The 115,343-nt window shown below is 46.3% G+C and carries 69 protein-coding genes and 5 pseudogenes (2 of these 74 running past the window's edge); 61 read left to right on the forward strand and 13 right to left on the reverse strand.

Translation table 11 applies throughout. From position 1 onward, the window contains the following. From NYE38_RS08680 to NYE38_RS08775, 20 genes and pseudogenes are all read left to right on the forward strand, one after another. Positions 1–324 carry the end of an SDR family oxidoreductase gene (locus tag NYE38_RS08680; RefSeq protein ID WP_025649449.1) on the forward strand. It extends 405 nt beyond the left edge of the window, so 324 of the gene's 729 nt are visible here — the last part of the coding sequence; its start codon lies off the left edge, out of view; it ends in the stop codon at positions 322–324. A gap of 75 nt (positions 325–399) precedes the next feature. Next, a complete protein-coding gene (locus tag NYE38_RS08685) occupies positions 400–657 on the forward strand; it encodes a DUF3243 domain-containing protein (protein WP_003154150.1) in 258 nt (85 codons plus the stop codon). Between the two features lie 127 nt (positions 658–784). Continuing rightward, positions 785–1,576: a YmfK family protein gene (locus NYE38_RS08690; RefSeq protein WP_003154149.1), complete on the forward strand. Its 792-nt coding sequence runs from the start codon at positions 785–787 to the stop codon at positions 1,574–1,576. Positions 1,577–1,594: 18 nt separating this feature from the next. Beyond that, the gene (locus NYE38_RS08695) at positions 1,595–2,494 is read left to right on the forward strand and encodes a RodZ domain-containing protein (protein ID WP_017417797.1); all 900 of its coding nucleotides are present in this window, start codon (positions 1,595–1,597) and stop codon (positions 2,492–2,494) included. Between the two features lie 73 nt (positions 2,495–2,567). Further along, a complete protein-coding gene (pgsA, locus tag NYE38_RS08700; protein ID WP_007409821.1) occupies positions 2,568–3,149 on the forward strand; it encodes a CDP-diacylglycerol--glycerol-3-phosphate 3-phosphatidyltransferase in 582 nt (193 codons plus the stop codon). 17 nt (positions 3,150–3,166) lie between these two features. Further along, complete coding sequence (locus NYE38_RS08705) at positions 3,167–4,417, forward strand: competence/damage-inducible protein A (protein WP_017417798.1); 1,251 nt, start codon at positions 3,167–3,169, stop codon at positions 4,415–4,417. A 170-nt stretch (positions 4,418–4,587) separates the two neighbouring features. Continuing rightward, a complete protein-coding gene (recA, locus tag NYE38_RS08710; protein WP_003154145.1) occupies positions 4,588–5,631 on the forward strand; it encodes a recombinase RecA in 1,044 nt (347 codons plus the stop codon). Between the two features lie 167 nt (positions 5,632–5,798). Next, positions 5,799–6,980, forward strand: a complete 1,182-nt coding sequence (locus NYE38_RS08715; RefSeq protein WP_017417799.1) for a serine hydrolase domain-containing protein — start codon at positions 5,799–5,801, stop codon at positions 6,978–6,980. A 292-nt stretch (positions 6,981–7,272) separates the two neighbouring features. After that, positions 7,273–8,832: a ribonuclease Y gene (rny, locus tag NYE38_RS08720; RefSeq protein WP_252052825.1), complete on the forward strand. Its 1,560-nt coding sequence runs from the start codon at positions 7,273–7,275 to the stop codon at positions 8,830–8,832. A 60-nt stretch (positions 8,833–8,892) separates the two neighbouring features. Next, the gene (locus NYE38_RS08725; protein WP_003154137.1) at positions 8,893–9,687 is read left to right on the forward strand and encodes a TIGR00282 family metallophosphoesterase; all 795 of its coding nucleotides are present in this window, start codon (positions 8,893–8,895) and stop codon (positions 9,685–9,687) included. A gap of 199 nt (positions 9,688–9,886) precedes the next feature. Further along, positions 9,887–10,147: a stage V sporulation protein SpoVS gene (gene spoVS, locus NYE38_RS08730; protein ID WP_003154135.1), complete on the forward strand. Its 261-nt coding sequence runs from the start codon at positions 9,887–9,889 to the stop codon at positions 10,145–10,147. Between the two features lie 256 nt (positions 10,148–10,403). Continuing rightward, entirely contained in the window at positions 10,404–11,450 is a 1,047-nt protein-coding gene (gene tdh, locus NYE38_RS08735) for an L-threonine 3-dehydrogenase (RefSeq protein ID WP_263611963.1), read from the forward strand. Between the two features lie 12 nt (positions 11,451–11,462). After that, positions 11,463–12,641, forward strand: a complete 1,179-nt coding sequence (locus NYE38_RS08740; protein ID WP_029325912.1) for a glycine C-acetyltransferase — start codon at positions 11,463–11,465, stop codon at positions 12,639–12,641. Positions 12,642–12,783: 142 nt separating this feature from the next. Then, positions 12,784–14,313, forward strand: a complete 1,530-nt coding sequence (gene miaB / locus NYE38_RS08745) for a tRNA (N6-isopentenyl adenosine(37)-C2)-methylthiotransferase MiaB (RefSeq protein ID WP_003154116.1) — start codon at positions 12,784–12,786, stop codon at positions 14,311–14,313. Positions 14,314–14,315: 2 nt separating this feature from the next. After that, on the forward strand, positions 14,316–14,747 hold the full coding sequence (locus NYE38_RS08750; protein WP_003154113.1) for a RicAFT regulatory complex protein RicA family protein: 432 nt from the start codon (positions 14,316–14,318) through the stop codon (positions 14,745–14,747). A 252-nt stretch (positions 14,748–14,999) separates the two neighbouring features. Continuing rightward, the gene (gene cotE / locus NYE38_RS08755) at positions 15,000–15,545 is read left to right on the forward strand and encodes an outer spore coat protein CotE (RefSeq protein WP_003154111.1); all 546 of its coding nucleotides are present in this window, start codon (positions 15,000–15,002) and stop codon (positions 15,543–15,545) included. A gap of 118 nt (positions 15,546–15,663) precedes the next feature. After that, positions 15,664–18,249: a DNA mismatch repair protein MutS gene (mutS, locus tag NYE38_RS08760; RefSeq protein WP_031303980.1), complete on the forward strand. Its 2,586-nt coding sequence runs from the start codon at positions 15,664–15,666 to the stop codon at positions 18,247–18,249. Between the two features lie 15 nt (positions 18,250–18,264). Then, complete coding sequence (gene mutL / locus NYE38_RS08765; RefSeq protein ID WP_017417802.1) at positions 18,265–20,142, forward strand: DNA mismatch repair endonuclease MutL; 1,878 nt, start codon at positions 18,265–18,267, stop codon at positions 20,140–20,142. Between the two features lie 244 nt (positions 20,143–20,386). Then, a pseudogene (locus tag NYE38_RS08770) lies at positions 20,387–20,928 on the forward strand (tyrosine-type recombinase/integrase). A gap of 256 nt (positions 20,929–21,184) precedes the next feature. Continuing rightward, on the forward strand, positions 21,185–21,739 hold the full coding sequence (locus NYE38_RS08775) for a hypothetical protein (protein WP_017417803.1): 555 nt from the start codon (positions 21,185–21,187) through the stop codon (positions 21,737–21,739). Between the two features lie 593 nt (positions 21,740–22,332). Here the strand turns inward: NYE38_RS08775 and NYE38_RS08780 are convergent. Then, positions 22,333–22,542 carry a hypothetical protein gene (locus tag NYE38_RS08780; protein WP_017417806.1) on the reverse strand — a complete coding sequence of 70 codons (210 nt, stop codon included), beginning with the start codon at positions 22,540–22,542 and terminating at the stop codon, positions 22,333–22,335. Positions 22,543–23,225: 683 nt separating this feature from the next. Between NYE38_RS08780 and NYE38_RS08785 the strand changes: the two genes are divergently transcribed. The 12 genes and pseudogenes from NYE38_RS08785 to NYE38_RS08840 all read left to right on the forward strand — a co-directional run bounded on the left by NYE38_RS08785 (position 23,226) and on the right by NYE38_RS08840 (position 73,598). Then, complete coding sequence (locus NYE38_RS08785; protein WP_003154103.1) at positions 23,226–23,903, forward strand: MBL fold metallo-hydrolase; 678 nt, start codon at positions 23,226–23,228, stop codon at positions 23,901–23,903. A gap of 314 nt (positions 23,904–24,217) precedes the next feature. Then, a pseudogene (gene fabD, locus NYE38_RS08790) lies at positions 24,218–25,086 on the forward strand (ACP S-malonyltransferase). A 136-nt stretch (positions 25,087–25,222) separates the two neighbouring features. Continuing rightward, positions 25,223–26,197 (forward strand): acyltransferase domain-containing protein, encoded by a 975-nt coding sequence (locus tag NYE38_RS08795; protein ID WP_063636647.1) that lies wholly within the window; start codon positions 25,223–25,225, stop codon positions 26,195–26,197. Position 26,198: 1 nt separating this feature from the next. Beyond that, positions 26,199–28,439 carry an ACP S-malonyltransferase gene (gene fabD / locus NYE38_RS08800; RefSeq protein ID WP_025649443.1) on the forward strand — a complete coding sequence of 747 codons (2,241 nt, stop codon included), beginning with the start codon at positions 26,199–26,201 and terminating at the stop codon, positions 28,437–28,439. A gap of 65 nt (positions 28,440–28,504) precedes the next feature. Then, positions 28,505–28,753, forward strand: coding sequence for an acyl carrier protein (locus tag NYE38_RS08805; protein WP_014417817.1), 249 nt, complete (start codon positions 28,505–28,507; stop codon positions 28,751–28,753). Positions 28,754–28,804: 51 nt separating this feature from the next. Continuing rightward, positions 28,805–30,067: a hydroxymethylglutaryl-CoA synthase family protein gene (locus tag NYE38_RS08810; protein ID WP_017417811.1), complete on the forward strand. Its 1,263-nt coding sequence runs from the start codon at positions 28,805–28,807 to the stop codon at positions 30,065–30,067. Continuing rightward, complete coding sequence (locus NYE38_RS08815) at positions 30,064–30,837, forward strand: enoyl-CoA hydratase/isomerase (protein WP_017417812.1); 774 nt, start codon at positions 30,064–30,066, stop codon at positions 30,835–30,837. Before NYE38_RS08810 ends, NYE38_RS08815 begins: the two co-directional genes overlap by 4 nt. A gap of 9 nt (positions 30,838–30,846) precedes the next feature. Further along, positions 30,847–31,254, forward strand: coding sequence for an enoyl-CoA hydratase-related protein (locus tag NYE38_RS08820; protein WP_017417813.1), 408 nt, complete (start codon positions 30,847–30,849; stop codon positions 31,252–31,254). Between the two features lie 29 nt (positions 31,255–31,283). Further along, positions 31,284–39,285: pseudogene (locus NYE38_RS08825) on the forward strand (SDR family NAD(P)-dependent oxidoreductase); the annotation flags it as partial. A 17-nt stretch (positions 39,286–39,302) separates the two neighbouring features. Next, positions 39,303–49,836: pseudogene (locus NYE38_RS08830) on the forward strand (SDR family NAD(P)-dependent oxidoreductase). Further along, positions 49,826–66,127, forward strand: coding sequence for a non-ribosomal peptide synthetase (locus tag NYE38_RS08835; protein WP_224446952.1), 16,302 nt, complete (start codon positions 49,826–49,828; stop codon positions 66,125–66,127). The pseudogene NYE38_RS08830 and the gene NYE38_RS08835 overlap by 11 nt, the downstream one beginning before the upstream one ends. Before the next feature lie 13 nt (positions 66,128–66,140). After that, positions 66,141–73,598, forward strand: a complete 7,458-nt coding sequence (locus NYE38_RS08840; protein WP_025649440.1) for a beta-ketoacyl synthase N-terminal-like domain-containing protein — start codon at positions 66,141–66,143, stop codon at positions 73,596–73,598. Between the two features lie 134 nt (positions 73,599–73,732). On the opposite strand, the gene NYE38_RS08845 is transcribed toward NYE38_RS08840, so the two are convergent. Then, on the reverse strand, positions 73,733–74,944 hold the full coding sequence (locus NYE38_RS08845) for a cytochrome P450 (protein WP_025649439.1): 1,212 nt from the start codon (positions 74,942–74,944) through the stop codon (positions 73,733–73,735). Positions 74,945–75,232: 288 nt separating this feature from the next. Between NYE38_RS08845 and NYE38_RS08850 the strand changes: the two genes are divergently transcribed. Continuing rightward, positions 75,233–75,667 (forward strand): NucA/NucB deoxyribonuclease domain-containing protein, encoded by a 435-nt coding sequence (locus tag NYE38_RS08850; RefSeq protein ID WP_007611576.1) that lies wholly within the window; start codon positions 75,233–75,235, stop codon positions 75,665–75,667. A 59-nt stretch (positions 75,668–75,726) separates the two neighbouring features. After that, complete coding sequence (locus NYE38_RS08855; RefSeq protein ID WP_022553315.1) at positions 75,727–76,482, forward strand: YoaK family protein; 756 nt, start codon at positions 75,727–75,729, stop codon at positions 76,480–76,482. A 33-nt stretch (positions 76,483–76,515) separates the two neighbouring features. On the opposite strand, the gene NYE38_RS08860 is transcribed toward NYE38_RS08855, so the two are convergent. Continuing rightward, on the reverse strand, positions 76,516–76,878 hold the full coding sequence (locus NYE38_RS08860; RefSeq protein ID WP_007410383.1) for a hypothetical protein: 363 nt from the start codon (positions 76,876–76,878) through the stop codon (positions 76,516–76,518). 191 nt (positions 76,879–77,069) lie between these two features. Next, positions 77,070–78,398, reverse strand: a complete 1,329-nt coding sequence (locus tag NYE38_RS08865) for a S8 family peptidase (RefSeq protein ID WP_257988732.1) — start codon at positions 78,396–78,398, stop codon at positions 77,070–77,072. 178 nt (positions 78,399–78,576) lie between these two features. Here NYE38_RS08865 and NYE38_RS08870 point away from each other — a divergent pair, with 178 nt between their 5' ends. From NYE38_RS08870 to NYE38_RS08880, 3 genes are all read left to right on the forward strand, one after another. Next, the gene (locus tag NYE38_RS08870) at positions 78,577–78,810 is read left to right on the forward strand and encodes a hypothetical protein (RefSeq protein ID WP_106067946.1); all 234 of its coding nucleotides are present in this window, start codon (positions 78,577–78,579) and stop codon (positions 78,808–78,810) included. A 255-nt stretch (positions 78,811–79,065) separates the two neighbouring features. After that, complete coding sequence (locus tag NYE38_RS08875) at positions 79,066–79,773, forward strand: poly-gamma-glutamate hydrolase family protein (RefSeq protein WP_014417828.1); 708 nt, start codon at positions 79,066–79,068, stop codon at positions 79,771–79,773. Positions 79,774–79,832: 59 nt separating this feature from the next. Further along, complete coding sequence (locus NYE38_RS08880) at positions 79,833–80,285, forward strand: OsmC family protein (RefSeq protein ID WP_014305039.1); 453 nt, start codon at positions 79,833–79,835, stop codon at positions 80,283–80,285. A 13-nt stretch (positions 80,286–80,298) separates the two neighbouring features. Here the strand turns inward: NYE38_RS08880 and NYE38_RS08885 are convergent, their stop codons facing one another. The 3 genes from NYE38_RS08885 to NYE38_RS08895 all read right to left on the reverse strand — a co-directional run bounded on the left by NYE38_RS08885 (position 80,299) and on the right by NYE38_RS08895 (position 81,412). Further along, positions 80,299–80,652: a multidrug efflux SMR transporter gene (locus NYE38_RS08885; RefSeq protein WP_007410379.1), complete on the reverse strand. Its 354-nt coding sequence runs from the start codon at positions 80,650–80,652 to the stop codon at positions 80,299–80,301. Between the two features lie 17 nt (positions 80,653–80,669). Continuing rightward, a complete protein-coding gene (locus NYE38_RS08890) occupies positions 80,670–80,984 on the reverse strand; it encodes a multidrug efflux SMR transporter (RefSeq protein ID WP_007410378.1) in 315 nt (104 codons plus the stop codon). A 137-nt stretch (positions 80,985–81,121) separates the two neighbouring features. Beyond that, the gene (locus NYE38_RS08895; RefSeq protein ID WP_017417820.1) at positions 81,122–81,412 is read right to left on the reverse strand and encodes a hypothetical protein; all 291 of its coding nucleotides are present in this window, start codon (positions 81,410–81,412) and stop codon (positions 81,122–81,124) included. A 101-nt stretch (positions 81,413–81,513) separates the two neighbouring features. Between NYE38_RS08895 and NYE38_RS08900 the strand changes: the two genes are divergently transcribed. From NYE38_RS08900 to NYE38_RS08940, 9 genes are all read left to right on the forward strand, one after another. Beyond that, the gene (locus NYE38_RS08900) at positions 81,514–81,918 is read left to right on the forward strand and encodes a YmaF family protein (RefSeq protein WP_017417821.1); all 405 of its coding nucleotides are present in this window, start codon (positions 81,514–81,516) and stop codon (positions 81,916–81,918) included. A gap of 98 nt (positions 81,919–82,016) precedes the next feature. After that, complete coding sequence (gene miaA / locus NYE38_RS08905; protein WP_017417822.1) at positions 82,017–82,961, forward strand: tRNA (adenosine(37)-N6)-dimethylallyltransferase MiaA; 945 nt, start codon at positions 82,017–82,019, stop codon at positions 82,959–82,961. A 39-nt stretch (positions 82,962–83,000) separates the two neighbouring features. After that, on the forward strand, positions 83,001–83,222 hold the full coding sequence (hfq, locus tag NYE38_RS08910) for an RNA chaperone Hfq (RefSeq protein ID WP_003154064.1): 222 nt from the start codon (positions 83,001–83,003) through the stop codon (positions 83,220–83,222). A 96-nt stretch (positions 83,223–83,318) separates the two neighbouring features. After that, positions 83,319–83,594, forward strand: coding sequence for a YmzC family protein (locus NYE38_RS08915; RefSeq protein ID WP_017417823.1), 276 nt, complete (start codon positions 83,319–83,321; stop codon positions 83,592–83,594). Between the two features lie 82 nt (positions 83,595–83,676). Then, complete coding sequence (locus tag NYE38_RS08920) at positions 83,677–83,892, forward strand: hypothetical protein (RefSeq protein ID WP_003154062.1); 216 nt, start codon at positions 83,677–83,679, stop codon at positions 83,890–83,892. 259 nt (positions 83,893–84,151) lie between these two features. Continuing rightward, positions 84,152–84,544 carry a class Ib ribonucleoside-diphosphate reductase assembly flavoprotein NrdI gene (gene nrdI / locus NYE38_RS08925; RefSeq protein ID WP_003154061.1) on the forward strand — a complete coding sequence of 131 codons (393 nt, stop codon included), beginning with the start codon at positions 84,152–84,154 and terminating at the stop codon, positions 84,542–84,544. Then, complete coding sequence (gene nrdE, locus NYE38_RS08930; protein ID WP_003154060.1) at positions 84,504–86,606, forward strand: class 1b ribonucleoside-diphosphate reductase subunit alpha; 2,103 nt, start codon at positions 84,504–84,506, stop codon at positions 86,604–86,606. The genes nrdI and nrdE overlap by 41 nt, the downstream gene beginning before the upstream one ends. 17 nt (positions 86,607–86,623) lie before the next feature. Beyond that, entirely contained in the window at positions 86,624–87,613 is a 990-nt protein-coding gene (gene nrdF / locus NYE38_RS08935; RefSeq protein WP_012117608.1) for a class 1b ribonucleoside-diphosphate reductase subunit beta, read from the forward strand. A gap of 48 nt (positions 87,614–87,661) precedes the next feature. Next, complete coding sequence (locus NYE38_RS08940) at positions 87,662–88,279, forward strand: hypothetical protein (RefSeq protein WP_017417824.1); 618 nt, start codon at positions 87,662–87,664, stop codon at positions 88,277–88,279. Positions 88,280–88,331: 52 nt separating this feature from the next. Here the strand turns inward: NYE38_RS08940 and NYE38_RS08945 are convergent, their stop codons facing one another. Next, positions 88,332–89,090 carry an N-acetylmuramoyl-L-alanine amidase gene (locus NYE38_RS08945; protein ID WP_017417825.1) on the reverse strand — a complete coding sequence of 253 codons (759 nt, stop codon included), beginning with the start codon at positions 89,088–89,090 and terminating at the stop codon, positions 88,332–88,334. 306 nt (positions 89,091–89,396) lie between these two features. Between NYE38_RS08945 and spoVK the strand changes: the two genes are divergently transcribed. From spoVK to NYE38_RS08980, 7 genes and pseudogenes are all read left to right on the forward strand, one after another. Further along, positions 89,397–90,365, forward strand: a complete 969-nt coding sequence (spoVK, locus tag NYE38_RS08950; protein ID WP_017417826.1) for a stage V sporulation protein K — start codon at positions 89,397–89,399, stop codon at positions 90,363–90,365. A 129-nt stretch (positions 90,366–90,494) separates the two neighbouring features. Then, positions 90,495–91,757, forward strand: a complete 1,263-nt coding sequence (gene hflX / locus NYE38_RS08955; protein WP_017417827.1) for a GTPase HflX — start codon at positions 90,495–90,497, stop codon at positions 91,755–91,757. Between the two features lie 16 nt (positions 91,758–91,773). Then, complete coding sequence (locus NYE38_RS08960) at positions 91,774–93,039, forward strand: aminotransferase class I/II-fold pyridoxal phosphate-dependent enzyme (protein ID WP_017417828.1); 1,266 nt, start codon at positions 91,774–91,776, stop codon at positions 93,037–93,039. Between the two features lie 109 nt (positions 93,040–93,148). Beyond that, positions 93,149–93,553, forward strand: a complete 405-nt coding sequence (gene glnR, locus NYE38_RS08965) for a transcriptional repressor GlnR (RefSeq protein ID WP_007611631.1) — start codon at positions 93,149–93,151, stop codon at positions 93,551–93,553. A gap of 57 nt (positions 93,554–93,610) precedes the next feature. Continuing rightward, positions 93,611–94,945, forward strand: coding sequence for a type I glutamate--ammonia ligase (gene glnA, locus NYE38_RS08970; RefSeq protein ID WP_017417829.1), 1,335 nt, complete (start codon positions 93,611–93,613; stop codon positions 94,943–94,945). Positions 94,946–95,548: 603 nt separating this feature from the next. Next, positions 95,549–95,962, forward strand: a pseudogene (locus tag NYE38_RS08975) (ERCC4 domain-containing protein). A gap of 967 nt (positions 95,963–96,929) precedes the next feature. Next, the gene (locus NYE38_RS08980) at positions 96,930–97,184 is read left to right on the forward strand and encodes a hypothetical protein (RefSeq protein WP_017417832.1); all 255 of its coding nucleotides are present in this window, start codon (positions 96,930–96,932) and stop codon (positions 97,182–97,184) included. Between the two features lie 938 nt (positions 97,185–98,122). Here NYE38_RS08980 and NYE38_RS08985 read toward each other — a convergent pair. Then, on the reverse strand, positions 98,123–99,211 hold the full coding sequence (locus NYE38_RS08985; RefSeq protein ID WP_022553306.1) for an L-dopachrome tautomerase-related protein: 1,089 nt from the start codon (positions 99,209–99,211) through the stop codon (positions 98,123–98,125). Positions 99,212–99,775: 564 nt separating this feature from the next. On the opposite strand from NYE38_RS08985, the gene NYE38_RS08990 reads away from it, so the two are divergent. Continuing rightward, on the forward strand, positions 99,776–101,167 hold the full coding sequence (locus NYE38_RS08990; protein WP_017417837.1) for an MFS transporter: 1,392 nt from the start codon (positions 99,776–99,778) through the stop codon (positions 101,165–101,167). 42 nt (positions 101,168–101,209) lie between these two features. Continuing rightward, positions 101,210–102,811: a xylan 1,4-beta-xylosidase gene (gene xynB / locus NYE38_RS08995; protein ID WP_017417838.1), complete on the forward strand. Its 1,602-nt coding sequence runs from the start codon at positions 101,210–101,212 to the stop codon at positions 102,809–102,811. Positions 102,812–102,953: 142 nt separating this feature from the next. On the opposite strand, the gene NYE38_RS09000 is transcribed toward xynB, so the two are convergent. Continuing rightward, on the reverse strand, positions 102,954–104,108 hold the full coding sequence (locus NYE38_RS09000) for a xylose repressor (protein WP_017417839.1): 1,155 nt from the start codon (positions 104,106–104,108) through the stop codon (positions 102,954–102,956). Positions 104,109–104,371: 263 nt separating this feature from the next. Between NYE38_RS09000 and xylA the strand changes: the two genes are divergently transcribed. From xylA to ppsA, 3 genes are all read left to right on the forward strand, one after another. Next, entirely contained in the window at positions 104,372–105,709 is a 1,338-nt protein-coding gene (gene xylA / locus NYE38_RS09005; protein ID WP_017417840.1) for a xylose isomerase, read from the forward strand. Positions 105,710–105,840: 131 nt separating this feature from the next. After that, positions 105,841–107,340: a xylulokinase gene (gene xylB, locus NYE38_RS09010; protein WP_025649424.1), complete on the forward strand. Its 1,500-nt coding sequence runs from the start codon at positions 105,841–105,843 to the stop codon at positions 107,338–107,340. Between the two features lie 174 nt (positions 107,341–107,514). Beyond that, complete coding sequence (gene ppsA / locus NYE38_RS09015) at positions 107,515–110,112, forward strand: phosphoenolpyruvate synthase (protein WP_106067944.1); 2,598 nt, start codon at positions 107,515–107,517, stop codon at positions 110,110–110,112. Positions 110,113–110,945: 833 nt separating this feature from the next. Here ppsA and NYE38_RS09020 read toward each other — a convergent pair. Next, positions 110,946–111,086: a YjcZ family sporulation protein gene (locus NYE38_RS09020; RefSeq protein WP_076983294.1), complete on the reverse strand. Its 141-nt coding sequence runs from the start codon at positions 111,084–111,086 to the stop codon at positions 110,946–110,948. Between the two features lie 479 nt (positions 111,087–111,565). Then, positions 111,566–112,024 (reverse strand): hypothetical protein, encoded by a 459-nt coding sequence (locus NYE38_RS09025; RefSeq protein WP_017417845.1) that lies wholly within the window; start codon positions 112,022–112,024, stop codon positions 111,566–111,568. 40 nt (positions 112,025–112,064) lie between these two features. Between NYE38_RS09025 and NYE38_RS09030 the strand changes: the two genes are divergently transcribed. From NYE38_RS09030 to NYE38_RS09040, 3 genes are all read left to right on the forward strand, one after another. Continuing rightward, complete coding sequence (locus tag NYE38_RS09030; RefSeq protein WP_003154035.1) at positions 112,065–112,250, forward strand: hypothetical protein; 186 nt, start codon at positions 112,065–112,067, stop codon at positions 112,248–112,250. A gap of 613 nt (positions 112,251–112,863) precedes the next feature. Further along, positions 112,864–113,778, forward strand: a complete 915-nt coding sequence (locus NYE38_RS09035; RefSeq protein WP_025649421.1) for a YafY family protein — start codon at positions 112,864–112,866, stop codon at positions 113,776–113,778. Positions 113,779–113,841: 63 nt separating this feature from the next. Beyond that, positions 113,842–114,342 (forward strand): DinB family protein, encoded by a 501-nt coding sequence (locus NYE38_RS09040; RefSeq protein WP_025649420.1) that lies wholly within the window; start codon positions 113,842–113,844, stop codon positions 114,340–114,342. A 150-nt stretch (positions 114,343–114,492) separates the two neighbouring features. Here the strand turns inward: NYE38_RS09040 and adhP are convergent, their stop codons facing one another. Next, positions 114,493–115,343: the 3' portion of an alcohol dehydrogenase AdhP gene (adhP, locus tag NYE38_RS09045; RefSeq protein WP_017417848.1), read on the reverse strand. Its footprint extends 166 nt past the window's final position; 851 of the gene's 1,017 nt are visible here — the last part of the coding sequence; its start codon lies beyond the right edge, outside the window — the gene reads right to left on this strand; its stop codon occupies positions 114,493–114,495.

The following is a 115,343-nucleotide window of genomic DNA, read 5'->3' on the forward strand; positions in this document are numbered from 1 at the left end:
GGTTCCGTCTGGGGAGAAACAGGCGCATCGTGCGAGGTATTATACAGCATGGTCAAGGGAGCGCAGCATTCGTTCGTCAAAGCGCTTGCCAAAGAGCTTGCTCCGAGCGGCGTCCGCGTGAATGCAGTCTCGCCGGGTGCCGTTGATACAAATATGCTTGATCAGTTCACGTCTGATGAAAAAGAAGCGTTGGCAGAGGAAATTCCCGCGGGTCGGCTGGCAAAGCCGGAGGAAATCGCCGAAGCGGCGGCCTTTTTATTATCGGACAAGGCTTCCTATATTACGGGGCATATATTATCCGTAAACGGCGGCTGGCACTGCTGAAAAAAATGTGTGTATAGTTTGCATCTGCACGGACAAAATAATTTTGTAACAACAGATGAAATGGAGGAACCCAACATGTCAGTATTAGAAAACTGGGATAATTGGAAGAATTTCCTTGGCGACAGATTGAACTATGCGCAGGAAAAAGGGATGAGTGATGAAACGATCACTGACCTCGCTACAGAAATCGGCGGTTACCTTGCGAACGAAGTCGACTCGAAAAACCATCAGGAAAAAGTGCTTGCTGATCTTTGGAGCGTTGCTTCTGAAGATGAACAGCGCGCCATCGCAAATATGATGGTGAAGCTTGTTGAAAATAACAGCACTCATTAAGAGGGGGGATTTCTCCTCTCTTTTTTTATGTTTTCCTCTATAGAGCAACATTCTTCTTTCTAATTAGAGAAAAATGTTTTATGATAAAGGAAGGTAAAAATTTGCCACAATGGAGGGGGTATATCATTTGGCAAAGCTCGAATGGTATTTTGAATATGAAATTCAAGTGAACCGCCCCGGCCTGCTCGGGGATATTTCATCTCTTCTCGGGATGCTGTCAATTAATATTGTCACAATTAACGGTGTCGACCTTTCCAGAAGGGGAATGCTGCTCAGATGCCGGCATATAGATCAAATTAAACGATTGGAATCAATTTTAAAAACAATGGAGACCATTAAAGTAACGAAGCTGAGAGAACCGAGGCTTCGCGACCGTCTCGCAGTCCGCCACGGAAGATACATTCAGCGTGATGCCGATGACAAAAAAACCTTCCGTTTTGAAAGGGACGAGCTCGGTCTTCTGGTTGACTTTATGGCCGAGCTGTTTAAAAAAGAAGGGCACAAACTGATCGGAATCCGGGGAATGCCGAGGGTCGGAAAAACGGAGTCCATCGTTGCGTCAAGCGTTTGTGCCAGCAAAAGATGGCTTTTCGTATCATCAACGCTGCTAAAACAAACGATCCGGAGCCAGCTGGTTGCCGATGAATACAGCACGGAAAACGTGTTTATCCTCGACGGCATCGTTTCGACAAGACGGGGATCTGAGCGCCATCTTCAGCTCGTCAGTGAAATTATGCGGCTTCCGGCGACAAAGGTCGTGGAGCACCCCGATATTTTTGTTCAAAATTCGGAGTATACGCTCGATGATTTCGATTATATTATCGAACTCAGAAATGATCCTGACGAAGTCATTACATATGAACATGCAGAAGAACCGCAAATGTTTGATCAGACCGGTTTTTCAAGCTTTGATTTTTAATATTGGAAGGTGTTTGTTGTGACAGAATTAGCAATCCGGCTTAAAGAAGCCAGAGAGGAAAAAGGGATGTCATTGGATGAACTCCAGGCGGCGACGAAAATTCAGAAAAGATACTTAACCGCTCTGGAAGAAGGCAATTATGACGTCATTCCCGGCAATTTTTATGTGCGGGCGTTTATCAAGCAATACGCTGAAGCTGTCGGGCTTGATTCCGATCAGTTATTTGAAGAATATAAAAAAGACATCCCTAACACGTACCATGACGATGTTTCGGAAAAAATTTCCGGTCTCGCCATGCAAAGGGAGCTTCCTAAGTCCGCTTCAAAGGCGGCGGAATGGCTTCCGACCGTCCTTGTCGTCATCGGTGTCATTATCGTCATCGCGATCATTTATGCGATTATTCAGCTCGGAATGAGCAAATCCGGACAGACAGACGGAGATAAAGCCGTCACCCAAAGTGAGAGCAAGTATGAGATTCCTAAGGATTCTGCGCTGAAAAACGACGGCAATACAAATGACGAAGCGCAATCTGACAGCAAGAAAGATAAAAAGGACACAAAAGCATCAGAGCAGAAAAAGAAAGAAAAAAGCAGTGAAACGACGGAGATCAAAGCGGCCGGAACGGAAGGCTCAGCTTCTTCATACAACGTCTCCGGGGCAGATAAGTATAAGCTTGAACTGATTGCTTCTGACAGCGCATGGATCCGCGTCCGTGATGACAGCGGCGGTTCTTTAAAAGAAGGAACGCTGCAAAAAGGCGAAACCTTTAAAAAAGACGTCACGGATCAAAAGCAGATTGAAATCCGCACGGGCTATGCCCCTAACCTGAAAATTAAAATCAACGGAGAGGTTCTGTCCTATGAACTCAATCCGCATGATGTGATGGCGCAGACCATCACAATCAAGATGAAAAAATAAAAGGGGAAAAGTCATCTGAACGATTAAGATGACTTTTTCTTCACGTCCGAGTACATATTATTGGAGGGGCTTTATGTTTAACTTACCGAATAAAATCACACTGGCAAGAATCGCTTTAATTCCTGTATTTATGATTATCATGCTTGTTCCTTTTCAGTGGGGCAGCGTTCATATAGGGGATGAATCGATTCCGGTAGCGCATCTTACGGGAGCTGTTTTATTCATTATCGCATCAACGACTGACTGGGTGGATGGCTACTACGCCAGAAAACTGAACCTCGTGACAAACTTCGGGAAATTTTTAGATCCGCTGGCTGACAAACTGCTGGTATCCGCGGCATTAATTACGCTTGTGCAGTTTGACCTTGCGCCGGCGTGGATGGTCATCATCATCATCAGCCGCGAATTTGCCGTAACGGGATTAAGACTTGTGCTGGCGGGAACGGGGGAAGTTGTAGCCGCCAATATGCTGGGGAAAATTAAAACATGGGCTCAGATCATCGCTGTTGCCGCGCTTTTGCTGCATAATCTTCCGTTTGAGCTCGTTTCTTTCCCGTTCGGCGATATCGCTTTATGGGTAGCTGTGCTCTTCACAGTCATTTCCGGCTGGGATTATTTTGCGAAGAACTGGGATGCGTTAAAAACATCTAACTAAGAAAGAAGGACTTAAAGATGGAAATAGCAAAAAAAGCAGAGATCATTGCAGTCGGCTCGGAGCTTCTGCTCGGCCAGATCGCCAATACGAACGCGCAGTTTATCAGTAAAGAGCTGGCGGAAATCGGTGTAAACGTGTTTTATCATACCGCTGTCGGTGACAATCCGGAGCGGCTTAAGCATGTCATCCGCATTGCCGAAGAGCGCTCAGACCTGATTATTTTTTCAGGCGGCCTCGGGCCGACCAAGGACGATTTAACGAAAGAAACCATTGCAAACACACTGGGGCGCCCGCTCGTTCTGAATGACGAAGCATTCCGGTCGATCGAAGAATATTTCGTGAAAACAAAACGGACCATGTCGCCGAATAACCGCAAACAGGCGCTCGTCATTGAGGGCTCAGACGTTTTGGCGAATCATTTCGGCATGGCGCCGGGAATGCTTGCAGAGCACGGCTCAAGGCTTTATATGCTGCTTCCCGGGCCGCCGAGCGAGCTGCGTCCGATGTTTGAAAATGAAGCGAAGCCGCTGCTTCTTAAAAAGCTCGGTTCTAATGAGAAAATCGTTTCAACCGTGCTGCGGTTTTTCGGAATCGGTGAATCCCAGCTTGAAGCTGATTTAGAAGATATCATTGACGCGCAGACGAACCCGACGATTGCGCCGCTCGCTGCTGACGGTGAGGTCACGCTGCGTTTAACGGCGAAACATGCCGACGAAAAAGAAACAGAACGGCTTTTAAAAGAAACGGAAGCCGCCATTTTAGAACGTGTCGGTGAATTTTTCTACGGATATGATGATACGTCTCTGGTGAAGGAGCTTTCAAAAGCATGCAGACAAAACAAAATCACGATTTCTTCTGCCGAAAGCTTTACAGGCGGCCTGTTTTCAGAGTGGGTGACTGATTTAAGAGGTGCGTCTCAACTATTTGCAGGGGGCGTTGTCTGTTATTCCGACAGCGTGAAACAGCATGTGCTCGGCGTGAAAGCTGAGACGCTCGCAGAAAGCGGAGCGGTCAGCAAAGAGTGTGCGAAAGAGCTTGCAGCCGGTGTGAGAAAGCTGACCGGAAGCGATATCGGCATCAGCTTTACCGGGGTTGCGGGTCCCGACCCGCAGGAAGGGCATGCTCCGGGCCGCGTCTTTATCGGCATTTCGGCGGAAGGAAAAGAAGAGGTGCACGAATTTAACTTTGCCGGCTCAAGAACCGGAATCAGAAAGCGCGCCGCTAAATACGGCTGCCATCTCATTTTAAAAATGCTGGATCAAAAATAAAGTTTTAAAGAGGCATTTTCTCTGATTTTTAAGTTTCACAAGGGAAATTATGCTCTTTTGCAGAAAAGCGAACGCGGAAAAAATCCGAATATGCGTTCGCTTTTTTCTTGGCAAATGCCAGTAAACAAGGTATAGTATATGTAGTGGCAAGATAAAGGAGGAAAAAATAAATGAGTGATCGTCAGGCAGCCTTAGATATGGCTCTTAAGCAAATAGAAAAACAATTCGGCAAAGGTTCCATCATGAAGCTCGGAGAAAAAACAGATACAAGAATTTCAACGGTGCCAAGCGGTTCCCTTGCACTTGATACCGCTCTCGGAATAGGCGGATACCCGCGCGGACGGATTATTGAAGTATACGGACCTGAAAGCTCAGGTAAAACGACTGTAGCGCTTCACGCAATCGCTGAGGTTCAGGAAAAAGGCGGACAGGCAGCATTTATTGATGCTGAGCATGCTCTTGATCCTGTTTACGCGCAAAAGCTCGGTGTCAATATCGAAGAGCTTCTGCTTTCTCAGCCGGATACGGGAGAGCAGGCGCTAGAGATTGCTGAAGCGCTGGTGCGAAGCGGAGCTGTTGATATCGTAGTCGTTGACTCTGTTGCGGCGCTTGTTCCAAAAGCTGAAATTGAAGGTGACATGGGTGATTCACACGTCGGTTTACAGGCGCGTCTCATGTCTCAGGCGCTCCGTAAGCTTTCCGGCGCCATCAATAAATCTAAAACAATCGCAATCTTTATTAACCAGATTCGTGAAAAAGTCGGCGTTATGTTCGGAAATCCGGAGACGACACCGGGGGGCCGCGCGCTGAAATTCTATTCTTCCGTGCGCCTTGAAGTGCGCCGTGCCGAGCAATTAAAGCAGGGCAACGACGTCATGGGGAATAAAACGAGAATTAAAGTCGTAAAAAACAAAGTCGCTCCTCCGTTCCGTACGGCTGAAGTGGACATTATGTACGGTGAAGGAATCTCCAAAGAAGGGGAAATCATCGACCTTGGAACTGAACTGGATATCGTCCAAAAAAGCGGTTCATGGTATTCTTATGAAGAAGAACGCCTCGGCCAGGGCCGTGAAAACGCCAAGCAGTTCTTAAAAGAAAATAAAGACATCATGCTGATGATTCAGGAGCAAATCCGTGAATATTACGGTTTGGACAATAACGGTGTAACGGACAAAGCGGAAGAAGTTCAGGAAGAGATGGAATTAGAAGAATAAAAACACGATCAAAAGAGCGGAATAAGCAATTTCCGCTCTTTTTTTTGTGTGTTTCAAAAAACACTGGCTGTTTCGGAAAATTTTATCTGGAATGTTACAACTTTTTTCACCCTTCACTCGTCTAACATCATGGCGAAAGTTGAAATTATATCTGAGGAGGAAAAAAGATGACGAGCCCCCGCCGCACAAGAATAAATAAAAAAAGAAAGAAGAAGCTGATGAAAACGGGAGGGCTGTTTCTTTTTCTGCTGCTTGTCACTGTTTTTATTATGATCTGGACCGTCACAGCGCATCACCGGGAGAAGGAATCCGTTAAAAGCGCTCCCGCCGCTCAATCTGATACTTCAAAAGACCAGACTCAACAGAAAAAAGAAAAGACGCAAAAAGAGAAAACACCTAAATCAATCGATCACAATAAACAGATCAGCAATTACTTGCAACAGATCGGGTTCAGCGGCACAGCAATGATCGTAAAAGATGGAAAGGTTGTGCTGAAAAAAGGCTTTGGCTATGCGGACCGAAAACAAAAAATTAAAAACAATCCGGAGACATCATATTATATCGGTTCTTCACAAAAAGCGTTAATCGCGACGGCTGTCCTGCAGCTTGAAGAAAAAGGGCTGCTGCAGACGAGTGACCCCGTCAGTACATACTTGCCGAATTTTCCTAACGGCACGCGCATTACATTGAAAAACCTGCTCAATCATACGTCCGGCATAAACGGGCATATTGAGGGTCAGGGACCGATTTCTCCAATTGATTTAATCAAGGATATAGAAAACCGCGGAATTAAACGGCAGCCCGGGGTTTGGGATTACAGGGATTCCAACTATTCAGTGCTTGCTTATATCGTATCTCAGGTCAGCGGGGAGCCTTATGAACAATATATAAAAGAACACGTGTTCAAACCGGCCGGAATGAAGCATGCCGGATTTTACAAAACATTTGCCAAAGCCAAATATCCTGCCGTCGGCTACAAAGTCGATGAGAGCGGCAGTCTTGTAACGCCGCACCTTTTGGACTTATCGCAGCTGTACGGGGCAGGCGACATGTATATGAGCGCTGAAGATCTCTATAAATTTGATAAAGCGATCGTAAACAACACGCTCCTTTCAAAAGCAAGCTTCACAAAAATGTTTACAGCAGGAAGCAGTGCCGCTTACGGCATGGGGTTTTACATTGATCCGGGAAGCTATTCCAATCACGGTGTTATGCCCGGTTACAACATTTTGAACAGCTTCAGCCATTCGGCAAGCAAATATGTCATATTACTGTCAAACATTCAGAATAACGCCAAATTGGGACAGGTAAACAATAGAATTTATCAATTGCTTAACCAGGCGGACTGACAGAGCCGTCATTCACGAAAAGCGGATCTAGGTATGGTATGATATATACATGGCGAAGATTCCGAGCTGAAGGCGAATCGTTAAGCTGGCAAGCTTGACAAGTATTTCCGACACAATTACAATGAAGTTGTAACATTTGTTTTTTTAACATGATTGTTAAACCATTTAAACTTGACAAGGGCATGAGAGACTCATTCCCTGTGAAGGTTCTGTATGTTGAGAAAATCAAACAATGTACATGCCGGCACTTATTTAAGCAAAAACCAAGTTCATAGCAAGAGGAGGTGAAAGTATGACCCCAATGACGGTTCTCATCTCCATTTTGCTGACTCTGCTCGGTTTAGTTGTTGGCTACTATGTTCGTAAAACCATTGCCGAAGCAAAGATTGCGGGCGCACGCGGTGCTGCCGAGCAAATCCTTGAAGATGCAAAGCGTGATGCTGAAGCACTGAAAAAAGAAGCTCTGCTTGAAGCAAAGGACGAAATCCATACACTTCGAATAGATGCTGAACAGGAAGTTCGTGAAAGACGAAATGAGCTTCAAAAACAAGAAAACCGTTTACTTCAAAAAGAAGAAAATCTTGACCGTAAACATGAAGGAATTGATAAACGGGAAGCGATGTTGGAGAAGAAAGATCATTCTCTGAATGAACGACAACAACATATTGAAGAGATGGAAAGCAAAGTGGATGAGATGATTCGTATGCAGCAGTCAGAACTCGAACGCATTTCGAGCCTGACACGGGATGAAGCGAAACAAATCATTCTTGACCGGGTTGAAAATGAGCTTTCACATGACATCGCCATCATGACAAAAGAAACCGAAAACCGTGCGAAAGAAGAGGCAGATAAAAAGGCGAAAAACATTCTGTCGCTTGCTTTGCAGCGCTGTGCAGCAGATCATGTTGCCGAAACGACGGTATCGGTCGTCAATCTTCCGAATGATGAGATGAAAGGACGTATCATCGGCCGTGAAGGGCGTAACATTCGTACGCTTGAAACGCTTACAGGTATTGACCTGATTATTGATGACACACCTGAAGCAGTCATTCTTTCCGGATTTGATCCGATCAGACGGGAGACGGCAAGAATCGCTCTTGATAAACTCGTTCAGGATGGCCGTATTCACCCGGCGCGCATTGAAGAAATGGTTGAAAAATCCCGCCGTGAGGTTGATGACTATATCCGGGAAATGGGTGAGCAGACGACGTTTGAAGTTGGCGTTCACGGACTCCACCCGGATCTGATCAAGATCCTCGGCCGGTTGAAATTCCGTACAAGCTACGGGCAGAACGTACTGAAACATTCTATGGAAGTTGCGTTTTTAGCCGGTTTAATGGCTTCCGAGCTTGGAGAAGATGCAAAGCTTGCCAAGCGGGCCGGTCTTCTGCATGATATCGGAAAAGCAATTGACCATGAAGTGGAAGGAAGCCACGTGGAAATCGGAGTGGAGCTTGCGACCAAATATAAAGAGCATCCAGTCGTCATTAACAGTATTGCGTCACACCACGGAGACGAAGAGCCGACTTCCATTATCGCCGTTCTGGTCGCTACCGCTGATGCACTGTCAGCCGCAAGACCGGGCGCGAGAAGTGAAACGCTCGAAAACTATATCCGCAGACTTGAAAAGCTTGAAGAAATCTCCGAGTCTTACGAAGGTGTTGAAAAATCATTTGCGATTCAGGCCGGCCGTGAAGTTCGCATCATGGTGAAGCCGGACTCCATTAATGATTTAGAAGCCCATCGTTTGGCACGTGATATCCGTAAACGAATTGAGGACGAGCTTGATTATCCGGGCCACATTAAAGTGACCGTAATCAGAGAAACTCGAGCCGTAGAGTATGCAAAATAAAGTGATGCTTAGCGCATCACTTTATTTTTTTGAGTCCCTGAAAAGGAAGGAATGGAATGTATGAGAATTTTATTTATCGGAGATGTTGTCGGTTCCCCGGGCCGCGACATGGTAAAAGAATATGTCCCGAAACTGAAAGCGAAACATAAACCGCATTTTACAATTATTAACGGAGAAAATGCAGCACACGGAAAAGGACTGACAGAAAAGATCTACCACAGCCTGATGGAAGCGGGAGCCGATGCCATTACAATGGGAAACCATACGTGGGATAAAAGAGAGATCTTCGACTTTATTGATGATGTGCCGCATCTTGTCCGCCCGGCGAACTTCCCGGAAGGTACACCGGGCAAAGGCATTACCTATATTAAATCGAACGGAAAAGAGCTTGCCGTCATTAATTTACAGGGGCGGACGTTTCTTCCGCCGCTTGATGATCCGTTTGCTAAAGCGGATGAATTAATAGAAGAAGCGAAAAAGCGCACGCCGTACATTTTTATTGATTTTCACGCCGAAGCGACAAGCGAAAAAATTGCGATCGGCTGGTACACAGACGGAAGAGCCTCTGCCGTGGTAGGCACCCATACACACGTGCAAACGGCAGATAACCGCATTTTACCGAAAGGAACGGCATATATTACTGATGTAGGCATGACGGGTCCGTACGACGGAATTCTCGGTATGGACAGAGAAACGGTCATCAAGCGGTTTAAAACCAATCTTCCCGTCCGGTTTACGGTGGCGGAAGGTAAAACTACGCTGAGCGGAGTGCTCATTGACATCGACGATCAAACGAAAAAGGCCGTAAATATCGAACGGATATTAATCAATGATGACCATATGTTCTTTGAATAGGTGATCATGTGTTTATTTTATAAAAATATTAAAAGGAAAAGCAGGAATATAGCAACTTCTTAGTGAATATAGTAGAAATGGAAGGTAGCCCGCTATTTTTGAAAAGCATTGTGGGGATGGCTTTTTGGATAGCAACATCTAATAATGATTGTTCTAATGAACACTCACTTATCCATTGTAAAACTAAGGGGGAGCAGAAATGGAAATCTTAAAAGTTTCAGCAAAATCAAGTCCAAATTCAGTAGCAGGCGCGCTTGCCGGTGTATTGAGGGAACGCGGAGCCGCCGAAATTCAAGCAATTGGGGCGGGTGCCTTAAACCAGGCTGTTAAAGCGGTTGCGATTGCCAGAGGCTTTGTCGCGCCAAGCGGCGTAGATTTGATTTGTATTCCGGCTTTTACAGATATACAGATTGACGGAGAAGAAAGAACGGCGATTAAGTTAATCGTCGAACCCCGTTAAAAACAAAAACACGACATTCTCAACCTGCTTGCGTAAGGCGAGCGGGTTGTTTTTATTGTTGTCATATTTTCTCACAATATTATATTGATAGTACGAAGAGATGATAAATGGCTTTATTCATATAATATTCAAAAAAATCCCGCCCATTTTTCCGGACGGAAGCAGTTGTTTTCTTGGAGTGGACACTGGTATTTACCTCCTTTTTATCTCGTGTTACAATCCAGTTATTACAGTGTTTTTTCGAGGAGGAGTGTACATGTTGGGAGGAAAGATGAAAGCTATCGTCAAAAATGAAATCGCTTTCGGAGCAACTCTGAAAGAAATTCCCATACCTTCCATTAATGAGAATGAAGTTCTCATTAAAGTACAGGCCGCATCTATATGCGGTACAGATGTGCATATTTATAATTGGGATCAATGGGCGCAGAAACGAATCAAAACACCTCAAGTATTCGGACATGAATTCAGCGGTATCGTAGCGGAAACGGGCAAACACGTCACAAATGTCAAAATAGGTGACTACGTTTCGGCTGAAACCCACTTCGTCTGCGGTACTTGTGTCCCTTGTTTAACAGGAAAACATCATGTGTGCACCCATACAAAGATCCTCGGCGTAGATACAGCCGGTTCCTTCGCTGAATATGTCAAAGTGCCGGCTCGAAATGTTTGGAAAAATCCCGCTGATATGGACCCCGCCGTCGCTTCTGTTCAAGAGCCGCTTGGCAACGCGGTGCATACGGTGCTGGAAAGCAGCCAGCTTGCGGGCGGTTCCGCTGCAATTATCGGCTGCGGACCGATCGGACTGATGGCGGTGGCGGTGGCTAAAGCGGCCGGTGCGTCCCATATTGCGGCCATTGATAAAAATGATTACAGGCTGGCTCTTGCGAAGAAATTGGGAGCCACGATCACCATTCCAGCTGACGAGGAAGATCCGCTTGAGGTGATCGACACCTTAACAGGCGGAGAAGGAATCGACCTTGTCTGTGAAATGTCCGGCCACCCGACAGCCATAACACAAGGATTAAAGATGGCGGCCAACGGGGGAAGGTTCCACATGCTGAGTCTGCCGGAACGTCCGGTGACGGTTGACCTGACAAATGACGTGGTGTTTAAAGGACTTACCGTCCAAGGCATCACAGGCAGAAAAATGTTTGAAACATGGCGGAAGGTATCGCACCTGCTTGAATCCGGCCTTGTTGATCTGACGCCGGTGATCACGCATCAGTTTCCGCTTGAAGACTTTGAAAAAGGGTTTGACCTGATGAGAAAGGGCCAGTGCGGCAAAGTCATTTTGATTCCATAAGGGGAGGGTTCTATAATGAAAGAATTTGAATTTCTAAAAGCCGAGCTTGATAAAATGAAAGAAAATAAAACGTGGCAGCAAATGAAACAAATTGAAACGAAGCAGGGTCCGTCGGTGGAAGTCAAAGGGGAAAACGTGATACAGCTTTCATCGAACAATTATCTCGGTTTGACGTCGCATCCAAGGCTTGTCGAAGCGGCCAAACGCGCCGCGGAAGAATTCGGAGCGGGTACGGGGTCCGTCCGGACAATCGCCGGAACATTCACAATGCACAATGAGCTGGAGAAAAAATTGGCAAACTTTAAAAAAACAGAAGCGGCACTTGTTTTTCAATCGGGGTTCACAACGAATCAGGGCGTCCTATCAAGCATTCTTACAAAAGAGGATATCGTGATCTCTGACGAACTGAACCATGCTTCCATCATTGACGGGATCAGGCTCACAAAAGCAGATAAAAAGGTGTACCGCCATGTTGATATGGACGATTTGGAAAGGGTGCTGAAAAAATCAATGAATTACCGCATGCGCCTGATCGTCACCGACGGCGTATTCTCAATGGACGGCAACATCGCTCCTTTGCCTGACATCGTCAAACTTGCAGAGGCGTACGATGCCTTTGTGATGGTCGACGACGCGCATGCTTCCGGCGTACTCGGAAAAAACGGAAGGGGAACGGTTAATCACTTCGGGCTTGACGGAAGAGTCCACATACAGGTGGGCACATTAAGCAAAGCCATCGGAGTGCTTGGCGGTTACGCCGCGGGGTCGCAGGTTCTGATCGATTACCTGCGCCATAAAGGGCGTCCTTTCTTATTCAGCACTTCTCATCCGCCTGCGGTAACGGCCGCATGCATAGAAGCCATTGACGTCCTGCTGGAAGAGCCGGAGCATATGGAAAAGCTATGGGAGAACACGGCGTATTTCAAAGACAAACTGGTTCAAATGGGGCTGACCCTCACAAAAAGCGAAACACCGATCGTGCCGATATTAATAGGGGAGGAAGAAAAAGCCCAGGCATTATCAGACCTTTTATTGACCCGCGGCGTCTTTGCACAAAGCATTGTGTATCCGACGGTCGCCCAAGGAAAAGCGAGAATCCGCACCATTATTACGGCGGAGCATACAAAAGAGGAGCTTGACCGGGCACTGGAAGTAATCCGTTCAGCCGCAAAAGAGCTTCAGCTTGTGTAAGGGGGAAATGATTCCCTCTTTTTTATTTCTTATTGATTCTTATTCTCAATAAGGTGTACAATAATAGGCTGGCGGTTGTGCCAAACGCTTTTAACCAGTATACTTGAGGGTGGAAGTTTCGGTTGAAAGGAGACATTCGAACATGAATGAAAAGCAAAAGCAGGAAAGCGGACAAGTGAATCCGGCGGACAAAAAATCCGAAAAGGATTACAGCAAGTATTTTGAAGCCGTATATATTCCGCCTTCTTTAAAAGATGCGAAAAAACGGGGCAAAGAATCCGTTCAATATCATAACGATTTTAAAATCTCAGAAGAATTTAAAGGCCTCGGTGAAGGCAGGAAATTTTATATCCGCACGTACGGATGCCAAATGAACGAGCATGATACGGAAGTCATGGCGGGTATTTTTATGGCGCTCGGTTATGAAGCGACAAATTCGGTTGATGACGCGAACGTTATTTTATTAAACACTTGCGCTATCCGGGAAAACGCTGAAAACAAAGTGTTCGGCGAGCTCGGCCATTTAAAGGCGCTCAAAAAAAATAACCCGGACTTGATTCTCGGCGTCTGCGGCTGCATGTCACAGGAAGAATCAGTCGTAAACCGCATCCTTAAGAAGCACCCGTTTGTCGATATGATTTTCGGCACGCACAACATTCACCGTCTGCCGGAACTGTTATCAGAGGCATATTTATCAAAAGAGATGGTCATTGAAGTGTGGTCGAAGGAAGGGGATGTCATTGAGAACCTTCCGAAAGTCCGCAACGGAAAAATTAAAGGCTGGGTCAACATTATGTACGGCTGTGACAAGTTCTGCACATACTGCATCGTACCGTATACCCGCGGAAAAGAACGAAGCCGCCGTCCTGAGGAAATTATCCAGGAAGTCAGAAGACTTGCAAGCGAAGGCTATAAAGAAATCACGCTGCTCGGTCAAAACGTGAATGCGTACGGAAAAGATTTTGAGGATATGACGTACGGTCTCGGTGATTTAATGGACGAACTGCGTAAAATTGATATTCCGAGAATCCGATTCACGACGAGTCATCCGCGTGACTTTGATGATCATCTGATCGAAGTGCTCGCCAAAGGCGGCAACCTTCTTGACCATATCCATCTTCCGGTTCAATCAGGAAGCTCAGCGATGTTAAAAATGATGGCGCGCAAATATGACAGAGAACGCTATCTGGAGCTTGTCGGAAAAATTAAAGCGGCGATGCCGAACGCTTCACTGACGACCGATATTATTGTCGGTTTTCCGAATGAAACCGATGAACAATTTGAAGAAACGCTTTCGTTATATCGCGAAGTGGAATTTGACAGCGCATATACGTTTATTTACTCTCCTCGTGAAGGCACGCCGGCAGCGAAGATGAAAGATAATGTTCCGATGAGGGTCAAGAAAGAACGTCTTCAGCGCCTCAATGATTTGGTGAAAGAAATTTCAGCCAAAAAAATGAAGGAATATGAAGGCAGGACTGTCGAAGTATTAGTTGAGGGAGAAAGTAAAAATAACCCTGACATTCTTGCCGGCTATACGGAAAAAAGCAAGCTCGTCAACTTCAAAGGGCCGAAAGACGCCATCGGCAAGATTGTACGCGTCAAAATCGAACAGGCGAAAACATGGTCGCTTGACGGTGTGATGGCAGGAGAAGCAATCGAGGTGAAATAATAATGACGCTTTACTCTAAGAAAGACATTGTACAGCAGGCTAGGAACCTTGCGAAAATGATTTCTGAAACAGAAGAAGTTGATTTTTTCAAACGCGCCGAGGCGCAGATTAACGAAAATGAAAAAGTCTCCGCGATTATTAATCAGATTAAAACCCTGCAAAAGCAAGCCGTTAACCTGAAGCACTACGAAAAGCTTGAAGCGCTGAAACAAGTGGAAAGTAAAATTGACGCCCTGCAGGAAGAGCTTGAAGGGATTCCGATCATTCAGGAATTCAGAGATTCCCAGATTGAGGTCAATGACCTTCTTCAGCTTGTCGCACATACGATCTCAAATCAGGTGACAAACGAAATCATTACATCTACCGGAGGCAACCTGCTGACGGGAGAAACCGGTTCAAAAGTAAAACATTCGAATAACAGCTGTTCTATTTAAACACGGGGCCTTCATCGGCCCGTGTTTTTTTGCTGTTTGAGAACTAATTGTAATATGTACTAAATTTTTATCGGCTCACCGTTTTGTCCCATTTTACTGGAAAGTTTTATCATACTTAAAAGTAAAGTTTCTGGGCAGGGCTGCATACAATGAAACAGAAACTTTGTATTTTTATATTTTTATTATAAAAATGCACATGAGACAAATGCCCAGCATAAGATAACACGAAGAAGAACAAGGAGGCCTGCCGGAATGTCTGAATACAGGGAAATTATTACGAAAGCGGTAGTTGCGAAAGGAAGAAAATTCACCCAATGCACCAACACGATCTCACCTGGAGAAAAACCGTCAAGTATATTGGGCGGCTGGATTATCAACCACAAGTACGATGCCGAAAAGATCGGGAAGACTGTAGAAATTGAAGGGTATTATGATATAAACGTCTGGTACTCTTACGCCGATAATACAAAAACGGAAGTTGTAACCGAGAGAGTAAAGTATGTCGATGTGATTAAACTCAGATACAGAGACACAAATTACTTAGATGACGAACACGAAGTCATTGCCAAAGTGCTGCAGCAGCCGAATTGTCTTGAAGTCACCATTTCTCCTAACGGAAATAAAATCGTGGTTCAGGCAGAGAGAGAATTTTTAGCAGAAGTGGTCGGTGAAACGAAAGTCGTCGTCGAAGTCAATCCTGACTGGGAAGAAGACGATGATGATGATTGGGAAGACGATCTTGATGAAGAATTAGAGGACATTAACCCTGAATTTTTAGTCGGAGATCCTGAAGAATAAGTTGAGGCTAGGGGAGTTTAACACCCCAAGTCTCTTTTTTATATATAAAGATATCACTCTTTTGTTTATGTTATAATGGGATTCGGATAAGAGAAGATACATAGTGAGGGATTAAATGATGGCTAGTTACACGCCTATGATACAGCAATACTTGAAGATAAAGGCAGAGCACCAAGATGCCTTTTTATTTTTTCGGCTTGGTGACTTTTATGAAATGTTTTTTGAAGATGCAAAAAAAGCGTCACAAGAGCTTGAAATTACACTGACAAGCAGAGACGGAGGTTCGGCTGATAAAATTCCGATGTGCGGCGTGCCGTATCATTCCGCGGCGGCTTATATTGAACAGCTGATTAAAAAGGGCTATAAAGTGGCGATCTGTGAGCAGACTGAAGATCCGAAGGCGGCTAAAGGCGTTGTAAAAAGAGAAGTCGTCCAGCTGATCACACCGGGAACCGTGATGGATGGAAAAGGCATTCATGAATCGGAAAACAACTTTATCGCTTCCGTTTCCGAATTCCGTGACGGATACGGTCTCGCTTTATCGGACTTAACGACCGGAGAAAACCTGGCCGTATTTATTGAGCGGATTGAGGATGTCATGTCAGAAATTTACTCAGTCGGCGCAAGGGAAATTGTCGTATCGAGCAAGTTTAACGAACATACAGCTGCTCAGCTGAAAGAACGGTGCGGCGCCACGATTTCCATCGAAGACGGGGAAATAACAGAACGCATTGAAATCGCAAAGCACTTGCCGGGCGAAGAGCTGACAGAGACGTTTATGCGTTTATATACGTATTTGCAGAAAACGCAAAAACGGAGCCTGGATCATCTGCAGCCGGTTCAAGTATATGAATTGGAAGAAGCGATGAAAATTGACCTGTATTCAAAACGGAATCTTGAGCTGACGGAAACGATCCGTTCGAAAAGCAAAAAAGGGTCATTGCTTTGGCTTTTAGACGAGACGAAAACAGCGATGGGCGGCCGGCTTCTCAAACAATGGATTGACCGTCCGCTGATCAGGGCATCCCAAATCGAAGAACGCCAGGAAATGGTCGAGACGCTGATCAATCATCTGTTTGAGCGTGAAGATCTGCGCGAGCGCCTGAAGGAAGTATACGATTTAGAACGTCTGGCGGGCCGGGTCGCATTCGGAAACGTCAACGCAAGGGATTTAATCCAGCTGAAAGAATCTTTAAAACAAGTGCCGAGCATTAAAGAGCTTGTAGGGTCTCTTAACCATAAAAAAGCAAAAGAACGCGCCGGCTTGATTGATCCGTGCGGAGATTTGCTTGACCTGTTAGAAGAAGCCCTTCATGAAAACCCGCCGTTATCGTTAAAAGAAGGCAACTTAATTAAAGACGGCTATCATCAGAAGCTCGATGAGTACCGTGACGCCAGCAAAAACGGTAAAGACTGGATTGCCAGACTGGAGCAGCAGGAACGCGCTTATACGGGCATCCGTTCATTAAAGGTCGGTTTCAATAAAGTGTTCGGCTATTATATTGAAGTCACAAAAGCAAACCTTCATCTGCTTGAAGACGGACGGTATGAGCGGAAGCAGACCCTCACAAACGCCGAACGGTACATTACGCCGGAATTGAAGGAAAAAGAAGCGCTTATTTTAGAAGCGGAAAATAACATCTGCGAGCTGGAATATGAGCTTTTTGCCGGACTGCGTGAAAAGGTGAAACAATTTATTCCGCGCTTGCAGCGTCTTGCCAAACAAATGAGTGAGCTGGACGCACTGCAATGCTTTGCTACGATCAGTGAAAACAGGCATTACACAAAGCCCGTCTTTTCTGATAATGAAGTAAAAGTCATTGAAGGGAGACACCCCGTCGTTGAAAAGGTGATGGACAGTCAAGAATACGTCCCGAACAACTGCCTGATGGGCGATTCGCGGGAAATGCTCCTGATTACGGGTCCGAATATGTCAGGTAAAAGCACGTACATGAGACAGATCGCACTTCTATCGATCATGGCCCAGATCGGCTGTTTTGTGCCCGCAAAAGAAGCGGTTCTGCCGATTTTTGATCAAATCTTCACGAGAATCGGGGCAGCGGATGATTTGATTTCCGGACAAAGCACCTTTATGGTGGAAATGCTGGAAGCGAAAAACGCGATTGTGAACGCCACAAAAGACAGCCTGATCCTGTTTGATGAAATCGGCCGCGGGACATCAACGTACGACGGAATGGCGCTGGCACAGGCGATTATTGAATATGTTCACGATCATATCGGCGCTAAAACACTGTTCAGCACGCATTATCATGAGCTGACGGTGCTTGAAGATAAGCTTCCTCAGCTGAAAAACGTTCATGTGCGCGCAGAGGAATATAACGGAACGGTCGTGTTTCTCCATCAAATCAAAGAAGGAGCCGCAGATAAAAGTTACGGCATTCATGTCGCCCAGCTTGCCGAGCTCCCGGATGATCTGATCAGCCGCGCGCAGGAGATCTTAAAACAGCTTGAGCAGTCAGGAGATAAACCGGAGCTTCCGGCGGTATCTGAGAAAAAGTCCGCCGTCAGAGAAGAACCGGCACAGCTGTCCTTTTTTGCTGACGGTGAAAAAGAACAGAAGGCACCGGCTGTTTCTAATAAAGAAAAACAAGTGCTTGAAGCCTTTAAGTCAATCAATATTCTCGATATGACGCCGCTTGAAGCGATGAACGAAATGTACAAGCTGCAAAAAAAATTAAAATAGAAAGAGGTGACGGACTTGGCAAAAGTCATCCAGCTCTCAGATGAACTTTCAAATAAAATAGCGGCCGGCGAGGTGGTCGAACGGCCTGCCTCAGTCGTTAAAGAATTGGTGGAAAACGCCATTGACGCAAACAGCACAGTCATTGAAATCGACATAGAGGAAGCGGGGCTTTCGTCGATTCGGGTGCTCGATAACGGCGAAGGGATGGAAACCGATGATTGCAAGCGGGCTTTCCGCCGCCACGCGACCAGCAAAATCAAAGATGAAAACGACCTGTTCCGGGTGAGAACACTCGGTTTTCGCGGAGAAGCTTTGCCAAGTATCGCGTCTGTTTCTCATCTGGAAATCAAAACGAGCATCGGTGAGGGAGCTGGAACCCATCTCATTCTTCAGGGCGGGAATATCATTTCTGAACAGAAATCCTCCAGCAGAAAAGGAACGGAGATTATCGTTACCAACCTGTTTTTCAATACACCCGCCAGATTGAAATATATGAAAACCGTGCATACGGAGCTCGGCAATATTACGGATGTTGTTAACCGGATCGCTCTTGCGCATCCGGAAGTATCGATCCGTCTCCGCCATCAGGGGAAAAATCTGCTGCAGACAAACGGTAACGGGGACGTGCGCCATGTGCTGGCCGCAATTTACGGGACGGCGGTTGCGAAAAAAATGATACCGCTCCATGTCAGCTCGCTTGATTTTGAAGTCAAGGGCTACATTGCACTTCCGGAAATCACGCGTGCATCCCGAAACTACATGTCATCTGTCATTAACGGAAGATACATTAAGAATTTCCCGCTTGTAAAAGCGGTGCATGAGGGCTATCACACACTTCTGCCGATCGGCCGCCATCCGATTACGTTTATCGAAATTACGATGGACCCGATTTTGGTCGATGTCAATGTCCATCCGTCGAAGCTTGAAGTCCGCCTCAGCAAAGAGACGGAGCTGCATGAGCTGATCCGTGACGGGATAAAGGAAGTGTTTCAAAAGCAGCGGCTTATTCCGAGCGCCCAGCTCCCGAAAAAAACAGCGCCGGCACCGGCCAAAAACGAACAGCAATTTATGACATTCGAGGAAAGCGCGCCTGAGCGGAAACTTCCTGAAAAAACGCCGGAGCCGTCTTACTCACCGATGAAGCTGAGTTCGGTCGTAAAAGAGCCTGAGCCGGTCATAGAAGAAGAGTCCCTGCCGGATGAAGCGGGTCACGGAGTGCCTCCGGAGCTCGGCATGCCGGTAACGGAAGCGCCTGTTTCCGATATTCCGAAGCCTGAAGAGGAGGCTGACTCTGAAGAAATACGGGAAGAAAGAGTTCCGGTGATGTATCCGATCGGCCAAATGCACGGGACATATATTTTAGCCCAAAACGAAAACGGCTTGTATATCATTGACCAGCATGCGGCGCAAGAACGGATTAAATACGAATATTTCCGGGAAAAAGTCGGGCAGGTCGAGCCTGAAGTGCAGGATATGATCGTGCCGCTCACCTTTCATTATGCGGCAAATGAAGCGCTGATCATTGACCAGCATCAGCATGAGCTTGAAAGCGTCGGAGTATTTTTAGAAGCATTCGGCACGAACAGCTACATCGTCCGCTGCCATCCGGCCTGGTTTCCAAAAGGGGAAGAAGCTGAACTGATTGAAGAAATCATTCAGCAGGTGCTTGACGCCAAACAGATCGATATTAAGAAACTGCGGGAGGAAGCGGCCATTATGATGAGCTGCAAAGGCTCAATCAAAGCGAACCGCCATTTGCGAAACGACGAAATCAAAGCGCTCTTGGACGACCTGCGCCGAACGACAGACCCGTTCACATGCCCGCACGGCCGGCCGATCATTATCCATCACAGTACGTATGAGATGGAGAAGATGTTTAAGCGTGTGATGTAGAAGGGTTCTGTGTGGGATGTACCCCTCGTGCCCACATTTTGCCTGTTTAGGTATTCGTCAAACCGGTTAATGCTTTTTTGATTGTGGTTCTGCGTGATATGGATATAGACATCAGCCGTCATTTTCACATCGGTATGACCGAGTCGTTCACTTACAAATTTGATATCTGAACGAAAGCAAAAGCGTTTTACCGGCTGGCTTTTGCCCTTCGCGTGGAAGTCTATAAGGACGGGGGCGCGCCGGAATGAATTTTGTTCAGCCGATAAGGGACCCGGAATGCATTTTCTATATCAAACGGTTCTTAAAAGAACAGAGCGAACGGAATTACATGCTATTTGTCACCGGGATAAATTCAGGTCTCCGCATATCAGATATACTGGAGCTGAGAGTAAGAGACGCCAAGCGGCCGTATTTCAACCTTATAGAGAAGAAAACCAAAAAGAAAAAGAGAATTGACATGACGCCGGCTCTTCAAAAAGAATTAAAGGCGTATATTGAGGAGAAAGAAGATCACGAATATCTTTTCAAAAGCCGCGAAGGGATCAACAAGCCCATTTCCCGGGTCGATGGCTTATAAGATGCTGAGGACTGCTGCTGAGTATGTCAATTTGGATGATATAGGCACGCACACGCTGAGGAAAACATTCGGGTACCATTTTTACAAGCAAGCAAAAGACGTTGACATGCTGCAGGAGATTTTCAACCACTCTGACCAGCGGACAACCCTTCGATACATTGGAATTAACCGATACCATGAACAACGCCAGGAAGAAATCCAAAATATAAGCAGGCTCATCTCATAAACAAGATGAGTCTTTTTTTCTGTATATTTTTATTGATTCCCTTCAAAAAGCAAACGTGGAATTCATTTTAGGGATATTGTTTGAAAACACGGATGGCAAGGGCTGACGGCACTTCGGGCAGTTGCACAGTATATAACATATGGGTAATTTGTGGATATTGTGGATAAATCATGGTGAATAGTAAGGAAAAGGAATATAATATATTTGTTAAAAAATACATAAAAGAATTGAGGTACTAAATGAAAAAACAAGTAAGTACGGTTCACCTTTATTATTTAATTATTGTTTCTACGTTACTCATTAGTTTTATTGCGATACTAGCTTTTGGTAAAAATCCGGAAGCTGGTGATCAAATGAACGTAGCTGCCACAGTGACATCAATTATTTTAGCGGTTATAGCAATCATTATGACTCTAGTAGATGTAGCTGGCCAAAGACAATCAATAATAGAGTTAAAGGAGACGGCCGAAAGACTTAAAGAGTCAAATACAGTAGCACAGGAAATGATTGAAAATGCAATTAATAGTCTTGCTGATTTTGAAAAAACTAAGGAATCGTTAATTGAGTCTGCGGTATCTTCCTTCAAAGAAGAGACAATTGATAAATTGCAGTACATCCAACAAAAAGGAAATAATGATGCTGATTTCAAGGAACTCATTGATGAATTGAATCGAGAAAACTCAAGGTTGAAAGAAAGAATTAGACTTAGGGATCAATTTGATAATTCCCCAGTGGCGATATCAAGAGAGGCAACTTTATATTATATGAAAGGTATACCCCAGAAACACCGATAAAATATGCTGACTTCTTAGAGAACTTAACTGTTATGTTTGGAAAAAAACATGCAAAAGAGTTAATTAAGTTTTTTATAAAGACTAATAAAATTAGAATGGAAGAATCCGATAACGGCGAAAGGATTGTTATTATAAACAAACGAAAAAATGGCACAATCTTGGCACAATAACGGCACACCATTTTGTTTTAGATAAGGTAATATGCTATTAGGTAATAAACAGGCAGACGCTTTCCCGCATGGGAGGGCGCTTTTTATATGGCGGGGGGTGTGAGAGCGGTGGCGAAAGAAAAGCCGTTTAAGGGTGATCTTATCTGGAATAAAGAATTAGGCATTTATATGCTCCCGAAAAATAGATGATGCTGTGAGCGGCTTCCGAAGGAGGTCGCTTTTTATGTTCTCTATAACTGCGTCAGGTAAATCTCAGGATAGACAATTGGCGGTTAACGGCTTGAGTGCGGGGGCAGTTTAGAAAGAATATGATTGGGGGGATTACAGGGGAAGACATGGGGGAAGAATTTAAATAAAATTGGAATTTGGTGAGTGGACAATGTGCAAGAATCAAGGGGGACTAGTAATTAGCCCCCCTTACATTTAGTTCTTCCTGCGGTTTTTTCTATTTTTGATCAAACTGAAAACCACTAAGAGAACCACACCGACAGCAACGATATAAAATGAAATTTCTGCTGCTGCGGTATTAATATTCTTAAGAACAAGGATAAGCCCTATTAAAACTATAGGAATAATGTAAGTTAGAATTCTTATAGCTTTTGGGCTCGGTTCAGCGTTACTTTTATTTTCCATAATTACCTCCCGTCTAAAGCTTAACACAGGTTAAATTTGATAATCACCAACAATAGTCCCGTTTAAAGAGGAAACATAAGAGTTCCATCAAGCGGCGTACGTGCCGTTTGGTCCAGAAGATGCTTTACTCTAGCATAAAAGATTACTCAGGGGAGAATGCTCCGGCTGTTCCAAGAAAGTGAAGAAACAACATCTTGTGTGTGAATTACGTCGTATTTTTCTAATTCGAATTGTGCGTTAATGCTAACTCATAAGCATAACATTGAAATTCGGGTAAGGAGCTAAGGTATTCTGATATATTTTGGGGAAGCCGTATGGGTTTAGGTTATCTTGAAGAAAAGGATTGAAATAAGAATCAAGATTGAGAGTCATTTAAAGACTGAGTATCCTCTCCGAAATAAAAACTCGATTTGTTTTTCTTTCTTTTTATTCGAAAATTATACCATTCTTCATTTTCTGAATAAAACCTCCTAAAGTATTCATGTAAATGAATATTCTTATTTCCTTATATATTACGATAACAAATTTTAAAAACCGGAGGCTGGTTCTTTTGGTTGATTTGAACAGTTTTTTATCTTTACCGGAAAATCCATGGAAAAACGTGGTGTCATCTGGTAAAGTGGTTACAGTCGGCTGGGCGGCGGCAGCAGTCTGCCCGGATCTTTTAAATGGGAATGGTGACAATGGATCATACATATGAAGTGCATCAAATCAAAACTTATCACCAGATGTGGTCCAACTATTGTTATATTATCGCAGACCGCTCAAAAAAATCTGCGATAGCGGTGGACCCGTCCTGGGAAATCGATAAAATAACCGATAAACTGCATGAATTGGATGTTGATTTATCAGCTATTTTATTAACACATTCGCATTATGACCATGTAAACTTGGCGGAGCCGCTTCAGCAAATCTATCATTCTGATATATACATGTCGTCGGCGGAAATCGATTTCTATCAATTCCGGTGCAGAAACTTAATAGCGCTTGAAGACGGCCAAACCTTTGCGGCCGGAGGGTTTATCATCAGAAGTATACTGACCCCGGGACATACGGCCGGGGGAATGTGCTATTTGCTATCTGATCATCTTTTTACCGGTGACACCGTGTTTACAGAAGGGTGCGGTATATGTGAGGACAGGGGCAGCTCAGCTGAAGATATGTTTCACAGTATACAGAGGATCAAAGCCTCCATTCCGCCGCATGTGCGTGTGTATCCGGGGCACTCCTTCGGGGAGAAGCCGGGTCAAAAAATGGAGAGTCTTTTGAAAAACAATATTTACTTTCAGATTGAAAAAAAAGAACATTTCGTGAATTTTCGCAACAGAAAAAATCAAAAAGGGCTGTTTCATTTTAAGTAATGAGTAATTTAGTTCTATCTAACTAGCTTTCCTTTTGAGGCAAGGAACTTCTGAAATGGAATGGTAGTTATTACTAGATTTCTGGTGATGAATGGCTGAGTAACGGGAGTTTGCGGAAGAGAACGCCGGGCAGGCCGGATGGGACATTCTGCTTACGCCTGTTCCGAAAGCCCTGAGCCCGACTTCCGGCAGGGAAAAATAGGCATTATTCAGGAGTTCGCATAGGATAAATTAACTTGACATGGTATTTTTGTGAAGTTACTATCAACTTGAACATGCTTCTTATCTGAATCCGAGAAAGGATGGCTGAGAAAATGATCACATACTTATTCCCCGGACAAGGTTCTCAAAAGCAGGGAATGGGGAGCTCATTGTTTGATGAATTTAAAGACTTAACGGAGCAGGCTGATGAAACACTCGGATATTCCATGAAACGGCTTTGTCTTGAGAATCGTATTCCAATCTTCATAAGACTCAGTTCACCCAGCCCGCTTTATATGTTGTAAACGCGTTAAGCTATTTGAAAAAAATCCAAGACAATGACATAAAGCCGGATTATGTGGCCGGCCACAGTTTGGGAGAATATAATGCGCTGTTTGCAGCAGGTGCTTTTGATTTTATTACCGGCCTTCAGCTTGTCCGTAAAAGAGGCGAATTAATGAGTATGGCCACTGACGGAAAAATGGCCGCCGTTATGGGGTTAACTGCAGCTCAAGTGTCAGACGCCCTTCAAACGAACGGATTACATACGATTGATATTGCCAATATGAATTCTCCTCACCAAGTTGTCATATCCGGACGCAAAGAAGACATTGAAAGAGCCAAAAGCGTATTCGAAGGATTAAAAGACGTTACGATGTTTCATCCGTTAAACGTCAGCGGCGCTTTTCACTCGAGATATATGAGCGAAGCAAAACAAGAGTTCGAAAAATTTTTACAGTCATTTCATTTTTCTGCTATATCAATTCCTGTCATTTCTAATGTGCATGCCAGACCTTATGAGCAAGACGGAATCCACTCCGTTCTGGCCGATCAGATCGACCACTCAGTGCGATGGAACGACAGCATCCGCTATCTGCTGGACAAAGGGCGGATGGAATTTGAAGAAGTCGGCCCGGGCCATGTGCTGACAGGACTTATTCACCGCATCAAAAAAGAAACTGAAGCTTCACCCGCCATGTAGCGGAACGTAAGTCAAAATTCTTATCTCACACAATAGTGCCAGCCATACAACATCACGACCACTTCACCTGCACACGACATCACGAAAAACTTACAAATCAATATTTTAAAAAAATAAAGAGCAAAAAGGAGAACAAATGAACCAGCCAATTGTTTTCATGTTTTCTGGACAGGGTTCCCAATACTATCAAATGGGGAAAGAGCTGTTTGCACATAACGCCGCTTTTCGGCAGAAAATGCTTGACTTGGACGATTTTGCAGTCAGCCGTTTCGGTTACTCTGTCCTGAAAGAGGTTTATCATACAGGCAATCGTCTGTCTGATCCATTTGACCGCCTTCTTTTCAGCCATCCTGCCATTTTTATGGCTGAGTACGCACTTGCATATGCTTTGGAGCAAAGAGGCATACGTCCCGATTATGTGATCGGAGCAAGCCTTGGAGAGTATGCAGCGGCCGCTGTGTCGGGTGTGCTGAGCGCTGAGGATGCTTTAGATTGCGTGCTGGAACAGGCCCGAATCATTACGGAAACTTGCCGTAACGGCAGCATGCTTGCGATACTGGGTGATCCGGCTTTATATCAAGATGATCCGCTGCTCGGCGAACATAGTGAATTGGCATCTGTAAACTATCATTCTCACTTTGTCATCTCGGGAGAGCGGGAGCATATCAAAAGGATCATGGACGATCTGAGAGAAAAGCAGATTCCTCATCAGCTATTGCCGGTATCTTACGGGTTTCACTCAGCGCTGGTTGATCAGGCGGAACAGCCGTACAAGCGCTTTTTAGCTCAGAAATCAATCCGGACTCCGTTTATACCGTACATCTCCAGTGCGACAGGAGAGGCTGAGACCGATATACAAGCGGACTTTTTCTGGGATATCGTAAGAAAGCCGATTCGATTCCGCGAAGCGCTTCAATTCGCAGACAGCCGCCAAAAAGGATTGTATATCGATGCCGGGCCTTCCGGAACATTGGCCGCATTTGCCAAACAGATTCTTCCCGCGGGATCGGCTGAACGCATTCGTGCCATTATGACGCCGTTTCATAAAGAACAAACACATTTGCAGCAAATAGAAGGCAGCATTTTATCACCGCCCGGAAGGAGACTGTAAGATGATCAGCTTTGTTTTTCCAGGCCAAGGCTCGCAAAAAATCGGGATGGGAGAGGACCTGTTCGGCCGCTATCCTGAATTAACCGCAAAGGCCGATCACATTCTCGGATTTTCCATTCAGGAGCTGTGCCGGGACGGAGAACGTCTCAATCAGACTCAGTTCACTCAGCCGGCGCTCTATGTCGTCAATGCCCTCAGTTATTTGAAAAAAACAGAAGAAACCGGCTTGAAACCGGATTTTACCGCCGGACACAGTTTGGGCGAATATAACGCGTTATACGCTTCGGGAGCCTTTGATTTTGAAGAAGGCTTACAGCTGGTCAAAAAAAGGGGCGAACTGATGAGCCGCGCAAAAGGAGGCGGCATGGCAGCGGTGATCGGCCTGACTCATGAGCAGGTGACGGATGTTTTAAGAGAAAATCACTTGGATATGATTGATATCGCCAACATGAATACACCGCAGCAAATTGTCATTTCCGGCTATAAAGAAGATATTGAAAAAGCCGCATCCGTTTTTGAAGCCGTAAACGGCGTAAAAATGGTTCACCGCTTAAATGTCAGCGGCGCCTTTCATTCCAGATACATGCTGGAAGCGAAGGAGGAATTTTCACGGTTTATCGAATCTTTCCATTTTAAGCCGCTGTCCATTCCGGTCATTTCAAATGTGACGGCAAGACCCTATGAGCAGAGAGAGCTGAAAGAGACACTCACCGGACAAATAACGGGATCGGTGAACTGGACAGACAGCATCCGTTTCTTAATGGGAAGAAAGAACATGAGCTTTGAGGAAATCGGTCCCGGAAAAGTGCTGACGGGGCTGATCCAAAGAATTACGGCTGAAGCGGAGCCGATAACAGATGAAATCAAAGTCCCGGCTGAGGCTGGAAAAAGCTCAATTACGGCGGCGTCTTTAGGAAATGAAGAGTTTAAGCGCGATTATCAATTGAAATACGCCTACTTGGCCGGCGGCATGTACCGCGGAATTTCTTCGAAGGAAATGGTCGTCAAACTGGCCGAAAAAGGAATGATGGGTTTTTTCGGAACGGGCGGTTTGAACATCGCGCACGTCGAGGACGCCATTTTGTCAATTCAGCATGAGCTTCGTGACGGCGGTTCCTTCGGCATAAATATTGTACATAACATGAAGCATACAGATTCAGAAGAAAAAATGATTGATCTTTTATTGAAGCATGGGGTTCAGAACTTGGAAGCATCAGCGTTTTTAGCGGTTACTCCCGCTTTAGTAAGGTTTCGCGCTAAGGGGTTAAAACGCGATGCCGGCGGACAAATAATAGCGCGTCAGCGGATTATCGCCAAGCTGTCCCGTCCGGAAGTAGCGGAAGCGTTTCTCAGCCCGGCGCCTGATCACATTCTTCAGAAACTTGCAGCCGAAAACAAAATTACCGCTGAAGAAGCAAGTCTGATGAGAGAAATACCCGTTGCGCATGACATCTGCGTAGAGGCTGATTCAGGCGGCCACACTGACGGCGGAGTTGCTTACAGCCTCATGCCGGCGATCATCCGTTTACGAGATGACATGATGAAAAAATACCGATACGGCAAAACCGTCCGCGTCGGAGCCGCAGGGGGAATCGGAACGCCCGAGGCTGCCATGGCCGCATTTATGCTCGGCGCTGATTTTATTGTGACCGGATCCATTAACCAATGCACCGTTGAGGCAGCGACGAGCGGCCTCGTAAAAGACCTCCTGCAGCAGATGAATGTACAGGATACGGCCTACGCGCCGGCCGGCGATATGTTTGAATCAGGCAGCAAGGTGCAGGTATTAAAGAAAGGGCTGTTCTTTCCGACCCGCTCCTCTAAGCTGCATGAACTGTATCAGCGTCACCGCTCAATTGAAGAAATTGATGAAAAGACACTCAGACAAATAGAAGAGAAGTATTTTAAGGCAAGTGTAAGCAGTATTTATGACAAAGTGAAGGCTCATTATTCGAATGAAGACATTTCAAAAGCCGAACGGAATCCGAAACAGAAAATGGCGCTCATATTCAAATGGTATTTCAGGCAAAGTTCTGCTTCGGCGATTAAAGGAGACCCGGAGGCCAAGGTAGACTTCCAGATTCATTGCGGCCCGGCATTAGGCGCCTTTAATCAATGGGTGAAAGGTACGGAGCTGGAGTCCTGGAAAAACCGCCATGCCGATGATATCGGCCTGCGGCTTATGGAAGAGACGGCCTCGCTTTTGAATCAGAAGTTAGGTTCATTTTTGCAAACGTGTTGACAAGACGAAATGATAGATTGAAAACATGGAATATTCATAAAAGATGAAACAGGGAGGAACTGACAATGAGTAAAGAAAAAATCTTTGAATTGCTGCAGAACACAATCTACGAGGTTTTGCCTGATTTAGAAGGCGAACAGCTTTCACAGGAAGACCGGTTAGTTGATCTGGGGGCGGATTCAGTGGACCGCGCCGAAATTATCACGATGATGCTTGAAGAATTATCACTGCAGATCCCGCGTGTTGAGCTGACGGGAGTGTCAAACATCGGCGAATTGGCGGCAAAGCTTTATGAAAAGGTACAGGCTGTCTGATAAAACGGTGAAATAATCGGAAACTCAAAATTCATATTGGAGGCGAAGTTCATGGCGGCTGCCGGAATAGAAGCGATAAATGTGTTTGGCGGGACAGCATACCTTGATGTCATGCAGCTGGCGGAGTACAGAAACTTAGACCCTGCCAGATTTGAGAATTTACTGATGAAAGAAAAAGCGGTGGCTCTTCCGTACGAAGACCCCGTCACATTCGGCGTTAACGCGGCAAAGCCGATTATCGACCGATTGACAGAGGCTGAAAAAGACAGAATCGAGCTGCTGATTACCTGCTCGGAGTCCGGCATCGATTTCGGAAAATCACTCAGTACATATATTCATGATTACTTAGGCCTCAACCGGAACTGCCGTTTATTTGAACTGAAGCAAGCCTGTTATTCAGGAACGGCGGGCTTGCAGATGGCGCTTAATTTTATTTTGTCGCAGACATCCCCCGGAGCGAAGGCGCTTGTCGTCGCGACGGATATTTCCCGGTTTTTAATTGCCGAAGGCGGCGATGCGTTAAGCGAGGATTGGTCTTACGCAGAACCGAGCGCCGGAGCAGGTGCCGTCGCCTTATTGATCGGTGAAAATCCAATCGTATTTCAGGCGGATGCGGGCGCCAACGGCTATTACGGCTATGAAGTGATGGATACATGCCGTCCGATCCCGGACAGTGAAGCCGGTGACGCCGACTTGTCATTGATGTCTTATCTCGATTGCTGTGAACAGACATTTCGCGAGTACAAAAACCGTGTGCCGGGCGCTGACTACAAAGAGACGTTTCACTATCTTGCCTTCCATACACCGTTTGGCGGCATGGTCAAAGGGGCCCACCGGACGATGATGCGCAAGCTTGCAAAAGCGAAAAACGCTGAAATCGAACAGGATTTTCAAACCAGGGTAGAGCCGGGGCTCCGCTATTGCCAAAGAGTTGGAAATATTATGGGAGCAGCCTCTTTACTGGCTCTTGCAAGCACGATTGACCAAGGGGCATTCGACACTTCTAAGCGGATCGGCTGTTTTTCGTACGGCTCCGGGTGCTGTTCAGAATTTTACAGCGGCGTTGTGACGCCTGAAGGACAAACGCGGCAGCATTCTTTCAAAATAGAAGAGCACCTGAACAACAGATACAGGCTGTCCATGGAGGAGTATGAAGAATTGTTTAAAGGCAGCGGTCTGGTGAAGTTCGGAACCAGGAATGTCAAATTGGATATGAATATGGTGCCGAACATTTTAGACCATCATACAGGAAGCCCTCGTTTGTATTTGGAAGAAATCACGGAATTTCATCGGAAATACAGGTGGATATCGTGACCTATGAAACGATAAACGTCCGTTTTCAGCAAAATGTCTGCTTCATCACCTTTGATCGGCCTGAAGCCAACAATACGATTAATGAGCGTTTAGTGGAGGAATGCCTGCACGTTCTTTCTGAATGTGAAGACTCCGTGACCTCCGTAGTGCTTGAAGGGCAGCCGGAGGTATTTTGTTTCGGGGCGGATTTTGATGAGATGTACCGGAAAATGAGGCAGGGAATGCAGCATGCGGAATCGCAGGAGCCGCTTTACCGTTTGTGGCTGGCATTAAAAACCGGGCCGTACATCACAATCGCCCGCGTCCGCGGAAAAGTAAATGCGGGAGGTGTCGGTTTTGCCGCCGCGTGCGATATCGTCATTGCAGAGGAGAGTGCTTCGTTCAGTTTATCTGAACTGTTATTCGGACTTTATCCAGCCTGCGTTCTGCCGTTTTTAATTCAAAGAATCGGATTTCAAAAGGCGCATTATATGACGATTATGACAAAGCCCGTGCCGGCACGCCAGGCGCTTGAATGGGGACTTTGTGACGTATGTGTCCCGGACTCAGCAACAGAGCTGAGAAAGCATTTGCTGCGCCTTCGCCCGCTGTCGAAAAAAGCAGTCATCCGCTATAAAAAATACATGGATTCCTTAAACGACCTTGTTCATCGTTCGAAATCCATTGCTCTAGCCGAAAATCAAGCGATGTTTTCAGATCCGGATAACCAATCAGCCATTTTCCGTTATGCAGAAACGGGGCGGCTTCCTTGGGAAACGGAGAACAGTTAGGAGGATATCATGCCGAACGCCGCAGTTGAACTGCTCGAAATTGAACCGGATATTATCCAAGTGACAATGCAGGATAAAGCCCATAAAAACGCCTTCTCCAAAGAACTGACGGATGGATTGATGGAAGCATTCACCCGTATAAAAAAATCGTCAGTCTATAAAGCTGTGATTTTAACAGGATACGGCCATTACTTTGCTTCCGGAGGCACACAGGAAGGTCTGCTCAGGATTCAGCAGGGCATCACGAAGTTTACGGAAGACCGCATGTACTCTTTGGCGCTGGAATGTGATATTCCCGTCATTTCCGCCATGCAGGGCCACGTTTCACGGGCCGAGCATGGCGGTCGATACGGTCTGTTCATCTTCGCTGACTGCGGTTCACCTTGCTGCGGAAAGCATTCGGCGCGGGGAATGTGAATCGGCAGTTGCCGGAGGCGTCAACTTGCTTCGGTTCATTGTCAAAAACTTTGTTTTTCGAATATCAGAATATCGAATCGCTGGCGCAGTATTTTATGAAAGCACACCGGGACACGCTGCTGGAAGTGACCGGGATGAAAACAGAAGAAACCCCTGCAGCCAAACCGGCGCTGTCTGAGAAAGCGAAAGTAAAGCCCGTTTCCAAACGGAATGAAGGCAAAAAAGGCTTTGCGCATGTCCGTCCAGACACGCGGAAAAATCAGCAGCTGACGGAGCGTGAAGATATCGCGATTATCGGTATGTCAGGACGATATCCGCAGGCCGAAAATCTTCAGGAATTTTGGAAGAACTTGAGTGAAGGCACTGACTGCATAACTGAAATTCCAAACGATCGCTGGGATCACAGTCTTTATTACGACGCTGATAAAGATAAAGAAGGCAAGACGTACGGAAAATGGGGAGGATTTTTGAAAGACGTGGACAAATTTGATCCGCAGTTCTTCTCTATTTCGCCCCGGGATGCAAAATTGATGGACCCGCAGGAGCGGTTATTCCTGCAGTGTGTCTACGAAACGATGGAAGATGCCGGTTACACGCGCAAAAAGCTCACGGAAAAATCGGGTGATTTGCTTGGCGCCAATGTCGGTGTTTACGTCGGCGTCATGTATGAGGAATATCAGCTTTACGGAGCAGAAGAACAGGCGCGCGGAAAATCGCTTGCGCTGACCGGAAATCCGTCATCAATTGCGAACAGGGCTTCCTATGTATTCGGTTTTAACGGTCCGAGCATGGCGCTGGATACGATGTGCTCTTCTTCTTTAACAGCCATTCATCTGGCATGCCAAAGCTTGCGGAACGGGGAATGCGAGACAGCATTTGCCGGGGGCGTCAATGTATCCGTTCATCCGAATAAATATTTGATGCTCGGCCAGAACAGATTTTTATCAAGCAAAGGCAGATGTGAAAGTTTCGGTGAAGGCGGGGACGGTTATGTGCCCGGTGAAGGAGTGGGCGCCGTACTCCTTAAGCCGCTTTCTAAAGCGAAAGCGGACGGTGATCATATTTACGGCCTGATCAAAGGAACGGCCGTAAACCATGATGGAAAAACAAACGGGTATTCCGTACCGAACCCGAACGCCCAAGCCGCGGTGATCAAACAGGCGTTAAAAGACGCGGGAACCGATCCGAGGGCGGTCAGCTACATTGAAGCCCACGGCACCGGGACTTCACTCGGTGATCCGATTGAAATCACGGGTCTGACAAAAGCCTTTTCAGAACAAACACAAGATAAACAGTTTTGTGCCATCGGCTCAGCGAAATCCAATATCGGGCACTGTGAAAGCGCGGCGGGCATCGCGGGTCTGACGAAGGTGCTCCTGCAAATGAAACATAAGAAACTCGCACCGTCACTGCATTCCCGGACGCTTAACCCGAATATTGATTTTCTCGCTACGCCGTTTAAAGTGCAGCAGACGCTTGAAGAGTGGAAAAGACCGGTCATAAATGAAAAAGGAGTAAATAAAGAACTGCCGAGAACCGCAGGGCTTTCCTCATTTGGAGCCGGCGGTGTCAACGCTCATATCGTCATCCAAGAATATACCGCTGATGAGGATAAGGAGACGGCTTTCGCCACGCCTCATCCGTCGATGATCGTCCTTTCCGCGAAAAATGAACAAAGGCTTCAAAAACGGGCGGAACGTCTTCTTGATGCGCTGCGGAGCGGGCGTTACCGGGAAGCGGATCTGAGCCGGATCGCCTATACGCTTCAAATCGGACGTGAACCGATGGAAGAGCGTCTCGGAATCATTGTCAGCAATTTGCGCGAGCTTGAAGAAAAGCTTGACGAATTTACGGGCGGCAAGGAGTCAATTGAACGGCTCTACCGCGGACAAGTCAAACAGAATAAAGACACGATGGCGCTGTTTGCGGCTGATGAGGACATGGAAAAAACAATTGAGGCATGGCTTGAAAAAGGCAAAGCCGCAAAGGTATTAGAGCTTTGGGTGAAGGGCCTTCCGCTGAATTGGGATAAGCTGTATCAAATGGGCAGACCGCAAAAAATCAGTCTCCCTGCCTACCCGTTTGCAAAAGACCGTTATTGGATCGACACATCAGCTGATACAGCTGTCAAAAGACCGGCCGAAACACAGTCTGCGCCGATCGCACCGGCGGCCGTCCCGGAACCGGTCATTGAAGTAACAACTCTTCACGAGGAGACTGCCAAAGAAAAACCGTCAAACATTTCATTGCAGCCTTTGAGCGGCGCGAAACCGAAAAGAACCGTACAGTCTGTTTCCCGTCCGGCGGTTTCCGCTGAGAAAGTAAGTGCCGTATTGACCGAAAGTTTGGCAGACGTTTTATATATGGATGCCGACGATATCGACGCAGACGACACATTTATTGATATCGGCATGGATTCAATTACCGGTCTTGAATGGATAAAGGCTGTTAATAAAACGTACGGCACGTCCCTTACGGTGACGAAAGTATATGATTATCCGACAATTCGCCAGTTTGCGGCTTTCTTGCAAAAAAAGCTCGGGACAGAACCGATCCTTGAGGAAGCAACCGAACCGCAGAAAACAGAGGCCGTGAAAAAACCGTCAAACATACTGCTGCAGCCTTTAAACGCTCATAAGCAGCATGTGATACAAGCAGAAGCGGATATTCTGGAGGCGATGTCTGAAACGGCAGCTTCCGCCGAACCGGAAGAACCGATTGAAGCGGTGCATGACGAGTTATCAAAAGCACTGGCTGATGTATTGTACATGGAGCGGCATGAAGTGGATATTGATGAGGCCTTTATTGACTTGGGTATGGATTCGATTACCGGTCTTGAATGGATAAAGGCCGTCAATAAACGGTACGGCACGGACTGTAACGTAACGAAAGTGTATGATTATCCGACAATCCGCCAATTTGCCGATTTTCTGCGTACGCAGCCGTCCGTCCGCGGCAGAAAAAAACAGGCGGTTCCCGTACGTCCAAAGCCGCTTACACAGCAACACGCCCTGCAGGAGAAAACACCTGCCGAGCCTGAGAGATTAACGGTTCAAAAGGAACCTGAACCGGTGCAGGCCAAACGGGAGCCTAAAGACGAGATAGCGGACGCGATAGCCATCGTCGGCATGTCGGGCAAGTACCCGGATGCGCCGGACCTAAAGACGTATTGGGACAACTTAGCCCGTGCGAAAAACGCCATTCGCGACATCCCGCTTTCCCGCTGGGATGTAGACAAATACTATGATCCGGCCTTAAACAAGAAGGGCAAAGTATACTGCAGATCAATCGGTATGCTTGACGGCATTGAAGAATTTGATCCGCTGTTCTTTAATATTTCTCCGTCTGAAGCGGAACTTATGGACCCGCAGCACCGGATATTTTTACAGGAAGGTTTTAAAGCCTTTGAAGATGCGGGTTACAGCTCAAAAGAATTAAACGGGAAAAATTGCGGCGTTTATTTGGGGATTATGAACAATGAATACGGCTTGATGTTAAACAACCATCAGACAGGAGGAAGCGCGACGGGCAACAGTTTCAGCATCGCGGCGGCCCGCCTGCCTTATTATCTCAATTTGAAAGGGCCGGCCATTCCGGTTGATACGGCATGCTCTTCATCTCTCGTCGGGACTCATTTGGCGCGTCAGGCGCTGTTGAATCATGAAATTGACATGGCGCTTGTCGGCGGCGTGACCTTGTATTTAACGCCTGAATCATACATCAGCATGTGTGAAGCCGGAATGCTGTCTCCTGACGGCCAATGTAAAGCATTTGATAACAGTGCGAACGGATTTGTGCCCGGCGAAGGCGCGGGGGCGCTCGTTTTGAAGAGGCTGAAAGATGCGGAAGCCGATCAAGACCATATTTACGGAGTCATTATCGGATCTGGAATTAACCAGGACGGAAAAACCAACGGCATTACCGCACCAAGCGCGAAAAGCCAAATGGATTTAGAGCGCCAAGTGTATGAAGCGCACAACATCCACCCTGAGAGCATCACCTATGCGGAAATGCACGGCACCGGCACAAAGCAGGGGGATCCGATTGAATTAGAAGCCCTGTCTTCTGTATTTAAGGAAAAAACGGATCGCAAACAATTTTGCGCCATCGGTTCGGTTAAATCGAATATCGGGCATACGTCGGCGGCGGCAGGTGTAGCAAGCGTCCAGAAGGTTCTGCTGTCGATGAAACATCAGCAGCTTGTACCGACCCTTCATTTCAGCACGCCGAATGAACATTTTGATTTCGATGACTCGCCTTTATTTGTCAATACCGAACTCAAACCTTGGGAAACAGCCGGAGCACCGCGGCGGGCCTGTGTCAGCTCATTCGGCTACAGCGGCACAAACGCTCATCTCGTTATCGAAGAGTATCAGCCGAAAGACCGGGGAAGCCGTAAGCCTGATGAGACAAACATTTTTGTGCTGTCGGCGAAAAAAGCGCCGCAGGTAAAAACCTATGCCGAGTCTGTGATCGAATTTGCAAAAGCCAATCAGAATATCAATCTTTCAGATATGGCGTACACGCTTCAAACCGGGCGTGATGCGATGGATTACCGTCTTGCGGTTACAGCCGGTTCGAGAGAAGAACTGATCAGCCGTTTAACCGATTTTGTAAACGGAAATACGGGTGAAGGGATATATGAAGCCCACATTAAAACGGCAAAAAAAGAAATCAAAGCATTTGAAACGGACGATGATCTGAAGCAGCTTGTCAGGTCGTGGTTCGATAAGAAAAAATACGCCAAAATAGCGGAATTGTGGGCCAAAGGGCTTCAGATGGACTGGGACAGACTCTATCAAGGCGAAAAACCCCGCAGAATCAGTCTGCCGGCTTACCCATTTGCGAAGGAGCCGTACTGGCTGCCTGAGCCGAAAGCCGTACCGCAGGAAACAGAAGACCGGCGCAAGGCTGTGCTTTTAGATAAGCAATGGGTTCCGTGTGAGATCGATTCGGCCGGTGAGAAAAGCGGCAGGACGGTCATGATTCTGGCTGATGAAAGAACAGCGGAGCTAGCCGAAGAGACTGCGAAGCATTTCACTGACTCGTTCATTCTCCCGGTCGATTCCGCTGACACTGCAGCTGGCGATTGGAATCACATAGATGGCGCAATCGATCTGACGGGATGCGGAGACGAAGACCCTTCACTGAAAGGGATCAGCCGGCTCCAGACTCTGATTGATACAAGCCGCCGGCAAGCGCGGCCGCTGACGCTGCTATATGTAACAAAAGGCTTGGAGCCATTTCAGCAGAAAACGATTCATCTTGCAGGAGCGGCAAAAAGCGGCCTGTACAGAATGCTTCAAAATGAGTATCAAAACGTGACGTCCAGACACATGGATGCCGATACAGATACGGATCAGCAGACGCTTGCCAAACAGATTGCAGATGAATTTTCGGCGGACAGCACAGAACCGGAAATCTGCCGCCGAAACGGACAGAGATACCGTGCTTTATTCAGGGAGATTCCAAGCGGGAAGCGAGCAGAACATAAGCCCGCACCGTTTCCTGAAGACCATGTGCTTTTCATTACCGGAGGGACGAGGGGACTGGGTCTCTTATGCGCCCGCCATTTCACAGAAAAACACGGCGTGAAAAAAGTAGTGCTGACAGGCAGGGAGCCGATTCCTCCCCGCCATGAACGGTCAGCCGTTAATACGAGGCTGAAAGAGAAGATACGGGCGATTGAAGAGCTCGAAGCAAAAGGAGTGCAAGTGGCGGTGATCAGTCTGAATTTGTCTGATCATGATGCGGCGGCAGCGGAAATTGAAACGATCCGGCGCACGATGGGACCGATCGGCGGCGTCATTCACTGTGCGGGATCGGTTAATTCAGTAAATCCGGCGTTTATCAGAAAGACTGCCGACGATATACAAGAAGTGCTGGAACCGAAAGTCGCAGGGCTTCAAACATTAAGCAGCCTTTTCACAAATGATCCTTTGCAATTTTTTGTCTTATTTTCTTCAGTATCTGCAGTCGTTCCGGCGCTCGCGGCGGGACAGTCGGATTATGCGATGGCAAATGCGTACATGGATTATTTCGCGGCGGCTCATCAGCATCAATATCCGTTAGTCAGCATTCAATGGCCGAACTGGAAGGAAACCGGATTAGGTGAAGTCCGCACAGAAAACCTGAAGCAGACCGGGCTGCTGGGACTGTCCAACGCGGAAGGACTTGACTTGCTGGACCGCATTTTATCTGAAAACATCCGCCCGTCCGTTCTGCCGGCTATCGTTGATCGGAGCGAATGGCATCCTGACAGGCTGCTCTGTCAAGAGAAAAAACAAAAAGAGACTGAAGCCGTAATACCCGGCAAAGCCGCGGAAAAACATTCAGACAGAGAACTGCTTCTTGATACGAAGGCGTGGCTTGTGAAATTGTTTTCCGATGAGCTGAAAATCGCTCCGGAAGAACTGGAAACAGACGAACCGTTTCAGGATTACGGGGTTGATTCGATCATTTTAGCGCAGCTTTTACAGCAAATGAATCAAGCGCTCAAAGAGGACTTAGACCCATCTGTTTTATATGAACATCCGACGATTGACGCGTTTGCCGAATGGCTTGTATCCAATGGGCAGCCGCTGCTTGCAGAAAGGGAGGAACCTGATACAGAAATCTTGGTTCCGGCTGCCGTACAAACGGTTCACACTGAACAAAAGCGTGATGCCGTAACTGAAGACATTGCCGTCGTCGGAATGAGCTGCCGTTTTCCGGGGGCGGAATCGTTAGAACAATATTGGGACTTGCTGAGAAGCGGCAGGTCCGCAATCGGCTCCGTCCCGGCTGAACGTTTCGGATATGCAAATCAATACGTTGCGGGATTGATTGACAATATGGATCACTTTGATTCCGAATTCTTTTTCATTCCGGAAAACGACGCGAAAGCGATGGACCCTCAGGCGTTGGCGGTATTGGAAGAGAGCTTGAAACTTTGGTGCCATGCCGGCTATACCCGTGAAGAAATCAAGGGCATAGAAGCCGGTGTGTATATCGGAGGCCGCAGCCAGCATCAGCCTGATCCTGAAAGTCTTGCGAATACCCGCAACCCGATCGTTGCGGGCGGGCAGAATTATTTAGCGGCAAACGTTTCGCAATTTTTTGATCTGCGCGGGCCGAGCATCGTGCTTGATACGGCTTGTTCATCGGCTTTGACAGGAATGAACATGGCCGTTCAGGCACTGAGAAGCGGCGATATCAAAGCGGCGGTAGTTGGCGGCGTCAGCCTGCTGAACACGGATGCGGCGCACCGGATGTTCCAAGAGCGCGGGCTGTTAAACGAAAAACCGGCATTTCACGTATTTGACAAGCGTTCAGGCGGAGTTGTCCTCGGTGAAGGCGTCGGCATGGTGCTGTTAAAAACAGTAAGCCAGGCGCAAAAAGACGGCGACACGATACACGCGGTCATTAAGGCCGCCGCCATGAACAATGACGGCAGAACGGCAGGCCCGTCAGCTCCTAATATGCAGGCGCAAAAAGATGTCATGCAAAGCGCGCTTTTCAAAAGCGGCAAAAAGCCGGAAGACATCAGTTATATCGAAGCAAACGGATCGGGTTCCGCGGTGACTGATTTGCTTGAGCTGAAGGCGATTCAATCCGTATACCGCTCAGGGCAGCATGTTCCGCTCGGCATCGGGTCAATTAAGCCGGAACATCGGGCATCCGCTTTGCGCAGAAGGCATCGCTAGCTTCATTAAAGTCGTATTAATGCTGAAGCATAAACAAACGGTTCCGTTTCTCTCAGGAGACGAACCGATGCCGCATTTTGATATAACAAAGACAGATTTTCACTTTCATAAAACAGCCGGCGAATGGGATGCAGCCAGACCGTCAGCATCCATCAACTGCTTTGCCGACGGCGGAACGAACGCCCACGTCATTCTGGAAGCTTGGGAAGAAAAAGATACCCGAATGAAAAGAAAGCCGCTGCCGGTACCGTCATTAAGACGTAAGGCTCTGGTAAAAGAACCTGACGTACGAGCGGAGAAACAAGAGCTTCCTGCGAAAAAAATGTTTTGGAAAGCATTTAAATGAGAGAGGAGTGGGAAGGAATGATATCGGAAAAAATCAATATCTCACTGGATCATCCCATCATGAAGGGCCATATGGTCTTTGGTGAAGCGGTATTGCCCGGTCTTGCTTATATCGATTTGATTTATCAGGTTTTTCAGGAACACGGTTATGTATACAATGAGCTCGAATTGAAGCACGTTACGATTTATCAGCCTTTAACCGTCAGTGAAACGGCTGCAATCATTCTGACCATTCAATGTTCTGATAGCGGAGATGGAAAGTGGCTCATCTCCCTTTCAGGGCAGAAACAGCAAGGTGACGAGCTGTCAGACAATATACAATATGCGACGGCTGAAATGGTGAAAAGAGACGCTGTCACATTTGACGAAACCATTGATTTCGGCGATGTGAAGCAGTCAGGCAGATCTCTGAATCTTGATGACATGTATAACCGCTGCCTGGATCATGACTTGGTTCATTCCGGCATGATGAAATCGAACGGACGATTGTACGAAACAGAAGGCGGCATGCTGGCTGAGCTTTCTTGCGAAGAAGGAAAAGATTTCTTTTTATTCCATCCGGCCCTTTTGGATGCGAGCGGAATCGGGGCGAGCGGTTTGCTTTCTGAAACAAACCGGCTTCACCTGCCTTTATATTATGAATCGTTCACGGCCGCCGACAGGCTGCAATCAGAGTGCACGGCGCGTATCGCCGCTTCCGGCGTCCGTCAGGAAAAAGAACTCACAACGATGACGATCGAGTACTTCAGCCGATCCGGACAAAAGGTGGCGGAGCTTAAAAACATTACGGGAAAAGCGGTTCGGCTCGAAGAAGACGCGAATACAGCCGAACAGAATCAACAGGCTGCAGCTGAGCCGGAAAGCACAGATGAAAAAGACATCATTCTGTTTTTAAAGAAGCTTTTGGCTGATAAGCTTGGTCAGCCTTGGGAGACGCTGGACGTTCTTGCAGGCTACTATGAGCTTGGGCTGGATTCATCTTCTTTGCTTGAGATTGTACAGGATATCAGTAAAAAGACGGGTGCGGACCTCGCGCCCACTCTTCTCTTTGAATATACAAATATAAAAGAACTCGCAGCCTTTTTGAAAAAGACCGTTTCATTTGAATGTGCGGAACGTGCAGCCGAACCATCACGGTCTGAAGCTGAAGCACCGGACGCGCCAGAACATCATAAAAACACCGGAGACATCGCGATTATCGGAATGGCCGGCCGCTATCCGAAAGCGAAAAGTGTGGAGGAGTTTTGGGAAAACCTGAAGGCAGGCACGGATTGTATCACTGAAGTTCCGAAGTCCCGATGGGATTGGCAAACATATAAAAACGTAACGTCCCCGTCAGGAAAAACAGTATCAAAATGGGGCGGTTTCATTGACGATGCCGACTGCTTTGATCCGCAGTTTTTCAGAATCTCACCGCGTGAGGCGGAAACGATGGACCCGCAGGAGCGCCTGTTTTTAGAAACATGCTGGGAAACGATTGAAGATGCGGGGTATACGCCTGAAACGCTGGGAAATAAAGGGGAGAAACAGCATCCGATCGGCGTATTTGCAGGGGTGATGCATAAAGATTATTCCTTAATCGGCGTAGAACAATTATCTGAAACTGATCCTTTTCCGGTTTCACTGAATTATGCGCAGATCGCCAACAGAGTGTCCTATTATTGTGACTTCCACGGGCCGAGCATCGCGGTGGATACCGTTTGTTCCTCATCATTGACCGCCGTCCATCTGGCCATTGAAAGCATCCGCCGCGGCGAATGTGAAGCCGCGCTTGCGGGAGGGGTGAACTTGTCGCTGCACCCGGCGAAATATCTCAGCTACGGAAGCGTGGGCATGCACTCAAGTGACGGCCGCTGCCGTACATTCGGCGAGGGCGGGGACGGCTACGTTTCCGGAGAAGGAGTCGGTGCGGTATTGCTCAAGCCGCTGGAAAAAGCCGAACAAGACGGCGACCGCATTTACGCGGTCATTAAAGGAAGCGCCGTTAACCACGTAGGGAAAGTAAGCGGAATTACCGTCCCGAGTCCTGCTGCACAGGCAGAAGTCATTAAGGCCTGTCTGAAAAAAGCAGGTATCAGCCCGCGGACCGTCAGTTATGTGGAAGCCCATGGCACGGGTACTTCGTTAGGAGACCCGATTGAAATTGAAGGTCTGTCAAAAGCGTTCAGCCAAGGGACGCAGGATCAGCAATTTTGTTCCATCGGTTCGGTCAAATCAAATATCGGCCACGCAGAATCAGCGGCGGGGATCAGCGGGTTAACAAAAGCGGCGCTGCAGCTTCATCACAAAACGCTTGTCAAATCACTGCATTCTGCGGAATTAAATCCTTACCTGAAATTTGAGGGATCTCCTTTTTACGTACAGCAGCAGACTGCTCCGTGGAAGCAGCCGGCAGCCGAAGAAAACGGTAAAGTCACACATTATCCGCGCCGGGCCGGACTCAGTTCCTTCGGTGCATCAGGTTCGAATGCCCATATCATTTTAGAAGAATACATTCAGCCTGAACAAAAAGCGCCTGCACCTGAGAACGATGCAGCAAAACTCATCCCGCTGTCAGCAAGAAATAAAGACAGGCTTCTGGCCTATGCGGAAAAACTAGCCCGATCGCTTTCAGAAAAGACGGTGCTGTCTGAACTGGCTTATACTCTTCAGACAGGACGTGAAGCAATGGAGGAGAGAGCTGTCTTCCTTGTAAATGACACCCGCGACTTGAAAGAAAAGCTGAATGATTTCGTAAAAGGAAACGAAAACATCCCCGGTCTTTGGCGCGGACAAGCCGAGCTGCCGGAACTGAGCGAACCCGCTCCCGAGACGGATGATCCGAGACGGCTTGCCGAGTTATGGGCAGAAGGGAAAACAGTAGATTGGAATAAGCTGTACGGTTCATATAAACCGCGTAAAACAAGCGTTCCGACGTATCCGTTTGCAAAAGAACGCTATTGGATTCCGCAGCAGAAAAAACAGGAGAAAAGCCCGTCAGGAACAGTGCTGCATCCGCTTTTACAAGAAAATACGTCAGATTTTTCGCAGCACGCTTCACGTCTCTTTTTACGGGAGATGAATTTTTCCTATCTGACCATGTCGTCAACGGACAAAAAATACTGCCGGGTGTCGCCTATTTGGAAATGGCCGCAGAGGCGGTCAAAAAGGCCGCTGCCGTGAAGGAAAAAGGCCATAGCGTCACACTCAGGCAGGTTGTTTGGGTCCGTCCGGTCATGATTGAAGACAAACCGAAAGAAATACATATTGCCCTTTACCCAGAAGATAATGGTGAGATTACCTATGAAATATACAGTGAGGCGGAAAACGACGAAGATCCGGTTATTCACAGCCAGGGTGAAGCGGTCATTACCGAACAGGGCAGCGCCCAGATAGATATCGAGTCTGTCAAAGCTTCCTGCAATTTAGGAATCGTGACTGCGGAAGAATGTTACGGTGCTTTTGAGAAGATCGGTCTGGATTACGGAGAGGCATACAGGGGCGTACAGCAGTTGCTGCTTGGAGAAGACCGATTATTGGCCCGTATTTCACTCCCGGCTGCCGTACATGACAAAAAAGAACAGTATACGCTTCACCCGAGTATGATGGACGCCGCTTTTCACGCCTCCGTCGGTCTGCTTGTCCGGTCGATACATGACGATGCAGACAGCCACGAGCTTTCTTTGCCGTTTGCGATGCAGGAAGTGGAAGTGTACGGACCGTGTCCTGAACATATCTGGTCATATATCCGGTACACAGAAGGCAGCAAAGCAGATGACAGCGTAAGAAAATTTGACATTGATATGTGTGATGATGCCGGTACGGTTTATGTCCGGATGAAAGGCGCGTCCGTCCGGGCGCTTGACACAGGCCAAACAGCGGGCGGAGAAACCTCGGAGGCGCCTGTCGGCCATACGATGCTGATTCCGGCTTGGGAGCCTGTTGCGCTTGAAAAAGCCGGGGAAGCAGCGGTGGATAAGCAGACGGCAGTATTCAGCGGAACGGATTCGAGACATACGCGCATAAAAGAACATCTGCCGAACGCTTCCTATTATCCGATCAGAAGCACGGATGATATCGCATCTCTTACGCACATGCTTGAAGGACAAAAAGAACTGGAGCAAATCATTTGGCTTGCTCCGCAGGCTGAGAGTGCTGACAGCCTCAAGGAACAGGAAAGGAACGTTCTTCATGTGTTCAAGCTGATGAAAGCATTACTTGCCTTAGGGTACGGAGAAAAACGTTTGGACTGGTGCATCGTCACAGCAAATGCCCAGCCGTTTTCGGATCAAGACAGCGCCGACCCGTCACAAGCCGCAGTCAGCGGACTTGCCGGAACAATGGCGAAAGAATATCCGCATTGGCATATCCGCATGATTGACACAGAAACGGACGGCAGCTGGCCGATCGAAGAGGCGCTCAGTCTTTCTGCCGGGAAAAACGGTCAAATTTGGGCGTACCGCAATCAGCAGCTGTTTGAGCGGCAGCTGATCCCGCTTGACAATATGCCGACAAACGGCACGCTGTACCAAACAGGCGGGGTTTATGCCGTGATCGGAGGCGCGGGGTATCTTGGCGAGGCATGGAGTGAATACATGATCCGCCGCTACAAAGCACGCATCATTTGGATCGGAAGAAGCACACTGAATGATTCCATACAGGCGAAACTCGACCGGCTCAGCGCATTCGGCCCGGCGCCTGAATATGTTTCCGCCGATGCCGCTGACAGTTCTTCCTTAGAGCGGGCTTATCAGTTCATAAAAGAGCGCCACACAAAAATAAACGGCGTTATCCACTCGGCAATGGATCTGTCTGAGCAAAGCTTAAATAATATGAAGACAGAAGAGTTCAAATCGGTGCTGCGGGCAAAAGCCGATGTAAGTGTGTCCATGGCTGAGGTATTCGGACGGGAGCCGCTTGACTTTGCGCTCTTCTTCTCCTCGCTTGTGGCATTTATTCATAATGTGAAACAAAGCCATTATGCCGCAGGATGCGCCTTCAGTGACGCATTTGCGAAAGAACTTGCTCAGAAATGGAACTGCCCGGTCAAAGTCATGAATTGGGGCTATTGGGGCAACAGCGAAGCGGCTGAAGACGGCAATTTTATTCAGCTGATGGATCAGATCGGATTGGGATTGATCGAACCGGACGCTGCGATGGAGGCGCTTGAAACACTTATGACGATGCCGGTTGATCAAGCAGCCTTCATTCATACGACAAAACCGGTCGCAGTAGAGGGGATGAATGAACGAGAAACGATTTCCGTTTATCCGCCTCAGCCGCTTGTAACCGGACAACAGCCGAAGGCCGCTCCGCCCGGCGCACGTCTTGTAAGAGGGGCTGAACATCAGGAGCTTGATGATTTTCTGTATCAGCTTTTGATCGCCCAGCTTAAAGAAGCAGACTTGCTGACGCCGCAAAGCCTTAAAGCGTATGAGCCTGAACACGAATATTTTAAAAAATGGCTCGATCAAACGATCACCTTCCTTCTGGAACACGGCTATCTGGAAGGGAATGCCGATTCATTTACACTGTCAGCCCGCGCCGAAAAAACAACCGCCTCGCTATGGCGAAAATGGGAGCAGGAAAAAGCGGAATGGCTCAATAACGCTGATACAAAAGCGATGACTGTTTTAGCCGAGACGATGCTTAAAGCACTGCCGGACATTCTGCGCGAAGACGTGCCGGCCACGGATATCATGTTCCCGCACTCTTCAATGGAACTTGTTGAAGGAATTTATAAGCACAATCAAGTCGCGGATTACTTTAACGACGCCCTGTCAGATACATTAACGGCCTATGTGAAAGAAACCATCAGTAAAAACTCAAAAACTGCCATCCGTATACTGGAAATCGGAGCGGGCACAGGCGGCACAAGCGCAGGCATATTTGAAAAGCTTAAGCCGTATCAAAACCATATAAAAGAATACTGTTACACCGATGTATCGAAAGCTTTTCTCGTGCATGCGGAAACAGAATACGGCAAACAGAATCCTTATCTGACTTATAAACTTTTTAACGCGGAAGCGCCGCTTTCCGGTCAGGACATAGAGCCGGGCGCATACGACATCGTCGTTGCGGCCAATGTGCTTCACGCGACGAAAGACATACGCCAGACGCTGAGAAACGCCAAAGCCGTTTTAAAAGACAACGGCCTGCTGCTCTTAAATGAAATGGCGGGAAACAGCCTGTTCCCGCATATTACTTTCGGGCTGCTTGAAGGCTGGTGGCTGCATGAAGATTCTGACCTTCGTATTCCGGGATGTCCGGGCTTGTATCCAAAAAGCTGGAAGCGCGTGTTAGAAAGCGAAGGCTGGCATTCTGTCTATTTCCCGGCAGAAGCGGCACATGATTTAAGCCATCAGATTGTAGCGGCAAAAAGCAACGGCATTGTCCGCCAAAAAACGCTTAAAGCAGGAGGCGTAACACCGGCCGCACTGCCAAAAGCAGCACAAGCGCCGGAACTTCAGCCGCAAACAACGGCCGAAAAAAGCGATACAGCTTTAACAGAAAAAAGCACTGAGTACTTAAAAACGTTAATCGGAGAAACGTTAAAAATTCCGCCGGCTCAAATTGATCCGAAAGCGCCGCTTGAAAAATACGGAATTGATTCTATCGTCGTCGTACAGCTGACAAATGCGTTACGAAATGTGTTAGACCAAGTCAGCAGCACCTTATTTTTTGAATATCAGACGATCGAGGCTCTCGTCGGCCACTTAATCAAAACAAAAAAAGCCGCGATGATCAAACTGACGGGACAAGCGCCTCTTCATGAAGAACCAGAGGCGGCATCCGAACCGCAGGCTGTACAGCCGGCTAAGCCGCTTCGCACTGACTGGCGGCGGAGAGAAAAACGGGCAGCCAAAGAGGCCGTCCGGCAAAGTTCGGTTCGCGACGTGGCCATCATCGGCGTTTCAGGACGCTACCCGCAGGCAAAAACAGCGGCTGAGCTTTGGGCTAACATTAAAAAAGGAAAAAACTGCATAGAAGAAATCCCGCAGGAACGCTGGAACTGGCAGGATTACTACGATGAAGAAAAAGGTAAAGAGGGCTCTATTTATACGAAATGGGGCGGATTCATTGAAGATATGGACAAGTTTGATCCGCTGTTCTTTCAGATTTCTCCATTGGAAGCGGAGCGCATGGACCCGCAGGAGCGATTATTTTTAGAAACGGCGTATGCGAGTATCGAGGATGCCGGCTATACGCCTGACAACCTGTGCCAAAGCAGAAAAATCGGTGTTTTTGCCGGCGCGATGAACAAAAACTACCCGACAGGCTACGGCTACTGGTCCATTGCCAACAGGGTATCTTACCTTTTTGATTTCCAAGGGCCGAGCATTGCCGTTGATACAGCCTGCTCTTCTTCTTTGACGGCCATTCATCTGGCGCTTGAGAGCCTATACAGCGGTTCAAGCGAATGCGCGATTGCTGGGGGCGTAAACATAGTGACCGATCCGATCCATTATATGAATCTGTCAGTCATGAACATGCTTTCCGCAGGTGACACGTGCAAATCGTTCGGAGACCGCGCGGATGGTTTTGTCGACGGAGAAGGGGTGGGCGCGGTCGTGTTAAAGCCGTTAGACCGAGCGATTGCCGACAACGATCACATTTACGGTGTGATTAAAGGAAGCACCATTAACAGCGGAGGCAAAACGAACGGATACACGGTTCCGAATCCGAATGCGCAGGCCGCCTTAATAAAAGAAGCTTTCGAAAGGGCAAACGTTCCGGCGCGCACCGTCAGTTATATTGAAGCCCACGGTACGGGCACCGCATTAGGAGACCCGATTGAAATCGCCGGATTAACGAAAGCATTTGAAGAGGATACAACAGACAAACAGTTTTGCGCCATCGGCTCCGCAAAATCAAATATCGGTCATTGTGAAAGCGCCGCGGGCATTGCGGGTCTGACAAAAATATTATTCCAGCTGAAAGACCGCCAAATTGCGCCGTCCCTGCACGCGGAACAGCTGAATCCGAATATTGATTTCGCGTATACGCCGTTTGCCGTACAGCAGGAGCTCGGTGAGTGGAAACGTCCCGTCATCGGCGGCAGAGAGCTTCCGAGAAGGGCGGGGTTAAGCAGCTTCGGCGCGGGAGGAGCAAACGCCCACCTCGTCATAGAAGAATATACGGCAGACAAAGAGCCTGATGAAACGCTGGCAGATCAGCCCGCCATCATCGTCCTGTCCGCGAAAAACAGCGAACGGCTCACTGAAAAAGCAAAACAGCTCAGAGACGCCATCCGTGAAAAAAGATACAGCGGCAGCGACCTTATGAGCATAGCTTTTACTCTCCAGACGGGCCGGGTGCCGATGGAAGAGCGTCTCGGCTTTATCGTTCATTCACTTCATGAACTTGAGGAAAAACTGAATGGATTTATCGCCGGACAAAACAGCGCCGGACTGCACCGTGACGGCACGGAAGAAAACAAACGGATGCTTGCCGTATTTTCGGCGGATGATGATATGGAAACAATCATAGACGCTTGGATCAGCAAACGGAAATATTCTAAGCTGCTGAGCTTTGGGTAAAAGGATTGGACATCGATTGGGCGAAATTATACGGAGACCGTCCTCCGGCCCGCATCAGCCTGCCTGCTTATCCGTTTGCGAAAGAACGCTTCTGGCATCAGCAGCCTGTACAAAGCAAGGCCGCGCCCGTTAACGCGCCGGCTGACGAAAATGATCCGGCGGAGCAGTTTGAAGTAATGACTTTTAGAGAAGTTCTTAAAGAACAGGCTCTGCCGGCAGCCGGAGAAAAGCAAGTCAAAACGGTGATTTCTTTCTTATCTGATCAGAAGAAGCAGCAGGAAGCCGTCTCTGTGGTCAAATCGTATGACAGTGACATTGACGTTATTTTTATCGCTCAGGGAGACCGGCATGAGGCTCTGTCCGCCGGCCGCTGCCAAGTGGTGCGGGAAGATCCGCAATCATATGTGAACGCTTTTGCGGATATTCAAAAAGAGTACGGTGAGGCTTCTGCCATTTTGTATTTATGGGCGCTTGAAGATAAAAGCTGCATCGAAGATTATTCATGTATCGTTCATATTCTTAAAGCAATGGCTGAGACCGGTCTGCAGCCGGAAAGGCTGTTATTGGCGGGGGAATATGCATCCGGTCTGGAAAGGTGCTACTTGGAATCATGGATCGGCTTTGAGCGTTCGCTCGGCATTGTTCTCCCGAAAACAAGTGTTACCGGCCACTTCAGAAAAGCCGGTGCGGCCATAACGGACTGGATGAGAACCATTTGGGACGAGCTGAAAGCTGAAACAGACCATACTGTTTTCTTGGAAGAGGGAAAACGATATGTCTATCACACCGAACCAACCGGACTAACGAAAGAAAACAGCAGGATCAGAACCGGCGGAACATATCTCATTACAGGCGGATTAGGAGGGCTCGGCTACTTATTTGCCCGCCATCTCGCCCGGAACTACCAGGCAAATGTCATTCTCACGGGGCGGTCGCCGATCAATGAAGAAAAGAAAGAAAAAATGAAAGATCTGGAAAATCTCGGCGCGGGTGTTCTTTACGCCGAAGCCGATGTTTGTGATCCGATCGGAATGGGCGACTGCATCAAGCGCGCGAAAGAACGATTCGGAGCCATTCACGGCGTCATTCATGCGGCGGGCATCGAAAGCAGAACATCCGTCTTTGAAAATGAAATCGGGAATTTCCGCAGTACGCTTGAACCGAAAATAAACGGAAGCCTGCTTCTTGACGAGTGGCTGAAAAACGAAACGCCTGATTTCATCTGCTACTTTTCATCCACATCGGCTGTTTTAGGGGATTTCGGCTGCTGTGATTATGCGGTCGCGAACAGGTTCCAAATGGCGTATGCCCGCTATAAAAACGAACAATCCGAAAGCGGAAACGCTTTTGTCATAAACTGGCCGCTCTGGAAAAACGGCGGAATGGCCGTCGGCGGTGAAGAGACGACGGGCATGTACCTGAAATCAAGCGGTCAGCGCCTGTTAGAAACAGATGAAGGCATTGAGCTTTTTGAGCGCATCATTTCTCAAGACAACACCCAGTGCCTTGTCATTGCCGGCGAAAGAAGCCGTGCCGAACGATTTTTAGGCATACGGCGGGACGATTCATTAAAAACGGATGCGCTTTTGGAAACCGTGAGCCGCCGCATCCCGGAAGAAAGCGCGGAAAAACGGCTCGAAGCGGATTTGAAAGAGCTGATACACAGTCTGCTGAAAATATCCAAAGATAAACTCGTCCTGCATAAAAACTGGGCGGAATTCGGATTTGATTCCATCTATTTAGCCAAATTTGCCGCTCTTTTGTCGAGTCATTACGGCATTGAAGTCACTCCGGCGTTATTTTACAGCTATGCCACGCTCGGAGACGTCATCAGCTATTACCTGACAGAACATAAAGAAACGATCGAAACGTTTTACCGAACGGAAGAAACCGAAACAGAAGCCGCCGCTCCGGATAACAAGGAGTATACGGATCAGGAGATCATCGCCATGATGAAACAGGTCTCTGAGGGGACATTAGATTTTAAAAGAGTGCAAGACATCATAGAAGGGAGTAAGACCTATGAATCATAAAGAACTTCTCGATGCCTACAGATCAGGAACGCTCACCATCGCTGAAGTAGAACAAAAGCTTCAGGCTTTCAAGCGGACAACTGCAAAACGTCCGCTTTCTGAAGGCCAGAAAGGTTTGTGGATGCTTCAGAAAATGTTTCCGGAGATGAGCGCATATAACATTCCGTTATGCTTTCGTTTTCAAAAGCTGGATGTCGAGACATTCAAAAACGCCCTTTTGTCCGTGCAGCGCCAGCACCCTATTTTGACCAGTGTGATAAAAGAGGAAAACGGCCTTCCGTATCAGATAGAAGATACGGATCGGCATTTTCCGATTGAAGAAATGGATCTTTCCGAATTAAGCGGGCGTGATGCGCTTACGTTTATTAAAGAAAAAGCAAAAGAACCGTTCTCGCTTGAAACCGGGCCGCTCCTGCGTGTTCAAGTATTCCGGCGGGCGAAGCGGGAGCCGATTGTGTTAATTACCATTCACCATATCATTTTTGACGGCGTCTCTCTTATGACGTTTATGTCGGCGCTGCTGGACGCTTATGTAAAAGCAAGTGAAGGCAAAGAACCTGTCATGCTTCAGCAGGCCGCAGATTATCATGACTTTGTGAAATGGGAAAAAGAGCTGCTGGAAAGCGAAGCGGGAAAAACGCATCTGTCTTATTGGAAAAAGCAGCTGAAAGGACCGCTGCCGGTGCTTGAGCTTCCGTCGGATTATCCGAGATCATCGGTTCAAACTTGCAGGGGGCAGGCGTATCAGCGCTTGCTTCCTGATGAACTGAACCGGCAGATTAAAGTTTGTGCCCAAAAAAATAATGTCAATGAATCCGTTGTGTATCTCGCTATTTTTAAAGGACTGCTCTATCAATATACGAATCAGGAAGATGTCATCGTCGGCATGCCGACGATGGGGCGTTCTGAGGCTCAATTTGAGTCTGTCATCGGATACTTTATTAATATGATCGCGGTCAGAAGCAGGGAGACGGGCGCCAAATCTTTTACGTCGTTTTTGAAGGAGCTGCAGCTGACACTGGCAGAAGGGCTGGACCATGCCGCGTATCCGTTTCCCGCGCTTGTAAAAGAATTGAAGACGGAACGCTCGCCTGCGGTGTCGCCTGTTTTTCAAACCGCGTTTTTCTATCAAAACTTCTTCCGGACAGAAGGAGCGGAAAAGCTGGCGGAACTATATCAATCACTCGGCATTGAAATGATAGAAGACATTCATCAGGAAGGCGAATTTGAGCTTGCGCTTGAAGTCTATAAAAAAGAAACGGGAACCGTCCTGCAATTTCTGTACAACCCGGATGTCTACAGCCCTTCTTTCATCGAACGAATGGCGGAGCATTATATGAAACTGGCAGAAAAGGTGCTTTCTGATCCGGAGATCGCTTTTGAAGCATGTTCCGGCCTGCTTAATCAAAAACGTGAAGCAAGCCGTTCATCCCATCAGCCGAATGAGCGCTGCATTCATGAAGTGTTTGCGGAAAAAGCCGGACGCCACCCTGACAGAGAAGCCGTCACATTCGGTGAAAACAGTCTTACATATCGCGAATTAGATGAACGAAGCACGGCGCTCGCTGTGTACCTGCAAGAAAAGGGCGTCACACCGGAATGCCCGGTCGGCATTTGTACGGAGCGTTCTTTTGAGATGGTCATCGGCATCCTCGCCATTTTAAAAGCGGGAGGCGCGTATGTGCCGCTGGACCCGGCTTTTCCAAACGAACGGATGGCGCACGTGTTGACTGACAGCGGCGTTTCAATCGTATTAACGCAGGAAAAGACGCGCGGCATGATTGAACAGTTGGCCATCGGCGGTGTGAGCACGGTGGAAATTGAAAACCGCGGACGTTCTGTCAGAGGGGCACAACTGACGCCGCGTTCAAAACCGCATCATCTCGCTTATATTCTATATACATCCGGAAGCACGGGAAAACCGAAAGGCGTCATGGTTGAGCACAGAGCCATCATGAATACGCTGCAGTTTTTAGAAGCTGAGTACCCGGTCGCTCAAGAGGATGCCTATTTGTTAAAAACGAATTACGTATTTGACGTTTCGATTTCTGAATTATTCGGCTGGTTTATCGGAAACGGACGGCTTGTCATTTTGCCGCCTGGTGCAGAAAAAAATCCGCAGCTTTGCATGGAATACATCCAAACCCACCAGGTCACGCATCTGAATTTTGCGCCCGCCGTGTTTAATGTATTTCTGGAAACGGTAAAGCGGCATACGGCATTTACAGAAGACGGCCCTGTGAAGTATGTGATGGTGGCAGGTGAGGCGTTTCCGAAAGATTTAGTCAAAAAGTCAGTTTCCATCTTCAAACATGCCAGAATTGAAAATATATACGGCCCGACGGAAACATCCATTTATGCCGCTTACTACAGCTGCGGCCAAAAGGAAATCACAAGCAGGAATACGCCGATCGGGAAACCGATTCACAACACGCGGCTTTATATCGTCGATGAAAAGCTCAGCCCCGTTCCTGACGGTGTGGCCGGGGAGCTTTGCGTGGCCGGCGCCGGTCTGGCCAGAGGCTATTACAATCAGCCTGAGCTGACGGCGGCATCATTTATTGATAATCCGTTTAGTGAAGGAGAAAAACTTTACAAGACAGGTGATTTGGCCAGATGGCTGCCTGACGGAAATATAGAATATGCCGGCCGGATTGACAGTCAGGTGAAAATCCGCGGCTTCCGCATCGAATTGGGAGCGATTGAAACGAAATTGAGCGAACATCCGGATATCCTTGATCAGGCGGTAGTTGTTCAGGAAAAGAACGGACATAAAAAGCTGATTGCTTATTATACGGCCCGCTCCGGTCATACGGCAGATGAAAAAGCGCTCCGCAACCATCTTTTATCGAGTCTGCCGGATTATATGGCGCCTGCCCATTTTATCCGTCTGGATGCGCTGCCGTTAACACCGAGCGGAAAAGTGAACCGCAAAGACCTAAAACAGCGCAAGGTAATCGTTCACCGGTCTGAAAAGACGGGCAGACTGCCGTTATCAGAAGCGGAAGCGAAAGTGACCGCAATATGGGAAGACCTGCTGAATACGGCGGGCATCAAAACCGAAGACGGCTTTTTCGATGTGGGAGGCGACTCGCTTCTGGCTGTTGCAGCGGCAGAACGCATTAAACAGGAGCTGGAATGCGATTTTACCGTCACGGATTTATTCGAACACTCTACCATTCAGGCGATCAGCCGATTTATTGTTGAAACAAAACAGGCAGCTGAATCAGAGGTGCCCGGCCAAGATGAAAGAGAAAAAGAACATACACCGCAAAACGGGATGCCGTCTTACTTTGAAGACAGTGTGGCGATAGTGGGGATTTCCTGCCAGTTCCCCGGTGCGAAAAATCATCATGAGTTTTGGAAGCAGTTAAGAGAAGGAAAAGAAAGCGTCCGTTTCTACTCGGAAGAAGAACTTCGGGAAGCCGGTGTGCCTGAGGATTTGATCGAAAATCCCGACTATGTGCCGGCATTATCGACGATAGAAGGAAAAGATCTCTTTGACCCTGAGTTCTTTCACATTTCTCCGAAAGACGCAGAATTTATGGATCCTCAGCTGCGGCTTCTGCTGCTTCATTCTTGGAAAGCCGTCGAGGACGCGGGATATGTATCGAAAGAGATTCCGAAGACAAGCGTATATATGTCGGCAAGCAATAATTCGTATCGGTCGCTTTTGCCGGAAAAAACGACAGAAGGCCATGAATCTCCCGACGGCTATGTGTCATGGGTGTTAGCGCAGAGCGGCACGATTCCGACGATGGTTTCCCATAAGCTCGGATTAAAAGGGCCAAGCTATTTCGTTCATTCCAATTGCTCATCATCATTAGTCGGTCTTTATTCAGCCTATAGAAGCATAACGAGCGGAGAATCAGAATACGCGCTCGTCGGCGGAGCAACTCTGCATGCAGCGGCCGGCATCGGCTATGTGCACCAAAACGGATTGAATTTTTCAAGCGACGGGCATGTTAAAGCATTTGACGCTTCAGCCGACGGTATGGCGGGCGGAGAAGGAGCGGCCGTCATTCTGCTGAAAAAGGCGTCACAAGCAGTTCGGGACGGAGATCACATATACGCCATGCTCAGAGGCATCGGTCTGAACAATGACGGAGCGGATAAAGTCGGTTTTTACGCACCGAGTGTAAAAGGTCAGACTGACGTCATCCAGCATGTTTTAGACAGCACGAATATTCACCCGGAGACGATTTCCTATATCGAAGCGCACGGCACAGGAACGACATTGGGTGATCCGATTGAGATGTCCGCGCTGCAGCAAGTGTATAAACGTTACACGGACCGGGAGCAGTATTGCGGGATCGGCTCCGTAAAAACGAATATCGGACATTTGGATACAGCAGCAGGTCTGGCCGGGTGCATCAAAGTCGCCATGAGTTTATATCACCGGGAGTTGGCGCCTACCATTAATTACACGTCACCGAATCCGAATATCAAATTCAGCGGTTCGCCGTTTTATGTGGCGGATAAGCGAAAACCGCTTCCGGAGAGAGAGACGCCGCACCGCGCAGCGTTAAGCTCATTCGGACTCGGAGGAACAAACGCACACGCCATTTTTGAACAGTACGAAAACAAAGCGATCAGCGGATCAAAGGACGGACAGCCGCCTTTTATCGTTCCGCTGTCAGCGAGAAATAAGCAGCGTCTTACTGCCTATGCATCTTGTTTATCCGGCTTTCTGGATGAAGCCGAAAACGATGTTTCCTTGCATGATCTGGCATTTACGTATCAGACCGGACGTGAAGCGATGGAAGAGAGAGCCGTTTTTATCAGTCATGATCGTCACGATTTGAAGCGTCAGCTGCAGGATTTTATCAACGGCAATGACCAAAACATCTTACGGGGCGAAAAAGTGAGAAGCAGAGAAGTGTCAGCTCAGGAGATGGAAGAGCTTGCGTCATGTCAGACACGGGATGAAAAGCTGAAAGCACTCGCGGCGCTCTGGGTTGAAGGAGCGCGTGTCGATTGGGGCTTATTGTATCAGGATTCCGCGCCGCAAAGAATCAGTGCGCCGACCTACCCGTTCGCAGAGGAGCGCTTCTGGCCGGAGGAAACTGTGAAGCAAACGGATACCAAACTTTTGCATCCGTTGGTACATCAGAATACATCTGTCTTGCAGGAGCAGCGGTTCAGTTCGGAATTCACGGGAAAAGAGTATTTTATTGCCGAGCATATCATTAAAGGAATGGCGATCGTGCCGGCTGCCGTTACTCTTGAGATGGCACGGGCCGCGGCGGAGAAAAGCATCGGCGGGGCAACAGAGGAATCTCTGGGCCTGCGCTTAAAGAATATTGTTTGGGTCCGCCCGGTGATAGCCGATCAGGACGCTGTCCGTGTCCATATCGGACTTTATGAAGAAGAGGACGGACAGATTCATTACAGAATGTACGGGGGTAACGATTCTATCGGTGAAGAAGCTCCTCTTTATAATCAGGGCATCGCTGAAATCATCCGGAAGGAACCGGAGGAAGCGGCGGATATTGAGCAGCTGAAGCGCCGGTGCACACAGGGAATAATCGAATCTCAAGCGTTTTACAAAGGAATGATCGGTGCTGATTACGGGCCCGGATACAAAGGGGTGCAGCTTGTATACAAAGGAGAAGACCGGCTGCTTGCTAAATTGAAGCTTCCTGAATCCGTCTCTCATACAAAAGCTGATTATATCCTTCATCCGAGTATAATGGACGGTGCGCTTCAGGCCGCCGAATATTTACAAAACGTGACGAGAGCGCTGCTTGCAGAAAGCGGGGAACCATTCAAAGCCGCATTGCCGTTTGCTTTAGAGGAGCTGGACGTTCTGAATCCGTGCGCTGATGATATGTGGGTGCACGTCACATTCAGTGCGAACAATAAAGCCGGCGATCCTATCCAAAAAGCCGATATTGATCTATATGACAATAACGGCGGGCTTTGTGTGCGGATGAGAGGTTTCTCAACGCGGATCATGGAAGAAAACGCGGGTGCCGGCATTTCGGTCAGCCGTACGGACACATTGCTCGCTGAACCGGTCTGGAAAGAGCAGCCGGAACCGGCGGCCCACGAGCCTTCGTATGAAGAGCATATCATTTTCCTTTGTGAGTACGATGAAGCTGTAAAACAGGCCGTGGAAGCAAAGCTTGAACATGCAAGCGTCATTATCTTGGACGATCGTCCCGCATCTATTGCAGAGCGGTATCATTCTTATGCGGGTCAGATGTTTGACCATATCAAAACCATAATGAAAAGCAAGCCGATGGGCCGCGTTCTTCTTCAGGCTGTTACGCGGTCAGCAGGCTTACAGCAGGTGTTCTCAGGCATTACCGGACTCTTCAAAACCGCATGCCTTGAACATTCCAAGCTGATCTGTCAAATGATCGAAGCCGAGGAGGAAGAAAGTGCTGAAGGCATAGCGGAAAAAGCGTCCGAAAACCGTATGCATGCCGAAAGCGTCCATGTGAAATATGAAAACGGCAAGCGCTTTGCCGCTGGTTGGGGAGAAATGGATATACCTCGAGCGGAGCCGGACATTCCGTGGAAAGACGAAGGCGTTTATCTCATTACAGGAGGTGCGGGAGGTTTAGGTCTGATCTTTGCAAAAGAGATCGCAAACCGTACAAAAGATGCCGTCATCATACTAACCGGCCGGTCCGCTCTCAGAGAAAAGCAGAAAGACATGCTGGAAACAGTACGTGCTGCCGGCGCTTCTGTTTTCTACGAGCAGACTGATGTCACGGACGAAGCAGAAGTATACCGATTGATCCGCAATATCCGCAAACGGCACGGCAAGCTGGACGGGATTGTTCACAGTGCCGGCATTATAAAAGACAACTACATGGTGAAGAAGACGGCAGAGGAATACCAACACGTTCTCGCTCCGAAAGTGAAGGGCCTTGTGTATCTTGATGAAGCGTCACAACATGAGAAATTAGATGTCTTTATTGTCTTTTCATCTTTATCAGGTGTGCTTGGAAGCGTCGGCCAGGCTGATTATGCGTCTGCAAATGTCTTTATGGAGATGTATGCCGAGTACCGCCGTTCTTTACAAGCCGCAGGACAAAGATACGGAAAGACGCTTTCTGTCAGCTGGCCGTTATGGAAAGAAGGCGGAATGCAGGCAGGAAAGCAGACGGAAGATATGCTGATGCAGGAGGCGGGAATCGCACCGCTCGGCACAGATGCCGGCATCAAGGCTTTATATCAAGGCTTGATGAGCGGGACAGCCCGGATGACGGTTGTTGAAGGAGATGTGAAACACATGAAAGCAAAACTGTTCCGCAAAGAGAATGATCATCCGGAAGCAGAGACCGGCGTACGTCATGACATTGATGCTGACAGCCTGCTTGAAAAAGTGAAGCATCTGTTAAAACAGCAGACGGCCTCACTGTTAAAAGTAAACATTGACAAAATTGATCCTCATGAAGAAATGACAAAATACGGGCTGGATTCTATCTCGATGACTGAGTTTACGAACCAGTTAAACAAAACGTACCGGCTTACGTTAACGCCGACGATTTTCTTTGATCATCCGACAATCCATGAATTTGCCGTTCATTTAATCAGTGAATACGAAGAGGAATTTGCCGGACGGTTTGCGGTAAATACAAAAACGGTTCAATCGGCAAGACCGGTAAAAGAGACTCAAATCACGCGCCCGGCCGTTAAGCGACGCCGCACTCTGCCTGAGACACTTCCGCAGACAGTGCAGCGGGACCAAGGGCCGGAACCGATCGCAATCGTAGGCATCAGCGGGATTTTCCCGATGGCAGAAGACATTGAAGCTTTCTGGCAGAACCTGAAAGAAGGCAAAGACTGCATGACCGAGATTCCGAAAGACCGCTGGGACTGGCGGGACTATTACGGGGATCCCGCAAAAGAAGCCAATAAAACAAACGTCAACCAAGGCGGGTTTATTGACGGAATTGCTGAATTTGATCCATTATTTTTCGGGATTTCACCCCGGGAAGCGGAGCAAATGGACCCTCAGCAGCGCCTCTTGCTGACGCACGCGTGGAAAGCGATCGAAGATGCCGGGTATGCGTCAAAGAGTCTCTCAGGCACAAAAACAGGTGTGTTTATCGGGACCGGAAATACCGGCTACGGTTCTCTTTTAGCCAATGCCGATGCGGAGATTGAAGGGTCATCCGCGGCGAATACAAGTCCGTCTGTCGGACCGAACCGTGTCAGCTATACGCTCAATCTGCACGGGCCGAGCGAACCGATTGATACCGCCTGCTCAAGCTCGCTCGTTGCCATACACCATGCCGTTTCTTCAATTGAAGAAGGAACGTGCGACATGGCTTTGGCGGGAGGAATCAATACGATTGTTCTTCCGGATGTGTATATCAGCTTTGATAAAGCGGGCGCGCTGAGTAAAGAAGGAAGATGCAAAACGTTCTCTGATCAGGCTGACGGTTTTGCCCATGGTGAAGGAGCCGGTCTCTTTTTCCTCAAAAAGCTGAAAGCCGCTGAGGCGGATGGGGACCATATTTACGGCGTCATTAAAGGAAGCGCGGTGAATCACGGCGGCCGCGCGGCATCTTTAACAACGCCTAACCCGAAACAACAGGCGGAAGTCATTAAAGCCGCATACAAAAAAGCGGGCATTGATCCGAAAACAGTCTCTTATATCGAAGCGCACGGCACCGGAACAGAACTGGGAGATCCCGTTGAAGTTAACGGACTGAAACAAGCGTTCAGCTCGTTTGCAGACGGAAAAGAGAAAGCGGCCGCCTATTGCGGCTTAGGGTCGGTCAAAACGAATATCGGCCATTTATCCCTTGCCGCGGGAGCAGCGGGCATTATTAAAATTTTGCTGCAGATGAAGCATCGGACACTAGTAAAAAGTCTCCACTGTGAGACGGTAAATCCGTACATTCAGCTTGAAGACAGCCCGTTTTATCTGGTGCGGGAGACGATGGAATGGAAGACGCAGACGGACGAACGCGGTAACGAACAGCCGCGCCGCGCGGGCATCAGCTCATTCGGCATCGGAGGCGTAAATGCCCACGTCGTCATCGAAGAATACATCCCAGAAGACAGAGAGGAAGCAGATGATTCTCATATCGATCCATGTCTTTTCGTTCTGTCCGCCAAAAATGAAAAACGCCTGAAAGAGCAGGCAAAACAGCTGAAACGTGCGCTTACTGAAAAACGGTACGATCAATCCTCCCTCGTTTCTATGGCATATACCCTCCAAATCGGAAGGGACGCCATGGAAGAACGCCTGGCGGTTATTGCCGGATCCGCAGAAGAACTGCAGGAAAAACTGTCACAGTTTATCACTGGAGATAAGCACGCGGACTTGTACAGAGGAAGAATAGACAAAGGCACGCTGCAAATGCTGACGGAAGATGAAGAAATTCAAGAAGCCGTTGAAAAATGGATGGCCCGCGGCAAATACGCGAAGCTGCTTGAATTGTGGGTCAAAGGGCTGAACGTCGATTGGGCGAAGCTGTATGGAGACCGGCCGCCTAAACGTATGAGCCTGCCGTCGTATCCTTTTGCAAAAGACCGCTATTGGGCGGCGAAACATACCGGAAAACACGAAAAAACAAGCACTGTATCTGCCGGAAAACAAGACGCGCTTCATCCGCTTCTGCACAGAAATACTTCAAACCTTGCAGAACAGCGGTTCAGTTCAATCTATACAGGAAAAGAATTTTACCTTGCGGACCATGTTGTAAAAGGCGTACCGATTTTACCGGGAGTGGCACATCTTGAAATGGCGCGCGCAGCAATGGAACAGGCATCTGAAGTTCCGGCCGGACAAGGAAGCGTCAAGCTTAAGAATACGGTTTGGGTGCGGCCGATCACCATTGAAGACGAGCCGGTTCATGTCAACATCCGTCTCATTCCTGAAACGGCAAATGACGTTCAATTCGACATTTACAGCGGCCGGGAAACAGGTCAGCCGTCCGTTTACAGCCAAGGGGCAGTATCAGTCCGCCCTGACGCCGAGGCTCCGGTCATTGATCTCCAAAAGCTGAGATCACAATCCGCCGAGACACCGTTTTCTGCAGATGAAGTGTACGATATGTACCGCAAAATCGGTTTTGATTACGGCCCGGCTTTCCGGGGTGTCAAAGCGATTTATACAGGTGGTGATTTCGTATTGGGCAGACTGTCACTTGATGCGGCTTGTGCGGACACGGTACAGGAGTATGTCATGCATCCGGGCTTAATGGACTCTGCATTGCAGGCATCAAGCATATTAACCGGAACAAATGATGAGAAACTGATGCTTCCGTTTGCGGTTCAGGAGCTTGAAGTATTCAGCGCATGCGCTGCCGAGATGTGGGTTTACGCCAGACTTTCTGAAGACCACAAAGCCGGCCAGATTGAAAAACGCGATCTTGATATTTGTGATGAAAACGGCAAGGTTTGCGTAAGGCTGAAAGGTTTGTCATTCAGAACGGCTGAAAAAGAACCTGAGAAAAAAGAAAAAGCTCCGGAAACGCTCATGCTTGAGCCGGTATGGAGCCGAAGCGATAAAACCGCCGTTCAAACGGAACCGGTTTTTGCCCGGCATATCGTGTTGCTTTGTGACACAGACGCCGGATTGAAACAAGCCGTTGAAGCCGCGGGAGCTGAATGTATTGAAATGACCTCCCAGCACGGGAAAGCGGCGGCGCGCTTCCGTGATTATACAGGACGGATATTGGAGACGCTGCAAAAACTGCTGAAGGAAGAGACGGATGGAGACGTCCTCATCCAGACGGTTCTCTCTAAAACTGATAAGCATCAGCTGCTCTCAGGGATTTCAGCTCTGTTAAAAACAGCCGGCCTGGAACATGTAAAACTGAAAACCCAGCTGATTGAAATAGAACCGGCGGAAAACGGAAGAATCACAGACATCATCAGAGAAAATAAAACACGGGCTGATGACAGCCATGTCAAATATGAAAACGGCATCCGATACAGCGCAGATGTCAAAGAAACGGCCGTGTCCGGCGGCAAAATACGCATTCCGTGGAACGACGGAGGCATTTATCTCATTACCGGAGGAGCCGGGGGCTTAGGCTTTATTTTCGCGAAAGAAATCGCCCGCAAAGTCAAAGAGCCGACACTGGTTTTGACAGGCCGTTCCGCTTTAAGCGAGAATCAGCGGATGCAGCTGCAATCGCTTGAATCACTCGGAGCAAAAGCGGAATACAAGCAGGCTGACGTAACAAACGCTCAAACTGCGGCAGACCTGGTCAAAACAATTGAAACGGAATATGGCGGCCTTCACGGCATCATTCATAGCGCGGGTGTGATGAAAGATCAGTATATCGCAAAGAAAACAACCGAAGAGTTTTACAGTGTATTGGCTCCTAAAACGGACGGATTTGTCAACCTTGATGAAGCAACCGAGCATTTAGCGCTGGACTTTTTCATTGTTTTCTCATCCATTTCCGGCGTCACCGGGAATGCGGGACAGGCGGATTATGCGGCGGCAAACGCATTTATGGACAGCTATGCGGCATACCGCAACGCACTGGTTACCGCAATGTACCGCCACGGTCACACATTGTCGGTCAATTGGCCGCTGTGGAAAAACGGCGGAATGCAAGTCAATGAAGAAATGGCGAAGCTCACCGAAAAAAGAACCGGCGTAACGCCGATGCGCACTGAAACGGGAATAGAAGCTCTTTACAAAGCATGGAGCACGGGGAAAACAAGCGTGCTCGTCATGGAAGGAAACCGAGACGTAATGCGGGAAAAGCTGCTTCAAAAGACTCCTGCAGCCGCTTTTGCACCGGTTAAGAAAACGGATGCAACGCCTGCGCCGAAAGACTTGACGGCAAAACTTCAGGAATTGCTGGCAAAAGAGGTTTCCGGGCTTCTGAAAATAAACATTGAAGAAATCGATATCGAATTGGAGTTTAATCAATACGGATTTGATTCCATTACGCTGACGGAATTCGCCAACAAGCTGAATGACACTTATCAGCTTGATCTGACACCGACCGTATTTTTTGAATATGCGACGATTCAAGCCCTGGCGCATCATTTAGCAGAAGACTATCAAACACAATTTGCCGGCAGCACACAGCCGAAAGAAGAAAAACAAAGCGGCGTAACTGATGATGGCGGCATCAGACTGGCAGGGAACAAACGATTTGCAAAAACTGCCGTACAGCCTGTTCAGACTGCGGCTGAACATAAACCGGAACCGATCGCTATTGTCGGCATGAGCGGAGTGTTTCCGAAGGCCGCAAATATTGATGAGTATTGGCGCAACTTAGAAGAGGGAAAAGATTGTATAACAGAGGTTCCGGCGGATCGCTGGGACTGGCGTGAGTATTACGGTGACCCGCTTAATGAAGCCAACAAAACAAATGTAAAGTGGGGCGGATTTATTGACGGAGTTGCGGATTTTGATCCGCTGTTCTTCGGAATTTCACCGCTGGAAGCCGAACAGATGGATCCCCAGCAGCGCTTGTTAATGATGTATGCGTGGAAAGCGATAGAAGATGCGGGATATTCCGCTAAAAGCCTTTCCGGCACGAAAACAGGCCTGTATATCGGCACGGGGAATACCGGATACGGCTCACTGTTTTCCGACCTGGATATCGGCGGTGCGTCAGCCGCAAATATGAGTCCGTCAGCGGGGCCGAACCGCGTCAGCTATATGCTTAATCTGCACGGGCCGAGTGAACCGATCGACACGGCTTGTTCCAGCTCGCTGGTCGCGATTCATCACGCCGTATGCGCCATTGAAAACGGGAACTGCGATATGGCGATCGCCGGCGGCGTGAATACTGTCGTCACACCGCAAGGCCACATCGCTTATGACAAAGCCGGCGCTCTGAGCAAAGAAGGGAAATGTAAAACGTTCTCCGACAGGGCGGACGGATTTGCCGTCAGTGAAGGTGCCGGAATTCTGTTTTTGAAAAAGCTGTCAGAAGCGGAAAAAGCGGGAGATCATATCTACGGTGTCATTAAAGGCAGCGCGGTCAACCACGGCGGACGCGCGAACTCCTTGACGACACCGAACCCGAAAGCCCAGGCGGAAGTCGTCAGAACGGCTTATGACAAAGCAGGCATTGATCCGAGAACAGTCACTTATATAGAAGCGCACGGAACCGGAACGGAGCTTGGCGATCCGGTCGAAATCAACGGCCTGAAATCCGCCTTTCAAAAGCTGTACGAAAAAACAGGCGATTCCGCCGTTTACGCGAGTCACTGCGGTCTGGGTTCGGCCAAAACCAATATCGGCCACCTGTCACTGGCAGCCGGTGTCGCGGGTGTGATCAAAGTGCTGATGCAGATGAAGCATAAAACACTTGCAAAAAGCCTCCACAGCGAGGTCATCAACCCGTATATCAAGCTGAAAGACAGTCCGTTTTACATCGTACAGGAAAAAAGAGAATGGACGGCATTGAAAGACGAAAACGGCAATCTTCTGCCGCGCCGTGCGGGAATCAGTTCTTTCGGCATCGGCGGCGTAAACGCCCATGTCGTCATTGAAGAATATATCCCGAAGGAAGAAAGAAAAACAGCTGTTTTCACACACCCTCAAATCTTTGTGCTGTCGGCCAAAGAAGAAGAACGTCTGCAGGAACAGGCGCAGCAGCTGGCGCAAGCTTCTTTTACGGATGCGGATCTTGCCGATGTTGCTTACACGCTTCAGCAGGGGCGTGATGCCATGGAAGAAAGAGCGGCCATTATCGCTTCCTCGGCCGAAGAACTGCGGGACAAGCTAAAGAGCTGTGCGAAAGGACGTTATGATATAGCGGGCATTTATAAAGGAAAAGCGGGTAAAACCTCCCTGAAATCCATTCTGGCAGGTGCAAACGGCGAGGCGGATATCGAAGAGCTGATAAGCCGCCGAGAGAATGACAAGCTTGCGGAATTATGGGTGCAGGGCGCGGATATCAAATGGGACGGCTTATATTCTGATATCAAGCCTCAACGGCTGAGTCTTCCTGCTTACCCGTTTGCGAAAGAGCGGTACTGGATCACGGACAACCGGCCGAAAGCAGAGAAACCGCAAGCTGTGCCGACGTCGCGGGTGCTGCACCCGCTGCTTCACGAAAATGTATCAGATTTAACAGAGCAGCGGTACCGATCCGAATTTACGGGACAAGAGACGATTTTCACCGATCATCTTATTAAGGGCAAGCCGGTTATGCCGGGCGTTGCCTACTTGGAAATGGCTAGGGCGGCGGTTGCTCAGGCAGTCAAAGGTCAAAAGGAACGTCCTTCTGTCACCCGCCTGAAAAACATCGTTTGGGTTCGGCCGATCGAAGCGGGAAACCGCCCGATTGAAGCGCAGATCAGCCTGAACCCGAGGGAAAACGGTGAAATCGTGTATGACGTTTACACGGATTCACAAACAGAAGCAAGCGGCAGGCAGATACACTGTCAGGGGGCTGCCGGCATTCTCAGCGCCGGGGAGGCTCCGCACCGTGATATAGGCGCACTGAAAGCTCAATGCGGCCTCAGTATACTGACTTCTGAACAGTGTTACGGCTTATTCAGCAAAATCGGCATTGACTACGGTCCCGGACAACAAGGAATTCAGCAGATTCATATCGGAAGCAATCAAGCATTGGCTGAGCTCCGGCTGCCTTCCTTCCTCGAAGAAACGGCAGATCAATACGTTCTTCACCCGTGTATGCTTGATTCAGCTTTACAAGCGACAATCGGTCTGAAGCTGCACGCAGATGATAACCAGCTGTCACTGCCGTTCGCCCTTGAAGAACTGGACATTTTCAGCCCGTGCACGACAAGCATGTGGGCGTATGTCAGCTCCCGGGGAACGGATGAAAAAATACAGCGTATGGACATTGACTTATGCGATGAGACAGGCCGGGTCTGTGTCAGAATTAAAGGGATTTCTTCCAGAATGATGGAAGGCCCCGCGCCGGAAACATCATTAAATGGAGCAAACCTTCTGGCTCCGGTGTGGGATCTCGCGGAATTCCGTGATCAAAGCCCGGCATATAAGACGGAAGAGGTTGTCTTTATCGCGGGGGATGAGGAAAGCGCGGTTTTTCAATTGCATCATCCTTCTGCGAAACGGCTTAATATCAACCCGGAGGATGAAATAGAGGCTGTTGCGGCTGAACTGAAAGCAACAGGGTCTTTCGGGCATATCGTATGGATCGCTCCTTTTCACAGCGCTGACGACATGGTAAAAGCTCAGGATGCGGGCGTCATCCAGATGTACAGAGTGATTAAGGCAATGCTTGCTTTAGGATACGGAGGCAAGCGAATCAGCTTGACTGCAGTCACAATAAAAACACAGTCCGTACAGCCGGCGGACATTATTGATCCGGCTCATGCAGGCATTCACGGTTTGGTCGGCTCGCTCGCAAAAGAGTATCCGAACTGGCAAACAAGGCTGATTGATGCCGGATGTCCGGAAGATGTTTCAAAGGCGGAGCTGTTCTCAGCGCCGTTTGATGAGCAAGGCAATACATGGGCGTACCGGAACAATCACTGGTACAAACAGCGCCTTATTCCTGTACAGCAGCCGGTGTCAAGCCGGCCCGCTTACCAACAAGGCGGCGTTTATGTCGTCATCGGCGGCGCGGGGGGCATCGGCGAGGCATGGAGCGAATATGCCGTGAAAACATATCAGGCGCGAGTCGTTTGGATCGGCAGACGAAAACATAACAGCGCCATCCAGGAAAAAATCGACAGACTCAGCCAATTCGGCCCGGCGCCGATTTATATTGAAGCTGACGCGGCAAATCCGAATGAGCTCACACGGGCGTATGAAACGATCAAACGCACGCACCCGCAAATTAACGGAATCATCCATTCCGCAATTGTTTTAGAGGATCAGAGCCTGAAAAATATGCCGGAAAGCCGTTTTAAAAGCGTGCTCGCTGCAAAAGTCAATGTCAGCGTGAATATGGCCCGCGTGTTCCAAAATGAGCCGCTGGACTTTGCTTTGTTCTTCTCATCTGTTCAATCATTTGCACGAGCGGCCGGACAAAGCAATTATGCTGCCGGGTGCAGTTTCAAAGATGCCTTTGCCGCTCATTTGGCTCAAGTCCGGCCGTATTCGGCGGCAGTGATGAATTGGAGCTACTGGGGCAGTGTCGGAATCGTATCATCTGCCGATTATCAAGAACGGATGAAACAGGCGGGAGTCGGATCAATTGAAGCGCCCGAAGCAATGGCGGCGCTTGAACGATTGCTCGGCGGCCCATTGAATCAGTTCGTCATGATGAAACAGGCGGAAGAGCCGGAGGAAAAACCGGAAGAAATGATAGAAGTATACCCTGAACATCACGGCTCGGCGATGCAAAAACTGCGAAGCTATCAGCCTAAAGTAACAAGACATGTACAACAATTGAGTTAAGGAGGGGACGGCTTTGCAAAACACTGAAGATCTTCTTTACAAACTATTGGCAGGCCAGCTGAAATCTGTCGGATTTTTTACGGAAAACGAAACGCAGCCTGTCATGCAGGGGTTTTACGGCAGGTGGCTGGAAGAAAGCATCTCCATCTTGGTGCAAAAAGGCTTTTTGAAACAGTCTGGCAGTACGTATGTGTTAACGGGTCCGATAGAGCGTGCGGACGTTCTGTGGCAAGAATGGGATGAAAAGAAAGCTCCTTTACTCAAGGACAGCAGCAAACGGGCGATGATCACCTTAGTGGAGACCGCTCTCAGAGCTTTGCCGGATATTTTATCCGGCAGAGTTTCTGCCACTGATGTTCTGTTTCCTGATTCCTCAATGGAATTGGTTGAAGGAATCTATAAAAACAATGAAACGGCAGACTACTTTAATGAGGTGCTCGCTGACACATTGACGGCTTTCATTGAAGAACGCCTGAAAGAAGACCCGAACGCGGAAATCCGGATATTAGAGATCGGAGCGGGGACGGGCGGGACGAGCGCGGCCGTTTTCAAAAGATTAAAAGAGGTCAAACCTCATGTGAAAGAATATTGCTACACCGATCTGTCAAAGGCCTTTTTCATGCATGCTGAAAAAGAATACGGTCCCGACAATCCGTATTTGACTTATAAGCGGTTTAATGTGGAAGAGCCCCCGGCTTTGCAGGGTATAGAGGCGGGTGCATATGACGCGGTAATTGCGGCAAATGTGCTTCACGCGACAAAAAATATTCGGCGGACACTTCGCAATGCCAAAGCGGTGCTTAAAAAGAATGGGATTTTGCTATTAAATGAGATCAGCAGCCATTCGGTTTATTCTCATCTGACATTCGGTCTTTTGGAAGGCTGGTGGCTGTATGAAGACGCCAAACTGCGTATTCCCGGATGCCCTGGGCTGTATCCTGAAGCATGGCAGTCTGCGCTGGAAAGCGAGGGATATCGGTACGTTACATTTATGGCGGAATCGTCACATCACCTCGGCCAGCAGATCGTGGCGGCAGAAAGCGACGGCGTCATCAGGCAAAAGCAGCCGGACGCGCCGGCGGTTGAAGAAATTGCGGCTTCCAAAGAGCCGGCTGATTTCACAGAACCGTCTTTCTCAGTCACAGACCGGACGGTGCAATTCATAAAAGAAACGTTAGCCAAGTCCATAAAGCTTGCTCCCGAGCGCATTCAGCCGGAAACCAGCTTTGAAAAATACGGCATCGACTCCATTTTGCAGGTGAATTTTATCCGTGAACTGGAAACATTGACGGGCGAGCTGCCGAAAACGGTCTTATTTGAACACACGAATACGAAAGAACTTGCCGAGTATTTGCTGGAAACTTACCCGGATAAGCTGCAACAGGCATTCGGAGCCGATCAAGCGCCTCCTGAAACGGAGCATCCGGAACCTGCAATGAATGAACCGGTGCCGCTTGTCACGGAAACACGGCGATTTATCACTGAACAAAAAGAGCCAAAAGCGCTAAAGCCGGAAACAGAAACCGTCACCGATAATCGCTCAGATCGTGACGACATTGCCATTATCGGCATCAGCGGCCGCTATCCCGAGTCTGAAACCCTCGATGAGCTGTGGGAGCATTTAAAAGCCGGAGACAGCTGTATTACGGAAGCTCCGGAAAACAGATGGAAGTCCGGTCTTCTGAAAACAATGGCAAAAGAAACACGAAAAGAAGAACGCAAAACACGGTACGGCGGATTTCTGAAGCATATTGACGCTTTTGACCATCACTTGTTTGACATCCGGGAAGACCATGTGATGGAGATGACGCCTGAGCTCCGTCTAAGCCTTGAAACCGTATGGGAAACATTTGAAAACGGCGGCTACTCGTTAGAAAGAGTAAACGAATGGCAGGAATCAGACAGCGGGATCGGTGTATTTATGGGCAGTATGTACAATCAATATTTCTGGAATATCCCGTCATTGGAAAAAGCTGCACTCAGCTCTAACGGAGGGGATTGGCATATCGCCAACCGCATTTCCCACTTTTTCAATTTAACGGGTCCGAGCATGGGCGTTACGACCGCATGCTCCAGCTCACTGAGCGCCATTCATCTCGCCTGTGAAAGCCTGAAGCTTAACAGCTGTTCCATGGCGATTGCCGGAGGGGTCAATCTCACGCTTGAACCGTCTAAATATGATGCGCTCGAACGGGCGAATTTGCTTGAGCAGGGAAGTGAAAGCAAAAGCTTCGGAACCGGCACGGGCCTGATGCCGGGAGAAGGAGTCGGAGCAGTGCTCTTGAAGCCGCTCTCCAAAGCGGTTGCCGACAAAGACCATATTTACGGGATCATTAAAAGCAGCGCGTTGTGCCATAGCGGCGGAAGGCAGATGTACACGGCTCCGGATCCGAAACAGCAGGCGAAGCTCATGGCGGCTTCCATTGACAAGGCCGGAATCAATCCGGAAACAATCAGTTATGTTGAATCAGCGGCAAACGGCTCTGTATTGGGAGATCCGATTGAGGTCATTGCCCTGACAAACGCGTTCTCGCAATATACCGATAAAAAACGATTTTGCGCGCTTGGATCCGTCAAGTCAAATCTCGGCCATTTAGAGGCGGCCTCCGGGATGTCCCAGCTCGCGAAAGTGCTGCTGCAAATGGAGCGGGAAACATTAGTTCCAACCATTAATGCAAAACCGCAAAATCCGAATATCGTGCTTGAACAAACGGCCTTTTACCTGCAGGAGAAAACCGAGTATTGGGAGCGTCTGAAGGATGCCGAGACGGGAGACATCATACCGCGGAGAAGCATGATCAATTCCTTCGGGGCAGGCGGGGCATATGCAAATCTCATCGTAGAAGAATATATCAATCCGAATTCTAATCATGCCCGTCACGGCAATGAGGAATATATTTTCCCTGTGTCAGCGAAAACAAAATGGAGTTTTGAAGCCTATCTTGAGAGACTGGCGGCCTTTTTAGAAAAGACGCCATCTCTTCATCCGGCCGCCATCGCATCCGCGCTGCAAAAAAGAACGCATCATCCGGAGTATCGGGCGGCATTTACGGCTGCTTCCGTTCAGGAACTGTCGGAAAAACTGGCCGCTTACCGCATGGATCAGCGGAATCTCAATTTCTCCGATTCTGATATCGGCCGGCGTGCGCGGCAATGGGAAAAAGGAGAGAATATCACGTTTGATCAGTTGCAGCAAGAGCACGCCGTTCATCTGCCGGCCTACGCTTTTGACCACGGGACTTCTTTTCATTTCGGTGAATCAGAAAACGCTGCCGGCGTTCAGGCGGTATACAGTGATGACGACCCATACGTGAAAGGGCATCAATTCAGCGGAGAACCGGTACTCGTCGGCGCTACATATAACAGTCTGGCAGTCGATCATTTTTGTGATCTTTTTCCTGAAGCAGAGGGAGGACATATTAAAAAACTGAATTACGTCAGCCCCATTACCGTAAAAAAAGGCGATCGCATCGAGCTGAAAACAGAATCGAAACAAAACGGGGATGGATTTGAACTGAGCATAATGCACCGCAGCCGCACGTCTCCTGATTGGAGCATAGCGGCGTATGCCGAGTGCAGCCCGTATCCGTTTCAAAAGCAGCACGCGGATCTGGCGGCCATTCAGCGCTCATACCGGGAAGTGGGCCGGATAGATGAGTTATACGGAGACGGAACGGGAACCGTCGTGTGGGGAGAAGAATTTAAAACGATCACCCGCCTGTACAAAGGCACTGATGCCGTTTTAGCGAAAGTGAACCTGAACAATAGCGACTCACAACAAGCGCATCATTATGCCATAAATCCGTTAATCGCCAACAGTGCTTACTTGGCCTCGCTTTCTTTATTGGACCAAACAGAGGCGGAAAGCTATCTGCCGTTCGGCATTAATTCCGTCACCTTCAGCAGCCCGGAAAATCTTACCGATTGCTGGCTGCACATCAAGCTGGCCAAACAAACGGGGGAAATGATTCTGATTAACGCAGATGTCATCAGCAGCCGATCGGAAGTGGTGATGCGTTTTGAAGGCTATGCCCTGAAACGGTTCCGCCCGAAAACCGAACAGATGAATCAGCCGGCCCGAACGGCTGTGAAGAATGCGGGAGCACCGATTTCTGCCGGCAGTCTGACAGATGATATCCGCAGCTACGTCCTTGGCAAGCTCGCTAAGATGATGGATGAACCCGCGCCATCTCTTCGTTCTGACGCGAATATCATGGAATTGGGACTTGATTCAGCGAGCCTGATCGGGCTGACAAAAGAGATCGGCCAAGAGGCGGACATCGATGTGAATCCAACATTGTTTTTCGAGTATCCGACCGCGGAGGAGCTGACCCGCCACTTCGCGTCAGCATATGAGAGCAAGTTTTCTCAATTGCTTGCCGATCATAAGCATTCAGAAGAGGCCAGGGTCACGGAAACAGAAGAGCGCACTTTACCGAAGAAACAGCATACGCCTTGTGATAACGCCGATATCAAGCAAGGAATCGCGATTATCGGTATGTCAGCTCAGTTTCCGCAATCCCCGGATATCCAGTCTTTTTGGGAGCACATCGTAAACGGGGATCACTGTATTACCGAAATTCCGGCGGACCGCTGGGACTGGCGCCGTTACGCCGGTGATGAGAATGACACGAGTCTCAGATGGGGCGGTTTTATTGACGGTGTCGGCGAATTTGACCCGCTCTTTTTCGGAATTTCCCCTAAAGAGGCATCACAAATGGGGCCGGAGCAATTTCTGCTTTTGATGCATACATGGAAGGCAATGGAGGATGCGGGCCTGACAAATAAGGCGTTATCAAGCAGACCGACAGGCGTTTTCGTTGCCGCGGGCAACAGCGATCCGAACAATGGAACAGCCATCCCGTCCATCATTCCGAACAGAATATCATATGCCTTGAATTTACAAGGACCGAGTGAATATTACGAGGCTGCCTGCACGTCAACGCTGGTGGCATTGCACAGGGCGGTTCAATCAATCCGTCATAACGAATGTGAGCAGGCTGTCGTGGGGGCCGCCAATATTCTGCAATCGCCGAAGGGCTTTATCGGTTTTGACTCAATGGGATATTTAAGCAAAAACGGCCGGGCGAAATCGTTCCAAAAAGATGCCGATGGCTTTGTCAGAAGCGAAGGGGCGGGCGTGATCATCATCAAACCGCTTGAGGCGGCAATTGAAGACGGCGATCATATTCACATGGTCATTAAAGGAACAGGAGTGTCTCACGGCGGTAAAGGCATGTCGCTTCACGCACCGAATCCGGCGGGAATGAAGGCCGCGATGAAAAAAGCGTACGAAGACACCGATGTTGATCCGCAAACCGTCACTTATATTGAAGCGCACGGCATTGCCTCCGAAATGGCAGATGCGCTGGAGTTTAATGCAATCAAAGCGGGTTACGGCGAGTCTGCAAATCAAGGGGAAAGCGCGCCTTGTTATATCAGCACCGTGAAACCTTGCATCGGGCACGGCGAACTCGCTTCCGGACTGGCCGCCCTTATAAAAGCGGCGATGGCCATGAAGCATCATACCATCCCGGGCATTCCCGGATTTACAGCTGCAAATGAGCAAATGGCCATTCAGAAAAGCCGCTTCCGTTTCACCGAAGACAATCAGGAATGGACACAGCTCACCGACCATATGGGCAGACCGATTCCACGCCGGGCCGCAATTAACAGCTATGGCTTCGGCGGCATGAATGCGCATGTCGTCTTGGAACAGTACAGCCCGAGCCATAAAGACAAAGAATCTGCGTGTGAACCGCAGCTTATCGTGCTTTCTGCTAAGAGCGAAGGACGTCTTAAGGCGGCCGCAGGTCAGCTGGCTGATTTTGTGCAAACTGGAGATACTCCGTCATTGCGGGATATTGCTTATACGCTTCAGACCGGCCGTGAGGCGATGAACTGCCGCCTGGCACTCGTTGCCCGCAATCAAGATGAATTGCTGGAAAAACTGAAAGAGTACAGAGCATTTTCCGAAGAAAGCAATGGAATGAAAAGCTTCTTTACAGGCAGTCAGCAGACTGGATCAGGAGATATCGGCGTTTTACTGGAAGGGACTCTCGGTACAGTCGTCACGGAGACGCTGTTGGCTGAAAACAATCTGGAAAAACTTGCATTTTGCTGGGTGAAAGGTGCGGATATACCGTGGGACAGACTCCACCAAGGCAAATCTGTTCAAAGAGTGCCGCTTCCGACATATCCTTTTGAAAACCATAAGTATTGGAACGGCGGTCAGTCAGAAGACATCAGCCTTGCACCGGTATCACAGAATCCTCAGATCCGCTGCGAGAGCGCGGCTGACATTGTGGCAGACATTTTGGGGATGGAGCCAGCGGAAATGGATCAAAATAAGCCGCTGACTGAATACGGCTTCGATTCAATCTCCTCTATTCAGCTGTTGAAGAAACTTGAGGACGGAGACAGCCGCATCAGTCTGGAGGCTCTTCAGAAATGCAGCACTGTTCAGGAGATTAGCATGCTGTTAAAAACGAACCAATCGCAGGAGGCGGGCCGAAATTTTCCAGAACTCGTCAAGCTGAATGATAGAGAAAAAGGCCGTCCTGTTTTTTGGTTTCACGGCGGAACGGGAGGCGTTGAAGCATACCAGCCATTCGCCAAAAAGAGTCAGCGACCTTTTTACGGCATACAGGCAAGAGGTTTGACAGGGAAAGAGCCGCTGCAAGGAATCGAAGAGACGGCCGCTTCTTATATGAGAATCATCCAAGCGGTACAGCCGAAAGGGCCTTATGACCTCGGCGGATATTCCTTGGGCGGAATGCTTGCATATGAAACCGCGCGCCTCTTGCAGGAGGAAGGTCATACGGTAAAAAGCGCCGTCATGATCGACACCCCGTACAGTGAAAAATGGAAAGAAAGAAAACCATCTGTTAAGTCGGTCATGCTGCAAACGATCAATACGATGCTTACAGCATATCTTAAGCCTGAAAACCTTGAAGAGGCATTAATCAGCAGAGAAGACATTACCGTCCAGGCTGAGGAAGAAGAAGTATTGAAAGAATTGACCGGCCTTGCCAAAAAGCGCGGTCTGCCAAAATCCGAAGAAGCGATCCGGATGCAGCTGGAGCAAATGATGAAGACGCAGCTCGCTTACGGAATGGAAGAGTATGACATGAAGCCGCTGCCTCATCCGGAAGCGCTGCAATGCTACTACTTCCGTAATAAAAGCGGTTTGTTCCTCGGAGATCTTGAACGTTATCTGACAGCAGAGGAAGAACAAATCCCGTTAGACCATGATGCGTATTGGAAAGAATGGGAACGCCAGATGAAACAGTTTCACCTGCTGGACGTTCACTCTTCCAATCATGTCACAATGCTGTCGGAACCAAAGCCGCAAAACGCCATTAAGGCATTCTGCGAAAAACTGTACGCAAACAAAGGAACGATCAGCGCAAATTTCCTTAAATCTTTCAGAAAAAAGCTGGACGAAACAAATGAGCTGGTAAAACGGTAATAGAGAACGGCCGGAGCAATCCGGCCGCTTTTTTATCTATATAGAACTAAATTCACTATGTACTAAATTTTCATTGTCATATTGATTTCCGTTTATAAGACATTAAAAAAAACCCTGATAAACAGGGGGCGATATTAAAATCTGACAGGCAATGTTTCAAGCCCTCTCAAAAACACATTTTTTCTCCATGTTACATTCTCGGGCGCGCCTTTCAGCTCTATATTCGGAAACCGTTTTAAAAGCGCGGTAAAGGCAATGGATGCTTCCATCCGGGCGAGCGGAGCCCCGAGACAAAAATGAATGCCGAATCCAAAAGAGATATGACGGTTCGGTGTTCTCGCTATATTTAATGTATCAGGATCATCGAAATATTCCGGGTCCCGATTGGCTGAACCGATGCCGATAAATATCATATCGCCTTTTTTAATAGAAACATCTTTATAGGTGAAATCTTCAATCGCCCATCGATTTGCCATCATGATGACGGGAGAGGTATAACGCAAAAGCTCTTCGACCGCCGTCTGGATATCTTCGGGCTGCCGCTTTATCTTCTCCATCTGGTCTTTGTGCAGAAGAAGCGCCAGGGTGCCGGAGCCGAGAAGGTTAACCGTTGTTTCAAGCCCGGCAACGACTAACAAAAACAGCATGGAATACAGCTCTGATTCACTCAGCTTTTGGCCGTCCTCTTCAGCGTAAATAAGCTTGCTTGTCAGATCTTCAGCCGGATGTTTTCTTTTTTCTTCGATCAGTGTTTTCATATATTGTTTAAATTCTTTGAGAGCCTGGTTGGTCGCATCTTGTCCGCTTTCTGACGTGTCGACCATTGCGTTTGTCCACACTTGAAATTTGGCGCGGTCCTCTTTCGGAATTCCGAGCAGTTCGGAAATGACGATAAACGGAAGCGGTGCGGCGAAATCTCTCATGATATCAGGGTCTGCTTTTGTTTCCATTTCATCCAGCAGCTCTTCTGTGATCTGCTCTATCCCGGTGCGAAGCTGCTCAATCATCCGGGGAGTGAACCCCTGATGCACCAAAGATCGAAGACGTGAATGATCCGGAGGGTCTTTTGCCAGCATATGCTCTGAGACAAAATCGATATCTTCACTGACATTCAGCTTCGCGATCAGCTCCTTCGGCATGACCCGTTTTACATCTCTCGTAATTCTGCCGTCTTTTAAAAACGCCATACAATCATCATAACGCGTGATGAGCCAAGCCGGAAAGGTGCCTCCGAAACGCTGCAGTTCGAATTTATGTATGGGGTCCTGCTCTCTGAATCTGCTTAAAACCGCAAAAGGGTTTTCGTGAAACTCGGGTGAGTGTGGGTGAAACATTGTTTTTTCCATCTGGATTTCCCCGCCTTCATGTTTTTGAAAAGACATAACAAACAGCCGGTGCCTGCCGACCGGACGGCATTCCTCCTTTTATCTGCCGAAGACACTGATCACAACGGCTCATAAGTATGTCTAAAATATATAAGGAAACAGAAGCCGGTTCAATAGACAAATCGCAAAGCCGCCATTTTCGTTGATTATCAACAAAACAGCAAACTTTTTTTGCCATTTCATCATGTGTGTTAAATCCGGCTAATATACATATTTACGCTTCATATCAACTTCTTAAGGAGGATGTGAATGAATGCGTTTATGAAATGGGCGGCAAGTCTGCTTTTGGTGATCTCTCTTCAGTTCGGCCTTACGGGCGCCGGCATCCATTCGGACAGTGCTGCTCGTGCCGCATCCCGATACGATCAGGTGCTGTATTTCCCGCTGTCAAAATATCCGGAGACGGGAAATCATATAAAAGACGCCATTTCGGCAGGTCATTCTGAGATTTGTACAATTGATCGGGGCGGAGCGGAGAATAGAAGGAAAGAATCATTGAAAGGAATTCCGACAAAGCCCGGGTTTGACCGTGATGAATGGCCCATGGCAGTCTGCACAGAAGGCGGGGCGGGGGCTGATATCAGATATGTAACCCCGTCGGATAACCGCGGGGCCGGTTCATGGGTTGGAAATCAAATGAGCGGATACTCCGACGGCACGAGAGTACTATTTATCGTTCAGTAGCTTCTCCGGTTCGCCGGAGTTTTTTTATGCTCTGAAAAAGCGGCACGCCGGCTGGACATATGAAATGGCAAAGAGTAAACTTATATGTTGGAATCAGCATGAGAAAGGATTGGATCACATTGACAGTGACTACATACCGAAATATTGCACTTTTACTTCTTTGTTTAACAGCGGGAATTGTGGATGTGATCGGTTATTTAAGCCTGGGACATATCTTTACCGCCAATATGACGGGGAACATCGTTCTGTTCGGCCTGGCGATCGGCAACTCATGGCACCTTGCCGTACTCAAATCATTAACCTCGTTAATCGGATTTATTGCCGGCGTTATTGCCGCGGCCCTGCTTGTGGGCAATAAAAAGAAATCATTCTGGCCCTCTGCGGTAACTGCCGCTTTAGCTATTGAAGGAGCTGTTTTGCTGCTGTTTGCTTTGTTCTCCTGCTTTTTTGCAGATGCCATTTCTGTTTATGTGCTGATTATGCTGCTCAGCTTCGCAATGGGAATGCAGACGACAGCCGCGAGAAAACTTGGTGTAGCGGGGATTTCCACGACCGTATTAACGGGAACGCTCGCTAATTTTTTTGAAGATCTCACCGCAAGGTTTTACAAAGCGGACAAGCGGAAGCAGTTTACGAGAGATGCTGTTTTGCGCGCGCTTGCCTTGGTTCTGTATTGCTTTGGGGCGGTCATCGGCGCTTTTGCCGAACCGGATTATAAGTTTGCCGTGATCTGGCTTCCGATTATCATTATTTTAGGCATTATGCTTTGCGCATTCACGATGTTCCACGGATATTCTGAAGAAAAAAACCAATAAAAAAACGCCGCTGGTTCAGGGCGTTTTTTCTTTTTATTGCTCTTTCCGGGTCCCGATTGTATACACGGCCCGATCTGTATGTACCTTTAATCCGTCTTGCTCCTTTTGGATGGTAATATCGCCGAGCAGAGGGATTTCATACGCATCTTGAGGAAGCGGGACATTTCCTTCCTCCGTATAGGTTGTGCCGTGCCCTTTTAAGACGAGCTCTTCGTCCGCTACATAGTCATCGGGATGGTTTGTCCGGCGGACGAGAACATCATCAAGGTGAAGCATGATCTGGTCCATATCAGAAATCTCGTTTCGGCTGTCTGTCAGCTCTCCTTTTCTGATATCAAGCGTTTGTCCGATCTGTTTTTGCAGCCATTCAGACAATTCGGTGTTTGTAAGTGCCATTGTGATTCCTCCTTTTATCTACACCATACTTATTCCCTATTTTTTTAGAAATACACTGCCTTGATTGATCTTTTTTTCTGACAGCCGGTTCTGAAGCATTCCGAGTTCCTTCATTATAAATGTTTCATCTGTTCACCTGAAAAACGGAGTCATCTGCAGGTTTAGACGACCCCGTTCTCATGATAAAAAGATTACTCTTTCGGCACGGCGTTTTCAGCGTTTACTGCGCCCGCTCCGTAAATGTTCGGATCTTCATTTGTCCATTGATCCGGACTTTGTTTGATCAATGTTTTCACTTCGTCAGGCGAAAGCTGCGGGTTCTGCTGAAGGATTAAGGCGGCAATGCCAGCACAGATCGGAGTGGCCATGGACGTGCCCGACAGACTGAAATACAAGGAGCCTACCCGGTTTGATTTCTGTAATTTGTCAAGATATGAACGCGGAGAACGGAGAGATACGATATCGACCCCGGGCGCAAGAATGTCAGGCTTCTCTTTTCCGTACACCGTCGGGCCGCGGCTTGAGAATGAAGCGACCGTATCGTCCTCATTGCCGGCCGTATTATTGTCATCATAGGCGCCTACCGTGATGACCTTCTCGCTGACACCGGGGCTTGAAATCGTTTGAGCTTCCGGACCGGAGTTGCCCGCGGCGACGCAGACGACGATTCCTTCATTCCATGCCTCTTCAACGGCCTTGACGAGCGGATCGTCCGTTTCTTTATCATATCTGAGCGCATCTCCGCCCAGTGACATGCTGATGATTCTGATCGGATTCTTCGTGTGTTCTTTATTATATTGTATGCACCATTCCACACCTTCAATGATATCAGCCAAGGTTCCTGATCCTGATTTGTTTAAAACCTTGACTCCGATCAGATCGGCTTCCGGCGCCGGCCCCTGATATTTACCGGAAGATGAAGCGCCGCTGCTTGCAATATCACCGGCGCAATGGGTGCCGTGCCCGTTGTCGTCATACGGTTCTGTCTTTTGGTTGACGAAGTCCGCAAATCCGATAACTCTGCCTTCTAAATCGGGATGCTGATAGATTCCGGTATCAATAACGGCGACGGTTACGCCTTTTCCTGTTAATACGGTGCCGTTACGGGTCACTTCTTTTGCATGAGACGATTCAGCTGCCGTATCAAGGAGCGCTTTTACTTCACGGTTTAAATAGATTTTACGGATATCCCGGCATTGCGAAAGAAGCATGTGAAGGGCGGACGGAGTGACTTCGGCGCTGCAGCAATTGATTGTTTGAAACTGCTTTTTTATGGTGCAGCGTTTTTCTTTTAATAAGACCTGTCCTGTGCTGTGAAAACCGGATTCATGGCAGCCCTCTTCAAATTCAATGATGACTGACATTTTCTTTCTGTTTTTCACCTTTTTTTCGAAAAACTTGTGCAAAAAGCAAGGTGTCCATTTGAAAGGTTTATATAACTGTAAGACGTTTTCTCTGAGCGGCCAGTCCAGCTTATGAGCATTTGACCGCACCATTTGTACCATTGAGTAACCAAACATATATACTTTTCCTCCCATTCTGGCGATTCTCTCTATACCATATGAACAGGCCGTATGTTCGGTCAGTTTGTTTGTCCTTCAGGAGAGCTGGTTACTTGCGGCTTTTTCAGGAGAAGAAATCGATTTGAAACGGAACGTTTGTTCGTTTATAATGAAGCCGGCGGAAGGAGGTATATACATGAACATAATATTGAGACATTCCTTGGAAAAACAGCTTCCGATTGATATTATATATATGAAAAAAGACGGCTCCATTTCAAAACGGACCATTATGATAAAAAAAGGGGATGAGCGGGCTGAAACGGCATTTTGCTGTACAAAAAGGCAGATGAGAACTTTTTTGACGGGCTCCATTCTGTCCTGCGCATTTGCTTCGGGAGGCGGATATTCATTTTTAAAAGCGTATTCTTGATGCCGTCCGTTTCCGGCCGTGAATCTCCCGCCCCTGAAAATTCGGGCGTTCCTCCCTTTTTTTTTGCCCTCTCTCAACCTTTTTTCACTGATGCCCGGCATTTGAGCGCTTGAACCGTGACAATCCATTGATTTTTCGAAACCGGGAAGTTTTTCACTGATGATAATGTTAATAGAATGTTAAGATAAGACCTATTGACAAAAATCCATATAATGAACATGTCATTTTTCAGAAAGGAGCAAAGAAGGAGAGCTGATGAAAAGAATTTTACTTAATGTCATCATTATCGTAGCAATGGTCTTACTAATAAGATGTGCTCATTATGCGTCAGACCCTGATCCCTCGAATTCTTCTGATACATACACAGATTTTAAAGATCTGGCTGAACACGAAGACCCCGATGATTATCATATATCGTACAATAAGCGAAAGGGGAGCCCCGTATTGATCATGTCGCCGCACGGAGGGAGAATTGAGGGCGGGGTGAGCGAGATCGTCCGCTCTTTCAGGGATGATTATTCAACCTACCTGTTTGAGGGATTAAAAGCGCATGATAACCAGACTCTTCATATTACGAGCACCAAGTTCGATGAGCCTTCAGCAGTCGAAAGCATTAAGCAGCACCATTATGTTATCGCAGTTCACGGTTATAAAGGCGACGAGAAAAATACTCTTGTCGGAGGAAGCGACCGGAAGCGGGCGAAAAAATTGGTGAGAGCTCTCGAACGAAACGGATTTTCTGCAGAATTGGCAACCTCAAAAACCGGTCTGGCCGGGGTTGACACCGAAAATATCAATAACCAGGCGCAAACCGGGCTGAGCATACAGCTTGAGATCAGCAGAAAACAGCGGGAAGCGTTTTTTGATAATTTTGATTACCGCGAAAGGGAATTTACAAAAACGGAGGAATTTTACCGGTTTGTCCGTACGATAAAAAGAGTGATCAATCAAGAGTATTCGTGAGCTTAAAAAAAGACAAACCAGTGAAAGATGAGTAAACTGAAAAAAAGGAGGTTTGTCCCTTGGCAAAACATCACTTTTATTTAAAAGCAAATTGGCCCGGAAATCGCAACGACGTCGGCGATATTAAAAGCGGCCGGCTGGAGACGGCTGTGTCCATTCCTAAGGAAATGGACGGACCCGGAGAAGGCACAAATCCTGATGAAATGCTGCTTGGAGCGGCCGCGACCTGTTATATTATAACGCTTGCGGCGATGATGGAAAGAAGCGGCCTGGATAAAGAAGATCTACATATGGAATCTGAAGGAATTGTAGACGTCACGAACGGTGTGTTCACGTACCAGAAAATCATTCACCGCCCGTTTATATTATTAAAGCCGGATGCAGCCGAAACGGATTTTACGCTCGCCAGGAAGTTAGCGCAAAAAGCGGAGTCCTCATGTATGATTTCACGAGCGGTCCAAGGAAATGTGGAGATGGAGCTTGAGGTTGAAGTAAAAGCTGCCCGCGCTTGACGAGTTCAAACGGTCAGCTCCGGGCCGTTTGATTTTTTTTAGCTTTTTGGGACTTGGAACGGTTCAGCAGGATGACGCCCGTGATGACCAAAACAAGCCCGATCATCATTTTGACTGTCATGGCCTCCTTAAAAACAAAAAAGCCGACAATTGCCGTTAAAGCTGTGCCGACACCTGACCATGTCGCGTATGCGGCGGATAAATCAAGGCTTTTCAATGAGAAGCTCAAAAACATAAAAGAGGCTCCGATTCCGGCAATGACGCCGAGAGCGGGCCACAGGTGCGTAAAACCGTCCGACAGCTTCAGCATCGTGCTCCCGAACACTTCTGATACAATGGCTAATGCCAGGCAGAGTAATCCTTTCATCAGCATGCCTCTCCTTTCTACCAATTCATCAAAATGACACCGGCCAATAAGAAAAAGAGTCCGATGACGGCCTGCTTGTCCAGTTTTTCATGAAACCATTTCGCTCCGATAATGGATGCGAGCACCGTTCCGGCTCCGCTCCATGTTGCATAGGATAAGCTGAGCGGAATGAGATTCAGTGTCAGTGAAAGCATATAAAAGGCCAATGAATAGCCTGCCACTACAAGCGCGCTCGGCAAAAACCGCGTAAATCCGCGGGAGACTTTCAGCATGGCCGCGCCGATTGACTCTGATAAAATAGCAATTGTGAGGAAGATATAACCCAGAATCATATCAAATCCCCCTCTCATCATAATCCTTATGCCTTTTGTTTAAGGCAGTAAAGTAAAATAATATCCGAACTTTGCCCGCCAAGTCAAGACATTAGGCCTATACAAAAAGGCCCCCGGGGAGGAGCCTTTTTGATTCGTCAATAGAAATACGGATAGCCGTAGCCGTAACCCCCGTACAAGTACGGATTGAATAAAGCGCTTCCGACAAGCCCCCCGACAAGCCCTCCGAAAAACGGTCCGCCGTAAAAACCAAACGGCCGTCCGAATCCATAACCAAACCAAGGCCGGCCAAATCCAAAACCCGGCCGTCCGAATCCAAATCCGAATCCGGGACGTCCGAATCCGAAGCCCGGCCGTCCGAACCCAAATCCAGGCCGCCCAAACGGTCTCATATCACTATCTGCTGCGTATGTGTATTCTTCATTCATAATTAAGGTACCTCCAAGAATAAATTTGAGATGATAACAGAGTATTCAGCCCACCAATTTTTGATTGGGCGTTTATCAAAAAAATAAAGGAGTGAGCTTTTGTGGGTCTGTATCAGTCCGATTGGTCAAAAAAACCTCCGCACACACACGCATACCGGGCGGTTACGGATGTTGTGCAGGGGCATTACCATTTGATCGAAGGCTTTTCGCAGCCGGAGAACGGCAGCAATACAGATGAGCATACACATTTCTATACGGGCATCACCTCGTTTGAAAACGCCCATTTTCATAGGTATTACGGCATTTCCGGCCCTGCCATCCCGAGGGTTGACGGAACACATTACCATGAGCTTTCAGAGACCACCTTTGCCGCCTACAATGAGCCGATTCAGATCCAGCACGGCGGCGTCGTTTACGATCCGCGGGAGGAAGGACGGAAAACGCACCGCCATACACTCAAAGGAAAAACGAGAGAAGTTGTCGGAAACGAGCCGATCGGGTGGTAGTGGACGTTTAGCGCTCAGGAAAAAGGGCAAAATGGATAGGTGCCTGAAGAAATGAATGCTATAATTAGGGGGAGATTTATAAAAGAGAGTGATACATATTGAAAAATAAAAAACAGCCTGTCGTCATACTCGTCGGACCGACGGCAGTCGGAAAAACAAAACTAAGCATCGGACTCGCGAAAATGCTGAATGCGGAAATCATCAGCGGAGATTCCATGCAGGTATATAAAGGGATGGACATCGGAACGGCCAAAGTCACCGAAGAAGAGACAGAAGGCGTGCCGCATCACCTGATTGATATTTTGGAGCCGTCCGACACTTTTTCAACGGCGGATTATCAAAAAATGGTGAGAGGAAAAATCACCGAGATTGCCGATAGAGGAAAGCTGCCGATGATTGTCGGGGGGACGGGTCTGTACATTCAGTCCGTGCTGTATGACTATACGTTCACGGAAAACTCCGGCGACCCTGTATTCCGGGAGCACATGGAGAAACTGGCAGCTGAAGAAGGGGCGGAAGCGCTTCATGCCAAGCTTGCGGCAGCCGACCCGGAAGCGGCGGCAGCCATTCATCAAAACAATACGCGAAGAGTCATCCGCGCGCTCGAAATCCTGCATGTATCGGGAAAAACAATGTCAGAGCATCTTAAAACCCAAAAACGGGAGCTGCTTTACAATGCGGTTCTTATCGGTCTTACAATGGACAGAGAAGTGCTGTACGGCCGGATTAACGAGCGCGTTGACCTGATGCTGGAAACCGGCCTTCTTGACGAAGTAAAGCGGCTGTATGATATGAATATCCGGGACAGCCAATCGATTCAGGCGATCGGCTATAAAGAGCTGTATGAATATCTTGATGGAAAAGTGCCGTTCCCTCAGGCTGTGGAGCAATTAAAACAAAATTCTAGGCGATATGCGAAACGCCAGCTGACCTGGTTTCGCAATAAAATGCCCGTTTCATGGACAGATATGACGCCGCCTGTTGATATTGAGCAGAAAAAAAAGGAAATTTTCGAGTGCATAGCAGGAAAACTGGAAATTTAATCGAAACAGTATTGTATTGAGAACCAAGGAGGACGAAACATGAAACCGATTAATATTCAAGATCAGTTTTTGAATCAAATCCGAAAAGACAATACGTTCGTCACGGTGTTTTTACTCAACGGCTTCCAGCTTCGCGGCCAGGTAAAAGGCTTTGACAACTTTACCGTTTTGCTCGAAACGGAGGGGAAGCAGCAGCTTATTTATAAACATGCCATCTCCACGTTCGCCCCGCAAAAAAACGTCCAGCTTGAGCTTGAATAGACTTTTTGAAAAAGACCATGAACAATGGTCTTTTTCTATGCGCATCTGTATATTGCAGGCTGTATATCGGAAACATAAAAGGGGGTTCGGAAAATCGTGTTCGAAAGTGAAAATGAACTGAGAAGAATCAGGATTACGCTCGTTTGGATCGCTGTTTTTTTGCTGTTTGGAGCTTGCAGCAATCATGAGACGGTGGTGACGGATGATGACGGCGGCTTGGCGGATACTGAACCGCAGACAGAAGGCATGGTGCAGCTGGAACATAATCGTTTCGGCATCGTTGAGGACGGTTACTTAAAAATATACCGCTATGATGAAAAAACGAATAAAATCGAACTGAAAAAAGAAACGGCGCTGGATGAGCTTGAATAAATTTCACAAGCGTTCGAATTTACAAAGCGGGCCGCACAAGCTACACTAAGTACTGACATTGATCATGCAGAGGGTGAGACGATTGAAACACAAGGTGATAATCAACCATTGGGAAGAAACTTGTGAAGATGATTCCTGCTATGAATATGGAACCAGCATCATCGTTGACGGCAAAGAACTGATCAGAGAGGCTTCCATCACAAGCGCTCTGAAAGCCGTACTGAAAGAAATCGGTGCTGATGTGGAGATTGAAGAAACCGTTGAAAGCGAAAAAAAATGTGATTCTTACAAAAAATAAGAATAAAAGTCTAGACTACTAAGCAGTTTTTTTTCATGTTATGATAGACATCGGCTTACACATGACACCTTGAGTAGGATGAGAGATGATTCTCGTTCTGCTCTCTTTTTTGGGCGTTAATCGGGCCGGAGCCAAAGTCCGCTCTTTCAAAAATATGAATTTTTTATAAATCGATCTCAATATGTTGTGTTTTTCTGGGAGGTTAGTATACTATATATAGTGTTAAGAGATTCATTATTTTTGATAGGTCGTGATAAGGATGGTTCAAATCATATTTGATTCAAAGACAGGGAATGTTCAGCGTTTTGTGAATAAAACAGACTTTCAGCTGATCCGCAAGGTGGACGAAACGGACCACGTGGACACTCCGTTTGTTTTGGTCACCTACACGACAAACTTCGGTCAGGTACCGGCATCAACACAATCATTTCTCGAAAAATACGCCCATCTCTTATTAGGAGTCGCTGCGAGCGGCAACAAAGTATGGGGCGATAACTTTGCAAAAAGCGCCGATACCATCTCTAGACAATATCAGGTGCCGATCTTGCACAAATTTGAACTCAGCGGCACATCTAAAGACGTTGAATTGTTTACTCAGGAGGTAGAAAGAGTTGTCACAAAATCAAGTGCCAAAATGGATCCAGTTAAATAACGAAATCATGATCCAACAAGATGGAAAATTCCAGTTTGATAAAGATAAAGAGGCTGTACATAGCTATTTTGTAGACTATATCAATCAAAACACAGTTTTCTTTCACGATTTAAAAGAGAAGCTGGATTATTTGATTGAAAACCAATACTACGAAGAGGAATTCTTAAGCCTTTATTCTTTTGAAGACATTAAAGAAGTGTTTAAGACAGCTTACGCTAAGAAGTTTCGTTTTCCTTCCTTCATGAGTGCGTTTAAATTCTATAATGACTATGCTTTGAAAACGAATGACAAGAAAAAAATCCTCGAGCGTTATGAGGACCGGATCTCAATTGTTGCGCTGTTCTTCGCAAACGGCGACACTGAGAAAGCAAAAGAATATGTGAACTTGATGATCAATCAGGAATATCAGCCGAGCACACCGACATTTTTGAATGCCGGCAGAAAACGCCGCGGAGAACTTGTGAGCTGTTTCTTGCTCGAAGTCAATGATTCCTTAAACGACATTTCACGGGCGATCGATATTTCCATGCAGCTGTCTAAATTGGGCGGCGGGGTTTCTCTTAATCTGTCCAAGCTTCGCGCGAAAGGTGAAGCGATTAAAGATGTTGAAAACGCCACAAAAGGTGTTGTAGGCGTCATGAAGCTTCTTGATAACGCGTTCCGTTATGCTGACCAAATGGGGCAAAGACAAGGCTCTGGCGCGGCGTACTTAAACATTTTCCACCGCGATATCAATGACTTTCTTGATACGAAAAAGATTTCTGCGGATGAAGATGTGCGTGTCAAAACGCTTTCTATCGGTGTCGTCATTCCGGATAAGTTCGTTGAGCTTGCACGTGAGGACAAAGCGGCTTATGTATTCTATCCGCACACGATTTATAAAGAATACGGCCAGCATATGGATGAGATGGACATGACGGCGATGTATGAGGAGCTTGTCGACAACCCGCGTGTCAAAAAAGAAAAAGTGAATGCGCGCAAATTGCTTGAAAAGCTTGCCGTTCTCCGTTCTGAGTCAGGTTATCCGTACATTATGTTCCAGGATAACGTAAACAAAGAGCATGCGAATAACCACGTATCAAAAGTGAAATTCTCGAACCTTTGCTCTGAAGTGCTTCAGGCGTCACAGGTTTCGGCTTACACAGATTATGACGAGGAAGACGAAATCGGCCTGGACATTTCCTGCAACCTTGGTTCATTAAATATTCTGAATGTCATGAAACATAAATCGATTGAGCGCACGGTGAAACTCGCGACGGATTCCCTGACTCATGTATCTGAGACGACGGATATCCGCAACGCGCCGGCAGTCAGACGCGCGAACAAAGCGATGAAGTCGATCGGTTTAGGCGCCATGAACCTTCACGGCTACCTGGCCCAAAACGGCATCGCTTATGAAAGCCCGGAAGCAAGAGATTTCGCGAATACGTTCTTTATGATGGTGAACTTTTATTCCATCCAGCGTTCAGCTGAGCTTGCGAAAGAAAAAGGCGAAACGTTTGAGCATTATGAAGGCTCCACTTATGCAACGGGAGAATATTTCAATAAATACATCGAAAAAGAGTTCTCACCGGCATACGAAAAAATCGCTGCGCTCTTTGAAGGCATGCACATTCCGACAATCGAAGACTGGAAAGAGCTGAAGGCGTTTGTCGCTGAAAACGGCATGTACCACAGCTACAGACTGTGCATCGCGCCGACAGGCTCCATTTCCTACGTCCAATCCAGCACGGCGTCCGTTATGCCGATCATGGAACGGATCGAAGAAAGAACATACGGAAATTCAAAAACGTATTACCCGATGCCGGGGTTAGCGTCTAATAACTGGTTCTTCTACAAAGAAGCTTATGATATGGACATGTTCAAAGTGGTGGATATGATCGCGACAATCCAGCAGCATATCGATCAGGGAATCAGCTTTACCCTGTTTTTGAAAGATACGATGACAACTCGTGATCTGAACCGTATTGATCTGTATGCCCACCATAGAGGCATCAAAACCATTTACTATGCAAGAACGAAAGATACCGGGCAGGACAGCTGTCTTTCTTGTGTCGTTTGATTAAAGGAGAGTTTACAGTGACAAAAATTTATGACGCAGCAAACTGGTCAAAGCATGAAGATGATTTCACCCAAATGTTTTACAACCAAAACGTAAAGCAGTTTTGGCTTCCGGAAGAGATCGCATTAAACGGCGATCTTCTCACTTGGAAGTATTTGGGAAAAAATGAGCAGGATACGTACATGAAGGTGCTCGCCGGCCTGACACTGCTTGATACAGAGCAGGGGAACACGGGCATGCCGATTGTGGCCGAGCACGTCGAAGGCCATCAGCGGAAAGCGGTGCTGAACTTTATGGCGATGATGGAGAACGCTGTCCATGCGAAGTCGTACTCTAATATTTTCATGACCCTTGCACCGACTGAAACGATTAATGAAGTATTTGAATGGGTTAAACAAAATAAATATTTGCAGAAAAAAGCGCAAATGATTGTCGGGCTTTACAAAGCCATTCAAAAAGATGATGAAATTTCACTGTTCAAAGCGATGGTTGCTTCCGTCTATCTGGAAAGCTTCCTTTTCTACAGCGGTTTCTATTATCCGTTATATTTCTACGGACAAGGAAAACTGATGCAAAGCGGTGAGATCATTAACCTGATCCTTCGTGACGAAGCGATTCACGGCGTGTATGTCGGTCTCCTTGCTCAGGAAATTTATAATAAACAGACAGAAGAGAAAAAAGCAGAGCTTCGTGAATTTGCGATTGACCTTCTGAATCAGTTATATGAAAATGAGCTTGAATATACAGAGGACTTGTACGATCAAGTCGGACTCTCACACGATGTAAAGAAATTCATCCGCTATAACGCCAATAAAGCTTTGATGAACTTAGGGTTCGATCCTTACTTTGAAGAAGAGGATATTAATCCGATCGTATTAAACGGATTAAACACCAAAACAAAATCACATGATTTCTTCTCCATGAAAGGGAACGGCTACAAAAAAGCGACGGTAGAACCGATTAAGGACGAAGATTTTTATTTTGGCCAAGATGAAGAGCAGATATAATATCTGCTCTTTTGGCTTGAATGGAGAGGTAAGACAGGAGGAACGGGCATGAATAAAATGGATGAAATCATCTTGGCTGCACCGCGGAGTGACGTCTTTCAAAACGAAATGCTGACATTTCAGGGAGTCAACAGCGAGGATGAACGTATCGTAAACATTATGGCTCAAATTGAGGCGCATTTTTTTGAAATCAGAAGAGGCGACGCGGAAGAGGACCCGCGATTTAAACAGCCGATTCCGTATGTCGTCATCCGCCGCGATGATGAGGTGTTTGTGTATGAACGGCTTGCGGGCGGAGGGGAATCGCGCCTCCATAATAAGCTTTCTCTCGGTTTCGGCGGACACATGAACCCTATGGAAGGGGCGGCTTCATTTTCGGAAGTGCTGAAACAGAATACCGACCGGGAGCTGGCGGAAGAACTGTACATTCGCGAGGAGGACAAACAAAACATTGTCACACTCGGCCTGATCAATGATGATGAAAACGATGTAGGGAAGGTGCATATCGGCATCCTTTCTGCGCTCCAGTTAGCGTCTGCGGCACAAGTCGAAGTGAAAGAAAAAGATCAAATCGCCGGGCGCTGGATGAAACTGAGCGAACTGAAAGAGGAAAATGTGTATCAGCGTCTTGAAGCTTGGTCTCAGTTTGTCGCCGATATACTTTAATAACAAAAAACCCCCGTTCGTCCCAAAAAAGGGAGAGCAGGGGTTTTTTCATTTAGTCTTGCACAATGAAGGCATCAAATCCGGCTTTTTCGGCCCGTGCTGCCAACGCTTCAGCATTATCTCTGGAAGAGAATGCGCCGATCTGCACTTTAAATAAGCCGCCTTTTGGAAGCACAATCGCGTCAAAACCTTTAGACACCGCATCGGCGGCAAGCGCATCAGCATTTGCTTTCACTTTGAATGCACCGATTTGCACTTTATAAAAGTCAGCCTTTTTTTTTAGACCGAAAGCTTGCTCCAAGCCCTTGGCATGTCCTCTTGCAAGGCTTTCAATAAAACTGGCTGTTTTCAGTTTGTTTGCATCAGCTGACGTATCAACAAAACCATTCTCCGTCAAAATCGCCGGCATACTTGTCTCTCGCAGCACATGGAAGTTGGCTGTTTTTTTTCCTCGGTCATTAAAACCTGATGCTTGAATCACTTGCGTGTGGACGGCTGATTGGTAAGTCGAGGTCGGCGCTCCGACACCGGGGTAAATATAGCTTTCGAATCCGGTTCCGCCTCCTGAGTTAATATGAATGGATAAAAAATAATCTGCGCCCCAGCTGTTGGCGGCATCCGTTCTTTCCGTCAGGCTGACCGTCTTATCGCTTGTCCTGCTCATCGTGACAGAAACTCCTTCATACTCATTCGTCAGAATCGTGCGCAAAGCCAGCGCGATCTCCAGCGTGACCGCTTTTTCCTGAAGTCCGTTTCCGGTTGCACCTGAATCAGTTCCGCCATGACCGGGGTCTATAAAAATTTTAACCATTCTCCATCACCTCATTACAGCATATGATGATATTCAAAAGGTGCTTGTACGGCTGTCATTCATGAAAAAAATGAGAAATATACCCAACATTTCCCGGAAAATAAAAATAAATGGTTTGTCCTCCCGTTTCTGCTGAATACAATAAGAAATGAAAAATATTTCTCGGGAAAGCGCAGGATTCAACATCATTCCCGAAGAGAACGGAAAAAGTGACAGATAAAGAGGAAAACAGGTCTCATGATGATAGGCGGATGTCACGGAACCGCTTCATCATGAGTAAGATAAAGAGAGAACAGAGAGGTGAGCATGTTGGAGCGCGCTGTAACCTATAAAAATAACGGACAAATTAACATCATTCTTAATGGCCAAAAGCAAGTGCTGACAAATGCGGAAGCTGAGGCGGAATATCAGGCCGCCCTGCAAAAAAATGAAGCCAAGCACAGCATTCTGAAAGAAATTGAAAACGAAATGAACACATTAGTGGGTATGGAAGAAATGAAACGCAACATTAAAGAAATTTACGCGTGGATATTCGTCAACCAAAAACGGGCCGAACAAGGGCTGAAAGTCGGAAAACAAGCTCTTCATATGATGTTCAAAGGGAACCCCGGCACCGGGAAAACCACCGTCGCGAGACTGATCGGCAAGCTTTTCTTCGAAATGAACGTGCTTTCCAAAGGACATCTGATCGAAGCGGAACGTGCCGATCTGGTCGGTGAATACATCGGACACACGGCGCAAAAAACGAGAGATCTGATTAAAAAATCGCTCGGCGGCATTTTATTCATTGATGAAGCATACTCACTTGCAAGGGGCGGAGAAAAGGATTTCGGTAAAGAGGCGATTGATACGCTTGTCAAGCATATGGAAGACAAACAGCATGAATTTATTCTGATCCTGGCAGGGTACTCGAGAGAAATGACACATTTCCTGTCATTAAATCCCGGCCTGCAATCGCGTTTCCCTATCAGCATCGATTTTCCGGATTACTCTGTCACTCAGCTGATGGACATCGCAAAGCGCATGATAGCAGAGCGGGAGTATCAATTAAGCCAGGAAGCCGAGTGGAAGTTAAAAGATTACTTAATGACAGTGAAAAGCACGACAAGCCCCATTAAATTCAGCAACGGGCGCTTTGTCAGAAACGTGATTGAAAAATCGATCCGCGCTCAGGCTATGAGACTTTTAATGGGAGACCAATATTTAAAAAACGATTTAATGACGATCAAGAGCCAGGATTTACTTATAAAAGATGAGGCGGCAGCTCACGAATAGACCTCTCAGCCGGTCTGAGGGGTCTCTTTTTTATTTCTCTCTTTAAAACCCGCCGGATGTGTGGTATACGCCCTGCGGGTTTGGTATGATAGTACTACTGCCCAATACGACACAGAAAGGAACATCCATTTGAACGAACAGGAAGGAAAAAAAGAAACGGTCATTTTGGTCGGCTGCCAGCTTCCGCACATGACAGATGAGCACTTTGAACATTCCATGGAAGAGCTTGCTTCATTGACAAAAACGGCTGACGGAACGGTGCTGACCCGGATTACGCAAAAACGGAACAGAGCGGATGCCGCTACATATATAGGCAAGGGGAAAGTAGACGAGCTGAAGGCGCTGTGTGAAGAGCTTGAAGCGGATCTGGTCATTTTTAATGATGAACTGTCACCGAGCCAGCTTAAATCACTTGCCACTGCAATTGAAGCGAAGATCATCGACCGCACGCAGCTTATTTTGGATATTTTCGCAAAAAGGGCGAAGACGAGAGAAGGAAAGCTTCAGATCGAATTGGCCCAGCTTCAATACGCGCTGCCGCGTCTGAGCGGACAAGGAATCAATCTCTCAAGACAAGGCGGCGGAATCGGGACGAGAGGGCCCGGTGAGACAAAGCTTGAAACAGACCGGCGCCACATTAGAAACCGCATACACGAAATTAACGTGCAGCTTTCAACGGTTATCCGCCACAGAAGCCGTTATCGGGAGAGACGAAAAAAGAACGGCGTGCTTCAGGCTGCACTCGTCGGGTATACCAATGCCGGAAAATCAACATGGTTCAATCAATTAACGAGCTCAGACAGCTATGAAGAAGATCTGCTGTTTGCAACACTTGATCCGATGACGAGAAAGATGGCGCTCCCAAGCGGCTACAGCGTCCTTTTGTCTGATACGGTCGGCTTCATTCAGGATCTGCCGACGACGCTGATTGCCGCTTTCCGCTCAACACTTGAGGAAGTGAAGGAAGCAGACTTGATCATTCATGTCATTGATTCATCCAATGAAGATTATGCCGGGCATGAACAGACTGTCCTCGGTCTGTTAAAAGAGCTTGAGGCAGATGATATTCCGGTGCTGACCGCTTATAACAAACGTGATGAGACACTTCCTGACTTCATCCCGACAGCGGGAGAAGGCCACATCATGATCAGCGCCAGAATCGCCGGGGATGAAGCAAAACTAAAAGCGGAAATCGAAGCTTATTTGCGCCAGGAGCTGATGACGCCGTATGAAGTTCATGTGCCTGCCGCCGAAGGCAAATTGATGTCACGCATCAAATCAGAGACCATGATCGACAGCCTTTATTTTAATGAAGAAAATGAACGCTACGAAGTCTCAGGTTATGTACAGGAAGAACAAAGCATACTCGGAGAACTGAAGAAATTCATGTAAGGAAGGTATACACAACATGTTTGACACACTGACCCACGGCGCTCTTTTACAAAAGGCCGCCGAAGAAACAGAAGCGGAAATCTCCGCCGTTCATAAAGGAATAGAAGAAATCAGTGAACGGAATGAATGGAGAGTCCTGCAAAGCTACAGAAAACATAAAGTAAGCGATACGCATTTTACGCCTTCAACGGGATACGGTTATGACGATATCGGACGAGATACACTGGAGAAGATCTATGCTGATGTGTTCGGAGGAGAGGCGGGACTCGTGCGGCCGCAAATCATTTCCGGAACGCATGCGATTTCAATCGCGCTCTTCGGTGTGCTGAGACCCGGGGACGAATTGCTTTATATTACAGGCAAGCCTTACGATACACTCGAGGAAATCGTCGGAGTAAGAGGCGGGGAGTATTCAGGCTCGCTTAAGGAATTTCAAATCGGATACAATGCAGTCGATTTAACATCAGAAGGCAGAGTGGACTTTGAAGCGGTCCGGGCTGCAATCCGGCCGAATACAAAAGTGATCGGCATCCAGCGTTCAAAAGGATATGCGAATCGTCCGTCTTTCAGAATAAATGAAATTGAAGAGATGATTCGTTTCGTAAAGGAAATCAAAGAAGATGTCATTGTTTTTGTGGACAATTGCTACGGAGAATTTGCAGAAGAGCGGGAACCCTGCCACGTCGGAGCGGATCTTATGGCCGGCTCCCTGATTAAAAACCCGGGCGGCGGCCTTGCTAAAACGGGCGGCTATCTTGTAGGGAAAGCCAAGTGGATTGAGGCCTGCTCTTACCGGATGACCTCCCCGGGAATCGGAAGTGAAGCCGGGGCTTCGCTTTATTCACTGCAGGAAATGTATCAAGGTTTCTTTCTCGCTCCGCATGTAGTGGCACAAAGCTTGAAGGGAGCGGTATTTTCCGCCCGTTTTCTTGAAAAGCTCGGCTTTACGTCAAACCCTGCATGGAATGCGCCGAGAACGGATCTGATTCAATCAGTTGAGTTTCAGGACCCTGATAAGATGATTGCTTTTTGCCAGGCGATACAATATGCTTCACCGATTAATGCGCATGTGACGCCTTATCCGAGCTATATGCCGGGATATGAAGACGATGTCATTATGGCAGCGGGCACTTTCGTACAGGGAGCAAGCATTGAATTATCAGCAGATGGACCTATCAGACCGCCTTATGTGGCGTATGTCCAAGGAGGATTAACCTACGCGCACGTGAAAAATGCGATTTGCAGCGCCGTAAATGCTTTAATGGAAAAAGAGCTGATCTAGGCCGTTTGCAATTTTCAAAGAATTTGATGTTAAGGTTCCTTACATTGTGTTGACACAAAATATAACATCACCTATAATGAGACTAAGATAAGAAAAGGAGGAAATTGAGATGAGTGATAACATTCGCCGCTCAATGCCTTTATTTCCAATTGGGATTGTCATGCAGTTAACAGAACTTTCTGCCCGGCAAATTCGATATTATGAGGAAAATGGATTGATATTTCCAGCGAGAAGCGAAGGAAATAGACGATTATTTTCATTCCATGATGTAGATAAACTGTTAGAAATCAAAAATCTGATTGAACAAGGCGTCAATATGGCGGGGATCAAACAAATTCTGGATAAGGCATCTGCCGAACCGGAAGAAAAATCCGAAAAAACCGCCAAACCGATGAAGCACGATCTGTCTGATGACGAACTCAGAAAGCTTCTGAAAAACGAACTGATGCAGGCAGGCCGTTTCCAGCGGGGAAATACTTTCCGCCAAGGTGACATGTCCCGATTCTTTCATTAATCCGTTAGCAACTGTTTTGCTATATACATTTACCTTTTAGAGGAGGAGTTTTACAAAATGGCAAAGTACACAAGAGAAGACATCGTAAAATTAGTAAATGAGGAAAACGTAAAGTATATCCGCCTTCAGTTCACAGACATTCTCGGAACGATTAAAAACGTGGAAATTCCTGTGAGCCAGCTTGAAAAAGCACTTGATAATAAATGCATGTTCGATGGTTCTTCCATCGAAGGTTTTGTCCGTATCGAAGAGTCTGATATGTACTTATATCCTGATCTGAACACATTTGTAGTCTTCCCATGGACGGCTGAAAAAGGTAAAGTAGCACGCTTCATCTGTGACATTTACAATCCGGACGGCACGCCGTTCGAAGGTGACCCGCGTAACAACCTCAAACGGATTCTGAAAGAAATGAAAGAACTCGGTTTCAGCGATTTCAATCTTGGACCTGAGCCTGAATTCTTCCTGTTTAAATTAGATGAAAAAGGCGAACCGACGCTTGAATTGAACGATAAAGGCGGATACTTCGACCTGGCTCCGACTGACTTGGGAGAAAACTGCCGCCGCGATATCGTGCTTGAGCTTGAAGAAATGGGCTTTGAAATCGAAGCATCTCACCATGAAGTTGCTCCGGGTCAGCACGAAATCGATTTTAAATATGCCGGTGCCATCCGTTCTTGTGACGACATCCAAACTTTCAAACTGGTTGTCAAAACGATCGCCCGCAAACACGGTCTGCATGCGACATTCATGCCAAAACCGCTGTTCGGCGTAAACGGTTCCGGTATGCACTGCAACCTATCACTCTTTAAAGATAGCGTTAACGCATTCTTTGATAAAGACGCTGATCTTCAGCTGAGTGAAACAGCAAAACATTTCATTGCCGGTATCGTAAAACACGCGACAAGCTTTACGGCTGTCACAAACCCGACGGTGAACTCTTACAAACGCCTTGTTCCGGGCTATGAAGCACCTTGCTACGTGGCATGGAGCGCGCAAAACAGAAGCCCGCTGATCCGTATCCCGGCTTCCCGCGGCATCAGCACGCGTGTTGAAGTCCGCAGCGTAGACCCGGCGGCAAACCCGTACCTGGCGTTAAGCGTATTGCTTGCAGCAGGCCTTGACGGAATCAAAAATAAACTTGAAGCACCGGCTCCGATTGACCGTAACATCTACGTCATGAGCAAAGAAGAGCGCATGGAAAACGGCATCGTAGATCTTCCGGCGACACTGGCGGAAGCTCTCGACGAATTCAAATCAAACGAAGTCATGGTTGCAGCGCTCGGCGAGCACCTGTTCGAACACTTCATCGAAGCAAAAGAAATCGAATGGGATATGTTCCGCACACAGGTTCATCCGTGGGAGCGCGAACAATACATGTCTCAGTATTAATCTCTCAATCCCTTGGCACTATTGGTGTCAGGGGATTTTTTGGTTTCTTAACAAGTTTAATATCTTAATATAAATCAAGTATCACCCACAAAACACCCACAAAACACCCACAAAAAATCAATAAAAAATTACTCCATAAGTGTGGAGATATAGTCCTCGTACTTATTCATTGAATCTCTGTCAATCTTTTTGCTGATGTGTGAGTAAATATTTGACGTAACTTGAATACTTTTATGATCCAGTCGTTCTTGTATTATTCGATATTTGAAAGGTGAATACTCGGATCATAAACATAGTGTAAAACAGACCATAGATAAAATTATTAATTATTACATGGGCATTGATCAAGATATTAATAGAAAAATAGACGACTGGTTCAATCATGATTTTGAATCAGTTATGAAAGTGATGAAATTACTCGTTCTCTTTTGGGAGAACGGCTGGGGAGCTAAAAGAATCCGTTTCAAACTTTGAGAGCGAGGAAAAGGACCAGCTTTCCATAGAAATTTATGATGGGGACATGTCGTATTTTAAGGGGAAGAAAGCATGACAATTATTCACTGTAACTAATCGGAAACGGAGTTAAAAGAAATTCTGGGCAGCATGGTCATAATTGTGGATACGAGGGAGCAAAAAAATCAGCATGTTCTTGATTATCTCCGTAAAAAGAAAGCGGCAATTAAGTTCAAAGGAAATTGGAATGCAGCAATTGCGGAAAAACGGAGTGGACGAGCTGGTGCAGTCGAGAAAAGACCGCTCCCGTTCTGAAAATGAATTGATTCGGGCATCCAGGCATCCTTTCACTCTTCTGGTGGAAGACCTGGAAGGATACCAAAAGATTCTCATCGGGAAATATCGTTCAAAGTATGAACCGAAAGCGTTGCTGGGTAGCTTGAAAACATTTGAAGTTCGTTACAATTTTTCAACGGTATTTATCAGACCTACGCTACCGGAAATTACATTTACCACCCCTTTCGTTATATGGCCCGGGAACTGTTGAAAGGCGGGCTTGTGTGAATTAAATCTTAAGAAGATCAAAAGAAGGAAATAGTAATGGGATTAGTCAGGAACATTGTATTTGGAGATTTTGCGTGCATTGGAACCGACCGTGAGTTTGTTTTAGTTATTAAAAATAAAATATACGGCCCTTTAAGAATTGAAGCAATGCTTAGGAAAATAATGTTGTAATTGAAAAAGATTAAGAAGCATGAAACTAATAAAAAGATAAAGGGGCTATAATATTACAGCAGAGCATGTGCAAACTCTGTTTAAATGTCAAATAAATTTATTCTAGAAAGAAGAAACTACTCCATTGCACTATAGGATGCTACTCCATCAAACTTTCGTTGGCTGATTTGTACACCGTTTATTCTGCATTGTCCTGAAGGGTTTTGTATTGGATAGACTACATATAAATGTTCTCTACCACGCGAGTCAAAGAATACTCTGTGAATAAATACACGTGTACCAACTTTCCAAAATTCAGTGTCTGCAGGGGCTCTAACAATTTGGCCTACGCGACCTTCATACTTTCTTTGATCGAATTCATCATGAATTCGATATGAATCAAATTCTTGGTTAACTGAATATGGAACAAAATAAGGGTAATACACTGGATACATTCTCAAACAGCTCCTTTGGAAAATTATTTACAGTGGCATCTTATTTCCAAATTATGTATTATGTGTTTGGTAAATTTTATCGTTCTTGTTTTAGGTATTTAATCACGCGCTTGGGTTTTTATAAACTTGATATTGAATAAAACATTGCCTAATTATGAAAGGAGGACGGGTGTGACAGAACAACTTTCATTCCTTCATCCAGTAAATTGAAGGCAGTCCGTAAAATTGTAATCAAACAACTCAAAGATTATCGAGCATTAAAAATACAGCTTGAGAATAAAAAGGAATCGGTTGACGTTGCATCAGCCCGTTTTCTTCAATCAGAGATTCTTTCATATATTAAATGAACTGAAGGTTAGCAGATGGAAAGGGCGTTAGAAAACAGCCTGGACGATGAAGAACGCATGATCATTGAGAAAAAATCCTTAGCAGCCAGCCAAACGAAAGACATCCATATTTATATGGAACCTGGGATTTCAGTATATGCTGGAGCAATTGCAGGGGCAATGTTTGCTGGTAAGTATGCCATAAAAAAAGTATCCGATAATGGAAAGTACGGAATTTCTTATAATTGGATAATTGGTACCCCTGTTGTTGTACCCTGGAGAAATGGTTAATTATTAAGGTGGTAATGTCAAATGAATCGTATATTAGTCTCAATAGCTATTATTATATTCCTGATTGAATATATTGTAGCTCCACTCACAGATATAGATACCGGAAAATACGGCACGTTTATAGGCTTAATATTATTGAGTATTACGGTTCTAAGGCTATCTGATAATGACAAATCATAAAATTTTGAAGGGAGCAGACTTAGGTCTGCTCTTTTTTGTTTATTTTATTTGGGTGTAAAACACGACAAATAAGCGTCAAATTTCCGACAAAACAGGGAACAAATTGGGGGAGAAAAGGGGGACTATTTATGTTTGAAATCTCGATAAACTTAACCTATCAACAAAACACGGGTGACGCGCCTAACCCTTATTAATGGCGTATCCGGATACGGGACAAAGGTGTTGAGGAATGAAGCCGAACGAGAGGAACATTCTGAACCTGGATAGCAGCTAGTCTGCGGCGGCCGTATCGGGGAATAGTAATTTCGTTTTACCTTCGATCTTACTGTACTTGGCTTCCTCTCGAAGTATGTGTGAGGCGCAATTCTTATTAAGCGATTAGCATAAGGAGTTGATAAAAAAGAGCAACTCGAAAAGCGTGACAAACTGTAAAATACAGACGGGTTTCAGTGTTTTACCCTTAATAAAAAGACCGGGGTGTTGTTATCGCCCCGGCTCTGTAATAAAAGATGCCCATCAAAGGGCTTGCTCATCTGATATTCATGATAGACCTATTCCTTCAGGTTCTGAGGCTCAAGGGAGGTCTGTTTTTTTCTTATATACGTCAACAGTGCGTTATAAATGGCTCGAATAAACCATTTATATGTAAATAAGGATATTATAAGATTTCTTCATTTTCTTTTGAAATTTGATTTCTTTTAGGATGAAGGCTAAATGAAGCCAATTATGCTCTAAAATGGAACCGGCCATTTTTATTTTCAAAAAGCAGGAGCTTCATCAATTTTGATACGAAGTAAACTATAAGGTTTCTGTCGTAAGTCTTTTCCATAATGAAATCTAGCCTGCCGATGTAATTGGTTCACGATGACGTATAAGTATCCATCCGGACCAATCGAAAAAGTATCCGGCCATAAAATTCTCGGATCATGTGCGATGGTTTGCATTGTGCCATTCGGCAGTATTTTTCGAATACTATTGTTCTCGTAATCTCCGGCATAAATGGCTCCTTTTGCATCTGTAATCATTCCATCAGACGCACCTTTTTCTCCCCAATACGCCACATGATAAAGTAAATCCATGTCCGGTATATTTCTATCTCTCAGGGCTTCTGTTGAGATCGAGAACAAATGGCGGCTGGTCAGTGGACAAAAAAATAATACCTTTCCGTCAGGAGAAATCGCAATACCGTCGGATGCCAGCCTAAATGGGGAAGTTGAACCATCCCTGTTACGATTCATCAAAATTTTGCCTTCTACTTTCGGTATAAAATAGGAATCCGGTGAAGTTGGATTTGTTCCATTTAACCGTCTGCATGCATTTCCGGTTTCCAAATCAACGACGATAATCGCTCCTGGTCCTTTGGAAGAAGAATCCGTTATATAGGCATAACCTGCAGTTCCAACACGAAAATCAAATCGGACATCATTCAGGTAAGTTGTTGGCAGGACAACATCTTCTGTAAAGGTATACACTCTTCTGATTGTATTGGTTTTTAAATCAACAGCGACTAATTTTGCCCCGCCTTTAATTGGTTCAGAAAAATTGGGCGCCGCTGTATCTAGTACCCAAAGCGTTCCCCTTCCATCAGCAACTACACTTTGGGCACTGATGAAAGTCATTTTGATAGTCTCGGGGTTAACCAAATTAGTTTGTAAATCAGGATAAGGCTGCAATTTATCCCCAACTATTTCTGCCACCGTAAATTTAACATCGTCTCCCCATTTCGGAAAACAAATGAAAATACGACCGGTTTCTGAAACAGTAACACCGGTAGGCATAGCTCCATAAAATGCATAAACCAGTTCTAAATCACCAAAATACTTTTCAAAAGGCAGCATAGGTTTCATAATATCCTCCTCAACCAATTAAACGGGATATCACTTATATATGATTCTCATTTTTTCTAGTGCCTGTTTATTAATACGTTTTTCTATACGAAAAGATGATGGAAGTGCTTATCATTTTATAAGTCAGTCAGGTGACACAGGGGGTTTTTACTTAACGTCTGTCGAAGCAGTCGGCAAACAACATGGTATGTCCTTTGGTCGGTTTTAAATTCTCTGAAAAAAGAGTTGAAAAAGCAGAAAAGATTTTATAATATGAAATCAAGTTAGTTTGTTCGATCAACAAACTAATAAAACCACTTTAATTGTCCATCATGTAAAGGTCTTAAATGGGAGGGGGATAAGAGGCTCGATTTAATTGGAGGTATATAAAAAGCGAAAGCCAAGCTTTTATCCTGTTCACTGCTATCTGATCACCATTTGGATGTTGAAAATGCTCTGTGAAAGTAAACCGCTGTCATTTTTTGAAAGCGCTTTTATATGCCGCTCACTGGCCGATAAAATTGAAGAAATGTTATACCATTTCATCATGTTCCTTATGTAAAGGATCGAAAAGGGGAGGAAATCATGCTCAGTGAAAATGTAAAGAAGATCAGCATGGTTGAAAAAGTTGGATATGCGTCTGGAGATTTTGCATGTAATTTAATTTATGCAACAGTGTCTACGTATCTTTTGTTCTTCTATACAGATGTTTTTGGTTTATCGGCAGCAGCAGCCGGTACGATGTTTTTAGTGGTTAGAATCATCGACGCTCTCGCTGATCCTTTTATCGGAACAATAGTTGACAGAACAAATAGCAGGTTTGGCCGCTTTAGACCGTATCTTTTATTCGGAGCTTTTCCCTTTGTCATATTGGCAATACTCTGTTTTACAACCCCGGATTTTTCGGATATGGGGAAATTAATATATGCCTATATCACCTATGTCGGCTTATCGCTTACATACACAATGATAAACGTGCCATATGGCGCGTTAACATCTGCAATGACCAGAAATAATCAAGAAGTTGTTAGTATAACGTCTGTCCGTATGTTATTTGCGAATCTTGGGGGACTTGTCGTTGCATTTTTTGTTCCCTTACTGGCTGCTTATTTAAGCGATACTTCCGGCAGCGAATCTCTTGGCTGGCAGCTAACCATGGGTATTATGGGAGTTATAGGCGGGTGCCTTTTAATCTTTTGTTTTAAAAGCACAAAAGAGCGTGTAACGCTTCAAAAATCCGAAGAAAAAATTAAATTTTCGGATATATTTGAGCAATTTCGTGTTAATCGGCCTCTAGTTGTATTAAGTATTTTCTTTATTATTATTTTTGGAGTGAATTCAATCAGTAATTCGGTTGGCATCTATTACGTAACGTATAATTTAGAAAGAGCGGATTTGGTGAAGTGGTACGGTTTGTTGGGAAGTTTGCCTGCTTTGGTCATTTTACCGTTTATTCCAAAGCTTCATCAATTATTAGGGAAGAAGAAATTACTAAACTATGCATTATTACTGAATATGATCGGCCTCTTAGCTTTACTTTTCGTTCCGTCAAGTAATGTATTCCTCATACTTTCCTTTCGATTACTGGCCGCTGCCGGAAGTCTCACTGCCGGGGGATATATGTGGGCGCTTATTCCTGAAACAATAGAATATGGAGAGTATAAGACCGGGAAAAGAATGGGCGGTCTCATATACGCTATTATCGGATTTTTCTTTAAATTCGGCATGGCCTTGGGAGGGGTTGTACCGGGTTTGGTTCTAGATCAGTTTGGATATGTGGCAAATCAGGTGCAAACGCCGGAGGCATTGACGGGAATTTTAATTACAACAACCATTATTCCCGTGTTCTTACTGGTTCTGGCCATGATTGATATTAATTTCTATAACTTAGATGAGAAAAAATATAAAAGCATGGTTCGAGAATTAGAGAATAGAGACAAAGTTTATTTGGATCATATTGACGATTTCAATGCTTAAAACATGATGAGTCAACAGAAAATAGCTGAGGAGGAGTTCAAAATGAAGATTATCAATCCAGTACTTAAAGGATTCAACCCCGATCCGAGTATTTGCAGGGTTGGAGAGGATTATTATATCGCTGTATCTACATTTGAGTGGTTTCCGGGAGTCCAGATACACCACTCAAAAGATTTAGTCAATTGGCACTTAGTTGCACATCCATTACAGAGAGTATCGCAATTAGACATGAAAGGAAATCCTAATTCAGGCGGGGTCTGGGCGCCATGTTTAAGTTACAGTGACGGAAAGTTTTGGCTGATCTATACGGATGTTAAGGTCGTAGATGGCGCCTGGAAAGATTGCCACAATTATTTAGTGACTTGTGACACGATTAATGGTGAATGGGGGGAGCCGATACCATTAAACAGCTCGGGTTTTGATGCTTCTTTATTCCATGATACGGATGGGAAAAAATATTTATTAAATATGTTATGGGATCAGCGTATTGATCGGCACTCCTTTGGAGGCATTGTCATGCAGGAATATTCTGATGAGGAGCAAAAACTAATCGGTAAACCGAAAGTGATATTTAAAGGAACCGAAAGAAAGCTGACAGAAGCGCCGCACCTTTACCGTATCGGGAACTATTATTATTTATTAACCGCAGAAGGAGGAACGCGGTTCGAACATGCTGCTACAATTGCCCGTTCTGCAAATATTGAAGGCCCATATGAAGTTCATCCTGATAATCCAATCTTAACGTCATGGCATGCGCCGGAAAATCCGCTGCAAAAATGCGGACATGCATCCATTGTACAAACACATACAGGTGAGTGGTATTTAGCTCATTTAACGGGACGTCCCATTCATCCGGACAATGATTCAATTTTTCAGCAGAGAGGATATTGTCCTCTGGGCAGAGAAACAGCTATTCAAAAGCTCTATTGGAAAGATGGCTGGCCTTATGTAGCAGGCGGAAAAGAAGGGAGCTTGGAGGTGGATGCGCCTTCTATACCTGAAACAATGTTTGAAGACACGTATCCGGAAGTTGATGAATTTGAGGATGCAACATTAAATATTAATTTTCAAACGTTAAGAATTCCGTTTACGGAGAAATTAGGATCATTAACTCAAGTGCCAAATCATTTACGATTATACGGCCATGAATCCTTAACTTCGACATTTACTCAGGCATTTGTAGCCAGACGCTGGCAAAGTCTCCATTTTGAAGCCGAAACTGCTGTTGCGTTTTATCCGGAAAATTTTCAACAAGCCGCTGGATTGGTGAACTATTACAATACAGAGAACTGGACGGCTCTTCAAGTCACGTATGATGAAGATCTTGGCCGTATTCTTGAATTAACGATATGTGATAACTTCTCTTTTTCACAACCGTTAAAAAATAAAATTGTGATTCCTCGTGAAGTCAAGTATGTCTATTTAAAAGTGAATATTGAAAACGAAAAATATTATTATTTCTATTCATTTAACAACGAAGATTGGCACAAAATTGACATTGCATTGGAATCGAAAAAATTATCAGATGATTACATCCGCGGCGGGGGATTCTTTACAGGAGCTTTTGTAGGGATGCAATGCCAAGATACGAGCGGTAATCATATTCCGGCCGACTTCAGATATTTCCGTTATAAAGAAAAATAATTAGCACATGAAAAAGGAGATTTCTATTTTAGAACTCCTTTTTCATATTAGAAGGTGCCTATGTCAGTATTGATTCAGAAATACTCATAGAATAAAAAAACCCATCTTTAAAGATGAGCGTAAACGTAGAAGTATGTACATTTCAGTTATGAACCATGTCGAGAAAATGATCAATCACAATAGAGGACATTCCTAAAGCGGGTGCATTTTTTCCTAGGATAGATGGTAATAATTCATAGCTATTGTCTAAATGGGAATAAACCCTGGATGACACTTCACTTTTAATTGAATGTAAAACCATAGGATGCGATTCAATGATGCTGTTTCTTAAAATGATGGCTTGCGGATTAAATGTATTTAGAATATTGGTCAGGCCTATTCCTAAATAGAAACCAAAATTTTGTAATGCCTGTAAAGTTCCAACATCATTCAGATGGGCGAGGTCTATGATATCTTGGCTGGACACTTTTTTCTCTTTCGTCTGAAGAGATGTTAATAAAGCCTTCTCTGAAGCATACAATTCCCAGCAGCCTCGGTTTCCGCAGCTGCATTTAGGACCCTTAAAGTCTATTGTCATATGTCCCATTTCTCCAGAGAATCCGCCAACCCCTCTATATAAATGATTGTTGATTATAACGCCGATCCCTATTCCTGTACCGATACTTGCATAAATCATGTTATCGTGATTTTTTGCAGCTCCAAATACTTTCTCTCCATATGCGCCGGCATTTGCCTCATTTTCAATAAAAACGGGCACATTGAACTTCTCTCGGATGAAAGATTTTAAGTCAATATCTCTCCAGTTGGAGTTCGGAGTGAAAACAATTTTTTGATTTTTGTCAATCAGCCCGGGCACGCAAATACCTATACCAATAAGCCCGTACGGAGATTGGGGCATATGCGTAATAAAGTGATGAATCATCTCAATTAAAATATCTTTAGTGATTTCTGGAGAATTGCATTCCAAACGATGGTGTTGATCAAGGACGATCGTCCCTTCAAGATCTGTTAAAATGCCATTAACATAATCCACGCCAACATCTATTCCTACGGAGTATCCTGCTTTTTTATTAAAAACAAGCATGACAGGTCTTCTGCCGCCGCTGGATTGTCCCTGACCTATTTCAAATACGAGGTTTTCTTTCATTAATGTGTTTACCTGTGACGAAACAGTTGATTTATTTAATCCGGTCATTTCAGATAATTTTGCTCTTGAAATAGGAGAATTCTTAAGTATTTCGTTTAGTAATAACTTTTGGTTAACTTTTTTGACAAAGGCTTGATCAGCGATATCCACTTCATCCACTCCATTTGTATAATCTTTAAATTAAGTTGAACGTTCTGTGTTATCGTGCGAAACGCAGTACATAGCGAATCCAACCTTTATTATATCTAATGTGTTCGTAAAAAACTAAAAAAAATATTGAAAATACTGATGAGGTTATATAAGATGAAAATAAGTTAGTTTGTTTAGGCAACAAACTAAAGTATAACATGACATAAAAGCATTTGTATTTGAATGATCATGTTTAGAATTTATTTTTAAGGGGGAAATCACACATGGCTCACTCTCATTCCGGTTCAGTCAACTATTTTGAAAGCGTAAACAAAGTGATTTACGAAGGGAAAGAATCCACGAATCCTTTAGCATTTAAATACTATAATTCTCAAGAAGTAATTGGCGGAAAAACGATGAAAGAGCATTTGCGATTTTCTATTGCCTATTGGCATACATTTACCGCTGACGGAACAGACATTTTTGGCGCAGCTACGATGCAGAGACCGTGGGATCACTATAAAGGCATGGATCTGGCGAGAGCGAGGGTAGATGCAGCGTTTGAGCTGTTTGAAAAACTGGATGCGCCATTTTTTGCTTTTCATGACCGGGATATCGCACCTGAAGGAAGTACGTTAAAAGAGACAAATCAAAATCTGGATATAATCGTGGACATGATAAAAGACTACATGAGAACCAGCGGCGTTAAGTTATTATGGAATACTGCAAACATGTTTACGAATCCCCGTTTCGTCCATGGTGCGGCGACTTCTTGTAATGCAGATGTATTTGCGTATGCCGCAGCCCAAGTAAAAAAAGGATTAGAAACAGCAAAAGAGCTTGGCGCGGAGAACTATGTATTTTGGGGCGGACGTGAAGGGTACGAAACTTTGTTAAATACCGATTTAAAATTTGAGCTTGATAATATGGCCAGATTTATGCATATGGCAGTGGATTATGCGAAGGAAATCGGGTATACAGGGCAGTTTTTGATTGAACCAAAACCAAAAGAGCCGACCACCCATCAATATGATACGGACGCAGCAACAACCATTGCCTTTTTAAAGCAATATGGCTTAGACAATCATTTTAAATTAAATCTCGAAGCCAACCATGCCACATTAGCCGGGCATACATTCGAACATGAATTACGCATGGCGAGAGTGCATGGTCTGCTTGGCTCTGTTGACGCGAATCAGGGTGATCCCCTTTTAGGCTGGGACACAGATGAATTTCCGACAGATTTATATTCTGCGACATTAGCAATGTACGAAATCCTGCAAAATGGCGGTCTTGGAAGCGGCGGATTAAACTTTGACGCAAAGGTCAGAAGATCTTCTTTTGAGCCTGATGATTTACTATATGCCCATGTTGCAGGGATGGATACATTTGCAAGAGGGTTGAAAGCCGCCCACAAATTAATCGAAGATCGTGTGTTTGAAGATGTGATTCAACACCGTTACCGCAGTTTTACTGAAGGGATTGGTCTTGAAATTGCAGAAGGAAGAGCTGATTTTAAGACACTTGAGCAATATGCGCTGAACAATCAGCCAATTAAAAACGAATCAGGGAGACAGGAGCGGTTAAAAGCGATATTAAACCAATACATTTTACAGGTATAATGAAAAAAGAAGCTCCAGATCCCGCTGTAAAAAGATGCAGGCAGCCAAGTTCCCGGAATTGCCCGTCATGAAGTTACTGTTATGGCGGGTCATTTCAATGGGGATCTATTTAGAGAGGAAGGAGTGAAAAAATGAAGTATGTCATTGGAATAGATCTTGGAACGAGTGCCGTTAAAACCATTTTAGTCAATCAAAACGGCAAGGTTTGTGCAGAAACGTCCAAAAGTTACCCGCTCATCCAAGAGAAGGCGGGATATAGTGAGCAAAATCCTGAAGACTGGGTGCAGCAAACAATTGAAGCATTGGCTGAATTGATTTCGATATCCAACGTTCAAGCCGGGGATATTGACGGGATAAGCTATTCGGGACAAATGCATGGGTTAGTACTGCTTGACCAAGATCGGCGGGTGCTGCGTCATGCGATTCTTTGGAATGATACCAGAACGACGCCTCAATGTAGCAGGATAACCGAGACATTTGGCGATCATCTGCTTGATATCACAAAAAACCGTGTCCTTGAAGGGTTTACATTACCTAAAATGTTATGGGTGAAGGAACATGAGCCAGAACTTTTTCACAAAACCGCTGTTTTTTTGCTTCCGAAAGACTATGTGAGATTCCGCATGACTGGCGCCATTCACACCGAATACTCCGATGCGGCGGGAACGTTACTTTTACATATGACCCGCAAAGAGTGGAGCGATGAGATTTGCAATCAATTTGGTATTTCGGCGGAAATTTGTCCTCCGCTTGTTGAATCCCATGACTGTGTAGGATCGCTGCTTCCGAGCGTTGCGGCGAAGACAGGGCTGTTGGAAAAAACAAAAGTGTACGCCGGGGGAGCAGATAATGCTTGCGGTGCTGTCGGAGCCGGTATTCTTTCTTCCGGAAAAACGTTATGCAGCATTGGGACGTCAGGAGTCATACTTTCCTGTGAGGAAGACAAAGAAAGAGATTTTAAAGGGAAAGTGCACTTTTTTAATCATGGAAAAAAGGATTCTTTTTATACGATGGGGGTCACGCTCGCTGCAGGGTACAGCTTGGACTGGTTTAAAAAAACGTTTGCGCCAAACGAATCGTTTGAACAATTATTGCGGGGAGTGGAATCTGTTCCGATAGGAGCAAATGGACTGCTGTACACTCCTTACTTAGTCGGTGAAAGAACGCCGCATGCTGATTCTTCTATTCGGGGAAGCTTGATCGGAATGGACGGAGCCCACAAAAGAGAGCACTTTTTGAGGGCGATAATGGAAGGCATCACATTCTCTTTATATGAATCAATTGAGCTATTCCGCGAAGCGGGAAAATCAGTTGATACGGTTGTCTCTATTGGCGGGGGGGCTAAAAATGAAACGTGGCTTCAAATGCAAGCTGATATTTTCAATACGAGGGTGGTTAAGTTAGAGAATGAACAAGGTCCCGCCATGGGGGCTGCGATGTTAGCTGCCTTCGGAAGCGGGTGGTTTGACTCTCTTGAAGAATGTGCAGAGCAGTTCATTCATGAAGCAGCTGCATTTTATCCAAAAGAACAAAATGTTCAAAAATATAAAACACTATTCGAGTTGTATAAGAACATTTACGTTCACACAAAAGATCTCAATACAGCTTTAAAGAGCTTTAGACAAAAATGAAGAAAGAACCTCGCCAAATTGGCCAGGTTCTTTTTATATTGCACAAAAACAGACACGGTGATATAATCAGAACACGCGTGCTTTTTGTGTGAAAAGTCATAGTTATCCATCTTATATTATGATTATATCATGCTGAAAAGCTCTTGTCAAATTTTTTTGAAGGGGAGATATAGAATGAGTTCTTTGGTTCTCGGCATTCACGAAATTGAAAAAACACAGCCTTTGCTCGTTGGAGGAAAAGGGTTACATTTAGGGGAATTATCAAAAATTCAAGGAATACAAGTACCGGAAGGATTTTGTGTCACAACCGCAGGATATCAAAAAGCCATTGAACAAAATGAAACATTACAAGCGCTGTTGGATCAACTGACCATGCTGAAAGTGGAGAATCGGGATCAAATTGGTGAAGTCAGCAAAAAAATCCGGCAAACCATTATGGAAACAGAAATTCCTTCAGATGTAGTCAAAGCAGTTGCTTGCCATCTCTCCCGGTTCGGCGAAGAACATGCCTATGCCGTACGTTCCAGTGCGACAGCTGAGGATTTACCGCATGCCTCTTTTGCCGGTCAACAAGACACCTATTTAAATATTACCGGCGTCGATGCGATCTTGAAGCATATCAGTAAATGTTGGGCGTCTCTATTTACGGATCGCGCGGTCATTTACCGTATGCAAAATGGATTTGATCACAGCCAAGTTTATTTATCCGTTATCATCCAAAGGATGGTGTTCCCTCAGGCTTCGGGAATTTTATTTACCGCTGATCCGATAACCGGAAACCGAAAGCTGCTATCCATCGATGCCGGTTTTGGACTTGGTGAAGCACTTGTCTCCGGCTTAGTCTCTGCCGATTGTTATAAAGTACAGGACGGGCAAATCGTCGATAAGAGAATAGAAACTAAAAAATTGGCTATCTATGGACGAAAAGAAGGCGGAACAGAAACACAGGAGATCGCTCTTGATCAGCAAAAGATTCAAACACTGACTGATGAACAAATTTTACAGCTGGCACGTATCGGGAGACAGATCGAAGCTCATTTCGGCCAGCCGCAAGATATCGAATGGTGTTTGGACCGCGATACTTTTTATATTGTTCAAAGTCGTCCGATCACAACGTTATACCCCGTTCCTGAAGCGAACGATCAAGAAAATCACGTCTATATCTCTGTTGGTCATCAGCAAATGATGACGGATCCCATAAAACCCCTTGGATTGTCTTTTTTTCTGTTGACGACTGCTGCACCCATGCGTAAAGCCGGCGGAAGGCTATTCGTTGATGTCACACATCAACTGGCATCTCCTAATGTCAGAGAAGTTTTCTTAAAAGGCATGGGGCAGCACGATCCGCTCTTAAAAGACGCACTTATGACCATAATAGAGCGAGATGATTTCATTAAGCCGATACCTGATAAAACGGCACCGATTCCCGGCAAAGGCAATGCAGATATGCCGGAACAAGCTGAAAACGATCCGGCAATTGTTTCTGATTTGATTAAGAGCAGTCAGGCATCGATAGAAGAGTTAAAACAAAACATCCAGACGAAATCAGGATCTGATTTATTTCGTTTTATTTTGGAAGATATCCAGGAATTAAAGAAGATTCTATTTAACCCGAAAAGTTCGGTGTTGATTCGAACTGCAATGGATGCTTCATCATGGATTAACGAAAAAATGAACGAGTGGTTAGGTGAAAAAAACGCAGCAGATACGCTTTCTCAATCTGTACCCCATAATATTACCTCAGAAATGGGGCTTGCGCTATTGGACGTCGCCGATGTGATCCGCCCTTATCCAGAAGTAATTGCCTATTTAGAGAATGTAAAAGATGATCACTTTTTGGATGGGCTGGTGAAGTTTGAAGGCGGGCGGGAAACCCGTGACGCTATCTATGCTTATCTCAGCAAGTACGGAATGCGATGTGCCGGAGAAATTGATATGACAAGAACTCGATGGAGCGAAAAACCAACTGCACTTGTCCCTATGATTCTTAATAATCTCAAAAACTTTGAGCCAAATGCCAGCCAGCGGAAATTTGAGCAAGGGCGGCAGGAGGCGTTGAAGAAAGAACAAGAGTTATTAGACCGATTGAAGCAATTACCGGATGGTGAACAAAAAGCCAAAGAAACCAAACGAATGATCCGCATCATCCGGAACTTCAGCGGGTTCAGAGAATATCCAAAATACGGCATGATCAGCCGCTACTTCGTTTATAAGCAGGCTTTATTGAAAGAAGCCGAACAACTCGCAGAAGCGGGCGTTATTCATGAAAAAGAAGACATATACTATCTCACTTTTGAAGAACTTCAGGAAGTCGTACGCTCAAATAAATTGGATTACCAAATCATCAGCACACGAAAAGGCGAGTACCAAGTATATGAAAAACTAGCTCCGCCGCGTGTTATCACGTCTGACGGTGAAATCGTTACAGGCGAGTACAAACGAGAAAATCTCCCCTCCGGAGCGATTGCAGGGCTGCCCGTTTCCTCGGGAGTCATAGAGGGGCGGGCACGGGTTATTTTAAACATGGAAGATGCCGATTTGGAAGATGGAGATATATTAGTTACCTCCTATACTGATCCCAGCTGGACGCCATTGTTTGTATCCATAAAAGGCCTGGTCACTGAAGTTGGCGGACTGATGACCCATGGAGCGGTTATCGCGCGTGAATACGGCTTACCTGCAGTTGTTGGTGTTGAAAATGCAACCCAATTGATAAAAGATGGGCAGCGAATCCGCGTTCATGGAACAGAAGGCTCTATTGAAATATTATAATAGCGGGGGTGTGCAGCACGTCACCAGATATTTCCTGCATTTTACTAAGAAAAGCCGGAACCTCTTAGAGGAGGAATCCGGCTTTTTTTATGTGAAAGCCATTTTGCTTAACAATTATTTATATGAATGGTAGCGTTTTATTAAAGAGAGAAGGTGATTTATGAGATGGTCTGTTTGATATGTAGTATTGGTGCCGGATGACAATTATTTTTTTACAAAGGGGTTATTTTCATGAACAAGTCTTGTGTTAAAGATGAGACAAGTCTGGTGTCTTTGAGACAGAAAAGTCTGCAGAAGATAAAACGGGCTCATCATCAAACATGATGAGTGCTAAGGGTTGGACTGGATGTGTATCAGATTGTTTATGCGATAAGAATATTAGCCAATGGGCAATCACTGGTTTAACTATTTTATGTGGAACTGCTTGCTATGCTTGTATAAATACTGCAGGTATTATTGGTGTCAATGCAAGCTTTGATTGGGAGAAATGTAAATGATTAATATTTTAAGTAAGATACTATTTATTTTGTCTGGTTGCGCATTGTTGATCTTTGGGATCATTTTAAAGAATGGATCAATGGCTTTTGGATTGTTCGCCTTAATATTCATAGCGGCAATATTAGTCCGAGTATTTCATAAAAGATCTGAAAAGGATTAGCAGCCGTAGGCAGGGGAAGAAACTCTCCTGCTTATGAAAAAACTTCAGAGTAAAAATAAAATGTTTATTTTAAATGGATTTGTTTTCAAAAGTAAAAACGCCATAAAACTTCTTATGGCGTCTGTCCGAACTAAGGGATGCAATGTTTGGGAGACGAATATGAATCGTCAATGTGCTAAAAAAGGAATGCAGCACCTACAATGATTAACAAAATGAATAGTACAACGATCAATACGAAAGAGTTTCCGCCATAATTTCCACCGTAATTCCCACCGTAGTATCCCATATTGCCACCTCCTGTTGTTAGGATATACATAATATGCCGGACGGTAAATTTCGACATAGATTTAAGTCTAAATAAGAAAAAATGGATGTTATGTCTAAAATGAAGAGCTTCTAAGACAATAAAATAATGGGAGGTTAACTGAAAGAGAGAAATGGATGGGACGGTTTGCTGTTTAAAGAGGAGGGATATGGCTAAACATGCAATAAAACTGTGTATGAAAGTGGCTCTGCATGAAGTTACTTCATCATGCAGAGCCACATACGAAGAGATTCAGGGAAATTATAGTTAACGAAAATATTCATCATTTCCCGGGCAAGCGCAGTATACGACAAATCAAAACAAATCACAAAGGGACGGAAGGTACGATACAAGGAGCCTGCTTGCGGGTTTGTGGTGCCGATAAAGTTTCCATTTCAAAAAGGTCATATGTTTATTCGACACTTTACGTTTATTCCTGCAGAATGCTTGTAAAAGAAAGTCGGCAAAACTGCCAACTTTCCTAACGGAATTTAGATCTCAACAGATCTAAAGAAACCATCGACACTATCACCGGTGCCGCTATCATATTTCAGGATGTATTCTCCTTTTTGGTTAACGCTGAATTCTTGAATGAACGTTTTCCCCGCATTTAATGTCGTAGAGGATAAGAGTGTATTCCCATTAGGATAATTAATGGTGAATTTGAAAGATTTGCTGCCGTCATTCGCAACAAAAACTCTGATTTTTCCTGGAGAGCTGCCTTGATAGTTGAATGAAACCTTACCGGTACCGCCAGAAAAAGGCTGACACGCAATATACGGAGCGTCACATGACCAACCAGCAGGTTTCATGATTTTATCTTGATTTGGCGAAGGTTTTGCAGAAACATCTGCAGTCCCCATTAATGGAATTAACCCAAAAGCAAGAGCGCCGGCAATAATTTTCTGGGGCAAGGAGTATTTCTTTAACGTGAAACTTTTATAAAGCATTAACGTATTACTTTATAAAGGTAAATAAGGAGGCTTCTGAATGGGATTAAAAAATTTCTTTAATACTGAGTTAAAATGCTCTATCTGCGGAAAAACATTAAAATCAGGGGATGAGATAACAGCTTATCTTACACTTCCGAGTGAGAAGAAGATGCCTGTGGGGAGAATGGACAAAGTGTTAAGCAAACACTCTGATAAGGTCTGCTGTAAAAAGTGCAGTGAGTAGGTTTTTAGTGTTATGAGGAACCTCTGGCGGGTTTCCTCATAACAAATATCAACCAATTAAATTAGAAAAAAGCGAAATTGTGATGATTAAAGTAGATAAAGAACTGAGGGATACCAAAGGGATCATTTTTCGTTTACTTTGCTTTTTTGAAGGTTTGTTTAGCTCGTGGATCACTGCACCCCATAAAAGCATGGATGCTAAAATGATAAGACTCATATGTAACAACGCTCCTTTGTTTTTATAAATTTTACCATATATAACACAAGGATGTCGATTGACCGAACATCTCTATAAAAAGAAGATGTTTATCTAAAATTGTTGAGAGATTCAGTGAACTATTATGTAGATTAAATTGGGCGTCAAATTACTCAGTGAAGATGAAGCTGTATACATAAGCAAAGGTTCAACAGGCGTTTTATTGAATATCAGATGAAGCAATAGAAGGGTTTATCGGTGTCGCAAAGTATAAAGCATATGGTAATTCGCGTATTATGCGGTTAGGTGAAAAAATTAAGCTTTCTGCGTGGTATCTTGAAGTGACAGGAGGTGAGCGGCATAAATGTGTCAGAGCAAAAAGAGCACTTCCAATTCTAATAAGGAAAGGAATTGAGAATTGAAATTAGAACGTTTGTTATCAATCATATTCAAGCTCTTACATAATGAAATTTTATCTGCTTCCAGTTTAGCTGATGAATTTCAAGTATCAACGCGGACAGTTTATAGAGACATCGAAGCGATTTGTGCAGCTGGAATACCAGTCGTTTCATACCAAGGGGCTAACGGCGGTTTTGGGATAATGAGAGGATACAAATTTGATAAAAGTTTAATCGGTTCTCATGATGTATTGAATTTAATTACAGTATTAAGCAGTTTGTCGAGTGTTTTTGAAGATAAGGAAGTTGAACACACGATAGATAGATTAAAATCTCTGGATACAAGCGAAAGCAGCAGGACTTTGTATGTTAACTTGGAAAGCCTTAGAACAGAACCGAATTCATTAATCCGGCTGCGAAAAGCTATACAGGAAAAAAAGGCAGTACGCTTTGATTATGTCAGTAATAAAAATGAATTTACATCACGTGAAGTAGAACCTATCCACCTTCAGTATAAGTTTCGTAGTTGGTATGTATATGGCTTCTGCAGAGAACGTCAAGATGATAGAGAATTTAGAGTATCACGTATGATGAATATAACGCTTACTCAAGAAGAGTTTTTGCGCAGTCACAAAGTGAAAGATGAACCATCTTATTCAGAATCCGACCTGGGAGGGTTTGCGGATGTAGTCATTTGGGTTAATCCTAATTCCATAGCTAAAGTATTAGATCAATTTCAGAACGCTTCAAAAGTCATGAACAGAGATGGAAGTATGACGTTTACAATCTCTGTGTATCGGCCTCAGCATGCCGGATGGCTTAAATCAATTCTTTTGAGCTTTGGCAGTGGCGCTAAAATTATAAAACCGGTGGAACTTCAATCAATTTTAATGGATGAAGCTGAAAAAATAATGAAAATTTATAAAGATGTATGACAATCTGCTGTCATATATCTTTTTTTATAATCACAAGTATCAACTTTAAAGGAGAGATGTTAAATGAACCATGCGAAAAATATGTATCAGTACCATGTTTGGGCGAATAAAGCGTTATTAGAAAGAATAAAGGAATTACCAAATGACGTCATGCATAAAGAGGTTCACAGTTCATATCCTACAATTGTTCAAACGTTCAGTCACATTTGCGCGGTGGATGTTATGTGGCTGCAAGTACTTAAAGGAATAGACATGCAGGAAGCATTGGAAGGTTCTATGGCTTATGCAGAAAGGGCTCATTTATATTCTGCAGATGAATTTGCGGCGTCTTATGAAGAACTGGCTTCACAGTTTGAAGAATGGATGAATAGCCAAACAGATTTAGAACAAAAAATGAACTTAAATAATCCTTGGTTAGGTTACAGAGAAACTGCTTACTCAGAAATTTTATTCCATGTTGCCAATCACGGAACTTATCATCGGGGCAGCATAACAACTATGTTAAGACAGCAGGGCTACGCTTCGGCAATGAATGACCTTGCATTATATTGGTATCAGGGTTAGTTCAGGCAGTACTCGCAAAATGAATGTCCGCTGAATGGTCTGTAGAGCTTCTTATCTGAACTAAATGACAAAGTCTCATTCAGTCTGGGTGGGGCGCTGAGCAAGAATCGAGATCAAAGGCTGCCGTATCATTCCCGGCAGCCTTAATGATTAGGAAGTAAAATCGATAACCATGCGGCCGGTCACTTTACCTTGCTCCATTTCTTCAAAAATATCATTCACATCTTCGATCGGGCGCTTTGTCACTTTAGGTACAACTTTACCGTCTGCGGCAAATTGAAAAGCTTCCTTCAAATCTTCTCTGGTACCTACTAATGAACCTACTACCTGAATCCCATCTAACACGAGACGGGGAATATCTAAATCCATTTTGTCCACCGGTAAACCGACAGCGACTACACGGGCTCCTGCTTTTACAACATCAATCGCTTGATTGAAAGGGGTTTTAGAGACAGCCGTGATGACCACAGCATCAAGCCCTGAATCGTTAGTCACTTCTTTTGCTTTAGCGACGGGGTCTTCGTTTAAACTGTTTACAACCGCATCAGCGCCTAAGCTCTTAGCAAAATTCAATTTTTCATCGCTAATGTCGAAAGCGATCACTTTAGCGTTAAAGACGTTTTTTGCATATTGAACAGCCAAGTTGCCTAAACCGCCGACTCCAAATACACCAATCCATTGACCTGGCTTAATTTCACTGACTTTAACGGCTTTATAAGTTGTTACACCTGCACAAGTAATGCTGCTTGCTGCTGCAGGGTCTAAATTTTCCGGCACCTTTATTGCATAATCAACCGCTACGATTGCTTCTTCTGCCATTGCGCCGTCAACTGTATAGCCGGCATTTTTTACATCGCGGCACAAGGTTTCACGGCCAGTTAGGCAATATTCACAGCAGCTGCAGCTTTCAAACATCCAGGCAATAGAGACGCGGTCGCCCTTTTTCAGGCTTGTTACACCTTCACCAATCTCAGTTACAATGCCGATTCCCTCATGACCTA

It is taken from the genome of Bacillus sp. EU63, from assembly GCF_038592915.1.
Classification (GTDB): domain Bacteria; phylum Bacillota; class Bacilli; order Bacillales; family Bacillaceae; genus Bacillus; species Bacillus velezensis.

Excerpts from the sequence above, each read along its gene's own strand:
- NYE38_RS08725 (WP_003154137.1), top strand. The coding sequence starts at position 8,893 with ATGAGAATTTTATTTATCGGAGATGTTGTCGGTTCCCCGGGCCGCGAC.
- NYE38_RS08875 (WP_014417828.1), top strand. The coding sequence starts at position 79,066 with ATGAAAAGAATTTTACTTAATGTCATCATTATCGTAGCAATGGTCTTA.
- glnA (WP_017417829.1), top strand. The coding sequence starts at position 93,611 with ATGGCAAAGTACACAAGAGAAGACATCGTAAAATTAGTAAATGAGGAA.
- NYE38_RS08775 (WP_017417803.1), top strand. The coding sequence starts at position 21,185 with ATGAAAAAACAAGTAAGTACGGTTCACCTTTATTATTTAATTATTGTT.
- NYE38_RS08810 (WP_017417811.1), top strand. The coding sequence starts at position 28,805 with ATGGCGGCTGCCGGAATAGAAGCGATAAATGTGTTTGGCGGGACAGCA.
- recA (WP_003154145.1), top strand. The coding sequence starts at position 4,588 with ATGAGTGATCGTCAGGCAGCCTTAGATATGGCTCTTAAGCAAATAGAA.
- ppsA (WP_106067944.1), top strand. The coding sequence starts at position 107,515 with ATGAGTTCTTTGGTTCTCGGCATTCACGAAATTGAAAAAACACAGCCT.
- NYE38_RS08890 (WP_007410378.1), bottom strand. The coding sequence starts at position 80,984 with ATGATTCTGGGTTATATCTTCCTCACAATTGCTATTTTATCAGAGTCA.
- NYE38_RS08705 (WP_017417798.1), top strand. The coding sequence starts at position 3,167 with ATGGAAATAGCAAAAAAAGCAGAGATCATTGCAGTCGGCTCGGAGCTT.
- glnR (WP_007611631.1), top strand. The coding sequence starts at position 93,149 with ATGAGTGATAACATTCGCCGCTCAATGCCTTTATTTCCAATTGGGATT.
- NYE38_RS08860 (WP_007410383.1), bottom strand. The coding sequence starts at position 76,878 with ATGGCACTTACAAACACCGAATTGTCTGAATGGCTGCAAAAACAGATC.
- NYE38_RS08990 (WP_017417837.1), top strand. The coding sequence starts at position 99,776 with ATGCTCAGTGAAAATGTAAAGAAGATCAGCATGGTTGAAAAAGTTGGA.
- cotE (WP_003154111.1), top strand. The coding sequence starts at position 15,000 with ATGTCTGAATACAGGGAAATTATTACGAAAGCGGTAGTTGCGAAAGGA.
- NYE38_RS08835 (WP_224446952.1), top strand. The coding sequence starts at position 49,826 with ATGAATCATAAAGAACTTCTCGATGCCTACAGATCAGGAACGCTCACC.
- NYE38_RS08945 (WP_017417825.1), bottom strand. The coding sequence starts at position 89,090 with ATGGTTAAAATTTTTATAGACCCCGGTCATGGCGGAACTGATTCAGGT.
- NYE38_RS08820 (WP_017417813.1), top strand. The coding sequence starts at position 30,847 with ATGCCGAACGCCGCAGTTGAACTGCTCGAAATTGAACCGGATATTATC.
- NYE38_RS08870 (WP_106067946.1), top strand. The coding sequence starts at position 78,577 with ATGAACATAATATTGAGACATTCCTTGGAAAAACAGCTTCCGATTGAT.
- NYE38_RS08865 (WP_257988732.1), bottom strand. The coding sequence starts at position 78,398 with ATGTTTGGTTACTCAATGGTACAAATGGTGCGGTCAAATGCTCATAAG.
- NYE38_RS09040 (WP_025649420.1), top strand. The coding sequence starts at position 113,842 with ATGAACCATGCGAAAAATATGTATCAGTACCATGTTTGGGCGAATAAA.
- NYE38_RS09020 (WP_076983294.1), bottom strand. The coding sequence starts at position 111,086 with ATGTATATCCTAACAACAGGAGGTGGCAATATGGGATACTACGGTGGG.
- NYE38_RS08805 (WP_014417817.1), top strand. The coding sequence starts at position 28,505 with ATGAGTAAAGAAAAAATCTTTGAATTGCTGCAGAACACAATCTACGAG.
- NYE38_RS08780 (WP_017417806.1), bottom strand. The coding sequence starts at position 22,542 with ATGGAAAATAAAAGTAACGCTGAACCGAGCCCAAAAGCTATAAGAATT.
- pgsA (WP_007409821.1), top strand. The coding sequence starts at position 2,568 with ATGTTTAACTTACCGAATAAAATCACACTGGCAAGAATCGCTTTAATT.
- xylB (WP_025649424.1), top strand. The coding sequence starts at position 105,841 with ATGAAGTATGTCATTGGAATAGATCTTGGAACGAGTGCCGTTAAAACC.
- tdh (WP_263611963.1), top strand. The coding sequence starts at position 10,404 with ATGTTGGGAGGAAAGATGAAAGCTATCGTCAAAAATGAAATCGCTTTC.
- spoVS (WP_003154135.1), top strand. The coding sequence starts at position 9,887 with ATGGAAATCTTAAAAGTTTCAGCAAAATCAAGTCCAAATTCAGTAGCA.
- NYE38_RS08785 (WP_003154103.1), top strand. The coding sequence starts at position 23,226 with ATGGATCATACATATGAAGTGCATCAAATCAAAACTTATCACCAGATG.
- NYE38_RS08960 (WP_017417828.1), top strand. The coding sequence starts at position 91,774 with ATGTTTGACACACTGACCCACGGCGCTCTTTTACAAAAGGCCGCCGAA.
- NYE38_RS08980 (WP_017417832.1), top strand. The coding sequence starts at position 96,930 with ATGGAAAGGGCGTTAGAAAACAGCCTGGACGATGAAGAACGCATGATC.
- NYE38_RS08985 (WP_022553306.1), bottom strand. The coding sequence starts at position 99,211 with ATGAAACCTATGCTGCCTTTTGAAAAGTATTTTGGTGATTTAGAACTG.
- xynB (WP_017417838.1), top strand. The coding sequence starts at position 101,210 with ATGAAGATTATCAATCCAGTACTTAAAGGATTCAACCCCGATCCGAGT.
- rny (WP_252052825.1), top strand. The coding sequence starts at position 7,273 with ATGACCCCAATGACGGTTCTCATCTCCATTTTGCTGACTCTGCTCGGT.
- NYE38_RS08895 (WP_017417820.1), bottom strand. The coding sequence starts at position 81,412 with ATGAATGAAGAATACACATACGCAGCAGATAGTGATATGAGACCGTTT.
- fabD (WP_025649443.1), top strand. The coding sequence starts at position 26,199 with ATGATCAGCTTTGTTTTTCCAGGCCAAGGCTCGCAAAAAATCGGGATG.
- mutS (WP_031303980.1), top strand. The coding sequence starts at position 15,664 with ATGGCTAGTTACACGCCTATGATACAGCAATACTTGAAGATAAAGGCA.
- NYE38_RS08855 (WP_022553315.1), top strand. The coding sequence starts at position 75,727 with ATGAAATGGCAAAGAGTAAACTTATATGTTGGAATCAGCATGAGAAAG.
- miaB (WP_003154116.1), top strand. The coding sequence starts at position 12,784 with ATGAATGAAAAGCAAAAGCAGGAAAGCGGACAAGTGAATCCGGCGGAC.
- nrdI (WP_003154061.1), top strand. The coding sequence starts at position 84,152 with ATGGTTCAAATCATATTTGATTCAAAGACAGGGAATGTTCAGCGTTTT.
- NYE38_RS08795 (WP_063636647.1), top strand. The coding sequence starts at position 25,223 with ATGAACCAGCCAATTGTTTTCATGTTTTCTGGACAGGGTTCCCAATAC.
- hfq (WP_003154064.1), top strand. The coding sequence starts at position 83,001 with ATGAAACCGATTAATATTCAAGATCAGTTTTTGAATCAAATCCGAAAA.
- NYE38_RS09025 (WP_017417845.1), bottom strand. The coding sequence starts at position 112,024 with ATGCTTTATAAAAGTTTCACGTTAAAGAAATACTCCTTGCCCCAGAAA.
- NYE38_RS08845 (WP_025649439.1), bottom strand. The coding sequence starts at position 74,944 with ATGGAAAAAACAATGTTTCACCCACACTCACCCGAGTTTCACGAAAAC.
- NYE38_RS08750 (WP_003154113.1), top strand. The coding sequence starts at position 14,316 with ATGACGCTTTACTCTAAGAAAGACATTGTACAGCAGGCTAGGAACCTT.
- spoVK (WP_017417826.1), top strand. The coding sequence starts at position 89,397 with ATGTTGGAGCGCGCTGTAACCTATAAAAATAACGGACAAATTAACATC.
- NYE38_RS08885 (WP_007410379.1), bottom strand. The coding sequence starts at position 80,652 with ATGAAAGGATTACTCTGCCTGGCATTAGCCATTGTATCAGAAGTGTTC.
- NYE38_RS08850 (WP_007611576.1), top strand. The coding sequence starts at position 75,233 with ATGAATGCGTTTATGAAATGGGCGGCAAGTCTGCTTTTGGTGATCTCT.
- xylA (WP_017417840.1), top strand. The coding sequence starts at position 104,372 with ATGGCTCACTCTCATTCCGGTTCAGTCAACTATTTTGAAAGCGTAAAC.
- NYE38_RS08685 (WP_003154150.1), top strand. The coding sequence starts at position 400 with ATGTCAGTATTAGAAAACTGGGATAATTGGAAGAATTTCCTTGGCGAC.
- NYE38_RS08715 (WP_017417799.1), top strand. The coding sequence starts at position 5,799 with ATGACGAGCCCCCGCCGCACAAGAATAAATAAAAAAAGAAAGAAGAAG.
- NYE38_RS08940 (WP_017417824.1), top strand. The coding sequence starts at position 87,662 with ATGAATAAAATGGATGAAATCATCTTGGCTGCACCGCGGAGTGACGTC.
- NYE38_RS09030 (WP_003154035.1), top strand. The coding sequence starts at position 112,065 with ATGGGATTAAAAAATTTCTTTAATACTGAGTTAAAATGCTCTATCTGC.